The organism is Streptomyces sp. NPDC001851 (genome assembly GCF_040297165.1).
Taxonomy (GTDB): Bacteria; Actinomycetota; Actinomycetes; order Streptomycetales; family Streptomycetaceae; genus Streptomyces.
The window spans coordinates 1-113,172 of sequence record NZ_JBEOYR010000021.1; the positions used below are offsets into that span (position 1 = coordinate 1).

Genomic DNA, 113,172 nt, shown 5'->3' on the forward strand with positions numbered 1-113,172 from the left:
GTAGTCCGAGAGGCTGGTGTCGGCGTAGCCGTACTCGACGATCTGCTTCTTCTTCAGCGCGGTGGTGTAGGAGCTGGGCGGCCGTACGGTCGCGGCGCGCACCCCCGCCTTCTGCGCCTGGTCCAGCAACTGCTGGATGGTGGCGTGTTCCTGGTCCTTGTTGCGGGCTACGAACTGCCCGACCTCAAGGAACTCCACCACGTCGTCGGGTGTGCCCTGCAGGGCGAGCTTGCCGGCCGCCTTCACCGCCTGCCCGCCGTCATTGATGATCTTGGAGGCCTCGACCCGGTCGTCGGTCTCCTGCGCCTCGTACTGGCCCGAGTTCAAGAAGCGGGCGACGTCCTCCGGGGTGCCCTTCAAGGCCGCCATCCCGGCCTGCTTGACCTCCGGACCGCCGAAGTTGATGACCCGGGACGCCTCGACCCGCTGGTCCTCCTGCAACGGCGCCTTCCAGCCGTCCTTCAGGAAGGCCCACACGGCATCCGGGTCGGTGGACATCAGTGCGTTCTTGGCCGCTTCCTGCACGGCCGGGCCGCCCACGGCGACCATGCGGCTGGCGTCGACGCGGTCGTCGTCGTTGCCGATGGCGTCCTTGTCGGCAAGGAACTTCTTGACGTCCTCGTCCGAGCCGACCAGGGCCTTCTCCGCCGCCGCCTTCACACCCGGGCCACCCCAGGTCCACGCGTCGACGACGAGGCGGCGATCGGAGACCGGGTATCCGCCGTCGTCGGAGTCGTCGTCCGCGGCGGCCGGTCCGGCGCCGAGGAGTCCGGCGGCGAGCGTGACCGGCAGCAGAACGGCGCACGCGCCGCGAAGTGCCAGGCGGTGTCCCCGGGTCGGCGCTGTTGTGTTCTTCGATGGCGCCCCTGATGAGCGCGAAGGCCGTTTCACTGGCCCATTCCCCCTGAGAAGTGAGTGATATCGGTCATACGTCGGCACGCATGCGGGCGCGGCTGGTCGAGGGCCGCGTCCGTTGACATCAAGCGGTGGCAACTGCACCCGGGTGACCTGGTCATGGCGTCCGCGCTGGTCAGCCGACCACCCGTCATACGTTCTGCGTGGTACGCCTTCTGACTACGTGCCAGTAACATCCTACGCACAGGCCAGACACGGACAGTTCACAGGACCTTCACTGCTGTGCCGCACCGCAAACGGGGAAGGCAGGACACCTTGATGTCTAAAACCCGCAACGCCATCGTGGCGGACGTCTGCGGGGGGGCTGGCGCTCTGCCACCGGAGTCGCGACGCTGACCGCTGGGCATGCCTCTCCGGCTGACCCCTCCCCCCCTCGGCCGGCTGCTCGCCGACCGCCTCGTCGCCCTGGTTCGGGTCCATGGCCGTCCTGCCCTACGGCGCGGCCACGGCCGCCGTCGGTATGAACGGACACGTCTTCACCGACCGGGACAAGCTGGCAGCGGTCATCGCCACCTGGTTGCCGACGCGGCGCCCCACCGGGAACGTAAGCCTGACATGAGGCACCATCAACGTCCGCGGGCAGAGCGGCAGCCCCTGCCGGACAGTGCGCGATGTCACAGCCGTCCGGGCTGTGACGGGGGTGGTCCGCCATGACTGAACTCGGGCCGGTCGCCTGGCCGCCGCCCCGGTAAGGACCGAACGGCTCGTGCTCCGCGAGCCCGAGGCGGCTGCCTGATCCTGCCGGAGGCGTGGGGACGCGGATACGGTGCCGAGGCGTGTGCGGCGGTACTCGGCTGGTTCTCGGGAGTACTTCCCGGCAAGCCGGTGGTGCTGCGCACCCAGACCGCCAACGAGCGCTCGATGCGCCCGGCGGAAAAGCTGGGGTTCACCGCGAGGTGGAGCGGTTCGAGGACTACGGCGCCGAGCAGTGGTTCGGCATGTGGTTCCGAGTCACGCCGTCAGGTTGAACCGCCCATTTCTTCGGTGTGGTCTGCCTCAGCCCCGCCCACGGTGCTCGCGGTGGGCGGCACTGGTCCGCAGGGTCGGGAAGCACCGCCCGGCTACTCCACCGCCGGCCCCGCGCCAGGAGCACGCGGGCGGCGGCAGTCCTGCAGCCAGGAGCTGGTTCACTCGACGGCCCCGGCGGAAGGTGCCCGGTCAGCACACGGTGAGACCGTCAGTCGCCGGTCTGCGGCCGGCCGGCACGGTAGAGGTAATGGGTCCGGTCATCGACCGGGTTGTCCGGTTCCAGGCTTCCGACGCCGACACGGCGCAGCCCTGCCCGCACGAGCGCCCGCCAGGAAGCGCGGTTGGCTGCCACTACAGGGACGAGAACGCACAGGGCGGCCGGGTGCTCGGCTCAGGTGCCCCCGATGGCTGAGCGGATCATCGCCGTCCCGATGGCCTGGCCGGTCCGGCGGGGATCACCGATCAGGTAGTCGATGGTCATCGCACCGTCAGGGACAGCGACGATGGCCGCCAACTCGGCCAGGTAGGCGGGATAGTCACGCAGGAGTGAACGCTGTACGAGACCGACCGGCCGGCCGGCCTTCGAGGAATGCGAGGAAACCTCCGAAGGCTCCTCCCCTCGGGCGGCGGGGCCGAAGTCGCGCGCCACCGCTTCCACTGTGGTCTCGTGATTCCACCAGCGCTTCACATGGGGCGGCTTGAGCCACGTCCGCAGCAACGGGAAGTCCTGCTCCTCGATCCGACGCCACGTGGTCCTCATCAGAGCCAGCGTGCCGTGTACTCCTGCGGCCTCGCTGGCGAGTGCCCACTGCCCTACGGGCAGGCCGTGGCCGGTCGACCTGGTCGGCTGCCGGCACGCACCCTCGTGGAGCGGGTCGACGGTGTGAGCGGGCCCCACCAGCGGGCCAGCTCCGGCCTGCGCTTCGTGTTGCGTGCCATGACGGCTGAACCGGCCGGACGGTCTGGGCGCGCGGCTGTGCCGGACACCTCAGGTCCAGCAGGCCGGATGCGGCTCCTTGCGGGCATCGAAGCCCATCACCTTGCCGACATCCTGCCAGAACGCAGTTCGGAGACACCGGCTGCCTGACTTCACGGCCATGCCGGACTCCGTTGCGCATGGTACTGCGCGCCGTGACGGCCTGCCGGGCAGATCGGCGGGCCGTCACGGCTTCAGGCCGGGTAAGGGCGCTTACAGGGTCGCGAGGTGGTCCTGCTTGAGGTAGCTGAAGCCGTCGTTGTCGAAGTAGAAGAGGGTGACCTTCACCTTGTCACCCTTGGCGAACAGCGAGCTCGGCGCATTGCGCAGGTCCAGTTTGGCGGTGTGCTTGTTGTAGTCGCAGACGAGCTTGTCGGGCTTGATGGTGCCCGCCGCGACGGACTCCTCGTGACTCGTCGTGTTCAGCTTCGTCACGTTGACCACCAACTGCTCGTCATTGCCGACGTCGCAGGAGTACGTGATCTGTGTCTGAAGGCGGCCCGACTTCTGCAGAGACACATTGTCGAAGGCAATGTCGTAGGCCGCGGCGGAAGCAGGCGTCGCGACGGTCAGCGCACCCGCGCTCGCCAGGGCGACGGCGGCCACGGCACCGCCGAGGCGACGGCCTATGCGGAATGACTTCATCAGGGTTCCTTCCCCCTTGGCAGTCGCTGCCCGGCCCGGCCACGCACCGGGTGGCATCCGGACCGGCAGGCCACTGCACCACTTGGTCGGTCGTGTTCATGATCGCATAGCGGCCTCGTTCGACGAGCCCTCGGACGAGTACAGGGCCGGGCCTGCCGGTTCTCGTGCCTCGCGGCCAGTTGGCCTCCAACGGCAGGCGGTTTCCCGGCGGTTGCGGTCGCCTGATCGGCGGGCATTCTCCCGCAAGGCCGCTGGCACCCGTCCGGGCCGACGGGAGCGGCAAGATGTGGTGGGGTCAGCCCCGAGGTTCTGAGGTTGTCAGCGGCCTCAGGGCGTCACCGGGTGAGGCTTGCGTGGGCCTGCGCCGCGGCTTCGACGACGCCTGGCCACAGTTGGTGTCCGAGGTAGGCTGCGTCATCCGCCTCGGGGCCCAGGGCGTCGAGGATCTCGTTGAGGCGGTCGGCGAGGCGTTGCATGGCCTGCGCCTCCGAGGCGTCGCGGAGTGTGTGGCCGATCGCCTCGGGAGGGTTGTCCAGTACGGCGGTGTCGTCGTAGAGGATGTGGACGTTCATCGTGAGGTCGTCGAAGTAGCCCGGATGCGGGTACTGGCGCTCGGTCCAGACGCGTCGCTGGTGGTCGGGGTCGGACAGCGCGTGTACCGCTGCGATGACCTGCTCGCGCATCTGCGGCAGCCGCACCTGCGGTGTCTGGGTCATGGCTCGTCCCGTTCCTTCCAGCGCAGCCATTCCTCCAACGGGATGCGGGCCTCCTCGGCGTGATCCTTGACCGAACCAGTCATGGGTTTCCCATCGCGGCCGATGATCTCACCGCCGGAGTCGATGACGACGTGGCCGACCTGCTGGAACACCTGGGCATGGTGGGAGTTCCCCTGGTCGATCCGGACGCCGTTCCCTTGCCGTCGTTCCAGCGGTAACCCACGCCCTTCTTGGCGGCCTTGAGTTCACCGACGCCGGGGATGACGGCCATGGCGGCGAAGGCGCATTTGCCGAGGGTGGGATTCTCGATGCAGTCCTGGATGTCCTTGCCGCCGGAGAGCATCCACAGTCCGCCGCAGATCGTGGCAGCCTCTTGCGGACGAGTTCGGAGGCGGCGACACGTTCGTCGTCGTTGCGGGCGGAGTACTGGCCGGTGGCGATGAAAGCGGCCAGAACCCTGGGGTTGTTGGTGGCCAAGGCGGCCTTGGAGGCTTCCTTGATTCCGGGGCCCCCGGCGTTGTCCTGGCGGTTTCGGCGGCCAGGGCCTGTGCCGTGTCGTCCAGGCCGCGTGTCTCCAACGCGTGGGCAGCGGTCCGGGAGGTGAGGGTGTCGGCCCGGTCCTTACGGCTCCTGGCGCGTTCGGTGGCCGCGTTGGTGCGGCTGGTGAGGTCTTCGGCCTCCGTCTTGCGGGCGGTGTCGAAGGCCTTCTCGGTGGCCACCACCAGGCCGAGGGCCCGGTCCGGGAGTCGCGGTGCGACTTCTGACTACTTGCCAGTAGCATCCTATGCACAGACCAGGCACGGGAGGTTCACAGAAACTTCACTCCCGTGCCAGCACCGCAACGGGGAAGGAAAGACACCTTGATATCCAAGGTTCGCAATGTCGTCATGGCGGGCGTCTGCGGGGGGCTGGCGCTCTGCGCCGGAGTCGCGACGCTGACCACCGCGCATGCCGTTCCGGGGGATCCCTCCCCCACCGCCTCGGCCACACCGGCGCCGGGTGACGGCACGATGCCCTCAGCCGTCGAGGACTTCGCCTACCCGGGGGCGACGAAGATCTTCCAGGAGAAGCAGATCCTCCTCAAGCACGGCGACGGTCACATCATGCTGACCGACTGCAAGTCCACGTACGCGATCATGGTGGAATCGCGGGTCGCCCAGAAGCAGTTCTGCTTCTCGGTCAGCGGGAAGCAAGGCGACCTGACCCTGGAGCTGCCCGATGCCTACGGCATCTGGACCCAGGACCACCCGGTCGAGGCCAAGGTGAAGAGCGGCGACAAGGAAACCGTCGTCGAGGCTGCGAAGAACGATTACAAGCCCATCGGCGAGGCGGGCGCCAGCGGCAAGCCCTCCGTCCTCGTCGAGCTCCGGGTCACCGGCTGACCCCGAGTCGTTCGCCGACCGGACTCCTTGCCACTCTCCATCACCTGAAGGACACACCTATGTTCGCCGGACGTTCACGTACCGCGAGGATCAGCGCACTTCTCACCGCAGCCGCCGCCACGGCGGCCGGTCTGTTCACCTCGACGGCCGCCCACGCCGTGGTCGGTGGCCAGGCCCAGGACGGCGCGTACCCGTTCCTCGTGAAGCTCGACATCACCATGGGCGACGCCAAGCGCGCCTGCACCGGCACCCTTGTCGACCCCCGCTGGGTGCTCACCGCCGCCAGCTGCTTCGCCGACACCCCCGGTGCGGCCGTCCCGGCGGGGGCGCCGAAGGGGAAGGCCACAGCCACCGTCGGCCGCGCCGACCTGTCCAACACCTCGGCCGGAGCCGTACGGGACGTCGTCGAGCTGGTGCCCCGCACCGACCGTGACCTGGTCATGGTCAAGCTCGCGAGCGCCGTCAGCGGTGTCACCCCCGCCTCGGTGACCACCGCCGCGCCCACCGAAGGTGAGAGCCTGCAGTCCGCCGGGTTCGGGCGCACCCGCGACGAATGGGTGCCCGATCACGCTCACGCCGCCGCCTTCACCGCCGGCACCGTGACCGGCACCGGCGTGCAGCTGGCCGCGTCGGGGGACGCGGCGATCTGCAAGGGCGACACCGGCGGCCCGATCCTGCGCACCACCGGCGGCCATACGGCGATCGTCGGTGTCAGCAGCCTGTCCTGGCAGGGCGGTTGCCTGGGCACCGACCCGGCCGAGACCCGCACCGGCGCGGTGGCCGCCCGGGTCGACGACCTCGCCTCCTGGGTCCAGCAGGTCGCCTACGCCCCCGTCTTCGCGGCCGCCCCGTGGAAGCACGCCGTGCAGATCACGGCCGGCTACTACACCGGCGACTCGGCCGGCGGCACCCGTCACATGGACCTGATCGTCGTCTGGGACAGCGGCAAGGTCACCCTCTACCAGGGCGGCTACGGCAACGACCCCGCCCGCCCCTTCGCCGCGGAACACCAACTGCAGCCCGAGAAGAGCATCTGGACCCACGCCGTCAACGTGACCGGCGCCAACACCGGCGGCGCCACCGACGGAGTCGTGGTCCGCTGGAACGACGGCGAGATGACCCTCTACAACTCGGTCGACGCCAAGGGCTTCCACGGCGAGAAGCAGCTCGCCCCGCCCCACACCGCCGAATGGCAGAACGACGCCCAGCAGCTGACCGCCGGCCGCTTCACCCCGGGCGGCCGGCGCGACGACCTGCTGGTCACCTGGAAGGACGGCCACGTCTCCGTCTTCAGCGACCTGGCGGCCAACGGCCTGAAGAAGCAGACCCAGAACGTCGCGAAGAACAACACCTGGCCCTTCGCCGAGAAACTCGCCACCGGCTCCTTCACCGGCAAGACCACCGACGACGTGCTGGTGCGCTGGATCGACGGCGAGACCACCATCTACCCCGGCATGACCGGCAAGGCCCTGCCCGCCGAGATCAGGATCCGCCCCGAGAAGTCGTACTGGACCAACGCCGCCGCCATCACCGTCGGCGCCTTCAGCACCAACACCACCGCCAACGACATCCTCGTCCGCTGGAACGACGGCCACGTCAGCTACTTCACCGGCGTCGACGCCAAGGGCCTCCACGACGAAATCCAGCTGGCACCCGCCAACTGACCTGCCTGAACGCCGCCTTCGGACTCTCATCCCACGAGCTTGTCCCTGTCGCTGGGTCCACGGACCCGTTGAGTACGCCGCCCGGCAGTGCCCCGGGCGGCGCTACCACACCAGGGAACGCACCCCGCGGCGCGACGAGGGAGCTGACCGGCACAACCCGGCGGTCGGGTGACGCGGCTTCACGGACACCGCCGCGGCGGCGCTCACGCCCACCAGGATGGCTTCAGTAGCGCTGTCAGTGCCCGTTGATAACGTGCTTCGTCCAGTCGTGGACTTCATGAAGGGACGGGTACGTGCGGAATGTGACATGCCATCAGATCAGCGAGCAGCGGTTGGCCGAGGCGCTCGACGACATCGAAGGGCGGGCCTACACGCGGTGGCACTCGCTGCGGTATGACAGCATCTCGCCGACGCTGATCCGGGCCATGGCGGACGAACTGCTCGACCATGTCGCCGCGCGAACGGTGACGGAGCCGGGGCTCGACGCTGCGGCCGGCACGGTCGCCGTCACCGCCGCGGAGTGTGCGCACGGAGTGCTGAGCATCATGTGCTTCCCGAGCGGGGACCAGGAACTCCGGTTCCCCCTCGTCGGGGAGCGGATCAGCACGGACCCGGACGACGACGAGTTCGGGGACGGGCCCATCACCTTCCGGGACGTCGTCAAGGAGGCGCCCACCGCGCGGACCTGGCTCGACATGTTCGAGATGTGTGTCGTCAGCGGGCATGTGTGGGACTGGGAGCGGGTCACCGGGCTGCTGCTGCGCGGCGACTACGCGCCCGCCATCCGTGACGGCGTGCCCTACAACCGGTACACCTCCGTCTCCGACCCCGCCGACCTCGCCGCCATGGACGCCCTGTGCCCCTATCTCACCGAGGCGGCCGGGCATCTGCCCCGCGACTGGCCTACGGTCCCGCTGCGCAAGCCGGACGCCGGGGAGCGCGCGGAGGCCGCCCGGCGGCTCGACGAGGTCGGCGACGCGCTGAGCGCGGACCAGCGGCTGCTCCGCGTACTCCTCGACGACGACCAGCACGCCTTCGAGGACGCCCTCGTCGCCCGGCTGGTCGCGTACCGGGAGAGCGTCGAGGCCGATGCCGGTGATCCCGCGCCCCGGTCCCTCCTGCCCCTCGGCACCCTCGCCCTGGCCTGCCTCGCCGTCCAGGTCCACGGGTGGGAACTCGGTGTCCGGTCCGGGTATCTGCCGTACGGTCTGCTGGGATCGCCGGACGCGCCGCTCCGGGCGGCGCAGGGGAACCGGAACAACTTGGGCTGCTGGGCCGCCAAGTAGGCCACCCGGGGTGCGGAAGTGGGCCTGGCCCGACATCCAGGACATCGTCGTGGAGACGGACTCGTCCTCCCCAGAGGCAGGGTCGGCGGGCCCAGCCCGCCATGAGAACTCCTAACGAAATGATCTTCGGCGTGGTTGGATCACTTCCAGACCGATGATCTGGGGGCGGGGGGTGGCGCGGCCGAGGCCGTGGGAGGTCGATGACGAGCTGGTGCAGGTTGTAGACGGCTCCGGCTGTCACCGCGAGCGTGATCGGGTCCTCATCGTCGAGGAGCTCCGCCGCGGAGGACTCCTGGCACGGTGAGCACCGCTCGACGCACATGCCGATCAGCGCGGACGGGGCCCGTGCTCGCCGACGAGTTCGACCGGCGAACGGTACTCGAACTGCCCTCGGCTGCCGCGTCAGCCGTCGCCCTGCTCGATGTCCAGATGGAGCGGACCACGCAGAACGGGGCTGGGCCGGTACGGCGGTGGGTCGGTGACCAGTCTGGGGCGGTCGAGCCGGCGTACCAGCTCGGTCAGCGCGATCTGGGTTTCCCGCCGGGCCAGCGGGCCGCCGAAGCACAGGTGGATGCCGCTGCCGAACCCCAGGTGCTGGTTGTCACGCCGATCCGGGTCGAAGCGGTCCGGATCGTGGAAGCGCTTCGGATCGCGGCTGCCTGAGGCCAGCATGAGCATGATCTGCGCGCCCTGGGGGATGACGGTGTGGGCGACGGTGATGTCGCTGTACGCCGCCCGCCACGGAATGATGTGCACGGGGGGCTCGTAGCGCAGCAGTTCCTCGACCAGCCGCACGATGAGGTCCGGTTCGTCGCGCAGGCGCTGCAGGATCTGCGGGTGGCGCAGCAGCGTCAGCATGCCGTTGGTGATGAGGTTGACGACGGTCTCGTGGCCGGCAATGAGGAGCAGTCTGGCGGTGGCGACGATTTCGTCGTCGGCCATCCGGCCGTCGGGCCCGTCGTCGTTGGCCAGCCGTGACAGCAGGCCGTCTCCCGGCCGGCCGTGGCGCTGTTCCACCAGCTCGCCGAGGCACTGGCGCAAGTCCTTGCGGGCCTGTACGCCCTTGTCCAGTTTCTCCTTCGGGTCGGTCTCGGGGTTGTAGTCGATCGATTGCATGATGTCGTTCACCCAGAGGTGGAACCGTGGCTCGTCCTCGCGTGGCACGCCGAGCAAGTGACAGGTCACGGTTACGGGGAACGGGAAGGCGAAGTCGTCGACGACGTCGATCCGCTCCTTGCCCGCCAAATCGTCGATCAGGCTGCCGACGGTGGCGGCCAAGAAGCCTTCGAGTCCGGTCACCAGCCCAGGGGTGTGCGGGGGGCCGAAGTGACGCATCGCCATACGCCGCAGGCGATCGTGCTCGGGCGGGTCCATGTGGATGAACGACGACGTCACCCCTTCCTCGGCTGAGGGCATCGGCGGACGCGTCAGATTGCTCAGGTCGGAACTCAGATGGGGGTCGTTCAGTATGTTCGTGATCTCGCGATAGGTGCTGATGACGAAGCTGTCGTCCTCCTGCCGAGCCACCGGCGTCTTGCGCAACTCGGAGTACAGCGGGTACGGGTCGGCCCGGGCGGAGTAGTCGAAGATCCGTTGCAGCGTGCCGGGCATGTGGGTCGTGGTCGTCCGGCCTTCCTCCTGCCGGTGCTGGTGCACGGCCGTGACGCGGCACTCACCTGGGTCATGGCCGGTGACGACCGCCGTTGCTTCCTGCACGAGCAGGGCGGGGCCGGGGAAGTCGACGGGCACCGGTTTCATGTCGGCCGGCTGGTCCGGCGTGGGGCAGGAGGGCGGGAAAGGCGCGGCCGTCTCGATCAACCTTCGGTAGTGGTCCAGCCACTTGCCGTTGTTGAAGCTCACGGCAGCCGTGACGCGGCCCCGATAGCCATATGCGGTGACGAAACGGTGGTCGCCCAGCGATCCCTGGGTGACAAGCATCTCGTCGGCGAAGGTCGGCACGCCGACGGACTTGATGTTGACGCCGAACTGGATCGACCAGAACAGCGGGATGGACAGGTGGGGCCAGCGGTCCGCCTGGGCACTGACCATGTTGTGCGCAGCGACCTCGGCCTGCTCCACGGCGTTGGCCCAGTGCTCCAGTGAGATCAGCCGGTATCCGTAGATGGGGTTCGGGCAACGTGCCACGTCTCCCGCGGCGAAGACGTCGTCGGTGACGCGACCATTGGTGTCGAGGGCGCGGCAGCCCGTGTCACAGGTGACTCCCCACACGCCCGCTGCCAGTCCCGACCCCCGCAGCCACTCGGTGTTGCGAATGCTTCCGAGTGCCACCACCGCCACCTCGGCGTCGACCGTACTGCCGTCGTCGAAGTGAGCACGGCAAAACCGTCCCTGCGCGTCGCCCTCCAGCCGGGCGACCTTGACACCGCACCGCAGGTCGATGCCGTGAGCGCGCTGCATGTCGGCCGCAATCTCGCCGATCATGGCGCCGAGCGCCCCCATCAGCGGGGCCGCTGCGAGTTCGGCGACGGTCACCGGGATGTGCCGCTCGCGGCAGACGGAGGCTATCTCGGAGCCGGTGAATCCCGCACCGATGACCAGCACCCTGGAGGGCCTGGCGGCGAGGGCCCGCTGCAGGCTTGCGGCATGCTCGCGCGTACGCACGACGAACACTCCGTCCAGGGCCGCCTCGGACTCGACGAACCACGGCCGGGCCCGCACCCCGGTGCAGATCAGCACCCGGTCGAAGGGAACCTCGCGTCCGTCGGCGAGTCGTACGCAGTTGGTCGTCAGGTCCAGCCCGCTGGCGGGCACGCCCAACAGCCACTCCGCGTCGATGTCACGACGGCGGGGCAGAGTGGTGCCGTCGGCCGGCACCCATCCGGTCAGTACCTGCTTGGACAGGGGAGGCCGGTCGTAGGGCTCGCCCAGCTCGTCACCGATCATGGTCAACGATCCGGTGAACCCCTCGGCGCGCAGTGCCTCCGCGGCCCGCAGTCCCGCCAGTGACGCCCCGACGACCGCGATGCGGCCCTCGCGCTTGAACGCCCGCAGAGTGCCGGCGCTGGTCATGACGGCGACGCCTCCGCCCGGGCGTGCCGTCCCTCCAGCTGGTCGACCAGAATCGCCTGGACCGGACAGGCCGCCGCGGCGCGGAGCACCTGGTCGCGCCGGGCGTCGTCGGGGTTCGGGTCGTACATCAGCGCTTCCTCACCCTGCATCCGGAATGCCTCCGGAGCCAGGAACGCGCACTGTGCGTACCCCGCACATCGGGAGAGATCAACGACAACTTTCACCCCGACCTCCGCAGTGAGTGGGAGCGGCAGACCCTCACGTTCAGGCGGTCTGTCACCGAGGACAGGACGGCCCTCGGCCGCGCACGGTGGCACGCAGGTGCAGGCCGGGGGTTGCGAGACCTTCGAAGGTGGTGACCCGGTAGCCGGGTTCCGGGCCGTGTGGCTCGCTCAGGTGGTAGCGGCGGGCGGTGTGCGCGGTCAGGACCGTGAGCATGGCCATGGCCAGGGCAGCTCCCTCGCAGCTGTGGGGCCCAGTGCCGAAGGCGAGAAAGACCCCGGGCTTCGCCGGAGAGCACGACTCGTCGAGCCAGCGTTCAGGTCGGAACCGGTCAGGCTCGGGGTGTTCCCGTGCGTCGCGGTGGGCGGTGTAGGGGCACACGAGAACGGTGGACCCGGCGTCGATGGTGTAGTCGGCGAGCTGGGTCCGCCGCGGGGCGCGCCGGGTCAGCAGCCAGCTCGGGGGGTTGAGCCGGAGCACTTCGCGTACCAGTGCCCGGGTGTATTGCAGGCGCTCGAGGTGGGTGCTGGTCGTCGCGGCCGCGTCTGCGGGCAGGAGGGCGGCTTCGGCCGCGACGCGGTCCGCGGCCCGGGGGTGGCGGGCCAGGTGAAGCAGGATCCACCCGGCTGCCCGGGAAGGTGTCTCGAAGGTGGCGACGGTGATTCCGGGCAGAGTGGCCAGGATGGCCCCTTCCGACAGCGGGCCGTAGCGGCCGGAGGGGTGGAGCATCTGTCCCAGCACGTCGTCACCGAGCCGGCCCGATGCACGGCGCCGGCGGACGACGGACCGCAGGGCATTGGTGAAGGCGACCTGTTGCCGGGTGCGGAACCGCCGAGCCGGTGTGGGGACCCAGCCCGGCCATACCCAGCGCGTGGGGCGGACGAGCACCTCCCGGGCCACGAAGAGCTGCCGGGCGAAGGGCAGCAGGGTGGGCGCGTCTTCGGAGAAGAGGTAACGCACGCCGACCTCCGCCAGGACCGACCGGACCAGGGGCAGAATCTCCACGTCCCGGTCCGTGGGCCATTGGTCGGCAAATCGAACGGTCCCGGACGCGATCTCACCAATCCGGGCCGCAACCGCCTGCGGACGCAGCCCGTGCATACGGGCGGCGCGCGCGTGCACACGCTCCTCGGACGTCGGCGCGCCGCCGGCCCGCTTCAACGGCGGGAAAAGAGGCGAGGGCGACTTGGGGAAGTCCTGCGCACGGTGCAGGACTTCTTCACACGGCCCGGCCGTGGCGACTACGTAGACACCCGGCTCCAGCTGCCAGACGTCCCCGCACTCGTCCGCGCCACGGCGCGCCAGTCCCAGCCGGTCACGACTCCAGGCCGCAAAGCTGCCTCCGGACAACCGCGGCGGCTCATTCACTCGGCCCATGAGATCGCCCCGACGCTCCGACCTGCCCGGGGTCGACCTCGTCGGCAGCACGGATGGGAGCCGACGAGCACCCGGGGCAGCGCGGTCACACCTTGTCGGCGGATGTACCCCAGTCGTGGGCCCCGTACGCACCGTAGTTGCGAGTGAACGACAACTTGGCGAGCAGCTTGGCGATCATGATCCACTCCTCCCGCCTGTCTTATATGCGCCATTTTACACACGTCATGTTTCAGAGCGTCGGCGTGGATACAAGGCGCGTGCTTGCGTGCCGGGCCCGCAGCAGGCCAACGTCACCCGGGTGCCGACGACGGCACCGAGCCGGTGCCGTCCTCCTACAGGCCGGGCGCCAGCACCCGTCCAGATGCCAGAACGCCGCTGAGTACCAGGCCAGGGCGATCATCGTGACGAGCACGCCATGGGCCCCGCAGCAACCACAGCAGCCCCAAAGCCGCCGGGCTTCGATGCGCGAGGCGAGGCGTGGCATGTGATCAGCCGCCCCCCGCCGTCGGCCTTGCCGTCCCGGGGAGCGCCGGCCCGAGTGGACGCAGAGCGCGGCCGGCCGGTGATCAGAAATCCCGCGAGCGAGGTCACAGCGCCGACGGCTCCGGCGATCGCGCTGCCGGTCCTCACTTGCCGTGCTGTCCGCTGCCGCTGCGCGCTCCAGCACCACGCCAGCGCCGGCACTCGCCCCGCACGGGCCATCACCTGGTCGGGCGAGGATGTGCCCGGTGCCGCACAGGACCGGGCGCGGTCGAGGGACTGCTGCTGACCTTCGAGCGCCCGTTCCGGTAGCTCAGTCGGTCTCCGGCAGGGTGTCCGGCAGGCCGAGCGCGGCGGACACGTGGCGCCAGATGGATGCCAGCGCGGCCTCCAGGGTGACCGTCGGGTCCCGCAGCATGAGGCGGATGCCGTAGCCGTCGCTGAGGGAGAGGACGAGCGTGCACAGGTCGTCCACGTCGGCCGGCGTGAACTCGCCGGACGCGATGCCACGCCGTACTGCTCCGGCCACCCAGGCGTGCAGCTGCGCGTACAGGTCCACGGCATAGGTCCGGGTGGCCTCGTCGCGCAGCGCCCGGACCCACAGTTCCTGCCACAGCCGCCAGTCCTGGTGCAGTTCGGGGTCGGTCGGCAGCAGGTTGCGCACGATGCGGGCCAGGATGACCGCGGCCGGTGCCGTCTCCGCGTCGCGTTCCACGTCGACGGCGGTGTTGGCGAAGGAGTGGGTCATCGCCTCGGTGAACAACTTCTCGCGCGTGTCGAAGTGGTAGTGCAGCAGCGCCGTCGACACGCCGGCCCGCTCGGCGACCATGCGCATGCGGATCTTCTCGAAACCGATCTCGGCGATGGCCTCGCACGCCGCGGTCAGGATGCGCTCGCGCGTGTCTGCCGTGCGCACCTTCGTGGACACCCTGCGGCTCCCCTCGTTCGGTCGTCGTACGCCATGACCATCTTCCCTCACGTGCGGCTCACCGTTCGTCGTACGTGTGGAAGCCCCGCCCGGACTTCCGCCCCAGCAGTCCGGCCTCCACCATCCGGGACAGCAGCGGGGGCGGCGCGTACTGCGGCTCGCGGAACTCGGTGTACAGGGACTCGGCGATGGCGCGTGTGGTGTCCAGGCCGATGAGGTCCGTCAGGGCGAGCGGGCCGAGCGGATGGGCACAGCCGAGGACCATGCCGCGGTCGATGTCCTCGACGCTCGCGCTGCCGGACTCGACCATGCGGACGGCGGCCAGCAGGTAGGGGACGAGGAGCGCGTTGACGACGAACCCGGCCTTGTCCCGGGTCCGGACCACCTCCTTGCCGAGGGTGCCGGTCACGAAGGTCTCGGCCCGTGCCGTGGTGGTGGGCGAGGTGAGCAAGGACGGGACGAGTTCGACGAGCCTGAGGACCGGTACGGGGTTGAAGAAGTGCACGCCGACGACCCGTTCGGGGCGGCTGGTCGCGGTGGCGAGCCGGATGACCGGGATGGAGGAGGTGTTGGTCGCGAGGACGGTGTGCTCCCCCGTGACCACCGGGTCGAGGCGGGTGAAGACGTCGAGCTTGAGCCGCTCGTCCTCCGCCACGGCTTCCATGACCAGGTCCCGGTCGTGCAGGGCTTCGAGCTGGTCGGTCACGGTGATCAGGGCGGCGGCGGCCTCCCGCTGTCCGGCGTCGATCCTGCCGTGCGCGGCGGCCCGGTCGAGCGAGCGGGTGATGCGCAGGCGGCCCGAGCGAGCCGCCTGCGCGTCGCGTTCGACCACGGTCACCGGCAGGCCGGCCCGCGCACAGACCTCGGCGATGCCCGCCCCCATCAGGCCGCAGCCGACGACTCCGACGCGTTCGATGCCGGTCATCCGGGCTTCCCTTCGATCTGTGTGAATGCCGTGTGAGCGGTGGGGTCAGGCGGTGGGCAGATCCAGGACGCCCGAGCCGCGCTTGATCAGCTCGTTGGCGATGATCAGCCGCTGGATCTCGGAGGTGCCCTCCCAGATCCGGTCGACGCGCAGCTCCCGGTAGAGCCGCTCGACGGCGTACGAGCGGTCGTAGCCGCGCCCGCCGTGGATCTGCAGGCAGCGGTCGATCACCCGGCCCGAGGCCTCGCTCGCCGCCAGCTTGGCGATGGACGCCTTCGCGTGGAGCGTCTTGCGGTCCTCGGTGGAGGCCTGGTCGACCTCCCAGGCGACCTGGTGGGTGTAGGCCCGGTTGACCGCGATGTCCACGGCGCAGTCCGCGAGCATGCCCTGGATCAGCTGGTACGAGGCGATCGGCGCCCCGAACTGCTCGCGCTCCACCGCCCAGTCCCGGGCCAGTCCGAGGGCGCGCTCGGCCGCGCCCGTGGTGCGTGCCGCGATCATCAGGCGCTCCTCGGTGAACCACGAGCGGGTGATGTCGTAGCCCTCGCCGATGCCGCCGAGCACGGCGTCCTCACCGACCTGGACGTCGGTGAAGGTGAACTCGGGGTGCTCGTAGACGAAGGTGTGCATGAAGCGCGGCACGCGGGTCATCTCGATGCCGGGGGTGTCCTTGTCGACGAGGAACAGCGTCGGCGCGCGCTCCGGTCCGGCGGCGGCGAGCACGATCATGAAGTCGGCGTGGTCGCCGACCGTCACGAACCACTTCTCGCCGTTCAGCACCCAGCCCTGGTCGTTCTTCGTCGCCGTGGTGGCGAGGTTCTGCGGGTCCGAGCCGGCGCCGGGTTCGGTGACGGCGTAGCAGTCGCGCCGCTCACCCCTGATCACCGGGACGAGGAAGCGCTCGCGCTGCTCGGGGGTGCAGAAGCGGAGGGCGTTGGCGGGCCGCCACACCATGTCCCACAGGGCGCCGGTGAGCCGGCCCAGCTCCTCCTGGACGGTGACCTGCTCGGCGATGGTGAGTCCGGCGCCGCCCCACTCGGCCGGCATGTTGACGGCCTGGAGCCCCGCGTCGAGGACGGCGTCGCGGATCTTGGCGTGCGCGCTCGCGGGCAGGCCGTTCTCCTCCTCGCACTGCACCTCGTAGGCGGCGATGAAGTCGGTGAGGGCGCGTGCGTCGGCCTTGAGCTGCGCCTGGCGCGGGGTGAGGCGGAAGTCCATGGAAGTCCTCGCTTAGGGGTAGTGAGGGGGGCGGGTTCAGTGGGTGGGCAGGGCCAGGGCGCGGGTGCCGCGCTTGATCAGCTCGTTGGCGATGATGAGGCGCTGGATCTCGGAGGTGCCCTCCCAGATCCGGTCGACGCGCAGCTCCCGGTACATGCGCTCGACGGGGTAGTGGCGGTCGTAGCCGCGTCCGCCGAAGATCTGCAGACAGCGGTCGGCGACCCGGCCGGCGGCCTCGCTGGCGGCGAGCTTGGCGGTGGACGCCTTGGCGTGCAGCGTCTTGCGGTCGGTGCCGGGCTGGTCGGCCTCCCAGGCGACCTGGTGGGTGTAGGCCCGGTTGACCGCGATGTCCACGGCGCAGTCCGCGAGCATGCCCTGGATCAGCTGGTACGAGGCGATCGGCGCCCCGAACTGCTCGCGCTCCACCGCCCAGTCCCGGGCCAGTCCGAGGGCGCGCTCGGCGGCGCCGACGGTGCGTGCGGCGATCATCAGACGCTCGTCGGTGAACCACTCCTTGGTCAGTTCGTAGCCGTTGCCGACTCCGGCGAGCACGTCCTCGTCGGCCACGAAGACGTCGGTGAAGGTGAATTCGGGGTGCCCGTTGACCGCGGAGTGCATGAAGTGCGGCACGCGCGTCATCTCGACGCCGGGCGCGTTCTTGTCGACGAAGAACAGGGTGGGCAGCCGGTCGGGGCCGGCGTCCGCCTGGACCAGCAGGAAGTCGGCGATGTCACCACAGGTGACGAACCACTTCTCACCGTTGAGCAGCCAGCCGCCGTCGGTGCGGGTGGCCGTGGAGGTCCCGGCGGAGGGATCGGATCCCGCACCTGGCTCGGTGACGGCGAACGCGTCGAACTTCTCGCCGCGGATCACGGGCAGCAGGTACTTCTCGCGCTGCCGGTCGTCGCCGTACGCGAGGACGTTGGCGGGTCGCCAGGGGATGTCCCAGAGGCAGTTGGTGACCTTGCCGAACTCCTCCTCGACGATGACCTGGTCGAGCAGGCTGAGGCCGGCTCCGCCCCACTCGGCGGGCATGTTGATGGCGTAGACGCCGGCGTCCATCGCGGCCCGGGTCAGTTCGGTGACGAGCTGCTGCGGCAGTGGGCCGCCGGCCTGCTCGGACTGGTCCTCGTAACGCATCAGCAGGCGCGCGTAGTCGGCGGCGCGGCGCTTGAGGCCGGCCTGCTCGGGGGTGTAGCGCATGTCCATGGGGGCCTCTTCGGTCGGGTCGCGGGAGGTCGGTCAGGCCGGTACGGCGCGGGAGTCGAGGGCGAGGACGCCGTCCGGGTGGACGAGCAGCGGGTTGACCTCGATCTCGGCGATCTCGGGGTGGGCGGCGGCGAAGGCCGTGATGGTCTCGACGGCGGCCGCGGCGGCGGCGATGTCGACGGGCGGCCTGCCGCGCACCCCGTCGAGCAGGGCGGCGGTGCGCAGTCCGCGCAGCAGACGCAGGGCGCGGTCGGCGGGCACGGGGGCCAGGGCGAAGGCGACGTCCCGCAGGGTCTCGGCCAGCACTCCGCCGAGCCCCACCATGGCGACCGGGCCGAAGCGGGGGTCCCGGTTGACGCCGACGATCAGTTCGATGCCGTGGGTCAGGTCCGCCATGGCTTCCACGGAGTAGGCGGGCGCACCGAGCCGGGCGTGCATCTCGCGGAAGGCGGCGAGGAGTTCGCCGGGGCCGGCCAGGCCGAGGGCCACACCGCCCGCGTCGGACTTGTGCAGCAGATGGAGGGCCTTGAGGACGTACGGCCCGGCGAACTCCTCTGTCGCGGCGAGCAGTTCGGTCTCGTCGTGGATCTCGCGGGCTTCGGGGAAGGCGAGTCCGGCGGCTTGGAGGGCCCTGCGGGTGGCCAGGTAGCCGGTCTCGCGCAGCGGGGCGTCGGGCCGGGGCAGGGGCGTGACGCCGGTGTGCCCGGTGGCGGGGGCGGTGGCGGCGAGTGCGCGGGCGGCGTCCTCGGTGGCGGCGAAGACCGGGATGCCGGCCGCGGCGAGGGTGCGGCAGCTGGGCGACCCGGGGTACATGGACTGCACCACGAGGGGCTTGGCGCCGGCCCGGTGCCGGGCGGCGATGAGGCGCGCGGCCTCCTGCTCCCCGTCCGCGAGGGCCGTACCCCCTCCCCCGAGCCCGCCGTCGGCCGCCGCGTAGCCACCGAAGTAGCCCGTCATCAGGACGGCGTCGACCTCCTCGGCCGCCAGCAGCGCGGCGATGGCCTGCGCGTACGAGCCCGGGTTCTGCTCGCCCATCCCGGCGAGGTCCACCGGGTTGGCGACGGCCGACTGCTCCCACAGGGCGTGGCGCAGCTGGTTCTGGGTCGGCCGGTGCAGTTCGGGCACGGTCAGGCCGGCGGTCTCGGCGGCGTCGGCGGCGATGACGCCGTGGCCCCCGCCGTCCGTGAGCACGGCGACGCGGCGCCCGGCCGCACGGCGGGCGCCCTGCGACGCGGCGAGTACGACGGTGAGTTCGCGGGGGGTGGCGACGAGTTCCACGCCTGCGTCCCGGCACGCCGCGGTCACGACGTCGGCCGAGGTGGTCAGGGCACCGGTGTGCGACTGGGCGCTGCGCGCGGAGGCGTCGCCGCGTCCGGCGGTGAGCAGGACGACGGGCTTGCCCGCTGCGGCGGCCGCCTCGGCGAAGGCGCGTCCGTCGGCGAAGTCCTCCGCGTAGACCGCGATGGCGCGGGTGCCCTCGTGCCGGGCGCAGTCGGCGAGCAGGTCGACAAGGGTGACGTCGGCCTGATTGCCCAGGGAGACGAAGCGGGAGAAGCCGAGGCCGTGCGGCCGGAAGCGGAGCTGGAGTTCCAGGGCGAGGTTGCCGCTCTGGCTGAGCAGGGCGACACCGCCGGGGGTGAAGGTGTCGGAGGCAAGGAAGAGGTCGGTGGTGTTGTCGGCCAGGCCGAGGCAGTTGGGTCCGACCATCACGGCGCCGGCGGCGCGTACGCGTTCGGCGACGGCGTGCTGCCGGGCGCGCCCGGCGTCGCCGGTCTCCGCGAAGCCTGCGGTGATCGCGACGATCGCCCGGGCCCCACAGCGCAGGGCCTCGTCGACGGCGTCCTCGAAGCCGGCGGCGGGGACGGAGACCACGGCGAGGTCGACGGGTTCACCGATCGCGCTCAGGCTGGGTGCGGCGGTGTGCCCGAGTACCTTTCCGCCGCGCCGGTTGACCAGGTGGACGGGGCGGCGGCCGTTCGCGCGCAGGGCCTGGGCGGCGATGGCGTGGCCGTACTTGGCCGGGTCGTCGCTGGCTCCGACGACGGCGACGGAGACAGGGTCGAAGAGGGCCGACAGGTCGCGTCCCATGTCACCTCACCAGCCGCAGGGCGGAGTTGGGGCAGGCGGCGACGGCGGCCTCGGCGGCGGCTGCGCCGCCGGGCGGCACGTCGGCCGTGCGGACCTGGGCGTAGCCCCACTCGTCGAGGTCGACCAGTTCGGGGGCCGGTTCCTGGCAGAGGCCGTAGCCCTGGCAGCGGGTGGAGTCCAGCAGGAGTTTCATGGTGCGGTCCTTTCGGCGCTCGGGGTGTGGTGGGCGGGGTCAGGGCACCGGCACTGTGAAGCGGCGCCCGCCCTCGGGTGCCGGCTCCGCGCACACCGGGCAGGCGGCGCCGCGGTGGGCGTCGACCCGGTCGGGAAAGTGGGTGAGGAGGGTGGCGACGACGCGGGCGGCGGCGTCGAGCAGTCCGCAGGCGCCGCGCCCGGGCAGCTGCCGTGACCAGCGGCGCAGCTGGTCGGTCGGGTCGTGGGCCGCTGCCCCGCGGGCGGCGGCGGTGAGGGTCCGGGCCAGCGCCCCGGTGCCGGAGACGCACACCCCGCACTGCCGGGCGCTCTGCGCCGCCAGGTAGGCGACCGCCTCGGTGGCGACGGCGACCGGGCAGTCCCGTGGGTGGAGGAAGTGCAGGGCCCCGCAGCCGAGCGCGCCGCCGGCCGCGGTGAGGCGGTCGTGGTCCAGCGGCAGGTCCGGCCAGCCCGTGCCGTACAGTCCGCCGAACAGGCCGCCCAGCAGGACCGCCGGGGCCCTGCCGTGGCCGCCCAGGTCGGCGAGGATCTTCAGGTGGGTGCCGGCGGGCACCTCGATCAGCGCGGCCAGGGAACCGACCGGTCCGGAGACCGTCACCAGATGGGCACCGGCGACGGCGGCCGCGGTGTCCGGGCACGCGTGCAGCACCGCGATCCGGGCCAGTGTCTCCACGTTGGCGACCAGGGTGGGCGCGCCGCCGACCCCCGCCTCGAACGGGCGCGGCGGCTTGGCCGTGGGCAGGGCGGGACCGCCGTCGACACGTCGTACGACCGCGGTCTCCTCGCCCGCGACGTACGTGTGCTCGGTGCGGACGACCTCGACGGGGAGGTCGGCGGGACGCTCGGCGAGCGCTCGCCGGACGGCCTGCTCCGCGGGGAGGTCGGAGAGGTAGACGAAGCCGCGTGCGGCACCGGTCATGGCGGCGGCCAGCCGCAGGCCGTCCAGGATCAGGTGCGGCCGGTGCCGCAGCAGCCACCGGTCCTTGACGGAGCCGGGCTCGCCCTCCTCGCCGTTGGCGACGACGACGGGCCGGCCGGGTGCGTCGCGGACGGCCCGCAGCTTCACGGCGGCGGGGAAGCCGGCGCCCCCGCGGCCGCGCAGTCCGAGGGTGGCGATCCGGTCGAGCAGCCGGTCGCACGAGGTCAGCGGCGCATACCCGCCGGCGGCGAGGTAGCGGGCGAGGTCCTCGGCACCGGGATACGGCCCGGCGTCGAACACCGGTGACACGAGCAGGCCGTGCTGTCCTTCGGGGAGGAGGGAGAAGACGCCGGTCATACGGTGCTCCTGGACTCGCGGTGGCCGGTGGCGGCGGGACGCGTGCGGTCCCGCAGGTGTGCCAGCGCCCGCTCCAGGGCGCGGCGTTGCGGGGCGGTGCGGGCGTAGGCGGCGCCGGGCAGACCGATCAGCATGTGGTGGTGGTCGAGGACGACCTCGCCGGCCAGCAGTGCCGGCCCGGGGTCGGTGGTCGGGGAGGCCGCCGCGGCGTCGACGACCAGGGCGGTGACTTCGCGGAGGTAGCGCAGCCAGCCTCGCTGGGTGCCGCGGAGGACCAGCCGCTCGACGCGGCGGCGCTCGGCGGTGACCAGGGCCGCCGGTGGCCGGCCGGTCGCGGGGGCCCGCAGGGCGGCGACCGCGGCGGGCAGTTCCTTTTCGGGCTCCGGCGTGAGGCCGAGCCATACCAGACTTCGGCGAGCGCTCATGCGTGCCTCCGGGGTCGCGACCGTTCCCGGACGGCCGGGAGGGGTGGCGCGGCGATGGCGTGGGTGGGAGGTGCTCCGGCGCCCGGAGGGGAGGATGGGGCGGGGAGCGGGTGCGCGGTGCAGGCCTGCGGGCCGTGCACGGGGGACAAGCGGTGTCCGGACCAGGGCGAGGGCGCGACCGGGAGCGTATGCCCTGGCCGTCGGCCCGCCACGACACTAACTAACTAATTAGTCAGCCCACAAGTCTTGACTTGCCCGCCCGCCGGTCCCACTCTGACTAACCAATTAGTCAGCCGGAAGGCGACAGGTCCGGAGCGGTAGCGCGCTGCCGGCCCCGCCGTCCCTTCCGGCCACGGCCTCACCGCCCATCGCCGCCGCCGCGGCGCGGAGGAGGACTCCATGAACCCCTCGACCACCCGGGCAGCCGCCGTCGCCCCTGCCCCGCCGGGGCCGCCCCCCGGGCATCCCGGGGAAGCGCTGCCCGCCCACTACTACACGGACCCGGCCGTCGCCGAGGCCGAGACCGCCCGCATCTTCGCCACGTCGTGGCAGCTCGTCTGCCACGAATCCGACCTGCCCGGCCCCGGCGCCCGGCTGACCGCGACCGCGGCCGGCCGGGAGGTGCTGGTCGTCCGCACCGAGGACGGCGGCCTCGCCGCCCACCTCAACGTCTGCCGGCACCGCGGCACCCGCCTGGTCACCGAACCGGAGCCGTCGGGCAAGGCGATCCGCTGCCCGTACCACGGCTGGACCTACAAGCTGGACGGACGGCTGGTCGGCGCCCCGGAGGCACGCCGGATCCCCTGCCTGGACAAACCCCGGCTCGGGCTGCATCCGGTCAACGTGGAGTCCTTCCTCGGCTTCGTCTTCGTCAACCTCGACATGGAGGCCACCCCCCTCGCCGAATCCTGCAAGGGACTCGCCGAGGCCGTCGGCCGCTACGCCGGACCCGGCCTCGTCCCCGTCGGCAGGCACCGCATCCACGACCTGGCGGGCGGCGAGGAGCAGAACGCCAACTGGAAGGTGATCGTCGACAACTACCTGGAGGGCTACCACGTCCCCGTGGCCCATCCCGCGCTCATGCGGCTGCTGGACTACCAGGCGTACACGGTGGACGTGCAGGAGAACTACGTCCTCTTCGAGTCGCCGCTGCGCGACGAACCCTCCTCGAACTGGGCGGAGCGGCTCTACCAGCGGCTCGCGACCCCCATGCCGGGACTTACCGAGGCCGACCGGCGCGTGTGGCGGTACGCCGTGATCTATCCCAACACGCTCATCGACTTCTACCCTGACCACGTGCTCGCGTGGACCGCCGTGCCCACCGCCCAGGACCGGGCGGCGATCCCCGGCGCCTTCTACACCAAGCACGGCGAGAGCGTCCGCACCCGGCTGGCCCGCCGGCTGAACATCCACATCGGCTGGGTCACCAACGACGAGGACGCCGAGCTGGTGGAACGCGTACAGGCCGGCCTGAGCACGCCCGGTTTCGAGCCGGGACCGCTGTCGCAGCGCGAGGCCGCCGTCGGCTGGTTCGCCCGCCGGGTCCGGGACGACCTGGAGGGGGCGGCGCGGTGACGTCCGCCCGCACGCCGCACACCGCAGGCCTCCGGACGGGCTTACCCCTCCCCCGCTGACGCACGCTCGCACCTCCCCAGACCGGCCTTTCCTACGGAGTCAGGGCCTCCGTGAGCCGACCAGCCGGTCCAGCCCTGGAGTTGTGCCGTTCCTCGACGAAAGAGGACGTTCCGTGTCCCCCGAGGTACTCCCACCGAGCCGACGCGCCGTGCTGCGGGCAGGCGCCTGCGGCCTGTTCGGCGCCGCGGCCGGCGGCTGCGGGTTCATGCCCGGCAAAACCCCCGACGCGCACGCGCTCGCACCCGTGAAAGCCCGCGTCGACGGCGATCTCGTCTACTTCAACTGGGCCGACTACGTCGACCCGTCCGTGTTCAAGGGCTTCGAGAAGGAATACGGCGTCAACGTCATCCAGTCGAACTTCGACTCGATGGAGGGCATGATCGCCAAGCTCAACGCGGGCAACCGCTACGACATCGTCTTCCCGACCGCCAAGTGGGCCCAGCGCCTGGTCCGCGGCGGCCGGCTGCGCCGTATCGACCACTCCCAGCTCCCGCACGCCCACGCCGTCTTCGGCACCTACGGCTACTTCGCCGACCCCTGGTACGACCCCGGTTCCGCGCACACCGTCCCCTTCACCGCGTACAAGACCGGCATCGGCTGGCGCCGCGACCGGATCGGCGAACTGACCGGGTCCTGGAAGGACCTGTGGAGCGACAAGGTCAGGGGCAAGGTCTTCCTGCTGGACGACCGCGACGAGGTGCTCGGAATGGGCGCCCTCGCCCTCGGCCTGGACGTCAGCACCGGCGACCGCCACGACCTGGACCGCATCACCTCGCTGCTGGGCACCCTGCGGCCCCGGCTGCGCGGCTTCTCCAGCGACAGCTACAACAACCTGCTCAACGGCAACGCGCTCATGACCCAGGCCTGGAGCGGCGACATGGCCGCCATGCTCAACCAGGCCAAGGACCCTTCGGTGTTCGGCTTCGAGGCCCCCAGGGAGGGCACGCCGATCAACTCCGACTGCTACGCCATCCCCTGGAACGCACCCCACCCCGGCACCGCGATGCTCTTCATCGACTACATGCTGCGGCCGGAGAACGTGAAGAAGAACATCGAGTACATCGGCTATCCCATGCCAGTGGCCGGCACCGAGAAGACCTACGCCGAGCTGGTCAAGCCCTTCCCCGAGTGCCTCGTCACCGAGGACGACCTGAAGGCCGACCTCTTCTTCCGCAACGGCAGCCGCGCGGCGGAGGACGCCCGTGACACCGCCTGGACCCATGTGAAGGCGGGCTGACATGGCACTGCTACGCCCCTCCTCGCGCACCCGCCGCCGCGACGCCGACGGCAGCCGCATGTGGACCTGGTTCATGCTGCCCGGCACCCTGTGGATGACCGGGTTCCTGATCGCCTCCCTGGCACTGGTCGCCGTTCTCGCCGTCGGCACCACCGACGACCTGGGCAATCCGCGATTCGGCTTCGACCTGTCCGCCATGCGCGCCCTCGCCGATCCCGCCTACACCGAGGTGCTGGCCCGCTCGCTCGGCTACGCGCTGCTCACCTGTGTGATCTGCCTGCTGATCGCCTACCCGGTGGCGTACACCATCGCCCTGTACGGCGGCCGGTACAAGCACGCGCTGATCGCGGCGATCGTGGTGCCGTTCTTCGCCAACTACCTGGTCCGCATGTACGGCTGGTCGGTGGTGCTGTCCGACGGCGGTCCCGTGCTGCGCGCCCTGCGCGCGGTGGGGCTCGCCGACGCGCACACGAAGATCCTCAACAGCGGAGTCGGCGTGGTCGCGGGACTCGTCTACGGCTTCGTCGTCTTCATGATCATCCCCCTGTACGCGGCCCTGGAACGCCTGGACGTCTCCCTCATCGAGGCCGGCCGCGATCTGTACGGCGGCCCGGTCCGCACCTTCTTCTTCGTCACCCTGCCCGCCACCCGGCAGGGCGCGGCGGCCGGGCTCGTCCTGGTCTTCCTGCCCGCCATGGGCGACTTCGTCAGCGCACAGCTCATGGGAGGCCCGGACCAGATCATGATCGGCAACCTCATCCAGGACAAGTTCTTCCAGGGCCAGAACTGGCCGCTGGGCTCCGCCCTCACCATGCTGCTGATGCTGGTACTGCTGATCGGGATGTTCGGCTATCTGCGGCGCACCCGCAAGGACGAGGCGGAGGCACGCCGATGACCCTGCTGCGCCTGCCCTCCGCCGACGCCCCCGCCCGGACGGCGGGCCGTGCCCGCACCCGCGCGCGACGCGGACGTGCCGACCGGGGGCCCCGCCTCCTCGTCGCCGTCACCGCGGTCTTCTTCGCGCTGCTCTACCTGCCCATCGCGGTCGTGGCACTCTTCTCCTTCAACTCCAAGAAGTCCCTGACCGTCTTCGGCGGGTTCAGCCTGCGCTGGTACCGTGCCTTCGCCCACGACGACGTGCTGATCTCCTCGCTGGGCGCCAGCCTGCGGATCTCGCTGGTGGCGATGGGCGGTTCGGTCGTCCTCGGGGTGGCGCTCGCGCTCGGCCTGGTCCGCTGCCGCACCCGGCTCGGCTCGCTGGCCGGCCTGGTCATGCTGGTGCCGCTGATCACGCCGGAGATCGTCACCGGAGTCGCGTCGATGCTGCTGTTCAAGGGCCTCGGCGTCGCCCTGTCGACCGGCACGGTGATGCTCGCCGAGATCACCTTCTCGATCTCCTACGTCACCGTCATCCTGCGCTCCCGGGTCGCCGCGCTGCACCCGGAGGTGGAGGAGGCCGCCCTGGACCTCGGCGCCACCCGCTGGCAGGCGGTACGGCTGGTCACCCTGCCGGCCCTGCTGCCCGCCGTGCTCGCCTCCGCCGTACTGATCTTCGCGCTCGTCTTCGACGACTTCGTCCTCGCCTACTTCACCACCGGCGTCGACCCCCAGCCGCTGTCGGTGCGGATCTACTCGGCGATCCGCTTCGGCGTGCAGCCCACCATCAACGCCGTCGGCACGCTCATGCTCGCGGGCTCCATCGTGCTGATCGCCCTCGCCCTGTTCATCCCGCGCCTCTTCGGCCGCCGCGGCGGCCTCGACATCCTCTCCGGAGAGTGACTTCATGGACGCGACCGAAACGACCCCGGCCGTCCGGCTCGACGGTGTCTCCAAGCAGTTCGCCGACTCCTACGCCGTCCACCACCTCGACCTGGACATCGAGGCCGGCCACTTCTTCTCGATGCTGGGTCCCTCCGGCTGCGGCAAGACCACCACACTGCGCATGATCGGCGGGTTCAGCGACCCGACCGAGGGCTCGGTGCGGCTCGCCGGTGAGGACGTGACCGCGCTGCCGCCGAACCGGCGCAACGTCAACACGGTCTTCCAGAGCTACGCCCTCTTCGACCACCTCAGCGTCGCCGACAACGTGGCCTTCGGCCTCAGGCGCAAGGGCGTCGACAGGTCCGAGACACGCCAGCGGGTCGGCGAGATGCTGGACCTGGTCCAGCTGGCGGGCCTGGCCGACCGCAAGCCCCGTACCCTCTCGGGCGGCCAGCGGCAGCGCGTCGCGCTGGCCCGCGCGCTCGTCAACCGTCCGGCCGTGCTGCTCCTGGACGAGCCGCTGGCCGCCCTGGACCTGAAGCTGCGCCGGCAGATGCAGGTGGAACTCAAGCAGATCCAGCGCGAGGTGGGCATCACCTTCGTCTTCGTCACCCACGACCAGGACGAGGCGCTGACCATGTCCGACCGGATCGCCGTGATGAACGAGGGCCGCATCGAGCAGTGCGGCACGCCCGAGGACGTCTACGAGCACCCCGCCAGCCGGTTCGTGGCCTCCTTCATGGGCACGTCCAACCTGATGACCGGCACCTACCGGGACGGCGAGGTCGCCCTCGATGCGGGTCCCGCCCTGTCGGTCGGCCGCCGCGGCGGAATCGTGGACGGCACCGCCGTCAGCGTCTCCGTGCGCCCCGAGAAGATCTGGCTGTCCGACTTCGAACCCGGCATGTCGACGCTGTCGGGGGTGATCCGCGAGACCGTCTACAGCGGCCCGACGACCACCTACCTCATCGAACTCGCCCCCGGTGTCACGCTGTCCGTGCTGGAGCAGAACACGGCCCGGGCACGCATGGAGGACCGCTGGAGCGGCGGCGAGACGGTGGAGTTCGGCTGGCGGCCCGAACACTGCCTGGTCCTGGCCTGAACCGGCTCCCGACGAGATGACGAAAGCGAAACCGATGCATCACGACGTGATCGTGCTCGGCGCCGGGCTGGCCGGACTCGCCGCCGCCCGGGACCTGTCGGCCGCCGGCACCGACGTGCTCGTCCTGGAGGCCCGGGACCGCGTCGGCGGCCGGGTCGAGCAGACCCGCACCCCCGACGGACGTACCGTCCAGCTGGGCGGCGAGGTGGTCGGCCACGCCCACACCGCGTATCTCCAGCTCGCCGGGGAACTCGGCCTGGAGCTGGTGCCCAGCTATGTCGCCGAGCCCGGCCGGATCACCCGTGCCACCCACGAAGGGCTCTCGGCCGGAGATCCACCGCACTGGTTCGGCCCGGGTGACGCGGGTCAGCACGCGTGGCTCAGCCGGGAGTTCAGCGACCTGGCCGCCACCGTCGACCCCGACGACCCCTGGTCGCATCCGGAGGCGGACACCCTGGACCGGCTGTCCGTGGCCGACTGGCTGCGCTCCCGCCACGCCACCCCCGCGGTGGTACGGCTGTGGGAGATCGGCCAACTGGGCCTGGCGGGAGGCTCGTACGAACGGATCTCGCTGCTGGCCGCGCTGCGCAAGAGCGCGGCGGTGCCCGGTACCGGCGACTACGACTACGACAACTGGGAGGGGCTGCGGCTGGCGGCGGGGTCGGCCACGCTCGCCGAGGTCATGGGCCGCGAGCTGGGCCCGCGCATCCGCCTCGGCTCGCCCGTCGCCGCGGTCGACGTACGCCCCGGCCGGTGCGCCGTACGCCTGGTCACCGGCGAGGTCGTCACCGCGGCGGCCGTGGTGAGCGCCCTGCCGGTGGGACCGCTGCGGTCGGTCACCGTCACCGGGGTGAGCGAGGCCCGGCTGGCCTCGCTGCACCGGCAGCGGCAGGCGGTGGCAGCGAAGTTCGCCGCCGTGTACGACCGCCCGTTCTGGCGTGCCGACGATCTGAACGGCCTGTCCGAGGCCGAGGGAGTGCTGGGCAGCACCTGGCCGCAGAACGACGGCGTGCTGTCGGCACTGGTGCCGCCCGAGCGGTACGGCGTCCTGCTGGGCACCCCGCCGCAGCTGCGCACCCCGGAGCTGCTCGCCGAGATCGCCACGATGTTCGGCGCCGAGGCACTGCGGCCGGCCGCCTGCCACCTGCGGCTGTGGGGCACGGATCCATGGACCCAGGGCTACGTCACCCAGTGGCCGCCGGGCGAGGTCATGGCGGTGGGACCGCTGCACGGCACGCACGAACCGCCGTTCTACGTCTGCGGCTCCGACCAGTGGGTCGCCGGTTACATGGAAGGCGCCGTCCGCACCGGCCGCGCCGCCGCCGAGGAGGCGCTGCGCCTTGGCTGACCCCGCCCGTCCCACGACGGTCCTGAACCACATCGACGGCACGGACGTACCGGCCGCCTCCGGAGCCACCCTGCGGCTGACCGACCCTGCCACAGCGCTCCCCCACGGGACGGCCCCGCGCTCCGGCCCCGAGGACGTGGACGCGGCCTGCCGGGCGGCCCAGGAGGCCTTCGAGCACTGGGCAGCCACGACCCCGGCCGAGCGGCAGACCGCACTGCTGCGCATCGCCGACGCCCTGGAGCGGCAGGGTGCCGCGGTGGCGCGCGCGGAGGTCGCCGACACGGGCAAGCCGCGCACCCTCTTCCTCACGGACGAGCTGCCCGCGATCGTGGACGTGCTGCGGTACTTCGCCGGGGCCGCCCGGAACCTGCCCGGTGCGGCGGCCGCCGAGTACACCCCGGGCCGCACCTCCGTGCTGCGCCGCGAGCCGGTCGGCGTCTGCGCCCAGATCACGCCGTGGAACTACCCGCTGATGATGGCCGTGTGGAAGGTCGCCCCCGCGCTGGCCGCCGGAAACACCGTCGTGCTGAAGCCGTCCGACACGACGCCGTCCTCCGCCGCGCTCCTGGCCCGGCTGGCCGCCGAGCACCTGCCGGCCGGTGTGCTCAACGTCGTGTGCGGCGACCGCGACACCGGGCGCTCCCTCGTCGCCCATCCGCACGTCCGGCTGGTGGCCGTCACGGGCAGCGTCCGCGCCGGGCAGCAGATAGCCGCCGCCGCGGCCGCCGACCTCAAGCGGCTCCACCTCGAACTCGGCGGCAACGCCCCCGTGCTGGTCCACGAGGACGCCGATCTCGACGAGACGGTCGAGCAGTTGTCGTCACTGGCCTACTACAACGCCGGCCAGGACTGCACGGCCGCCACCCGGATCCTCGTCCACCACCGGATCCACGACCGCTTCCTTGCCGCCTTCGCCGAACGCGCATCGCGCCGCAGGCCCGGGCCCCCCGACGACGAGCACGCCGATTTCGGCCCGCTCGCCAACGAGACACAACTCGCCTCGGTCAGCGCTCTGCTGAGTCGCCTTCCGGGACACACCGAAGTGCTCACCGGCGGCACTGCCCTGGACCGCCCCGGATACTTCCACCCGGCCACGGTGGTCGCCGGGGTCCGCCAGGAGGACGAGATCGTGCAGAGCGAGGTGTTCGGCCCGGTCGTCACCGTCCAGCGCTTCACCGAGGAGTCCGAAGCCCTCCGGATGGCGAACGCCGTCCCCCAGGGGCTGGCCGCGAGCGTCTGGACCCGCGACCACGACCGCGCCATGCGCGCGTCCCGGGCGCTCCGCACCGGCATCGTCTGGCTCAACACCCACGGCACGACGGTGTCGGAGATGCCACACGGCGGAGTCCGCCACTCCGGCTACGGCAGCGACCTCTCCCTCACCGGCCTGCTCGACTACACACAGCCGAAGCACGTCATGCTGTGATCGGGAGCGGCACCGTTCAGGGGGCGGCATCGCGACGGCCACCCGGCGCCGAGGGGCTGCGGGACCGGCGGTCCGGGGACGTGTGGAGGCCACGGCGTGATCTACCAGCCGCTGGCCTCGGTGCCGGTCTCGATGATGGTGCCATTGCCGATCCCGCTGACAGGCGACGACTCCACAGCGTGCCAGGAGTCGTGGTACCTGAATGGCGGCAGGGCCGATGCATGGGCTACGGAGCTGATCCGCGTGGGCACCGTCGTGGTGAGCGTGAACGCGACGAGTAGTCCCGACCCGATCGGGCTACTCCGGCAGACGGGGAAGCGGGCGGCAGCCGAGCTCCGTCACGAAGAGGTACTCGCCGCAGATGCTTGACGCTGTGCGGTACGTCGTCGATAACAGGATCCAGTGGGCGAACCTGCCCGCCGATTTCCCGCCGTATCGGCGGGTGCACGCCTTCGCCCGCCGCTGGCACGTGACCGGTCTGCTCGCCGAACTCCACGACCGGCTCCGTGACTGCGCGTCGAGACGGGGCGCTAGTGGACGCGACGGCGGCGATCGTGGACGCTCAGCTTCCTCACTCGGGCCACCTCTTCACGGACCTTCTGCTCCCGGGCTCCAACACACCGAGCACCGACGGCATCAGCCACCTCCACGAACCTGACGCGAGCAGACGGACACTCGAAACTCTCCCGCCGACAGCCGAAGGTCATGCCCGACCAGCAGAAACCCACCGATCACATTCGGCATGCGGATGGCTTCTCATCCCATACACGCCCTACATCCCACCCGCTTCACTGCCGGATGCACCGCCTCAGAAACACCGGCAGGGGGCGCGAGCCCCTGGTCCAGCGCATCGGCCGTGCTCGCGCGGGCATGGTTGACGTCAGCACCGGTATGGGCGGCATCAGTCGGAGCGTACTCAGAGACACCCGCCCGGGTGATGTGGCGCGTGTGGCCGACCCGCACAACGACCTGGCCGCGCAGGCGGCCTGCCGACACCCTCGGCGCGGTGCGGGCCTGTCTGGAGGCCCGCGAGCAGCAGAGTGCCAAGCAAGTGGGGCCGCCCACGAGAAGACCGCGGAGCTGACCGCACTGCTGGGCGAACTCGACCAGGCCACCGACAACAAGATCACACACAAGACGCTCCTGAACTGCCCGAAGAGGCGTCCCCGACGAGGCTCAGATACAGCGGACCAGCTCGTCCCGCGGGGCCGACACGGCCGCAGCCCTGATGGAGCTGCCCGAACAGCTCGGTAGCCGGCCCTCGGTGTCAGCCGTCTTCGGCGAACGCGTCACCAGCGACGGAATCACAGGAGGCCGCCATATGCACGCGGATTATCACCGGCACTGGGGAATTCGCCAAAGGTATTCGTTTGTCCGGAGTCGGGCCGGAGATCTTCACGGTGTGCGGCGACTATCCGGCCGCCGGTACGAGACCATCATCCCATGGGAGTGAGCATGCGCATTCGTGCTGTTTTTGCAGCCTCCGCTCTGGCCGCCATCGCCGTCCTCGGCGCTGCCGATGCCGCCGTCGCCAACGCCGCCAATATCCCGGGTCCGGGCACTCTCTCGCCCTACGCCCCGGCCGTCCTCGTTCCCGCCCCGGTCATGGGCCCCGTGAGTTACTCGCCCTACGCCCCGGCCGTTCTCGTTCCCGCCCCAGTCATGGGCCCCGTGAGTTACTCGCCGTACACCCCGGTCATCCTCTGACCGGTTCCGGTCTGCGAAGCAATCCACAAGGAGTCCAAGGACCGGGCCGGCTGCGGCTAGGGCCTGTCCGACGAGTCGTGGCGCGGCGCTGGGGCCAGGCACCCGGCCGAGGACGGAGGGGGATGGGTACAGCAGTGGCTACCTCCACCCTCATGGGTGAATTACGCAGATAGAGACACCATGTGTTTGATGTCGCTGCTGTCCTGGGCGTACACCCCGCAACCAAGGGGACAGTATGCGATCCAGGAGGCGGCTCATGCGGCTTTCACGACGCACCCAACCAGCACCCCCCCACCCCGCCACGACTCCCACCGCGTCCGGGCACCGATCCCGGAGAATGGCGGCTGGCCTCGGCGCCATCTTGCTGGCACTGTCCGGGGCCACCCTCGCCACCCCCGCCGCCGGTCAGCAGCGAGCCGCCGCCGTTCCGGCGGGCGACTACTGCGGCCCGAACCAGTCCTTCTACGGCGGAGGGCAGTACACCTATGCCGAGGCGCAGGCATGCCTGCGCTTCGGATCCAGCGGAAACCAAGTGATCGTGAACAACCGCAACGCCCAGTACTACTGGGGCGGCTCCTGGTACGTCGCGACGTCGAGCTATCCCGCCAAGTGGTACGCGAGCGGTTCAGTGAGCATCGGCGGCCAGTCGGGAAACTACGCCACCCCCAACCCCGTCACACAAGGGTCCGCCAACGGTTCGGCCAGCGGCGGCTCACCCGCAGCCCTCAGCGCCTGCGGTACCTACAACGTCACCATGACGTTCCATCAGAACGGTCCTTACTGGACCGACAGCGGTCAGGACATCGACTCCGGCCAGCGGTCCTTCCAGATCAGCGTGCCCTGCTAGAACGCGTCCGACCGGACGGTGCATCGTCGATCCGGTCACCAGGCCGTGATGATGAACGGCCCATATGACAGGAGTGCAGCGATGCTCTTGCCCATTGTCGGCCAGCTCCTGGGCTTGGCTGTGGCCGGACTCCACGCCTTCGTCGGAGGCGTGATCGGTCACGTGGCCAGCCTGCTCTGAGATCAATGCACTTCCCGTGGCGTCGGGCCGGGGAACCCTCCGGGTTTCCTCAGCCCGACGCCACGGCGTGTCCGGCGACTCATGAACGGAGCCAGAGCCGGACGGCTGCGACCTTGACCGTTCCCTGGAAGATGTAGGCGCGCTTGTCGAACCGCGTCGCTACGGCGCGGAAACCCTTGAGGGCGTTCACGGTGCGCTCGACTTCATTCCTGCGTGCGTACCGGTCCCGGTCGAAGCCGACGGGTCTGCCGCCCGCGCTGCCACGGCGTCGGCGGTGGGCCTGCTGGTCTTTGCGTTCGGGGATCGTATGCCGGATCTGCCGCCGCCGCAGGTATCGCCGGTTCCGGCGGGAGCTGTACGCCTTGTCCCCACACACGTAATCCGGGCGCGTCCGCGAGCGGCCACCGGCAGGCCGTGGAACGCGGATGTGGTCCAGGACCGGTATCAGCTGGGGTGCATCGCCCCACTGCCCCGGTGTGATCAGGACAGCCAGCGGCCGGCATCCTCCATCACTCGCCAGGTGGATCTTTGTCGTCAGTCCGCCGCGCGAACGGCCGATCGCCTCATCGTCCCGATGCCAGGCAGGAGAACGGCGACGTGCCGGAATCCGTGCCGGCCGGTGCCGGGCCCCAGCGGCGTGCTGGTGAACACGGCATACCGTGGAGTCCACGCTCACCACACTCCAGTCGATCCGGCCCTCCGCGTCAGCGTCGGCCTGGAGGGCACTCAGCACCTTCTCCCACGTACCATCCGCCGACCACCTGCGATGCCTGTCGTGGCAGGTCTTCCACTTCCCGAACCGCGAGGGAAGATCACGCCACGGGATCCCCGTCCGCTGCCGGAAGAGAATCCCGTTGATGACCACGCGGTGGTCCTTCCAGCGCCCGCCCCGTCCCACGTTCTTCGGGAGGTGCGGCTCCAGCCGATCCCACTCGCCGTCCGAAATATCACCCCGCCCCACACCGAGCGGAACGAGACACCGGCGTGACGGTCATGCGACCCACCGGACAGGCTCTAGGGCTTGTCCGACGGGTTGGTCGGGCGGTCCGCCGTGACCAGGCACGATGTGCTGCACAGCCGGACCGTGCCGTCCGCCGACTCGTGGTCGTGCAGATGGTCCGTCAGAGTGCGGCGGGCGCGGGCCTGTGCAGTCACGTCGGCCTGCTCCATGAGATGGGGGCCGGGTCCCGTTCCCAGCAGGAACTCCGCCGCGTCCCCGGCCCCATTGCCCCATGCTCCGTACACCTGGGCCTGGTTGATGGTGATGTCGGTGAATCCGGCCGCGGTGAGGACGTCGCGGATGTGGTCCGGGGCGGCCGGCGAGAACATGCCGGGCAGCCCGGGCTGCCCGAAATCGCCGACCGGCAGGAAGTCGCGCAGTGACGCCATCGCCGCCACCCACTCGTTGAGTGTGGCGTCGGCTGGGCAGACGAACGCCAGACGCCCGCCGGGCCGCAGCGCCTGGGCGACGTTTCCGAAGGCCGCAACGGGGTCGGCGAAGAACATCACCCCGTAGCGGCTGATCGCCGCGTCGAACGAGCCCGTCTCAAAGACGTATGCCTGCGCGTCGCCTTGCGTGAAGGAGACGTTGGCGATGCCCTCTCGCTCCGCGCAGGCCCGGGCCTCGGCCAGCATCGGGCCGGACAGGTCGAGGCCCAGCGCGCGCCCTTGGGGCGCCCGGAGCGCGGCAAGGCGCGTGGTCTGCCCGGAGCCGCAGCCGAGGTCGAGGGTCCTGTGATGCCCGGTGATTCCGGCGGCGTCGAGGAGCGGTTCGTTGAAGCCCGCGTTCCCGGCGTTCCAGCGGTCCTGGTTGCGGGCCCAGTGGGTTCCTTCGGGGCCGTTCCACGCCTGTGCCTGCTCGCTGTTGACGAAGTCCGGCACGGGTGCCTCCTGTGGTGGACGACAGAGAATGGGCATACGCCCAAACAGTTTGGGCATATGCCCAAACTGGCAATCCCCGCTACCATCCAGCGGCTGTGCCCCATTGAGGGCGGCGGAAGCGGAACGGAAGAGGGGGCCCATGTCACCGCGCGGAGTGGCGACGCCGGACGTACGCGAGCGGCTGTTCGCGGCCGCCGAGCGCGTCGCGAGCAGGGACGGGCCCGGCGCGCTCACCAGCCGGTCCGTCACCACCGAGGCCGGCTGCGCCAAGGGGCTGCTGCATGCGCACTTCGCGGGGTTCGATGAATTCGTGGCCGAGCTCTGCCTTGACCGGTTCGCGCGGACGGCAGCGAAGGCGCAGGAGCTGTCGGGGCTCGCCGGACAGGGCACAGTGGCGCGGAACCTTGAGGCCGTCGCCCTGGCGCTGTTCGACTCCGGCGGCCCCGCCATCTCGGGCCTCGCCATGACCCGCCCCGCCGCCGCGCTGCGCATCCGCGAGGCCCTGGAAGGAGGGGCGCCGGGCTTCACGGCGGTCCAGGAGGCCATCACCGGCTATCTGAAGGAGGAGCGGGAGCTTGGCCGGGTGGCGGAGACCGTCGATCCGTGCTCGGTGGCCCTCGCCATCGTCGGCACCGCCCACCACCTCCTGATGACCAGCTGGCCGGGCACACCTGACCCACGGCCCCCTATGACGCGCCTGGTGGCCGCGCTGGTGGACGGCTAAAGGGTGTTGCACAAGGCCGTGATCAAGCAGCGTGAGGCAGGGATCGGGGCTTGGTGGGTCATGCGGCGAGGGCGAGGTTCTGCATGCGGGCGACGGCCTGGACCGCGTGATGGAGGCCGTCGCCGCGCTGGCGGCAGTCGCGGAGGATCTTGTAGTTCTTCATCAGGGAGAAGACGTGCTCGACACGTGCGCGGATTTTGCGGTGGTCGGCGTTGTCCTCTTCCTCGCCTTTCAGCAGCGCTCGTCCGGGGTGTTTGCGATGCGGGACGATGAGACCGGTGTTGATGTAGGCACCGTCGCCGAGCACGGTCACGCCGTGGCAGTGCTCGGCCAGACCGGAGTCCCGCCATGCCCTGGCATCCGCGGTGTTGCCGGGCACCGGACGGGCCGCCGCCACCACGAGGCGGGTTTCCGCGTCCCCGATGACTTGCACGTTTGCTGAGAACCGGTAGTTACGGGAGGAGGCGCCCACGCCGCGGTCACGGACCGGGATGAGGGTGCCGTCCACGATCCATATCCGGTCTGGAGCATCGGCCCGGCGGGCGACGGGCTCCAGCGCGAGCAGCGGTCCCAACCGCTGGATCACACCGCAGACCGTGGACGAGGAGACGCCGAACAGCGGGCCCAGCTGCCGCATGGTCAGGTTCGTTCGGCAATACACAGCGACCATCAGGACCCGCTCGGCAAGCGGCAACGACCACGGCCGGCCCCGCAGCGTGCCGTCGCCTCCCCGCTCGCGCACCACCTTCAACAGACCCGAAAACTGCGTCATCCGAAGCCCCGTGAACGTCTCCACCCACACCGCTCAGCACGTAACACCGCGGCCATAGCCAGGAGGTGCCCAGCTCAGGGCCTTGTGCAACCCCCTTTGGGGCGTGTTGCGAAAGTCAACGTCGCGACGGCGGTTTCCGCCATAGCGGTGGTTTGCCGTCCCGGCCGCCGTTCTGCCCGGTGCGCCGCCAGGACACTGGCCGGGGCGGCCGGGGCGCCGCAGTGGGGGGCGGGAGAGCGCATGGCCGACAGCAGGATCCTGGTCGCGGTACCGGAACACCCTCGGGGCGAGGGCGCCGGGCCCCAGCAGTTACGGAAGATCCGGGACGCGATCGAGGCGGGCGGCTTCGAAGTCCGGTGGGCGGTAACGGCGGAGGACGCGGACGCGGTACTGCGCACCGAGGCTGGTCTGGCGGCGGCGCTGGTGGCCTGGGACCTTCCCAGGGCCGCCGGTGACGGGCCCGGCGCCGCGCCCGCCGCGCCGGGAGGCACACTCGCCCGGCCGGGCAGCACTCTCGACGGGACCCCGGGCGGCGGCGCTGTGCTGCGCCGGATCGGCCGCCGATTCCGGGACCTGCCGGTCTTCTTGGTGATGGCCGACGAGGGCCTGGGGGACCTGCCGCTGTGGGTGTCCGAGTCGGTCGTGGGCTACGTCTGGCCGCTGGAGGACACCCCGGGCTTCATCGCGGGCCGCATCACCACCGCCGCCCACGCCTACCGGGAATCCGTGCTGCCGCCGTTCTTCCGGGCACTGCGCCGCTTCGACGACGCCCACGAATACTCCTGGCACACCCCGGCCCACTCCGGCGGTGTCGCCTTCCTCAAGTCGCCGGCGGGACGCGCCTTCCACGACTACTTCGGAGAGCGGCTGCTGCGCAGCGACCTGTCGATCTCGGTCGAGGAACTGGGCTCGCTGTTCGAGCACACCGGCCCGATCGGCGAGGCGGAGCGCAACGCGGCCCGTGTGTTCGGCTCCAAACTCACCTACTTCGTGCTGCACGGCGACTCGACGTGCAATCGCCTGGTAGGCCATTTCAGCGTCACCCGCGACGAGATCGCGCTGGTGGACCGCAACTGCCACAAGTCCGTGCTGCACGGCTTGGTTGTCTCGGGTGCCCGGCCGGTCTACCTGGTCCCCACCCGTAACGGCTACGGCCTGGCGGGACCGCTGCCCCCGGCCGAGATCGCCGCGGACGCGGTGGCGGCCCGGATCGCCGCGCATCCGCTCACCGAGGGCGCGGTGTCCCCGCACCCGCAGTACGCGGTGTTCACCAACTCCACTTACGACGGCCTGAGTTACGACGCCGTAGCCACCGCTCGCGCGTTCGCCGCCAGCACGCCCCGGGTGCACTTCGACGAGGCGTGGTTCGCGTACGCCCGTTTCCACCCGCTCTACGCCGGCCGTTACGGCATGTCGGTGGATGAGGATGCCTTCCCCGGCCCGGACCGCCCGACCGTGTTCGCCACCCAGTCCACGCACAAGCTGCTGGCGGCGCTGTCGCAGAGCGCGATGGTGCACATGCGACCCGCACCGCGGGCACCGGTGGAGCATGACCGGTTCAACGAGGCGCTGATGATGCACGGCACCACCTCGCCCCTCTACCCGATGATCGCCTCGCTCGACGTGGCGACGGCGATGATGGACGGGCCGCAGGGCGAGTGGCTGATCGACGAGGCGGTGACCGAGGCGATCCGCTTCCGTCAGGAGATGGTGCGCCTGCGACGGCGGATCGAGAGCGCCGGGGACCGGCCGCCGTGGTTCTTCGGGGTGTGGCAGCCGGACACGGTCACCGACCCGGCGACCGGCGAACGGCTGCCGTTCGAGGAAGCCCCGCCGGAGCTCCTGCGCACCGAGCAGTCCTGCTGGCTGCTGGAGCCCGGCGTCGACTGGCACGGTTTCCCCGGGCTGACCGAGGGCCACTGCATGTTGGACCCCGTCAAGGTCACGCTGACCTGTCCGGGGATCAGCGCCACCGGCGAGATGGCCGAGGAGGGCATCCCGGCCCGGGTGCTCACCGCCTATCTGGCCACCCGGAAAATTGTGGTGGAGAAGACCGACAGTTACACCACGCTGATCCTGTTCTCCATGGGCATCACCAAGGGCAAGTGGGGCACCCTGCTGGACGCCCTGACGGATTTCAAGGCCCTCTACGACGCCGACGCCCCACTGGAGCGGGTCCTGCCGGAGGCCGTCGCCGCGCATCCCCGCCGGTACGCGGGCCTGACCCTGCGCGGGCTGTGCCAGGAGATGCACGAGCAACTGCGCTCGGTGCGCCTGGTGGAGCTTCTGGACACGGCCTTCCAGCAGCTCCCGCAGCCCGTGGCGCCACCTCAGCACTGTTACCAGCGGCTAGTGCGGGGTGACACCGAGCGGGTCCGGATCTCGGAGGCGGCGGGCCGGGTGGCGGCCGCCATGGTGACGGTCACCCCGCCTGGCATCCCGGTCCTGATGCCGGGCGAGTCCATCGGCGCACCCGACGGCCCGCTGCTGCGCTATCTCACCGCCCTGGAGTCCTTCGACCGCCGCTTCCCCGGCTTCCGCAGCGAGACCCACGGCGTGACCAACGACGAGGACACGGGCGACTACCTGATCGAGTGCCTGACCCAGGGCGCGGGGCAGATACCGGGGCACTCGCCCAGGCGTGTCGGTTAGGGTCTCTTGGGAAAGTGCTGGTCACAGCCACTCGTTGAGGACTGCGACCAGCACTGTCGCCTCGTAGCGGACGGCGAGCTTGTCGTACCTCGTGGCGACGGCCCGGTGGCGCTTGAGACGATTGATTCCGTACTCGACGGCGTGGCGCTCGCGGTAGTCGGTCTTGTCGAACTTCGGCGGCCGACCGCCTCGGGAGCCTGGCTTCAGACGATTGCGGACGCGGTCCGCCGGGACCGGGATGGTCGCCTTGATTCCGCGTCCTCGCAGGTACGCTCGGTTGCGGCGGGAGTCGTACGCCTTGTCAGCCCGCACCCGGTCCGGTCGACTGCGAGGCCGGCCAGGACCGAGTCGAGGTACCCGAAGCCTCCAGGACCGGCCCGAACTGCGGCGAGTCACCCCGCTGCCCGGCCGTGATCAGTACAGACAGAGGCTTCTGCCCCTGTTCGACGGCAAGGTGGATCTTTGTGGTCAGCTCGCCCCGGGAACGTCCGAGGCCGTGGTCGGTCGGCTCGACGGCGATGCCGCCAAGCGGCTCCTTTCCGTCAGGAAGGCTTCAGCGGCATCGTGCATCCGGATGAGGCTGCTCTTCTCGAGCCTCTCGCGCCATCAGTCGATCGGGATACGCCGTCCCGGCCGCCAGCCTGCTGCGCGCAGTGTTTCCTGGACCACGCCTTCACCCCGAAGAGCGGTCGCCGCCGCATCGATCCCAGGGCGGTCCACTGGCACCGTCTCCGGGCAGCCCGCCTCCATTTCGCCTGCCGCTCGGCCGAAGTCGTCACGCAGCAATTGCAGGTCCACGGACTTGAGTCGCACCTGCGGTCGCTGATCCGCCCACGACACCTCGAACTCGCCTTCGGACCCTTTGCTCGACCCGGCGTTCTACGACCGTAGGTAGCAGCAGAACGTCGATGAAACCGATGACCGGACGACGGACGTCGACGAAGATCCCGATCGCGCCAGGGTTCGGGACGGCCGCAACCGTCCCCCGGAGCCATTGCCCGAACCGCAGGCCGCGATCCGAGCCGCGATGGAGCGGACCTTGAGCGGCAGTCTGCCGCCGGGCGGCAAGACCGCCCTCAAGACGCTCGCCGCGGTCGCCGGAGTGACCCGCACCGGCTTCTACCCAAAGAAGAACCGCGATGGCACCCCCAGGCCCGGGGCCTACCAGCATCTGGCCGAAGCGTTCGAGCGCCGGGTGCACGAACTCCAGCAGGCCGGGAAGGTCGTCGACCCGCGCGAGGCACGGATCGAGCGGCTGAAGGCCGAGCGAGAGGAACTGAAGAGGCGTGTCGCGGACCGCGACCAGCTCGTGGAGCAGCTCACCGGATTCAAGCAGCTGGCGATCTCTCGGCCGGCCGCCCAGCACGAGGAGATCGAACGCCTCCGCCGTCAGATCACCGGCGGCGCCAACGTCCGGGCGCTGCCCGCCGCCGCGGACCGCACCGCGCCGTACCGTTCGTGCAGTTGACCGATCTAGGCAACGCCGCTCGGAGCGGGCCCGCTCGCGCACGACGGGTCCGGGCTGAACGCGGCATCGGCACGTCACCGGCACCGGCACCGGCTCCCAGCGGTCGAGGCCGCCCGCGCCAGTCACCCATTTACATAAACTATGAATATAAAACTGCTATGCTTCGAGCATGAGTCGTCAAGACACCACTCCTGGTGCGTCCGCCGCCATCGGGGCAGCCCTCTACGGCCTGGCCACCAGGGCCGCGAGACGCCTGCCCCGGGACATGAGCCTGACGTCCGCCGCCACCCTGGCCACCCTGGACCGGAGCGGCCCGCGGCGCATCACCGATCTGGCCGCGGTCGAGGGCGTCACCCAGCCCGCGATGACCGCCCTGGTCCGGGTGCTGGAGGAGTCCGGCCTGGTCGAGCGGCGGGGCGACGCGTCCGACAAGCGGGTCACGCTGGTGTGCCTGACCGAGGCCGGCGCCTCCTATGTCCGGACGCGGCGCCAGGCGGGCGTCCACGCGTTCGAGCGATTGATCGGCGAGCTCACCGACGACGAGGTCGAGGCGCTGGTGGCGGCCCTTCCGGCGCTGAAGCATCTGGCAGAGCTCGACAGCCAGGAACGCGAAGGGCCGAAGCAGTGACCGGGCAGCCGGTCGGCGGGGGCGCGGTGAAGGCGTTCCCGGTGGCGCGTTCCGAGGCGCGGCCGCTGGTCCCCGCCCTGCTGTTCATCGCTCTGGTCGTGGCGGCGGTCTCCAGCCTCGGGACGCCGCTCATCACCAGCGTGGCGACCTCGTTCCACGTCTCGCTCGGAAGCGCGCAGTGGACGCTGACCGCCGCGCTGCTCAGCGGCGCCGTCGCCACGCCGGTCCTGGGCCGGCTCGGAGCCGGCCCGCACCGGCGGGCCACGATCCTCGCCACGCTGGCGGTCGTCGTCGCCGGCAGCGCGCTCACCGTGCTGCCGCTGCCGTTCGCGTGGCTGCTGGCCGGCAGGGCGGCCCAGGGCGTCGGGCTCGGGCTGACGGCGCTGATGATGGGCGTGGCGCGGGACCGCCTCCCCGAGGAGCGCAGCGCCGCCGTGATCGCCCTGATCTCGGTGGTCTCGATCATCGGGGCCGGCGTCGGCTACCCGCTGGCCGCACTGCTCGCCGAGTTCGGCGGGGTACGGGCCGCCTACGGCCTCGGCCTGGTCGTCACCGCCGCCGCCCTCCTGACCGCGTGGCGCTCCATCCCCGAAGCCCCCGAAGGCCGCTCGGCCCACGTGGACGTGGCAGGCGCGGTCGTCCTGGCTGCTGCACTGCTCCTGGTGCTGTTCCTCGCCGGCGAACGGAATCTGTGGAGCCGGCACCTCGCCGTGGCGGCGGGCCTCGCAGTCGTCGCGGTGGTGCTGCTCTGCCTCTGGGCCGTCATCGAGCTGCGCAGCACGACGCCCCTGATCGATGTGCGGGCGGTGCGGCACCCTGCGGTCGCCGGGGCGAACCTCGCCATGTTCGTCGGCGGGATCGGCATGTACCTCCTGCTCACGCTCATCACCCGGTACGCGCAGACGCCGCACGGCGCCGGCTACGGCTTCGGGCTGACGACCTTCGTCGCCGGGCTGGTCCTCATCCCGTTCTCGGTGCTGGGGTTCGTCGCCGGCAAGCTCACGCCGCGGGTCCGGACGCGGATCGCCGACCCCCTGCTCCTGGCCGGCAGCGCCGTCGTGGTCGGCGGCGGGTTCGCCCTGTTCGCGGCGGCCCGGTCGAACCTGGCCGAACTGTTCGCGGCGATGGGCGTGCTCGGCTTCGGCGTCGGCGGCTTCTCGGCCGCGATGCCCGGCGTCATCCTGGCCGTCACCCCCAAGAGCGAGACGTCGAGCGCCATGAGCTTCAACTACGTCGTCCGCAGCGTCGGGTACTCCCTGGGCAGCGCCATCGGCGGCCTGATCCTCGCCGCGGGCACCGGCCCCGGCCACCTCTTCCCCGACGACAGCGCCTACACCACCGCGGCGCTGGTCGGCACCGGCGCCATGGCGATCACGGCGCTGACAAGCCTCGCTCTCGCCCGCCGACGCTCGTCCGAGACCAGCCCGTAAGTCAGATGCACTCATCCCACCACTGGAGGTTCCATACCCAAGGGCTACTGGGTCAGCGTCTACCGCACCATTTCAGACCCTGAAAAGCTGGCTGCTTACAACAAGCTGGCCCGCCGGGCCGTCGAGGCCGGGGGCGGTCGGACCTTCGTCCTTGGCGGTCGGGTCGTGGCGCATGACGCCGGAATCGCCGAGCGCACCGTCCTGATCGAGTTCGACAGCTTCGAGCAGGCCGTCGCGGCGCGCGAGAGTGCGGCCTACCAGGAGGCGCTGGTCGCCCTCTCCGACGGCGTCGAGCGCGACTTCCGCATCGTCGAAGGGCATCGACTGACCGAGGTCCCGTCGGATCTTCACTGAAGGCTCACAGAGCTCCAAGAGGCTCGACTCGCCGAGGTGCTGTGCAACGGCAGCTACATCCTCACCCCGCTCGGCCACGACGCCCGCGAGGCCCTGCCTTCTGTCACCGAGTGGTCGCGGCGGTGGGCTGCCGAGCTTGCCGACGCCCCACCCACTTCCGCCGAGGGTGCCAGCGCAACCGGTTCTGGCAGCGGTCCGCGCGCGGGACACCCCAGATTTTCGGCCCGTAACCACAGGACTGGAGACCACGGACCATGACAGAGTTCCCCTCACAGGCGGCGCGAACCGCCGTCGCCGCCGCCCTGGCCGAGGATGAGTCGGGCCAGGACATCACCACCACGTGGAGCGTTCCCGAAGGCATGGCGGCCGTGGCCGAGATCCGCGCCCGGCAATGCGGCATCGCCGGCGGTCTCCCCGTGGTCGCCGAAGTCTTCGCCCAGGTCGACCCCGAGGTCACAGTGGAAGCGCTCGTCCCCGACGGCGCCCGGCTGACCGGCGACGATGTCCTGGTGCGCCTGTCCGGCTCGGCGCGCAGCCTGATCACCGGGGAGCGTACGGCGCTGAACTTCCTGCAGCGCATGTGCGGCATCGCGACGCTCACCGACCGCTACGTCCAGGCCGTGGCCGGGACCGAGGCGCGCATCCTGGACACCCGCAAGACGGCGCCGGGCCTGCGCGCCCTGGACAAGTACGCGGTGACCGTCGGCGGCGGCCACAACCACCGGCTCAGCCTCGCGGCCATGGTGCTGCTCAAGGAGAACCACATCGCCGCGGCAGGCGGCGTGACCACCGCGATCGACGCGGTCCGGCGCGGGATGGCGCGCACCGGGCAGAAGGGGGAGACCGATGTCGAAGTGCAGACCGTGGCGCAGGCCGTTGAGGCCCTCGACGCCGGGGCCCGCTGGATCATGCTCGACAACATGCCGGTGGCCGACATCGAAACGGTCGTGAGAATCCGGGCCGAGCGTGCCGACGCCTCCCGGATCCTGCTGGAAGCCTCGGGCACCGTCCGTCTGGACAGCGTCCGCGCCATCGCCGAGACGGGAGTCGACCTCATCTCGGTCGGCGCGTTGACGCACAGCGCGCCCGCGCTGGACCTGACGATGATGCTGACGACCGCCCCGGTGCCATGCCCGAGGTAGTGGTAATCGACGCGTGTCAGCGGCAGGGCCGGGGCGGCAGCCCGACCGCCGTTCTCGACGAAGCGTCGTTCACCGACGAGGAGCGATGCCGCATTCCCGGGGAACTGGGCACTTCGCACGCCGTCTTCATCCGTGCCACCGGAGTTGAGCGCGGCCGTCCCTCGTACTCGCTCCGGTTCTTCACCGCCGAAGGCGAACTGCCTGCCTGCGGCCACGGCACCGTCGCGGCCCTGGCGCTGCTCGCCATACGCGAAGGCGGCAGCGACCACCACGCCGTGCTGTGTACGACGAGCCGCAGCTTCGAAGGCTGGGCCATCCGAAACCGCGACAGCGTGACAGCGTCGTTCGACCCGGGCCCGGTGAACCTGCGCGTCGCCCAGGCATCCGAGCTAAGGGCGGTCACAGCCGGCCTCGGCCTGGCTGACGAAGCCGTCGTCGGCAACGCCTGCGTGGCCTCGAACGGGCGGCCGAGGCTTCTCCTGCCAGTCCGATCGCGCGCCGCATTGGCCGACCTCTCCCCAGACTTCGCCCTGCTACGTGCCGTCTGCGACCGCTACGGCCTGTTGGGCTGCTACGCCTACTCGATCCCGGACCGGCACGGCCGGGCAGCCGCTCGGATGTTCGCCCCGTCGATCGGCGTCCCCGAGGACATCGCCAACGCCAACAGCACAGCCTGCCTGGCCGCGCACATGGCCCGATTCGGCACGGACCGCCTCACCGTCGACATGGGCGATCTCCTCGGCAACCCATCCACCATCACGGCAACCATCGACAACACCGATCACCTGGAACACCCAGTCCGAGTCGGAGGCCAAGCAACCCTCGCACGAACAGTCGTGCGTCAAAGTTGAGGTTTGACGTCCGCCTAAGAGCTGTCCCGTAAATGATCTGTGACGTGCTGGATGGCCTGCTGGCCTTACCGTTGTCCGGTGAGGGCGAGGTTGTACAGGCGGGAGATGCCGGGCATGGCGTGGTGGACACCGTCACCTTTGAGGCGGCGGTCGCGCAGGATCTTCCAGCTCTTCATGCGGGCGAAGGCATGCTCGACGCGTGCGCGGACTCTGCGGTGGGAGGCGTTGTGTTCCTCTCTCCAGGCCGGCAGTTGGGTCTGGCCGCGTTCGCGTCGGTGCGGGATAACCAGTCCGGTGCCCCGGTAGCCGCCGTCCGCGATGACGGTTGTCTTACCGACGGCGTCCTTCGCGCCGGACAGCTGCCACGCCTTGCAATCGTTGCGGTTGCTGGGGAGGGGCCGCCCGCACGAGTGGGCGGTCGTCGTCGGAGAGGATGTCGGCGACCAGGACCAGATAGAGCGGTTCGGCCATTGTCAGGTTCGTCCGCCAGTACGCGGCGACCAGCAGGACGTCCTCCAGAGGCAGGCGCCATGGCCGTCCCTTGCGAACAAGGTCGGCGCCCTCGCGTCGTAACGCACCTGTCACGGCGAGATCGCCCCATTCGCCGCCCCGTCTCGCACCGCGCCCTGGGTCAGGCACTCGATCAGGTTCGTCGTTGGTCACGCCGTGGGTCTCGCTGCGGCCCGGAACCACGTCATGGAGGCGTACGCGCACTCTTCCCCTGCCGACATGCGCGAGCTGACCCGCGCCGAACAGGCGCAGGCCACCGCCGACTCCGAGTGCGACAGGCAGGTTGGCACGGCCCGCGCATTCCGTACGCTCGGCAAGGGTTACGGCGACCGGCTCGCCCGTGAGCGGGCACCACAGATCCGCCCGTATCTTCAGCTGGTCGCTTGAGCGTCGGCCGCCGTACCAGGGCAGGCAACCTGGACGAGTCACCGCGGGTCGACGCCCATGGCGGAGCAGTAATGATGCGCCACCCCGTTCCGACGGGCCGGTGCCTCCACAGCCTGCACGCCATGGGCTGCACCACCACCGGCACGGGCTATTGTTGGGTCGGGTTTGGTCGTGGTTGATGTCTCTGAAACGCCTCGGCTATCTGCGTGCCGACCTCCGGGGTCAGCCGCCCCGTCAGTTCGAAGCCGAGTTGTTTGGCGACGTCACGGCTGTACATGTCGACCGAGGACTCCACCAGGTCCGCGTACACACCAACCGAGTGACGGATCCGCCGCCGCGATAGCAACAACAGCCAAATTCCTGGCACGAGCGCAGGCCACCAGTACGCGCCGACGACCAGATAGGCCAGGCCCCACACCCGCGTGCGGGCGGCTGAGGCACACCGCTCCTGGATCGTTGTCACTTCCACCCGTGCCGCGTCCGGCAGCACCAGCCACAGCCTGGGCCACGTGGTGGTCAGGTCGAGGCCGGTGTTGTGGTGGACGCGGTCGGCAACGGCACGTAGCCGGTCGCCCGCCCACGTCGGGCAGTTCGGTGCGCTCTCGGAGATCGCGTCGCGGCGCAGCACGGCGCGGCGCGCATTGGCCTTGGCCTGGCGGTTGTTGGGGTCGGACAGCACAGCCCTGACTGCGGTGTCCACCTTCGCCGTGGCCTGGTGCCATCGCCGGTCGCGCAGTGCGGTGAACGGCCTGCCGAGGCCCGTGCCCGTCGCTCCCCAGGCGGCCATGACGATGCCGCCCATTGCGGTCACCGCGAGGCCCACGGCAGCGGTCGCGAGGAGGAACCCCGCTGCGGTCCACGCCAAAGCCGGCCCCGTGGACACAGCCGCCGCCCTCGTCCTCAGCAGCGTAATGTCGAGTGCGTGCTGGGCGGGGCCGAGCACGACAACCGCCACCGCGACGATCACGAACACCGCAGCGGGCAGCGCGAGTGCGGCGGCCCAGCGACCTGCCAGGAAATCCTTCGTGGGTTTGCCGCAGCAGTGGGTGCCGTGCCGGAGGGCCGGGAGGATGCCTGGGCGGCGAGGCGGAGCTCGCATGCGTGGGGCAGGACTTTCTCGGTGGCGCTGGCAGTGCTTCGGGTGGGCGATCGCGGCACCGCGGGATGGGGTCGTGCACCATTGGCCAGATAGTCTCTGCATAGATAATCTACGGATAGATCACCTAGTCGAGGAGACCACTCATGTGGGAGTACGAGCACAGCATCGAGACCAGTGCCACCCCCGAGGCGATCTGGCGACTATGGGCCGACGTTGAGAACTGGGGCACCTGGAACGCCGAGATCGAGAAGATCGAGACGAATGGCCCGTTCGCGGCGGGCACGCAGATCACGATGACGCCGCCCGGGGACGACCCGGTACTGCTGCACATCGCCGAGGCGGTCGAAGACGAACTATTCGTCGACGAGGCGCGCTTCAACGGCCTGCTTCTGCGCACCACCCACCGGATCGACCGGATCGACCAGAACCGGATCCGCGTGGTGTACCGGATGGAGATCACCGGCACCGGCGCCGACGAGGCCGGCCCGCAGATCGGCCCGGGCATCACCGCCGACTGGCCCGAGACAATGGCCTCGCTGGCCGAGCTGGCGCTTCACTGATGCCCCTCAGCCCCGGCGACAGCCCCGGATTCCTGCTGTGGCACGCCACCCTGCGCTGGCAGCGCGACATCGCCACAGCCCTGGCCCCGCTCGATCTCACCCACGTGCAGTTCGTGCTGCTCGCCTGCACCTGGTGGCTCAACACCCAGGGCGAGCATCCCAACCAACTGGCCCTCGCCCGCCAAGCCGGCACCGACGTCAAGATGACCTCCCAGGTACTACGCACCCTGGAACACAAAGGACTCATCGAGCGTGAAGTCGACCCGGCCGACACCCGCGCCAAACGACTGCGCGTCACCGACACCGGCGCCGACCTGGCCCCACGCGCGATCGCCGCCGTTGAGCGCGCCGACGCGCGGTTCTTCCAACCGGTACCCCTCGACGACGCGGTAGCCCTGCTCGGCCGCCTGGCCCATCCCGAAACCTGAAACGCCCTCACCGACAACCGCAGGCCACCGAACCCGAACCCACCGGTCGGGGGCATCTGCAACAGACCAGCCCCACCGCCCCAAAAGGAACGGCCGCCCTCCTCTCATGCCTGTCACCCCCGCCGTGGCCGTCGTGCTGACCGCCTCCGAGCGCCACCGGCTGAAGAAGATGGCCTATGGTCACAAAACACCGCATCAGGCCCGGCAGCGGGCAACCATCCTGCTTCTGGCGGCCCGAGGGTGCCCCAACGCCCGGATAGCCGCGCAGACGCGGATGCACGTGGACACGGTGCGCACCTGGCGGGGCCGGTTCGCCGCCGGCGGCCTGCCCGCCCTGTCCGACCGCAGGCGCTCGGGGCGACCGCCCTCGTTCACTCCCCTGTAGGTCGCCGAAGTCAAGACGCTGGCCCGCCAGTTACCCGTGGAGACCGGGACCCCGCTGTCACGCTGGTCGTGCCCGGAACTGGCCCGCGAGGTGGTCGCCCGGGCCATCGCCACGGCCATGTCGGCCTCCACCGTGCGCCGCTGGCTCAAGGCCGACGCGATCAAGCCCTGGCAGTACCGGTCCTGGATCTTCATCCGCGACCCGAACTTCCAGGCCAAGGCCGCCCGCGTGCTGGACCTGTACGCCCGTACCTTCGACGGCGAACCCCTGGGCGAGGACGAGTACGTCATCTCCAGCGACGAGAAGACCTCCATCCAAGCCCGCTGCCGCTGCCACCCGACCCTGGGCCCGGGCCAGGCCTGGGCGATGCGCGTCAACCACGAGTACGGCCGCGGCGGCGCGCTGGCCTACCTGGCCGCCTACGACGTCCACCGCGCGAAGGTCTTCGGCCGCTGCGAACCCAGGACCGGCATCGTCCCCTTCATGAACCTGGTCACCCAGGTCATGAGCACCGAGCCCTACGCCAGCGCCAAGCGCGTCTACTGGGTCGTCGACAACGGTTCATCGCACCGCGGCCGAAAGGCCATCGCCCGCCTGACCAGCGCGTTCCCGAACGCAGTCATGGTCCACACCCCCGTCCACGCCTCCTGTGCCGCCTCGTCCTTCAGCACGCCAGCCCCGAACGGACCCGGCTGGGTGACAGGCCGCTGGCCCGGGCGGGTTGGTGGAACTCCAAGCCGGCCGGACGTGCTTCGAACAGGACGAAGCGGACGGTGTCCGCGTGCCTCCGGGCGGCGTCTCCGCACCGCCGTGACGCGCGGGACACGACTACCCGCCCTTCAGCAGACGGGCGAGCTCCTCGTCCATGTCGACCTTCCTCGTGTCGACCGCGCTCTCGGTCCAGGCCGGCGTCGCCCGCACTTCGCGACGTTCTGGTGCACGGTCGTGGCCTCGTTCTCCGACATTGGCCGGTCCCGCGGGCCCGGGACGGCGGGAAGGCCGGCATGGACTGCGGCCGGCTGATCAGGCCGCGCCGGTGCGGATGTCGAGGCGGGGAACGACTGCGCCGCCGAAGCCCGCCTTGAAGTCGCTGATCGCCAGGTACTTGTCAGACGGCGCGGGGCGCATGCCGGCGTACAGGCGCTCGCCGATGTCGAAGTACACACAGCCGAGTTGGCGGGCGTGGAAGACACCGCGCCATACCGTGGCGTGGCCCCAGTGGCGCTCCGCGACCCCGGGGGCCAGGGCGCCGATGGCCGAATAGCAGGTGCGGCCGGTGCCCGCGAAGTAATCGCAGGCCGCGAGGGTGCCGTCGGCGAATCCGAACACGAAGAAGCCCTCGCCGGCACGCACGGCGTCGAGGATCGCGTGCCATGCTGCCGCCGAACGCACCTGCCGTCCGCGGAAGGCGGTGTGCATGCTGCGGAACGCCTCGATGTGCTCGTCCGTGGCCGCCTCGCCCTCGATGACCTCCATCTTCAGCATGTCGGCGGCCTTGCGGTAGTAGCGCCGGTTGGACTTGCTCGATCCCTCCAGCAGTTGCTCGACCGATCGACTCAGATCGAGTATCTGCGCGAACCGCTGCTCCGGACGGCCGCCGGCCTCCCGGAGCAGCCACTGTGCGAACGGCGAGAGCACGCCGCCTGCGAGGTGGTCGCGGTACACGTAGGAATGGGCGGCAGACTTCTCGTACACCTGCGCGAAGTGACGGTTCAGTAGCCTGCACGCGTTCGCTACTTCCGCAGCGTCGCGCTCAGCGGCGTGCAGGAAGTGGATCGGACGACCGTACGCGGACAGCACCGTGCCGCCGTCGGCGACGGTCTCGACGGTGAGCAGGATGCCCGCCACGGGTTCGCCGCCGAGCAGAACGAGCGCTGAGCGGTCCTCGAAGGAGGATCGCGCGGCGTACAGCCGGGCCGCCTCGAGTTCGCGGCGTGAGTAGCGCGGGTACTGCAGGGGATCACGTTCCCACAGTCGCGCGAGGTGCCGGTCGAACCGGGGGTCGCCCGAGATCAGCAGATCCATTCTCCGCACTCCTAGGTTCCGTCGGTCTCGCCGGCCGTCAGGTCGCCGGAGCGGCTCGGTGCTCCGCGTCACTCGGTCGCCGGACCGTTTTCCCGGCCCGGATCGACGCCGCTTCGGCCACCACTCCGGCCGCGGTGAAACAGGCACCGAGGGCGAGCCAGCCCGGTATGCCCGCGGGCAGCACGAGGCCGAGCAGGAGCATGGGGCCGAGCACGTCCTTCGCCGTCATACCGAGCCCGAAGAAGGCGAGCGAGGCGCCCTGGTCCTCGTCCCCGCAGATCCCGAACGTCACGGTCCAGCTCGCGGCGGTCTGCACCATCTCGGCCAGGCTGACGGTCACAACTCCGGCCAGCAGCACCGCGACGGTCTCCGCCGTATTCGTCCCCTTGCTTGCGACCGCCAGCAGGACGCAGCCCGCGAGCAGCAGCACTCCCGTCCAGCGCAGGCCCTTCGCCGCCGCGGCATACCGCGTCACCCGCGCCGCCACGCCGATCTGGCCGATCGCGGTGATGACCATATTCGCGCCGAGGCACACGGCTACCGTCCAGCGCGGCGCGTGCGTCTCGGCGACGATCCACAGCGGCAGCAGCAAGCTCGTGACCACCATGTTCAGCAGCAGCACGGTGTTGGACGCCATGATCGCGACGTATGACGGGGTGCGCCACGGGGTGCGCCGGAGCTCACGAGGCCGCGCGGCTACGCGGCCCGCGTCGCCGGAAGTCGGAGCAACCAGGCGGCGCAGCTGAGCCTGGAGCGGAACGGTGAGCAGGAACGACACCCCGTTTGCGGCCACCAGCGCGCGCAACGCGTCCGGAGTGCCGATGGCGACGGCCAGGCCGGCCAGGCCGACGCCCAGCGAGTAGCCGATGTTGCGGACGCTCTGGATGAGGGCCAGCGCCCTGGTCCGCTCGACCCCGGCGAAGACCTGCCCGGCCACCGCCTGGTTCACCGGCGGCGCCGCCCGGTCGACGACCGCCAGCAGGCTCGCGGCGATGAGGAAGGGGCCGAACCCGTGTACGAAGAGGTACGAGAGGTATCCGATTCCGCGCAGCGAGTTGAGCACCATGAACGTGGGGATGGGGCCGTAACGGTCGGACAGCCGCCCCACCGGCATCATCGTGCCCAGCCCGACGAGGGTCGAGAGCGAGAGCGCGAACCCGGCCTGCGCCGCGGTGAGCCCGACGACACGGGTGAAGAACAGGGCCGCACCGGTGAGGAAGGCTCCCGATCCGGTCGACCCGATCAGCGCGCTCACGGCGAGCGGGCGCACGCCGGGCCTGGAGGCCGACGTGGCACGCCTGAGCCGGGCGACGGGCCCGGGCCCGCGCACCCCGTCCCGCTCAGCCGAGGACATCGGCGAGGCGGGCTGCGACTATGGGCAATTCCTCCGCGAGCAGGCTCACCGGGTTCACGGTGAGGTGGTCGCGGCTGTCGTCGCCGGGAACGAAGACGCGCGGCTCGCCGGCCAGCAGCTCGGCGGAGACCGCCGAGGCGCTGCGCCCGCAGTGGGTCGCCACGTCCTCGATGACGAGCATGGGAACATGGAACAGATGCTCGTCGTGCCGGATCTCCACGCGGCCCGGGTAGCTGCCGCGCAGGCTCGCCGCCATCGGCTCGAGCATCCGACGCCAACGCTCCAGCTGCGCCGACTCGTCCCGGGCGACGAAGCGCCGCAGTGCGACGTACAGCCCGATCATGTCCTCCTTCGAAACCTTGAACGGCCGTCCGATGCCCTGCTGCGGGCTGTTGTTGGCGACGGCCGCGGCGATCAGATCGGCCCGGCCGTAGAGCAGCCCCGTGTTCTGCGGTCCGCCGATCACCTTGCCCCCGCTCACCGTCACCAGGTCGGCGCCTTCCTCCACGTAGCGGCGGAGGTTGGCGCGCGGCGGCAGCATGGCCGCGACGTCGGCGATGACGGGCACGCCGAGCCGCCGTGCCTCGCGGCACACCTCGCGCAGGCCCGGGCCGACCTGGCGGATCCCTGGGCCCTCCAGCCATGCGATCGCCGCCGTGCGCTCGGTGACGGCGGAGAAGATCTCCCAGCCGTGGCACTCGTTCATCGTGCCGACTTCGATGATCCTCGCACCCGCACGGCGGTACAGATGCGTGTAGCGGCCGACGTGGGTGCGCATGATGATGAGCTCGTCGGGCATGCCGGTGGTGTCGGGAAGCCGGGCGATGCGGGCCTTGTCGGTGCCCGTCATGCAGGCCGCCATGGACAGCACGCAGGCGCCCGCTGCGCCGCTGGTGACGGTGCCCGCCTCGGCTCCGGTGATCTGTGCGATGTAGGTTCCTGTGGCCTTGGCGAGCTCGGCCACCGGAACGAACACATCGCATGCGGACCACATGGCATCGCGCACCTCGACGTCGATCCTGGTGCCGCCCATCGTGGTCTTGGTACCGCCCGCGTGGATGATCGGCCGCAGGCCCAGTTCCTCGACGAGGCCGGTCGCGAGCTCGCCGGGCCGGGTGGTGGCCGGCTGCGCGGGGCCGTTGTTCCGGGATGTGACAGTCATCGCTGGATCCCTCTCAGACCTGGTTGAGCCGGTTGAGCGCGCCGACGATCAGAGATGCCTGCCGGCAGGTGAGCCGCGCGAACTCGTCACCGACGACGACGCGGGGATCTGCCGGCGCCTCAGACCCTCCGGAGAGGCTGCGCCTGCCGTTGAACTGTCCGCGGTAGAACGCGGACAGTTGCTCACCGCGTGTCTCGTACCACTGCTCCACGGTCCGCTCGATGAGTTCGGCCTGGCGGAAGATGTTGCTCTCGCCCCCGGCCGCCACGCGCACCGTGCGGCACAGGTCGTCGACGAGTTCGACGTCGACCAGGTTCGAACGGCGGGGCAGCAGCGCGAACAGCACCGCGGGGGCGACCAGGAACAGGGCCGGCAGTGCCTGGCCGACGTCGTGTGCGTGCTCGAAGAAGGGCCGGGTTCGCCGGGGGTATTCGCTGCCCTCGAAGTAGCCCTTCTTCCGCGGCGGGAAGCCGGCCATGCCGATCGCGCCCCAGTGCAGGTGCTCGTCGAAGCCCGCCGGAGTGGAGCCGGGGGCCGCGTGCACCCTGGCCTGGACCATGAGAATGGTCAGGAACATGTTGGACAGCATGGGGACCACCTGTTCGCGGAACCCCTCGCCCGTGACGTGCCGCTGCCGCGCCTGCGGGTCGTTGAGGGTGCTGAACGGCAGCAGGGTCAGCTCGACCAGGTCGGGCAGGCTGACCTCCCCCGCGCCCTCGCCTCCGTCGCCGATCGCGTAGCCGGACTCGGTGCACCGCACTCCCCCCTCACGGGGTGCGCCGTCGGTTCCCACGAGTCCCGCGAAGAGTGAGGAGGTAAGCGTGTTGCGGCGCTTGGTGTCCCGGCGGGCGGCCTCCAGGGCGGTCGTCATCAGCGTACGAAGACGGTCACCCTCTGCAAACAGCCGACGGGAGACGTAGTCCAGGGGCATCGTGAGCCCGGTGTTGCGGCGGCGGTGCAGATCGCTGAGCAACTCGACCCGCCCGTCCGTGTCGGTCAGCACGAACGGGCTGAACCAGCTGCGCGTGCGCGAAGCACTGTGCAGGCCGGCGGAGTCCCTTACCAGCAGTGGCAGCTGGCTCGCCTTGCCGTCCCGCACGGTGGAGCCCGGCAGGTAGATGGTGTCGCCCTGATCCATCGCCTCGGTCTCCGTGCTGGTGGTGTCGAACAGCAGTGGGGAGCCGACGCCGAACTCGGAACAGATCGTGGTGTTGTAGTCGAGCAGACCAGAACGGCCGAGGCTGATGTCGGTCCAATCGCCGAGGTGGCCGGTGCGCGGTGGAGTGTGATCCCCCGCGGAACGGATGAGGGAGACCAGGTCCGCGAGCACGATGTCGCACTTGCCGAGATGGGCCCAGTCGAGTGTCCGCCTGCCCGACTCCAGGCCGGCGATCGCCGACCGCAGTTCGGCGCCGCCCGCTCCGTCTCCGATCGCCTCGGCGATCGCGCGGCCCAGGCCGATGTCGTTGTGCGGGGTCATGCGGACAGCTCCGTTCCGACGGGGTGGTTCAGAAGGTTGAGCAGGTGAGGCAGCGAGCCGCCGGCGAGCAGGACCGTCCACTCGCCCTGGGAGTGCACGTCGGCCCGCGCGGTCAGGGTGGGGCCGCCACCGGCGTGCACCTCGGCGGCACCCGTCTCGCGCAGTCGGTCGAGTCCGTGCAGGGCGAACTCCTCATGGCCGGTCAGGCCGAGTTCGGCCCAGGAACGGCCGTCGGGAAGCAGCAGCGGCAGGATGCCCATGGCACACAGGTTGACCCGGTGTATGCGCTCGAAGCTCTGGGCGAGGACCGCGCGTACGCCGAGCAGCCATGGGCCCTTCGCCGCCCAGTCGCGGGAGGAGCCGGTTCCGTAGGTGCGTCCGGCGAGCACGAGGAGCGGGGTGCCGTTCTCGCGGTAGCGTCGTGCCGCCTCGTGGATCGGTACGCGTTCGCCGGAGGGGAGGTGGAGCGTCTCACCTCGGCCATCGCCCTCGGCCAGCAAGTGGTTGCGCAGCCGCGGATTGGCGAAGGCGCCGCGGGCCATGACTTCGTGGTTGCCGCGGCGGGACCCGTACGAATCGAGTTCTTCGACGCCCCGCTCGCGGAGCCACCGGCCTGCGGGCGATCCAGGCGGTATCGGGCTGACCGGCGAGATATGGTCGGTGCTGACGTCGTCGCCGAGGGCGACGAGCACGCGCGCGCCGTCGAGATCGGTGAGCGGACGTCCGTCCAGGTAGGGCGGCGGCCTGAGGTAGGTCGACCGCGCGTTCCACGGGTACCGCTCCCCCGCGGGCGTTTCGATCCTCTGCCAGTCCTCCGTGGCCTCGATCGGCGCCGTGAAGATCTCCGGGCTGATGTGGGCCGATGCGAAGGCCGCGATCTCCTCGTCGCTCGGCCAGATCTCGTGCAGCAGGACCGGCTGACCGTGGCTTCCCGTGCCGAGCGGATCAACCTCGAGATCGCCGCGCGCGTTACCGGCCAAGGCCAGCGCGACGACGAGCGCGGGCGAGGCGAGGTAGCCGGCCCGCACTTGCGGATGCACGCGGTTGGCGAAGTTGCGGTTGCCGCTGAGCACCGCGCACACCTCGAGTCCCGCTTCGTCGATGTCCGCGGCGATGTCCGGCGCGAGCTTGCCGCTGCCGCCGTTGCAGGTCATGCAGCCGTAGCCGGCCACATGGAAACCGAGCGCTTCGAGGTCGGTGAGCAGCCCGGCCGCCTCCAGATACGCCGTGACCGCCCGTGAGCCCGGCGACAGGCTGGTCTTGACGTGTCCTGGCACGCGCAAGCCTCGTTCGACCGCGTTGCGCGCGAGCAGTCCGGCCGCCAGCATCGAGCGCGGGTTCGACGTGTTCGTACACGAAGTGAGGGCGGCGATGACCACGTCGCCGTCCCGCAGCCCGTTCGCACCCCGGCGTATCGTCTGTCGCAGCCGGCTGAAGGACTTCGGCAGCTCGCCGAGGGCGATGCGCTCGTCCGGGCGGTTCGGCCCGGCGAGGCAGGGCCGAACCTCGGAGAGGTCGAATTCGATGACTCGGCGGAAGACAGGCTCCGTCGTACGCAGCAGCCGCTGGTGGGCGCAGTAGTCGGCCACCCGTTGGATCGCCTCGTCGCTGCGCCCGGTCGCGCGCAGGTATTCCAGTGTGCTCCCGTCGACCGGGAAGTACGCGGCGGTCGCACCGTACTCGGGGGCCATGTTCGCGATCGTGCACCGGTCCGGAGCGGTCAGGGTGTCGAGCGCCGGTCCGCTGAACTCGGCGATTGCGCCGCCCACGTCGCTCGCTCGAAGCCGCTGGGTCAGGGTGAGCGCGATGTCCGCCGCCGAGACCCCGGCGCGCACGCGGCCGCCCAGCCGGACCCCGACGATGCGCGGCACCCTCATCGTCTGCGGCAGCCCCATGATCACGGATTCGGCCTCGAGGCCGCCCACGCCCCATCCCAGGATGCCGAGGCCGTTGGCCATCGTGGTGTGGCTGTCGGTGCCCACCAGAGTGTCGGGGAACGCGACACCGTCCGGGCCGACACTGACCACGGTGGCCAGCTGCTCCAGGTTGACCTGGTGGACGATGCCCCTGCCGGGCGGCACGACCTCCAGCCCTTGGAATGCCTGAGACGCCCACTTCAGGAACCCGTAGCGCTCCGCCCCGCGCCGGACTGCCGCCGCCTCGTTGAGCAGCGCGGCGTCCGGCCGCCCGGTGACGTCGGCGCGGACGGAGTGGTCGACGACGACGTGCACCGGGACGGCGAAGTCGACCCGGCTGGGCGGCGTGACCCGGTCGCGCAGCGCTGCGACGTCGACCAGCAGCGGCACCGCCGTGTAGTCCTGCATCAGCACGCGCGCCGGCCGGAAGGCCATCTCGGCCTCGGCGTCCTCGCCGCGGGCCCAGGCCCGGCCGAGGGCGGCCGCCGTGCCGGGCTCCGCGTGCCGCAGCAGCGACTCCATCAGGATTTTGCCGCTGTAGGGCACGGCGTCGAGGTCGAAGCCCTCCGCCTCGGCGAATCCGGGCAGTGAGTAGAGCTCTGTCGGACGGCCGGCGAGAGGGATCCTGGTGATCACGAGACCGCCTTCGGGTACGGCAGCCCGTGCGGGCCGGTGTACTCGAGCAGGGGCCTGATGAGCACGTTGTTCTCATGCTGTTCCAGGGCTTGGGCGACCCAGCCGGCGGTGCGGCCGGCGACGAACATCGGCACCGCCAGATCCTTCGGCAGACCGATCAGCCGGTAGGCCAGCCCCGCGTACAGGTCGACGTTCGGCGCCACGCCGAGCCGTGTGTAGTGACTCATCTCCGCGGAGATCGCGTCGGCCACGCGCAGTCCGAGGAAGTCCTCGTGTTCCCGGCTGAGTTCCTCGACGCTTGCCCGCAGATGGCGCACCCGCGGGTCCTCGGTACGGTAGACGCGGTGGCCGAAGCCCATGACGGGCTGGTTGAGCGCACGCAGTCGGCGCACGTGTTCCGCGGCGTGCTCGGGCCTCCCGACCGCATCGATCTGGTCCAGGACGCGCTCCGCGGCACCACCGTGGACCGAGCCGGAGAACGCGGCGATCGCGGAGGTGATGGCGGCGGTCATGCCGGCCCGGCAACTGACGGCGATCCGCGCGGAGAAGGCGGAGGCGTTGGCGCTGTGATCGGCGTGCACGATCAGGCTGCGGTTGATGAACTCCACCGTCGCGGGGCTGGGGCTTTCGCCGAGCAGCATGGTGAGGAACGCCTCGGCGTGCGAGCCGCCCTCCGGTGGTTCGACCGCGTCCCGGCCGCTGCGCACTGCATGGTGCGCCGCGATCAGCGTCGGCACCTGGGCCAGGAGCCTGGTTCCGGTGTTCCGGGCGGCCTCGAAGGACTCGTCCTGGTCCGATGGCTCCGACTCGAAGGCGCCCAGTGCCGAGACGCAGGTGCGCAGCGCGTCGACGGGCTTGGCGTCACGCAGCGCGTAGACGAGTTCGAGGACACGGTCGGGCAGCCTGCGCTGCGATGCGAGTTCCTTCTCGAAGGCGCGCAGGTTCTCGTGGTCGGGCAGCCGCCCGTGGATCAGCAGATGTGCGACCTCTTCGAAGCGGGAGCGGGCCGCCAAATCGTGGATGGAGTATCCGCGGTATTCGAGCACTCCCTCGGCGCCGCCGATGTAGGTGACAGCGCTGCGGTCGAACACGATCCCCTCAAGGCCCCGGTGCACCGTGACCGGCACGGGTGCGGGTTCCGGCTGCGGCGGCCGTGGCTGCGGAGTCTGAGCGGATCCGGACACCGCTGCGGCGTGGCGACGCAGCGCGGCGACGCTGCGCAGTTCGAGCATCGTCTCGTCTGTCACGTCCCAGCCGAACTCGTTCTCCAGCGCCACCATGAGCGTGACGTGACCGAGCGAATCCCATTGCCGGACGGACTGGTATCCGAGTTCGTCGTCGACGTCCTCGACGGGGATGTTCAGGACGCGTGCGATGACTTCATCGAGCGTGGACAACACGGCATCCTTCGCTTGGGGAGATCAGGGACCGGCGCAGGGCGTTGCGGTCGATCTTGCCGCTGCTGTTGCGGGGCATGTCTTCGAGCGCATGGACGGACCGGGGAATCATGTACGCCGGCAGCCTTCCGCTGACCGACGCGAGCAGCTCCTGGGTGCGGCCGCCGGAGACGAAGGCGACGATCTCCTCCCGCTCCGGGTGCACGAGGCAGACGGCCTCCACGCTGCCCGCGCTGCGCAGCGCGGCCTCGACCTCACCGAGCTCGATCCGGTAGCCGCCCACTTTCACCTGCTGGTCGTTGCGGCCGAGGAAGACCAGGTCGGCATCGGGACCGTCGGTGGCGCGGACAGCCCGGACCATGTCACCGGTCCGGTAGTAGGTCAGGCCGTCCCGTTCGAGGCAGCGCTCGGCGGTCAGCTCCGGCGCCCGCCAGTATCCGGCGAAGCGCTGCGGGCCGGCCAGGCACAGCTCGCCGGACTCGCCGGCGGCGACCGACTCCAGCCGCTCGTCGACGATGAGCGGGATCATGCCGGGGTACGGTCGGCCGATCGGCACGAGGTCGTTGTGACACTCCTGCGGGCTGGTCGCGGGATCCCACCGGTACGCGCTGCAGGCGATGGTCAGCTCGGTCGGTCCGTAGAGGTTCTCCACGATCGAGCCCGGCGCCGCGGCCTGCCATGCCTCTGCGATGCGCTGTGGCAGCGCCTCCCCGCAGAACAGGCTCCAGCGCAGCGTCGGCATCCGGCCCGGCCGCAGCGACCCGCGCTTCAGGAGCACCGCCGCCGCCGACGGGACACTGAACCAGACCGTCACCCTGTTGCGCCCGAGGAAGTCGTAGGGCGAGAGCAGCTCGATCGGCTCGATCGCGCACACCCGCGCACCGTTGTCCCAGGCCATGAAGAGGTCGAAGACGGACAGGTCGAAGGTCTGGTCGAAGGTCTGGGTGAGCCGGTCCGAAGCGGTCAGGCGGTAGCGATCCTGGTTTACGTCCAAGAACGCGCGCACGTTGCCGTGCGAGATCGGCACGCCCTTGGGTACTCCGGTGCTGCCCGAGGTGAACAGCAGGTACGCCATGTCGCACGGATCAGTCCGAGGGAGCTCGTCAGTCGGCGCGAAACGCTCCAGATCGGGACGCAGCAGAACCGGCCGAGCGCTGTGCTCCGGCAGGCTCAGCGTCTCGGTGCCGGGTAACAGGACAGCGGGATGGCGTGTGAGACCGTCGAGCAGCCCGGGCAGCGCGGCCGCGTCCGCCGCGTCCACGATCAAGGCGTCGACCTGTGCCCGCTCCAGCATGGCCCGGTTGCGAGCGAGCGGGAAACGCGGATTGAGCGGCACGAACGCGGCGCCGGCCAAGAGCGCGGCGAGTACAGCCGTGTACGAGGTGGGGCTGCGGTAGCCGAGCACGGCCACGCGGGACGGCCGGCCGCCTTCCGCTTCCCGCAGCGCGCCAGCCCATCGGCGCGCGGTCTCGCCGACTTCGGCGTAGGTGTATTCCCGGCCACCGACGCTCAGGGCTATGAAGTCCGGATGGGTCGCCTCGTGGTTCAGAAAGCCGGAATGCAGAGAGCGCGGGTGGTGAACCGCAGGTGGCGTCGCCACATGTCGCCCCTTTCCGTGGGCATGAAGTAGCGCGGTGTCCATTCACGGGGCGATGGGCCTGCTGTCCAGGCCGGCCGGGTGAACCGGAGCGAAATAGTCCGGCACATCGCCTTGGCTGTCTCGGGAATGTCGAACGCCCCTGAATCAGGTCGAAGCCATACAACACTTCCACAGTCGCAGCCCACAAGAGGTAGATGCCCGGCATACCCCGGCCACGCGGGGTGGGCCCCTCCCCCGTCGGGGCCCACCCCGCTCCCGGCATCGCACCGGACGGGCCACGCCGCCACCATCGTCACCAGCTACGACGAGGTCGGCGGCCGTACCCTCGCACTGGTCGAAGGAACAGCTGGCCGTGGCTCCGCGGCCCAACAGGCAACGCAACGGCCGGAGGGGAGGTCCAGGCGAGGCGAAACGGCGCGAGTAGGCCGTACAGCGGCTCTCACAGGCCTCATGCACGGCTCGACGACCGACCACGCCCGAGGAACGACGCCTAAAGATCCCTGTGCCTGCGTCCGTCGCACAAGGTCCAGTCGCCGGACTGCGACTTGGGAATGTTGCAAGTGACATGGCGTGCGGCGCCGGTGACCGCGTTCACGCCGGTGATGAAGACATCGCCTTTGAACCAGTACCCGGCCACGCCGTACCAGCCGCTGCCGGGCGTGCTGAACCAGGGGGTGCAGGCGTATGTGTGGTTCTGGTTGTAGCCGCAGACCCGGGCCTTGTCCGAGTGCCAGGTGGAAACGGCGACCTGCTGGCCGTTGGTGCCGGCCTGGGCGGGAGTGGCCATGACGGCTCCGCCGAGGCCTACCGCTGTCGCAACGGCAGCGGCTGCAAGGTGCCTACGTACGTTCATGGTTGGGTCTCCTGCTCTTTACGGTGGTGGATGCGACCCCGACCTGCCATGGGATGGGGAGTGCCGGCGCCCCCATGACGCTGTGCGGCACCGACCACGCACCAGGTTTCCGGGCCGGGGTGTTGTTGCGCACCCTCGATCCATGGCGTGAAACAAAGAATCCGAGCCACTTGGGCACGGGGCGATTGACCGAAAGCAGCAGTTCACAGCGATTGTGATGGCCTGATGCGCGCGCTAGGTCGAGGCCCGCGCCGTTGCGCCGATGGGGAGACGAGGCGGGATGGGTCGTCGTGGACGCCAGCTGGACCCGGCGGCGGGTACGGTGCAGTCATTCGCTTTCGAGTTGCGCGAGTTACGCGAGTTACGCGAGGAAGCCGGCGGTCTGACCTACCGGGCCATGGCTGAGCGTGCGGGCTATTCGGTGGCGACGCTGTCACGGGCGGCGTCGGGAGAGCGGCTGCCGTCCCTGGCGGTGGTACTGGCCAATGCGCGAGCGTGCGGCGCGGATGCCTCGGAGTGGGAACGACGCTGGCTTGCTGCGGCCCGCGTGTGGCCGCCGAGCCGCAGAACGGGGACGATGCACAGACGTCCTACCGCGGGCTGGCTCGCTTCGAACCCGACGACGCGGAGGTGCGACGAGCGGGGAGTTCTGGAAGCAGCCATGCATGCCCTTCCGCCGAAGGCGGCGCGTGAACTGCGGCGTCTGGTGGAACCGCTCGACGACCTCTACATCGCCAAAACCTGGCCCGACCCCTTCGCCTCGCCCGACGACGGATGGCGGGGAAGACGCTGTTGGGGATAGACCTCCGACGGTCGCTGCCTCACACTGCTGCCTGCTCAGCGGAGACGTTGAACGGCAAGAGTAGAGTCTGTTTATCAACCTGCCTGCCATAGCCGGGAGTTGAGAGATCGGTGACCGCAGTAGTTTGATTCGCTCAGGGCGCGGGCGGGACGGCGCGGGTGAGAGGTCCCAAATCTGCGTAGAGGGCGGCGTGGACCGCGGCCGCGAGTTCCCGGGCCCGGTCTTCGCTCCGAACGCCGTACATCATGAAGTAGATCGGTCCGGCGCAGGCGCCCAGGTCGACGTTACGTTTTTGGACCAGAGAAGTGATCGCGTCCCGGATTGCCTCGTTCACGGCTTCGTCGACGATGTGGCCGGGGCCGGCGGTGAGCGTGTCAGCCCCGACGGTCCAGCGCTGACGCTTTTCGGATTCTAGGAGCGACGAATACCGCCTGCTGCGCCACCGGTCACGGTCCGGGGCGGCGGACGACGGGCGGTGGCCGCTACGCCGTGGTGTGGCGGCGCCCGCGGACGACGTACACACCGAGCGCGGTGAGGACCAGCAGGCCACCGGACGCGCCGAGCAAGCCGGTGCCGGAGCCCGTCGTGACGCCGCGGTTGGCGACCGGACGGCCACTGACGATCAGCTGGCCGGTCCTCTTCACCCGGCCGTGGTGCGCGACCACGGTGACCAGGTACGTGCCGGGCGTGAGACCGGTGCGAACGGTGGCCATGGCGTAGTAGCGCGGGTCGTCGCCGTCCGCGGCCTTGGTGTCGTCGCGCCTGAGGTTGACCGGTTGGACGAACGCCGGGGAGGTGGCGGAGAGCCGGTTCTCCTCGCCGGGGTCCGGGTACGTGTCCTTCCACAGCACGTAGACCTTTCCTCCGGCGCGGACCCGGTAGCCGTGCTCGCGGGCGGTGTCGGGGTCGAACGTCGGAGAGAAGACCGGACCACGGGCCTTGCCCAGGTAGTCGCTGTCACCCGGCCGGGCCGCCCGTACCTTGAGGGACTTCTCAGCGACGCGGCGGCCATCCGGTCCGTACAGGTCGAAGGCGTACGTACCGTCCTTCACGTCCGGGCGGAGGCACGGCCGGCCGGTGAACAGGCGGGGGGTGTAGTGGTCGTACTGGTTGTCGTGGACGAGCCGGACCGGATCGGCCAGTGCGGTGGAACGCACGGTGAAGCCGGTACCGGTCTCTCCCGGGTACAGGTCGTCGAACTCCGTGTCGATCTGCTCCCCCGGCCGGGCGGCTGTGCCGTTGACAGCCCGCACCTCGAACGACGGACGCTGAGACGGCAGGACCCGTATCTTGTTCTGGGCCACAGCACGGTCACCGATCTTCGCGACGAGCGGATACACGCCCGGCTTGTCGGACATGGCCAGCGTGGCCACCGCGCCGAAGCGGCCATCGCCGTCTGACCACTTCAAGGCGACCGGGCCGGAGAACGCCGACGAGACGGCGGTCACGGCCTTCGATCCTCGCGGCACCCCCTCCAGAGACAGGTCCACGAGTTGCCCGGGGCGGGCCCAGTCGCTGCCGAACGTCTGCACGTCGAGCTGCGGACCGGAGGCGGCGAACGCGGTCCCCGTCGAGACACAGCCACTCAGCAGAATCCCCGACACCAGCGAGGCCACCCGCTTGGACCATCCCATCGCGCTCCCCTACTCGTCGTGACGGCTCCGGCTTCTGGCCGGGGGCCGGCGCACATGTAGACGGCGAAACGGGACAGTTGGTTGTCCCCCGGACACAGCAAGCGCACAGTCCGTGGCCCGCCGCTCAGTGAGGCGGCGGGCCACGACCAATACGGCGAACCGAGCGGTCAGTCCACCAGGTTGACCACGCTTGCCGAGGTGGCGCCGATCTCCTCGGCGATCTCGGCCAGCACCGACTGTGGAATGGACTCGTCCACGGTCAGCGCGACCAACGCGTCTCAGCCCTCGGTGGTACGGGCCACCTGCATGCCGGCGATGTTGATGTCGGCGTCAACGAGGATCCGGCCGATGATGCCGGAAGCCTCCGCGCCGGCATCTCACCCCGCTGGCCGCTCGCTGCGCCGCCAGCGCGGACGGCGCAGACGGCGCGGGCATTGTGCGCACCTGTCTGGCCGCTCTGCCGCCCTGGACGGAGGATTCTTTCCCTGGTGTTCTGGGCAATGTCGTCTCCGGCCGGATCGCCAATCGACTGGATCCGAGAACGGCCAACCACACGATGGACGCGGCGTGCGCCAGTTCACTCGCGGCCGTACGCGCGGCGGTCGACGAACTTGTCAGGGGGCGCGCCGACCTGATGCTGTCAGTCGATGCCTTCGATGATGCGGAAGTCGCGCTCGAAGCCGTCAGGGAGGGCCACCAGCGCCTTCTGGTATGCCTCGCTCTCATATGCCGCGACGGCCTGTTCAAAGCTGTCGAACTCGATCAGAACGACGCGTTGCGTGATTCCGGCCTCGTGGGCGACGACTCGACCGTCACGGGACAGTGTCCGCCCGCCCGCAGCCCGGACAGCCGGACCCGCCAGCTTGTTGTAGGCAGTCAGCCTCTCAGGGTCGGAAATGGCGGGGTAGACACTGACCCAGTAGCCCTTAGCCATGGAAACCTCCTGTGTTCGGCCGGACACGTCCGACTTCTCATTGGCACTCAGATCGATCGATCCCGGCGACGGGTACTGCGGTCAGTTGGAATCGTCATATGCGCAGGTTAGAGCTTGATGTGCGGTCGAGGGAAAGACCGGTACGGGATAGACTCAGAACGGATCATTATCAATCGGCAGGGAGGGCACGTGGCGCCGGATACGGTGAGCCTGCGGTACTTCCTGGTGCTGGCGCAGGAGTTGAACTTCACCCGCGCGGCCGCACGGATCGGTATCGCACAGCCCGCACTCAGCGCCCGGATGCGCCGACTGGAGGCGGAACTCGGCACGGCCCTGCTGGTCCGCAACACCCGTAGCGTCGTATTGACCACGGCCGGTGCGGCTTTGGCGGAGTCCGCGCCGCCCGCGCTGGCGGCGCTGGACCGAGCATGGGACACCGCCCGGAGCGCGGCGGCCGGTGAACTGGGCACGCTGCGCATCGGATACAGCCTCAGCGCCGGTGCCGAGACGGCACCGGCCCTGGTGGACAGGCTGATTCGCGGCAACAGCGGACTCGAGGTCGGCGCGGTCCCGATGGCGACACCGGAGATCTCCCCCGCGGTCGCCGACGGCCGCATCGATGCCGGGATCACCCGCGGTGAACAGCCGGGCCGTGGCGTGCGCCGGTTCCTGCTGCGGCGTCAGCGCGTCGGGGTCCAGCTGGCGCAGCACCATCCGCTGGCCGAACACCCGGAGATCGAGATCGCCGACGCGGCCGCGTATCCGCTGCGACTCCCGGACCGTGCGGCCAACCCCGTGATCCACGATCAGCTGTCCGCACTGTTCCAAGACACCCGACCACACCCCCGATTCCACACGCCCGCAGTCTCTTTCGACATGTCTCAGCGCGACCTGCGCGACGGGATCACCCTCGCCCCGGCCGGAGAAGCCGCGGTCACGGCCCAACCGGCCGGTCTCACCTGGCGACCGCTGCGGGGCGCGCCCAGCCTGACGATCCACCTGGTCCTCCCACGCGAGCAGTCGCCGCTACACCGCCGCGTCCGTGCCGTCGCCAAAGCCCTGGCGCACGAGCTGCACTGGCTGCCGGACTGACGCGCAAGAGGTCAAGCGAGACGGACGCCTGCGGTGGCTGGGCCGAAGACCTTGCGCCCGGCGGACTTCGCGGTGATGACGATGGCGGTCTTGCTGAATGTCCGACACGACCTCGCTACGCCGGCGGATCAGCATCCGATGACGGTCCCGGGACGAGCCGGTCCGAGTCGTACACCGCGGCGACGTCCTCGCCCAGCCCGAGATCTCGGCGGATACCGTGCCTTCGCCGACGCGGAACCGACAAGCACGGGCAACCGGCGGGACGCCCGCCGTCAACGGCGTCCCTGACGTCGGTCTTCGACCGCTCCGGCCGGATGACGGAGATGCCCGGCCACGGCACCGGCACCGGCACCGGCTCCTCCACAGGGACCAGCCCTGACGGCAACGGCAGCACCCAGGGGAGCAACAACGACCGGTGAGTGAGTGACCCGCGTCGCTGATCAGCGAGCTGCACGACCGGGGCATCCCGGTCGTGCAGTTCGACTCGGGGGACTTCCCCGCCTCACTGTCGGTGGAGGCAGAGATCACCCAGGACGGCATCCGAGGGCGCCTCGACACTCTCTCGCGTACTGCCGTCATCGACCACGTCCGCGCGCTGTACTACCGGCGCCCGACCGGCTTCGCCTTCCCGCACCTCGACGAGCAGGACGAACGGTTCGCCATCACCCAGGCCCGAGACGGTCTCGGGGTCGTGATCGCATCGCTTCCGAACTGCCTGTACGTGAACCACCCGCACTTCATCGGCGACGCCGAATTCAAGCCGTCCGGCCTCGCCGCCGCGGTCAACGCCGGCCTCCGGGTGCCGCGCACGCTCATCACGTCGAACTCCGACGCCGCCCGAGCCTTCATCCGTAGCCCCCGATGCGACTTACCCGCACGTTCGACATTGGGCTCGCCGCAGGTGGCGCGCTCCTTGGAGGCAGGGACTCGTCTGACGGAGCCCCTGCCCCTGAAGGAGCTACAGGACCAAACGCTCAGTACCGCAGGGCGGTGGTCATCGCTGCCATTGCTGGCTGGTTCCGCCGTGGCACGGCCACAGGATGACAGGTTCGCCGACGTTGTAGGTCTTGATGTCGAGGCAGAAGCCGTTGCCAGCGTTCCGGATGGTGCCGTCGGAGAGTGACCGCCATTGCTGGCTGGTGCCGCCGTGGCACGGCCACAGGATCACGGGCTCGCCGACGTTGTAGGTCTTGATGTCGAGGCAGAAGCCGTTGCCGGCATTCCGGATGGTGCCGTCGGAGAGTGACCGCCATTGCTGGCTGGTGCCGCCGTGGCACGGCCACAGGATCACGGGCTCGCCGACGTTGTAGGTCTCGATGTCGAGGCAGAAGCCGTTGCCGGCATTCCGGATGGCGCTGTCGGCCCTGGTGGAGGGGCTAGCGGCACTGCCTTCCCCCGAGAGCCCGATGGACGTCATTCCGGTCAGTGCCGCGAGCACGGTAATCAGCCGGAGTTTCTTCACGGATCGCATGCGATGCCTCAATCCTTGGATTCGTGTTTCTGAGTGATTGCAGCGTTCCTGCTCCTCTGGATGTGCGTCCACGCCAGAGAGCACGCACAGGAACGATCACTGGCCGCAGTTGTTCAGAAGGCGTCCGTCAGCAGGCCATGGGCGTACCGGAGTTGGCGGCACGAGGGACGTGAACTTGTGATCACGGAGTGGTCTACGCTCTGTGCTCACCGGGAGAGTTCGTTTCCGTCGCGCCTGCATCCACCCGCACTGACATGCTGGGACACGACCGAGCCGAGACGACGTCCCGGCGCCCTAGCCTGCGGGGCCAGCCGCTTGACGGCCCGTCAGGCCGGGGGCGGCAGCTTCCAGACCTGCCAGGCCACAGCCGCGCAGTTGCGCAGGTTGATGCCCGCGTGCTCGCTCGGGTCCCCGTTGTTCTGGATGGCGAGGCACTGCCCGTTGACTTGGGTGATCAGGTGCTCGTCGGCGTAGTCCCACCGCTGGTTCGCCTGGCCATGGCAGTCGCCCACCGCCTGGGCCGGCGCGTTGGGCTCACCGTTGCGCACATCGAGACAGTGCAGCTCGGCGCGGTTGCGCAGGGTCCTGCCCTGCCAGAACCAGAGTTGATTGCCGGCGCCCCGGCAGTTCTGCACCTCTACGTTGTCCCCGTTGGTGGCCAGACACTTGCCGTGCAGGCCACTTCGGATCTCGAAGTCACCCGCCGCCCCGGCGGGCGACGCGGTCATCCCCGATACCGCACCCGCCAGCCCCAACGCCAGGGCCGCCACCGTGAGCCTACGTCGCATCACCGACTCCTTTCTGTCCGTCCGGTTTCCCGCGGTGCCGCCGTTCGGCGCCTGTCACCGCGGATCGGTTACGCACCGAGCATCTCCGATCCACATAGAGTGAGGAATCCCTGGATCCAGGGGGTTGACCGCGGGCATACTCAATGCATGACAGAGCAGTTGGAGACGGTCCGCCGGTCGGTTCCGGGGGCAGCAGGAGAGGCCTCCACAGTGAACGAGCTGGGCCACGAGGTCTCCCGCCAGATCGGGCGGCTCGTCCCGCACGACGGCTATATGCTCTCCGGCCACGATCCGTCCTCGTCCATGGGCTGCTTCCTGGCCCGCGAGCACGCCTACGACCGGCAGTGGCTGCCCCGGCTGTTGGACGACGAGTTCCACGGCCGCGATCTGCATCCCTTCTCTCAGCTGGCCAGCGGCCCGTCCCAGGTCGGTGTACTGGGCGACGGCACACCGCAGGAGCAGCGCAGTGCCCGGCTGCACGACATCATGACGACACAGGGCTTCGGCAGCGAACTACGCGTAGCGGTGGTGCTGGACGGCACCATGTGGGGGACGATGATCCTGCTGCGCGAACGCGGCCGTGCTCCGTTCTCGCCTGCCGATGCCGTGCACGCCCAGCTCCTGGTGGCTCCGCTGGTCGACGCCGTCAAGCGTTTCGTACGGCGGCTGCCGATGCATCCGCTGCGCGGGGCACCGGCGCCGGGCCTGGTCATCTTCGGCGCCAACAACGACATCAAGGCCGCGACGGCGACGGGCCGCGACTGGCTGCGCGCCTGTACCCCCAACCTCCACATCACCGAGGCCGAACTGTCCGTGGTGGTGTGGGGCACCACCTACTCCGCCCGCCTCGGCATGGACCCCGCTCAGACACTCATCCCGACGCCCGCCGGCTGGATCGCGGTACACGGGCAACTGCTGGCCGGCGGGGCGTCCGGAGAGGTCGCCATCACCGTGCAGCCCGCCCCCGCCGATCTGCTGCTGCCCGCCGTGGCCACCTGGTACGGCATCACCCGCAGGGAGCGCGGCGTACTGGAACTTGCGCTCGAAGGGCTGCCCGCCAAACAGATCGCGCGCCGCCTGCACCTGTCGCCCCACACGGTCAACGACCACTTCAAGGCCATCTACCGCAAGACCGGAGTAACGGGCCGCGAAGAGCTGATCTCGATGCTGTGCCGCTGATGCGCGTACGGGCCGATCACCCGGCCACCTCGGGCAGCGCGGGCTGCACTCCCCGAACCGGCCACGCCCGTACGGCGCAGCCACTGGCACGCCTCCGCATTGCGCAACTCGTTCGATCACACCTGCGCCCAGCTCCTACTCCGGGACAACCAGGCCGAACTCGCGCAGTCGAGGCAAGCAGGCAGCCAGGCAGGCCGCCACGGACACGGCGTCCGTGCGCACCAGGACGTCTTCGTGGAACGGAGCCCCGCTCGCCACGAACGTCCACGGCTTGACGCCCTCGCGCATGCGCTCGGCATCAGCCTTGAACAGCACCGTGACACCCTGCTCGGCCAGCGCCTCCATGACCTGCACCACGTCCACCGAAGCCCCCTCGCACCCGTAATCGAACAGCCAGCAAAGCTACCCGCAGATGCCGGTCAGCTGCGACGGTGCTCTGGGCGAGAACGCCGGCTGACAGCGTCGCCGTGACGGCTTCCGCCTCTCGAAGGGCCGGACGCCGGCTTCTCAGGGCCCGGGATGCGAGGTCGCGGCCCTCAGCTTCCAGCCGCTGCCGCTGCGAGCCTCATGCAGGGGCGGGAACCGGTGCCCCTTCACGTCGGTGCTGTACTCGTGGCTCTGGCCGCAGGCACCTTCGTAGATCCCGGACTGCAGAACGATCTCGCCGGGATGGGAACCTTCTCGCCACTCTCCTCATGAGGCCAGTGTCTGCAGCCGGTCTCTGCGCGAGTCCTTCCCGCGCGTCGAACCGCGACCGAAGGCAGCGAACGGCGGCGAGCCGCGGTGGAAGGCATCGAAGGTGAACCGGAGCCTGCCCGAGCCGATGCAGGCCGTTGCCGTGGCCAGGCCTGCTCTGCCCACCGGGTGGGCAGCGGAGCCGAAGCGGGACGGTTCTCCGGACACCCGGAGCTGTCTCATCGAGTGGCTGTCGAGTCGGGCATTGCGCCTCACGGAAATGAGGGTGAAGGAAAAGCCTTCGACCAGCGTCGTTCCGGTCCGGCAGGCTCCGGGCCATGACCACACCGTCCTTCATCCCCGGGCTGGAACTCTCCCGCCGCTTCTACCTGGAGGCCGTCCGGCCCCTCCTGGACGAGGCCACCCCCGGCATCCTTCACTCGGCGGCCCGTCTCGGTGGCGGCTCGGAGGTCTTGGGCTTCGACACCGCCCGCTCCGCCGACCACGAGTGGGGACCCCGGCTCCAGCTTCTTCTGCGCCCGGAAGACGTCACTTGCCACGGGACGGCGATCAAAGACCTGCTCTCCGCACGTCTGGCGAAGACCTTCTACGGCTACCCCACGCACTTCGCCCCCACAGCCGAGGCGGGAATCCGCGTCATGCAGGCGACCGACGGGCCGGTGCACCACCGCGTCGACATCACCGACCCGGCCACCTGGTTCACCGCGCAGCTGGGCTTCGACCCCGGCCAGGACGTCACCCTGGCGGACTGGCTGGCCACCCCCACGCAGCGGCTCGCCGAAGTCACCGCCGGCGCCGTCTTCCATGACGGCCTCGGCCGGCTCACTCCGGCTCGCGCGCATCTCGCCTGGTATCCCCACGATCTCTGGCTCCACGTGCTTGCTTGCCAGTGGCAGCGCATCTCCCAGGAGGAGGCCTTCGTCGGCCGGTGCGGCGAAGTCGGCGACGAGCTCGGCTCCGCCGTCGTCACCGCGCGCCTGGTTCGCGATCTGATGCGGCTCTGCCTGCTCATGGACCGCCGCTACCCGCCGTACAGCAAATGGCTCGGAAGCGCCTTCGCCCGCACCCCGCAGGCAGCCGTCCTCACGCCCGTCCTGTCCGCGGCCCTCGCCGCCACCGACTGGCACACCCGCGAGCAGCACCTGTCCCGCGCTTACGAGACCGTCGCTGCTGCCCACAACCGCCTCGGCCTCACCGACCTGGTCGATCCCACCACGCGCAGCTACCACAGCAGACCATTCCAGGTCCTGCACGCCGAACGTTTCACTGCGGCGTTGAGGGCTCGCATCACCGACCCGGCCGTCCGCGCACTGCCGCTGGCCGGCAACGTCGACCAGTTCATCGACAGCACCGACGTCCTGAGCCATCCAGGACGAGCCCGAGCGGTGACCCGGGCCACCGCCCACGTCCCAGAGTCGTGACGTCGTGCCCAAGCTGCGATCCGCTCACCCCCACGCACGCACGCATGGCTCATGAGACACCTCGCAGCCTGGAGAAGGACGGCTACCGCGCCCAGCTCGCCGTGTATGAGCACGGCGAGTGCTGCCGCGCTCCCGGCAGGCCACGGACATGACCGGTCCCCCGGCCACGCACTCACCCCACCCAGAAAGCCCCGGCCCGGAGCACTGCCCGGGAGAGCCGAACAGTGGCAACGCGATCGGCACAGCCACTCATCCCACCGCATCACCGTCGAGCACGCCCTGGTTGACCACAAACGCTGGGAGCAACTGATGCGCTGGCCCCACCGACGTGATCGCCTGCCCGAGACCTATCGAGCCATCACCAGCCTCGTCTCCGACCGCACCGTCATGGCCTGAAAACGACCGCGAGTAGGGCGAACACGCCTCACCCGCTATCACGCACCACCTCGTAAGCACGTGCGCCAGCTACGCCACACCTGGGCGGGACAACATCGCCGAGGGCCTGCGTCATCACGGGCGGGACATGACCCGGCCGCCGGCCGCCCTCGGACTCACGTGATCATTCCTCACCGACCGCGAGAACGGCGGAGCCCTGGGGGGAGAGCACCAATGAGGAGAAGGCCGCGCGAGCTCGGAAGCACTCGACCGAGGTTGCGTTCTATGAGGATGACCTGTCCCGGGCGACCGCGCTGGCACGGCACGAGCAGGGAGCTACGGAAACTGCACGCCCCACACTCAGACTGGTGAGCCGGTCTTCTCCAGTAACAACTACCCCGCCATGCGGTCCGATACGATCACGAAGGGTGGCGAGCGGGAATTCATTGGGTCGCCCGATGACCGTCCCGACCGAAAGTGCGGAATTCTATGAGCCCTTTGATCGACCGGACTCGCATGGAATCGGTCTTCAGCGCCGATGATCTGGTCGCTCTGGACGACGGTGTGCTGGCTGCCATCGCGCATGAGCCGACCCGAGTCTTCCTGCGCGAGGCCGGTCTCCCGGACCAGGTGGGCTGGTTCGAGGTGGACCAGTTCCTTCTCGATGGTGACCTGCGGATCGGCGGTGAGGCGTGGCAGGCCGTCGCGGAGAAGTACCCGAACTGCTCATTCGACATGTCGGCCTGGCTGACGCTCGGAGGGATCGCCCTCGACGACGTCATCGTCGATACCGCCACAGGCATTGTGTACTGCATCCCGGAGGAGGGTGCTCCGCACCTGCTCAACAGCAGCATCGACGCCCTGGCGTATTTCCTGCACGCGCTGGAGGAGGAAAGGCCGGAGTACGACGCCGAGGCCAGCACCGACGAGGGTGTCGACCCCGAGGGCGCCGCGGACAGGCTTTTGCATCGGATGCGCCAAGCCGACCCCGTCGCCATGGAAAATCCCGAATCATCCTGGTTCGCGGTTCTGCGGCAGGTGAGCAACCTTCTACGGGACTAGCGCCGCGCGGACCTGCCCACTACCCGTTGAGGAAGAATGACATGACGAGCTCCGGCGAGCGTTTCGCCGTCCGGTTCGGCGAGACCGGGGTCCGGCGATTCCGGGGCCCGCACACCGTGCAGACCCTGCCCGAAGCCGCCGTGTTGGCGCGGATCGACGGTCTGGTTCTGCCACTTCGGGTGAATCCGTACTTCCACACCCTGCAGGAGGAGCCCGCCCGACGCTGGCAGCACAGCCAAGCCCTCCAGTGACGGCCACCTGGTGACCGCCGGGCGAGACGGCGTCCACAGCACACGGCTTGAACTCGCCGCACTATGGGCTTCACCTCAGCAGGCCGCCCAACCGGGCCGGAGAGCCGGGCTGGCTGATGGGCGTTTCAGGATGCTGCGTCCGGCCACAGGCAAGCGCGTGGCTGGTGTGAACCTCAAGGCCCTGGCCGCAGTTCCGTGGACGATGTTTATGCGGAGGCCGCCCGGCGCCACGAATCTGCTAGAGGCCGAGTAACTCCAGAGCTCCACCACGGCCCCGTGTCCGGACCGGCAGTATCGGATTCTCCCTGCAGCCACCACAGGTCGCCCAGGACGCGCTGGTGGCGTCCTTCCCATCCCAGGGTCTGTGTGGCGGCGTGGGCGGTGGGGAAGTCGCCGGCGAGCGGGGCGGCCGGGGCCAGGCGGCCGTTGCCGTCGGCGACCTGCTGGTAGCCGCGGCGTGATTCCTGGCTGTGTCCGGTGTCGCGGTAGGCCTTGGCCCGGTAGTCCAGGGCCATCTCGTCGAGTTCGGGGTGCAGGAGGCGGGTGTCGAGCACGGCGGTCAGCCGGTCCACGGTACGGGCGCGGTGTTCGTCCTGGCGGCGGGTGAGGGCGCTGAGGAGTTCGACCAGGGCGTCGGCGGCCGTGTCCAGGCGGTGTGGTCGCCGGTGTCGGGCGGGGCGAGGGGGTTCCCAGACGGAGTCGCTGATGTAGGCCCAGGCCGCGTCGGTGAGCCAGGCGAGGTCAAGGCGGTGGTCGCGGGCCAGGCGCAGGCCTTGGCGCAGGCAGGTGACTAGGCTGCATGCGGATCGGCATCAGGGGCTGGGCGAGCGCGGCGATGTCGTCCAGTTCGGCGCGGTGGCGGGGCAGCGCCCGGCGCAGTGCGTGGTGGAGCTGGAGGAAGGCCATGGCCTCCTGCTCGGTGTACGGGCGGAGCCGTTCCGCGGCGAGCGCCCACGATGCCCGGCCGGACCCGCCGGTCGGCCTCGTGGCGCAGCAGGGCCTGCCCGTCGCGGCGGATCACGGTGATGGCCGCGCTCTGCGGGTGCCGCTCGGCGACGGCGACGATATCGGCGAGCGCGCGGAAGCAGGTGTCGTGCCCGGAGCGTGTGGTGAACCGGCCGGTGCCGCCCATCTGCAGCGCCCGGGCGTAAGCAGTGCGGTAGCCAGACGGCTGTCGGCTGCGCGTACGGCCGGGACGACGAGCTCCACCGGATAGCCGTCGGCCGCGAAGGGCAGCGCGCTGTCGAGGAAATCCTCCACGCTGCCGGGGGGCATCGATCAGGACGTCGCCGTGCCAGCGGCGTACGTACTCCTCGGCCCGGGAGAACTGGGCGCGGTAGTCCAGCCGGCCAGCACGGGTACCTACAGGCGCGCCCACCACCCTGCGCAAAGGCCGCTGCCTCGCTCAGCTCACTGCGCAGCACCAAACAGCCGTCTCAACCGGCACACCACCAGCCACCCACACCCCGACGCCACCCAATCCCCCCCGACAGAACAGAACTACCGCCCAGTACAACTGAGCAACCGCAGGCCACAATCAAGATCGATAAGCACGTGCGCCAGCTACGCCACAGCTCAAGGCGCCGTGATGTCCGTGGACGGCCAGTCCAGCGCGGTCAGCTCAGGCCGCTCCTCCTGCCACCGCGAGCGCCGCCTTGGCCTCATGCAGGAATGCCAGTCAGCTGAGATAGTCCGCGCGCCCCTCGTCGTCGAGCTCGAAGGGGCCCTCAGGAATGATGCAGAATTCATTGCCCTCAGGGTCCGCCATCACCAGGAACCCGCCGTCGGCGTACTGCTCCAGCCTGCGTCCGCCAAGCGTCTCAACCCGCTGCTGCTCGGCGGCAGGGTCGGCTGAGCTGACGTCGAAGTGCATGCGGTTCTTGCCCAGCTTGGGTCCGGCGGTCTGCTGGAAGCCCAGACCAAGGTCGTTCTCTCGCCGCAGCCATACGTATGGGCCCATACGGCCCACGATCGGCCTACCGAGCAGTTCGGACCAGAACGTGGCAAGCCGCTCCGGGTCGCTGGCATCGACGATGAGGGCATTGATCCGCATAGATGAGTCCGCCATACCCTGATCCTCTCAGAGTGCGCAAGGCTGCTCGGCAGCGGACTGCAACCAGGGGAAAACGCCCCGGAGACCACGAAGGCGCACTGGAGTACTGGCAGCCCAGAGAAGGCCAGCAGTCGGACCAGCATCAAGATCTATCTTGGCACCAACCACGGCTCTATTGATCCCCGACGCCGGAGCTCGCCGCACACTCCGACACGCCGATGAGGCGTTCTCAGAACTCGACAACATTCTGGACTTGCTTGATCGACACCTGTTGCCCGAACTCGGCGGCACCAAGTTGGGGCGGCGTCGCTGGGTCTTTGAGCTTCATCTGCCTCTATGGGGCTGGTGCCGCACAAGCCGCGAGGGACGCCTCGTTGGCGAGGCGCTCGGGGTTGTCGCCGGCCGCGACCAGCAGAGTCGCAGGCTGTCCGACCCCCACACCACAGCACGGCGCGGGCCGCGGCTTCGGCATCGATGGCATCGGCTTGCCGCGGCGTCGGCGTACCGCCTTGTCCGGCTGGTTGACCTCGCTCACCTCGATGCCCTCGGCCCGCAGGTGGCGGGCCGGCGCCGTAGGAGCCGGTGCACTCCACGGCAGCTTGCCGCAGTGTGTCGAACGACGGGGCTCCAGAGGACGAGTTGGCGACAACCATTCGTCGTCGCCGGGAAGGTCCGTCCGTCCAGGGCGACGCCGAGAATGGTGACGACAGCTGCCACATGCACGTCCTTGTGCGTGTCGACGCCCAGCAGGACCTCCTCCACAGAATCGGCCGGGACGTGGCCTACGGGGCAGCGGGCTGCGTGATGCCGGCCAAGGCCGCCTGTCTCCTCATCGCCATGCGAACGGTGGCCGCCCGCCGGGCCGGGAAGGTAAGGACTGTGACGGTGCCTGCCGCGAAGGCCTCTATCGGGACACGTCTCCTTCCCGGCGGCAGCTGATACCGCTCCGGGCGGTGACCGGCAGATCAACACTCAGGGCAGGAAGCCAGTCGTAGCGGAGTTCAGGCCACCTCTCGAAGCGGCACCTGATCATCCTCACAATCGCAGCGGACCTTGCTCCGTGGGACACCGCCCAGCGTCCACGGCGCGTGGACATGACCTTCGAGAAGGCTTCCCGGCCGCAGGAGGCGAACACCCGGTGGACGGCAGCACGATGCGACGCCACGGCCGGGGCCGCCGTAGCGCCGGTCCTGCCGCGGCAGAAAGTGACGCCGTTGCCATCGCCCGGCGCAGCCTGCCCCGCTGAAGGGGACACTGACGACAGCGGACGGGCAAGACCTACGTGATGGGCAACGGCCCTCCTACGGGCGCCAGTCCGCCTCCAGGTCATGGGAGTCGGTCTTGGTGAGCTGGGTCAGTCCGGTGCCGTCGGCCCGTACCAGGTAGAGGTGCTCGGGATCCCCGTCGTCGGCACCGCCTCTGGTGAAGACCAGGCGGCTGCCGTCCGGGGACCAGGAGGGGTTCTTGTCGTTGAGGCGCGCTGCGGTGATGCGGTGCAGTCCGCTGCCGTCGGGGCGGATGACGTACAGGTGCGCGAAGCCCGAGGAGTCCACGCGGCTGAAAGCGATCCGGTCACTGTGCGACCAGTCGGGCGTCCAGTCGTGGGAGCCGGGCGCCGTGACCGCCGTCTGCGCCAGGGTGGACAACCGGATCCGCATCACCCTGCTGTGCCCGCCCGCGTCCGCACGGTTGAACGCCAGGTACTTGCCGTCCGGGGACCACGTCGGATGGAGGTCGTCCGCCGTGGTGTGGGTGAGCCGGGTGGAAGATGTGCCGTCGATGCCGGACACATAGATCTCGCGCTGGGTGCCGACCGGCTTGGCGTAGGCGATCCGCTTGCCGTCCGGCGACCACGCCGGGTCGGAGGCGCCCTTGGTACCGGGGACGGCCTTCAGCTCGCCGCCCATCGTCTTCATCGTCCAGATGCCGTCGATGGCGCCACCGGACCCGTAGCGGGCGAAGGCCACCCGCTTGCCGTCCGGCGACCAGCTGGGCATCACATCGCTGACGGTGGAGGTGTGGGTGAGTTTGACCGGCGCACCGCCGCCGGCGGAGACCGCGTAGAGGTCTTCGACCGGCGCCGCCGCGGTGTAGCGGGCGAAGACAATCGGATGGTCCCCCGCCGCACCGGCGTCTCCTGCGGCGCCCAGAGTCAGCGGCGCGGCCATGGCCAGCGCCGCGCTGGCCACCACCGCGAGACGGCGTCGCGTGGTGCCGTTTCCGCCGGCCCCGCCGATTCTTCGGAACTTCCCGGTGGTTCTTCCGTCACTGGTGTGCTGTTGCTGGCGTGTCAAGGCGTCCACCCCGATCCCTCCCCGCGGCCCGTTGTGGGTCGCTCCGGCCGGTAAACATCCCACCTGACCGGGCACTGAGGGAAGCGGGAGCCGACGACGGTACAGGGCTTGTGACATGGTGCGTACGTCGCCGTCACATGCGGCGCGGTGCGACGAGCCGTGGCGGGCGCGACAGCCGCGGCCCCTGGCCGCCGACATCGCCGCGGGACGCGTGCCACGCCACCACGACGGCGGCGAGTGCGTTCATGACAAAGACGGAGGCGATCAGCTCTCCGCTCGTACGGCCTAGGTGTGATGTACCGGGACGTTGGTGACATGCGTGCTGGGTGGAACAGGTGAGGACCTTCCGGGTTCGGTGTGGATTGCGACATCTACGCCCGACCGCAGGAGGCCCTCGTGTCCCACCGTAATGCCCCGTTAACGCCGACCGGCAGGCTGCGTCTGGCCCGGTGTGTCGTGGACGAGGGCTGGCCTTTGCGCCGGGCCGCGGAACGCTTCCAGGTCAGTCACACCACCGCCGCCCGATGGGCCGGCCGTTACCGGCAGTGGGGCGCCGAGGGCATGCACGACCGCTCCAGCCGCACCACCAGCCACGCCGCACCCCGCCCGCGATCGAGACCCAGGTAGTGCGCCTGCGCCGCGAACACCGGATCGGACCGGTCCGTCTGGCCGCTCGATGTGGCATCGCCGCCTCCACCGCGCATCGCATCCTGGGCCCGGCACCAGCTGCCCGTTCTGGCCGCGTGCGACTGGGCCACCGGCGAACCCGTGCGCCGCTACTGCCAGCCGAAGCAGCACAGCGACTCAACATTGCACCCCATCAGCTTCCACTGCATGAGATGGTCGTCGCCACGACCGGGAAGGAGCGGTGATCTCACTCGCCGCCTGTCAGTGGCGATCGTCATCATGGGAGACATGATCAACCCGAACCTGACCACCGGCAGTATCTGGCGGCTCCACCACGGCGACCAGGAGATTGCCCGGCTGACCGTGACCGGCACCGATATGCCCTGGACACACGCAAAAGTCGAGATGCTTCCTGGCTTTGAAGAGTTCCGTCCCCTCTTCGCTGAGCAAGAGCGGGCTGACGACGAGGAGGGCTGGGAGCGGGTCGACGCCTGCTACACCCAGATCCGCAGTGCGCTCACCCTGACGCTTCCCGGCGGCGGCCCGGTCGCCGAGTTCATGCTGCACGTCCACGACGACGGCACCGCCAGCTGGCGCTGGCACGACGAGCCTTTCGACTCGGTGCGCCCGTGACGACCTGGGTTCGCTGCTTCTGGGACGAGGAAGACTTGTGGTTCTACTTCGAGCTGGACGCTGATGGCTATGTGATCCGGCAAGTCGAGTTGCAGGAGCCCGGAAACAAGGCTCTGACCGCTGCCTCGCTGGCCGAGTGGCAAGAAGCCCAAAGGGACGGCCGGTCAGCTGAATACGAGGGCCTCTACGGTCTGACCGCGGAACCACCTATCTCCGAGTGGGAAGGGCACGACCCGCAGGCGTTGTCAGCCGATGAGTTCGAGATCGTTTGGTCGACCGCCCGCGAGGAGCTTCGGGGCCGTCAGCGGTGCCCCTCTTCCTGAGCGCGTCCATTACTGCCGCTTCCGACCAGGAAGCTGCCATCTTCAACGCGAAACCGGCCGTGAAGCGTCTCGCCAACCCGACAAGGTCCTGCTCACGCGGCATCGCCCTCGCCGTGATCCATGAGACGCGCCAACCGCACCGCCCACACGTCTTCACGACGCCTCGTCGCTGCCCCCAGTAAATCGCGGTTGAACCTGTCTCGGCGGCGAGCGCCTGGAGGCGGTTGTCGAGCAGGTGTTCCTCCTTGGCGAGGCGGGCCTGGGACATGGTGCCGTTGTCGAGCTCGAAGCGGCGCACCTCGCTGGTCTTGGTCGGCAACGTGAGGACGGCGTCGGTGTTGAAGCTCAGGCCGGTCTCCTTGATGGCGTGGTTGACCTCCATCTGCCAGTCGGTCAGGTGCTTCCGGCCGCCGTAGGCGAGCATCATGTCAGTCACCGCGACGGGCAGCTCATTGCCGTCGGCCAGAGCCTTCTGTCCCGCCGGGGTCAGGTTTCAGATCGGGTGCCTGCCCGCCTTGCCGTTCGTCTCCGCCAGCCCGAGCTCCGCCAGCTTCTTCATCGCCCTGCGCACGTACGACCGGCCGTCCCAATCCTCCGCCGTGATCACCTGAGCCATCTGCCGCACGGTGGCTATCCGCACGCACCCCGGCATCCGCAGCGCATCGGTCCGCACCTTCCCAGCCGTGGGAGTGGACTTCTTCCCCTTCGCTGACGTCTCGGCTTGGGACGAGCGCACGCGAAACGGCTGGTATTACTGGGGCATGCAGGAAGAGATTGCACGCTCCGCGATTGACACGTTCATCTCCGCGTTCAACGCCTCGGACGACACCTATGTGACTGCCCTGCTCTCCCAGGCTCTGACCTCAGACGTGGTCTTCTGGGGGCCGTTGGGTCGCAGTGAAGGAATCGAGGCGGTCGAGCGGTTCGTGCTGGACATCCGGCGCCACCCGGCGGGGACCGGCACGATGGTGCGCTGCTCGGCGGTGGACATGCCTGACGAGTGGGCCCGGTACCAGTGGGTCTTTACCACGCCGGATGGAGGTCCCCGCCTGGCGGGAACGGACGTCGTCCATCTGCGGCGGAGCCTCATCGACCAGGTCATCGTCTTTGCGGGGGAGATCGAACCGTCCGCCTCCTGAGTCATCCTTCTGTCGCTGTCCTTCTCCTGAACTTGCCCCCTTCGGCGCTCGGGGCGGCGGTTCGCGGTTGGTCATGCTGCGGTGTTGAGGGGGCGTCCACCCCAGCGGATGCCTTCTCGCTGCGGACTCGGGCTCGTTCCTTGCGTTGGGCGGTGAGTACGTCGGGGTGGCGGGCGTTGGTATCGCGCCGGCGCAGGTAGCGGTGCAGTGCCTGGGTTTGCGCGGGGTGGCTTCGGTGGTGGGAGTTGGCCAGGGTGAACTGCCGCAGCGGGCCGAAGTGGGCCTCGATCGGATTGGCCCAGGAAGCGTAGGTCGGGGTGAAGCACAGCTCGGCCTTGTTCTTCTTCGCCCAGCGGCGGATGTCCGCGCCGGGGTGGGCGGAGAGGTTGTCCAGGATGATGTAGATCGGGGCGCCGTCGAGTCGGGCGGCACGGATCGACTTGAGCGCGGCCAGGGTGTTGGCGGTGCCCTTGCGACGTCGGTTGACGCCCCACAGGCGGTCGTCGCCCACGGCGTAGCAGCCGTGGAAGTGGGTGACGCCGTGAGTGCGGCGGTAGGTCGCCGACAGCCGGTTTGGCTTGCCCTGTTTCGCCCGGCAGGAGTCCGCGGTGGGCCGGATCCCCACGGGCCCGAACTCGTCGAAGGCGAAGACCCGGTCCGGGAAGCGGTCCAGCACCTGCTCAATCCGGTCGAGCTTGGCTTCGCGATCAGGGTCGGGCGCCTCCTTCCAGGCGTTCCCGGCCACCGCGCCTCCAGCGGTCGTCTGATGGAGCGTCCCCTGGGCTCCTCCCGCTGGACGCCGTCGACTACGGGCCCGAGGTGGTGAGGGAGCCAGGGGAAGACCTGCCGCCTGCCCTCAGTGCTGCGACCGCGGACACGGGGTCGTCCGCGTAGAAGCGGAAAGCGCGGGCCTCGGCATGCTTGCCAAGGACACGTACGTACCGCACCGGCTCGCTGAGCTCGACGGTGACCGTTGTCAGGCCGGCCACAGCCACGTCGGCCACGCCGCTCTCATCCACAGCGGCCAGCTTGCCATTCGGAAATGCCCGGTCCAGACGGACGGTGGCTATGCGGTTGGCTGGGATGCGGATGTCCAGCAGGGCGCCGTAGCGCAGGCGCAGCGAGCCGTCGGCCCCGATCACATGCGGGCGGACCACGCAGGAGGCGTGCAGGGCGAGAAGGAAGTAGCAGCCCCAGATGTCGAGGACGAGGGTGGTGACGTGCACCACCGGCCACGGGATCAGGTATGCGAGGGCGAGGGTCTCGACCACGCAGACGAAAAGCAAGCCGTACATGGTCGCCGTCTGGGCCAGCGCGTACGGAACGGCGTGGTCGCCGCCGCGTACGCCGTGCGGGCCGCGGCGGGATACCCAGCGCAAGAAGCTGGTCGCGAGGGCTATCTCGTGGCTGATCAGCTTGCGCACGGACGCCGGGACGTTGTCAGCGATCGCGGCCAGGAATGCGGAGTGACGGTGGAGCCCCTCGCGGCGGTGCCGCCGGTAGTCGAGAAGAAGTAGTGCGGTCGCCCCGGCCACGAGCGCAAGCACCGCCAGTTCCCCCGCCAGCCATGCGGCCGGGGCCACTCGCACCCCACCAACCGCACGTATGAGAATCGCGAGTTCACACGGTGCGACCCCGGCGAAGCCCCAGCGCACAGCCTTTCTCAACGCCTTCACCCGGCACGCTCCCTGAGCAGCTCGATGGCGCGGCGCACGGCTGCCGCCTGGGCAGGACTGAATTCCGCGAAGAGGGCGTCCGCGAAACCGCCCTTCTCACTTGATCCGCCCTTGCTTTCCGCCGCGATCATCGCCTGCGCCGCCTCGTCCGGGATGCTCTCAACGATGGCCCGGGCGGTCTCCTCCACACGTGGGTCATCCTCGGCTGCCTCGGCCAGTGCGTCCATCTGGGCGTATACCGCGTAGGCGCGCCGCATGGCCTCGGCGTCGGCAATCAGACGTTGCCCCATGGCGTAGAGCCAGCCGCGGTCGCCACCCGGCGAGCCGGTCTCCAGCAGGGCCAGCAGCTCCCGTTCCTTGACCGCCATCGCAGGCTCCGGTCCGGGCAACCGCGCAGAGGTGCGGGCCATGTCATCGAAGAGCACGGCGAGTTCGGGAGAGACCGGGGCCTCGGCGGACAATTGACCGGTCCGCTCGGCCTGCTCAAGGAGCCGACCCAGGCGGACGCGGCGCTGCCGGATTTCCTCCTCCTGGCGGGCCAGGTCCGCGTCCAGCTCGGCGAGGATCTCGACGAGATCCTTGCCCATGTCATCCGCCAGAACGTCCTTCACTTCGTCCAGGCTCAGCCCGAGCTCGCTCAGACGGCGGATGCGTGCCAGTTCGACGGCGTCGCGCAGCGTGTACTCGCGGTATCCGTTGGACTGGCGAGGAGGCTCGCGCAGCAGCCCGATGCGGTGGTAGTGCCGCACTGCGCGGGTGGTGATGCCGACGGCGCCAGCGAGCTCTCCGATTCGCATGGCACCAGTAGAAACGTTGTCGCTGCGACAAGGTCAAGCCGTTCCGTTCACTGACGACGACCTCGGCAGTACAGGGCAAGGGTTCCTACATCTCATCACCGTCCACGACAGCTGTCGCGCACCATTCCTGCCGACTGCGGGGTGCTGAGCAGGCGAAAGGACGGCTAGGACTTGTCCGGCCGATCATGTAACTAACTACTCTTCAGATCGTTGATGTGAGCATGGGGCGGGGCGATTTGACGGATGCGGAGTGGGATCGGCTGCGGCCCTTCCTGCCGGTCAGTAATGGGCGTTGTGGCCGGTGGCGGGATCACCGGCAGGTTGTCGACGGAAACCTTCACCGAGTACGGACGGGGGTGCAATGGCGCGATCTCCCCTAGCGGTTCGGGCCGTGGAAGACAGCCTATTGAACGCCACCGGCTGTGGTCGGCCGACGGCACCCGGGAGCGTCTGCTGCAGCAGGTCCAGGCCGCGGCGATGCTGCGGGAGAGATCGGCTGGGACATCGCGGTGGACTCCACCGGCGTGTGCGCCCATCAGCACGCGGCCGGTGCCCGCACCGAACCACCGCCGGCGCCCGCTTCAAAGGGGGCCGGAGTAGTGGAACATCGGTGCGAAACATCGTGGCGGAGCCTGCTCGCCCGGCTGGTGGAGGTGGTGCAGGAGGTGAGGGCCTGGGCCGCTCGCGCGGCGGGTTCACCAGCAGACTCCACCTGAGCGCGGATGGCCGGTGCCGCCCGCTGTCCCTGGTCGTCACCGGCGGACAACGAGCGGACTGCACCCAGTTCAAAGCCGTGCTCGAAAAGATCAGCGTTCCGCGCATCGGGCCGAGCCGGGCCGGCCACGCACGAAACCCGACAGTCTCGCGACCGACAAGGGATACAGCGACAGTCCGTGCCGCACCTACCTGCGGCGCCGGGGCATCCGGCACATCATCCCGGAGAAGGCTGACAGCCAGGCCGCCCGGCTTCGACGAAGAGCGGTACAAGAAGCGGAACACCGTGGAGCGGGCGATCAACAGGCTCAAGCAGTCCCGGGCCGTGGCTACCCGCTATGACAAGCGCGGCTACGTCTTCCTCGGCACTGCCACTGCGGCGGCCCTGGTCATGTGGCTCCGTACATGATCGGCCGGACCTAGTCACGGGGTTCTGCGAGAAGGTCGTCCACCACATGACATCGAATGGTGGGGAGGTGCTCAGCGATCGCCTCACTCATCATGGCTTCCCCTTCCGGGTCCACGTCCGGGCATCCCTCGCGAGTGGCGGCATCCGGCCACCGTGCGTACGCCACCCAGGTGCCGTCATCGGCCTGATGCAGACGTGATCCGTAGCTGCCGCAGTGCTTGTGCATCGCCTGTGTCACGCGATGCCAACCAGCTGCGAACTGCTGCTCCTTGCCTTCGTGCAAACGCCACCGGTAGATCACCGCAAACATGACACGACCTCCCCCTTTGACCTCCGCGCCTCCGGAATCCGGTGGGCCTGCCCTGCATACCCACCACACTCCAGATCGGAACTGTACATGCCAGCCGATTGGGTGGGGCGGTCTCTGACGATCGCAACAAGGCCACCGCCGCAACCGGCGGATCCGGCTCTGGACATGATCGGCCGGACAAGTCCTAGCGGCGCTTTCGGGATCGGCCCGGTCAGGGGCGTCCGGGCCGGTTCAGCCCACGGTGAGGGGGCCGGCCGTGTACAGGGCCTCGTCGAAGGCCTGACCGGTGGTGGGGGCCCTGCCGACCGGGAACGCGGAGACGGCCCGGCCACCGACGATCGAGGTGGAGATGTAGTCGCCGACCATGCGGCCCTGGTTGGTGTTCGCGATCTGTGAGAGCGGGAACGGCCCGGTCAGCGCGGTGGCGGTGGTCCAGGTGGCACCCCGGTTGGCGGAGGAGATGTAGCCGACCTGGAGGCGGCAGGTGGTCGAGGTGCAGTTGGCGGACGGGTAGAAGTAGTAGTGCAGGCCGATCCGGGTGGCTGTACCGGATGTGGTGCGGTCGACGCCGAGGCCGGGGAGGAAGTGGTCGACGCCGCTGGTGGTGGAGTCGATCGGGACCCGGGTCACTCCGGACCAGGTGACGCCGTCGGTCGAGGTGGAGTAGACGATGTCGTTGGCCGTGCAGTTCGCGCGGAAGCGGCAGTCGTGCCACGCGACGAAGATCCGGTTATCGCCGCTGACCTCCGCTGAGGCGATTCCCCTGGGCGTCCGCAGGCCGCCGGCGACGGTGTGGGCCTGGACGGAGTGGACGAACGAGGTGCTGCTCCAGGAGGCCCCTCCGTTGGTGGAGTTGAAGGCGCGGATGGCGCTTCCGTTGGCCGAGTAGGGAACGACGACCTTGCCGTTGGACTGGACGAGCGGCTGTCCGGCGAGGCCGCTGGGTGAGCCGGACGGAGCGACCGGCGCCGACCAGGTCAGTCCGCCGTCGGTGGAGGTGCTCATCAGGATGCGGTTGCCGGAGGAGACGTTGTCGACCTCGATGTAGCAGCGCCCGTAGAACGGGCTGGTGGGGGTGTTGTCGCAGGTGATCCACGGCTTGTCGTAGTCCGGCCCGTTGAACCCGACCGCTCTGACGGGGCTCTGCCAGCTCACGCCGCCCGTGGTGGAGCGGCTGACGGTGACTCCGGCGCCGGTGACGCCGCTGGAGGTCGAGTTGAGGGGCAGTCCGGCGACGAGCCAGGTGGCGTGCCGGGCGTCGTAGACGACCGACGGGTCGGAGACCCGGGAGAAGGCGCCGCCCTGGTAGACGGTGATGCCGGGGATGGTGCCGTGGGTCCAGGTGACTCCGCCGTCGGCCGACCGGGCCCAGCCGAGGCCGGAGGCGCCGCCGTTGAAGAAGCGGCCGTTCTGGGCGACCGCGATGACGGTGTTGCCGGAGGCGAAGGTGTCGGGCTCCACCACGGTGGCGTGCTGGCTGGTGCTGTTGGTGAAGGGGTCCGTGTCGATCTGTGTCAGGGCGGGCGCGGCGGTGAGCTGGACGTCGTCGAAGCGAGCGAAGGTGGGGGCGCCCCGGTGGTCGTCGTCATGGCTGACCAGGCGGAGGGTGGAGTCGCCCTTGGCGTGGGTGCCGGTCTCGAAGCCGCCGTTGGACGCGGCGGCGGAGGCCGACGGAGCCAAGAGGACGGGCGGGACGGCGAGGGCGGCCGTGGCGGCGAGGCTGAGGAGGCCGCGGGTACGCAGGGTCTGTAGCGAGTACACGAGCGGATCATCAGGGTGGCGCGCTGCGGCACGGTGAGCGACACACGCACACGTCCCCCGTCCGGACGGGGCGTCCGGGGCCCTTTCAGGGGACTGTCCAGGTCGAATGGGCCGTATGCGCGTCGGGTGCCGGTCCGTCTTGTCGGGCTGTGATCAGGCGCTGGTGAGGACGGCCGGCGGGCTGAACGGCGGGCGGGTCTGGAGGTGGTGCAGGTAGGTGTGGGCGCTGGGCAGGGTCTCCAGCAGGATCCGCTGCTGGCGCCGGATTCTGGTGAAGTGGGCGTCGGCGGCCCGACGGGCGGCCGTACGGTGCCACAGGGCCGTCGGCAGCGGGCCGCCCTGCAGGTCGAGGGCGGCCAGCAGGGTGCGCAGCGGCGGTTCGCCCGCTCGGGGGACAGCCCGGCGCGATGCCCCTCCAGGCAGGCCGACAGGGCCTCGGACGACGGCAGTTCGCGGTGCGCCTGCCAGAACGGCGTGTCCGCGCGCGGAGCGGCCGGAACAGGAGCTGGGCCAGGTCGTCGGCCGCCGCGGCGCGCAGGTGCTGCCGGGCGGGGAAGTCGCTCACCAGTCGGTCGAGGTGGCGCAGTACGCCGGGTCGCCCCACCCCCTGATGCAGAAAGCCATGCCCCTCCCGGGGTGACCGACCGTACCTGGCCTCACCGCCGTCGGCGAGCATCACCGCCAGGTCGGTGGCGATCCGGCCCGGATCGTGACCGGTCCCGCGCGGCCGAAGGGGTCTGAGCGCGGCGGAGCACGCGGCGGTCAGACCGGTGGCATCGGCGAGATCCGCCAGCAGCCGTGCCCCGGCATGACCGACCACCCTCCAACCATCGGCACTGACCTGGATCTTGGGACGCAACCCGATACCCTGCACGTAGAAAGCCTGCTGCCCCGGCTCAACGGTGGGAAGGGCGATCCCCGCGACTGCATCACGGGCCTTCCCGGACTGCGCTACCACCGTGAAGGCCGACCGTCTTGCCTCTACCGGCCGTCGATGCCGGCCCAGATCATCCTCACCTGTGCCTCTGACCAGCTTCTGCGATGGCCATCATCGGGAGTGACCGGTCAACTCGACGTGGTCGGTGAAGGCTGTGGAGCTGGGTCATGCGGCGCTGGGTTGGGGAGCCGAGGGACCGTGAGAGGGGTGGCCGATGTTACTGGGGCGAGTACCACTGCACCCAGTTCCCGGGCCAGCAGGTGGTGTGTGTGCCTTCCCACGTCCTTGTTCGGCTTCTGTCACGGCGTTCTTCCCAGCGTTCCTGGACACGCATGGCGCAGAAGATGACAAGGGCGCAGAGGAGGATGGTCGCGATCAGTACGTAGATCGGCATGTAGTGATCATCGAACATGGAGCGGTTCTGGTTCACCTGGCGAGCGTTGATGCCGAAGAAGCCGAAGAGCAGGCCCAGGGTTCCGCTGACGGTGGTGACGAAGGTGACGGCGACAACGGTGCGGACGCGGCGGCGGTCTGCTGCGCGTTGTTCCATGCTTTCGATTGAGGTGAGTTCCGCGTCGATGGCGTTGCCGAGCCGGCTCAGCATCTGACCGATAGTCGCTGCTCGGCTGGTGAGTCCTACGGCTGAGAACAGGGTTTGGTGGAAGCTCTCTACGCGTAAAGCGGGTACGAGCATTCCGATGTCGCCGGCGACCTCGACGCTGTAGCTGAGTTCGAGTTCGAGTTGGCTAAGTCCGTCTGCGATGTCTTCGAGCGCTGTCCTCCGGTCGTGGGCTCCACCCTGATCTGCGGCACGATGCCGAAATCTGTGAACGAATCCGTAGGCGACCTCGCGGATCTCGCGGAGCCGCGCCGCTGAGCCTACGGTTTGGACGGCGGAGAGCAGGGCGCTGTTCTCGATGTAGTCCTGGTGGCCGCACAGCAGACTTACATAGGGGCCGACCGCGCCGAGCGTGGTGGGGCGACGGTTGAGTTCTTGCGGGTAGTGGATTGAGCTGTGCTCCGGGCGGTAGGGCAGATCCGTCCGGTAGATGACGCGTTGGACGGTATCGTCTTCCGGGACCTGATCGGGCGTATCAATGCTACGGAAGACCAGTTGATGCCGCTCGGGCAGGAACCCTTGCACCGATCCGTCACTATCCGGCTGGCAACCGATTCGGGCGGCTGCAAGCTGTTCGAGCGGTGTTCCGTCGCACGCGATGCTTCCGTAGTAGAGGTCCTCGAGCAGCGGGATGGCTTCGACCAGAGTCAGAGGCACATCCAGAGTGAGCGCCACGACCACCTGACCGGCAGGGAGGACAAAATGCCACAGCTGTGCAGAGGCCGGCTCTCCCGGACGCCACCGTTGGCAGACGACGCTTGAGCAGTCGAGCGCTTCACGCCTGATCACCCGCGGCAACTGCTGCTCGGACCTGCTGTAATACCCGGCCAACCGCCCGAAGTTGAAGACGTCGCCGGGAGCTGTTGCGGCTTGAGCCATCTGGTCCGGGTCGTAGGTCCACGCAGTGGAATAGACAGTGGTCAGCCGCAGGTACGGTCTCGCGGCATAGGGGGCGAAAGGAAGGTCGCTGTGACTGTCAGAGGGCATGCCAGCGCCGGTCACGCTCTTCCTTTCGGAGCGACTCCATACGGACGGCGAACTCCGCCGCTGCTTTTCCTGACTGGGCCAATTGCATGAGCCAGGTGGTCATGCCCAGCTCGCGTACGGTGCGCAAGGGGCCGTAGCCAGGCCAGTCGGTCACGTCCTGGCCGTAGGTCCGGCAGAAGACAGCGTATTCGCCGGGTGACAGCCCGAACCGGTCGACAGCCGTGGCGGTCGGAATGAGGTCCCAGGCCTGGGGGCCGATAGCCACGGCTTCGTAGTCGATGAGGAGTATCTGGCTGCCACGCGCCAGCAGGTTGCCCCGGTGAGCGTCTCCGTGGATCACTCCCTTGGGAGCATCGGACATGATGCTGTGGAAGGCGGCCTGGCTCTTGGCGCAAGCCTCGGCGAGGTAGTCGACGTCTGCCTGCGGGACCCCGTGCGCGAGTGCCAGGCGCCGTTCCATGATCGGGAATGGATCGAGGAGTGGCAGGCCTAACTCCGATGCCGGCAGCGAGTGAAGGTCTCGAAGCAAGCCACCGAGGTCCGTGAGGGTCGGCTCTACGGGACTGGGGGGCACATACTCCCAGAACGTCACCAACCGTCCTTCGCTCTGGACCGGCTGGACTATGTCCTCACGAGGCGCGACGGCTGGGAAGTTCTGCGACATCAGCCAACGAGCGACCAACAGCTCTTTTTGAACTTTGTGGAGAGTTTCCTCGGTGTCGGAGCGGGCCACACGGACAACCGTCTGTTCCGTTGCCAGCGCATAGATGGCGTTCTCTCCCAGCCGCAATAGCTCCGCCTGGCCGAAGCGCAAGCCTACCTGGCTGCAAGCTGCCGCCATGGCTCGACCTGCACTGGCTTCTGTCAACCCGTCATACTCAGCGGCAGCGTCCATCGACCTCAGCGTTGCGGTCCCCGTGACCACTGTCAAGACGGCATTCTTCTGCTGAAGCTGCTCACCGAGGCCGCACCAATCTAAGGGATGCCCCCAGCACTTCGACGCGCCGGCCCGTCACCGGGCCGGTGATCTTTCGGGGTCTTGGCCCCGTGCCTCGCAGGTCGGCTTCTACCGTCATTTCAGCAGCGTGAGCGGCACGATGGCGTGGAGGGCGTATGCGTGGCGGTAAGGCGTTGCTCGAGGCGCTGCGGGTCCTGCGCGAACATGAGGAGGTGGCCCGGCATGGCTGGGTGCTGTTCGGTGCGCTGCGCCCCGAGCATCACCAGGCAGTGGAAGCCGCGGCCGGGCAGGGCCTGGTCGAGCTGGCTGATGCGGTGATGCGTGCGGAGTCGTCCGCCCACAGCATGTGCCGCCGGGCGAGGGCCTGGCGGAGCGAGTGCGCACAGCGCGCCAGCTCGGAAATCGGTGGGTTACCTGGACGAGGAACAGACCGGTGGCCTACGCCCTCTACCTGCGCTCACCGGGAGACTCGGTCGCGGAGGCCAACCACTTCGCCCGCCAGTACGGTGTCACCTTCCGCCCGAACCGGTCGACCGGCGGCATGCAGCCGACCCGACTGTCTCAAAGCCCGTGGCCGGCCCGCCTTTAAAGCCCCGGTGCAGGAGGCAAAGACTGCGGCGAGGGGAGCCCCGGCGGAGGCGGCAGCGGATGCGGAGCCGGCGGGATGCCGGCGGGTTGGGGAACGCTGGTGGAGGCGGCAGCGGGTGCGGTAGTCCTGGTGGACGTGGCAGCAGTTGGGTGCCTGGCGGTAGCCCTGGTGGAGGTGGCAGCCGGTGGGTACCGTCGGCTGGCTGGTGGTGATGCCGGTTGTGGTTTGCCGGCTGGGGCACGCTCGGCCAGCTCCAATACCAGCCGGTGCGGCTCGATTTGGTCGCCGAATTCCTCGCGGACACCGCCGTCGACGACGGCCGGTACCGCCACCCCGTCCGATACCCGCGCCTTCGCGAGGAGATGGACCCCCGGGACGTCCCGAAGCTCGCTGAACCGGAGGAGCACCCAGGCGAGGGAGCGGCTCCACTGCGCGCCTGAGCGGGCTGACCTGTCCAGCAGCACGTTGTTGCACTTGATGCAACACCGAGTCGGGGAGGCTCTCAGGCCGGCTCCCCCTCGCGGGTCCGGAGGGCCACCGGCAGGGTGGCGAGGGCGGCGAGGAGGGCCGCGGCGCCGCCCACCGTATAGGTCCACGCGCTGGTGCCCTCGGCGAAGGGAGTCGCGACGACGATCCCGCACAGGACGGCGGTGTTGGCACCGGCGATGAAGGTGCCGAAGGCGCGGGCGGCCTCCGCCGGGCCCGCCATGCGGTAGAGGGCGGCGCGCAGGGTGGTGTTGAAGACGGCGTTGGCGGCACCGCCGACGAGGAAGGTGCTCAGCAGGACGGTGACGCCGGGGGCCAGGCCACAGACCAGGTAGACGGCCCCGATCACCGAACCCGAGAGGGCGAGGCGGACAACGGGGTGAACCGGGGACAGGCTGCCGGCCAGGGCGCTCCCCGCCATGATGCCGACGGCCCACGCGGCGGTGGCGAACCCGAACACGGCGACCGCCGACCCGGGTACGTGCTCGCGGACCAGGAAGACGAACGCCACGTCTGTGCCCGCGGTGGCGGCGATGACCACGAACACCAGCCCCACCGCCAGGACCGACCCGCCGGTCAGTCCGCCGCGTGCGGGCACGTCGTCGGTCTCGCCGTGGCCGGGGACCAGGTCCACCGTACGCACGGCCACGCCGTACGCCGCCACCGCCAGGAAGGTCGCGGCGTCGGCGAGCAGGGCGCCGCGCACCCCCAGGACCGCGAACAGGGCCGAGCCCGCGAGGGGGCCGAGGACCATCGCCAGGGAGGAAGCCGACTGCGCGAAGCCGTAGGCCTTCTCGGCGACGTCGGTGTCCGCCAGGACCGGCAGTGCAGCGCTCACCACGGTCGCACTGACGGTGTTCACCGCCGCCAGCAGGGCCACGCACCCGACGACGGCCTCCGGCGGCAGGCCGAACGACAGCACGACGGCGGCGGCCGCCTGTGCCGCGGACGCCGTCGCCAGCACCGGCCCCGGCCGGTGCCCGACCAGCCTTCCGCCCACGTACCGGCCCAGCAGCACCCCGGGCAGCAACCCGGCGATCTGCAGGGCCGCGACGAAGTAGGCGCCGGAGGAAGCCAGATGGAAGGTGAGGGCGAAGACGGCGACCTCGTCGCCGCCGGCGGACACCAGCAGGACGGCGAACAGCAGGGCCGTTCGCAGTCGGTGGCGGGAGAGGCTAGCGGGCATCCCTGTCCAGGACGTCGATGGCGCGCCACGAGCGCAGCCGGTAGAGGACGGCGTCGACGATATCAGCGAAGTCCGCGCCCGCCTGCTCCTCCGCCAGCTGCGCCGGGGTCGCGACGTCCCCCCGGTTCAGCCGGTCGAGGACGGCGGACAGGGCGGGCTCGTCGGGCAGGCGGGCGAGGCGGCCGTTGGCCGAGACCAGCAGCCTGCCGTTCGAGCGCTGGTGGAGCACCGGGAAGCGGTGCAGCCGCACGGGCAGGTCGTGATCGACGGGCGCCACGTCGAGCGGGTCGGGGACATGGCCGAAACCGCGGGCGCTCAGCTTGCGGAGCCAGGCGGCCAGCAGCCGGTCGGCGATGTCGGCCCTGTCGATGCGGGCCAGGGCGCGGTCGAGCAGATCGGCCGTCGTCTGGGGCAGCCGCGTGCCGTCCGGGCGCACGATCCGGTCGTACGGCGGGCGCCCGGTGGCGGCAAGCCGGCCCGTCACGGCGTCGATGACGGTGTCGACCGGGTCGCCGTCGAAGAACAGAGCTATGTTGAAAGTGGCGGACGCGGCCTCCGGAGAGGATCCGACGTGCCAGTAGCGGGAGGGGAAGTAGCCCATGTCGATGGTGCTGGCGCGCAGCGTCTGCCCGGTGTGGCGCACGGAGGACCAGTCGCGGCGGTGCAGGGGGAGCCAGTCGCCGTCGGAGGGCGGCCAGACGATGAGGTCCTTGGGCCCGGCGACGCCGAACATGAGGTTGGCGGCGTTGTCGCAGTGGATGCCGCCGTGCGTGCCCGCGTACCGGCCGAGGAAGATGTCGGTGTCGGCGTAGCCGGAGGGGAAACCGCCGAGGGCGGTCCACAGTTCGTCGGTGAACACGGCGGCCCGCTCCCACATCTCGAAGCTGGTGCGGTGCAGCCTGCTCAGTCCGATGCTCCACTCCTCGCCGCCGGTCTCGCCCTCCATGCGGGCGAGGAACCCGGCGATGGAGCCGTCCTCGGCGCGGGGCAGGTAGCGGGCCCGGCCGGTGTGCAGGCGCCTGCCGCCGATCGACACCTGCAGCAGCGGCCCGTCGCCCCGGTCGCCTGCGGCGGCTGCCGCGACGACGGCCCGGAAGAACCAGTCTCCGCCGAGGTCGAGGTCGACCGGTGGCGGGCCGACGATGCCCGCCTCACGCTCCCAGTAGCGCTCCAGGAAACCGCGCCAGTACCCGAGTGCGGTGCCGTCGGTGGTGTGAACCGTGGTCATGCGCCCCCTCGTCCCGCTTCCACGCCGGATACGCCGGATGTCTCTTCGGTCGTCCCCCGGGCGGTCCCGCGACAGGCCTGCAGGAGCTCGACCCGGATCATGTCGGTCACCGCGTCCCAGTCGGCCGCGGCGGGCTGCCCGCCCCCTGCCTGATCGAGCCAGAGCAGGAAGGCGTGCACGTTGAGCACCACCTCGCGTCCGGTCACCAGGCTGGTCATCCGCGCCCGGCCGGTGTCGGGGTCGACGGTCTCGCGCCAGCCGGGCGCGGCCCGCACCCGCAGTCCCGGGACGGGCCCGGTGGGGAGGGGGGCGGCGTGGCGCCGGGGGTCCGCGAGGAACCCGAACGTCCACAGCGTGCACAGCACATCCAGGGCGTCGCCGTCCCCGTCGTCACACGGGACGCCGTCGTCCAGGCCGGACAGCAGACCGGCCCACCGGCGGGGCAGCCGCAGGATGCTGTCGGCCGTGGCGGCGTAAAGCCCGACCGTGCTGCCGTCGGCCGACACGCGCCAGGTCACGCCGTCCGCCAGCCGCAGCGGGGCGCCCGGCGCGGGAGCGAACACGGCGGGCTCGGCGGGCGGGCGCCCGGCCGGCACCCCGGTGTCGAGGACGCAGCGCAGGAAGGCGTACTCCTCGGACTCCCCGATCAGGCCCCGGTGCTGCAGCGGCGCCGCGCGGCCGGTGTCGGGCAGGGCGTCGGCCTCCGCGGCCAGCCGGGCGGCCTTGGACCCGGTCAGGCCGGAGGAGGCGATGTAGTCGACGCTCAGCGCCAGGTCCTCGTCCGGGCCGGGGTGCAGCACCGTGACCCCGAACCGCTCGGGGTGCCTGCCGACCGGCGAGAGCACGTCGAGGATGAACGGCCCGTTGACACTGGTCGAGTAGGGCAGCCCGAACTCGTCCCTGGAGCGGCGCAGCGTCCGCTCCGCGAACGCGGCGGTACGCCGCGCCTCCTCGGCCGTCTCCCCGGGGAACCCGGTGATGCAGAACAGGTGCACGGGCACACCCGCGCCCAGCAGCGCGTCGACGGTGGGTTCGATGTGCTCGATCCTGGTGCCCTTGCTCATGAGGTCGAGCACCCGCTGGTTGTAGGACTCCAGCCCCAGGTCGAGCCTGCGGCAGCCGGACGCGTGCAACTGGGTGGCCAGGGCGTCGTCCAGCCCGGCGGAGAAGCGGGTCTCGCCGTACCAGTGCAGACCGGCGTCACGGCGGACCAGTTCGGCGCTGACCTCGCGCAGCGTCCGCTGGGTCATGATCTCGTCGACGAACATGAACGACGTCGAGCCGTGCCGTCGGGCCAGGTACTGCATCTCGTCGACGACGGCGGCGGCCTCCCGGTGGCGGTAGCGGTTGCTGGCGAAGGGGATCGAGCAGAACGCGCAGTCCCAGGCGCAGCTGCGCGACGCCAGCACCGGCAGCACGGGACCGGGTGCCAGGTAGGAGTCGAGGTCGTAGTCGCCGAAGTCCGGGGCGGGCAGTGTGGCCAGGTCGACGTCGCGGGCCGGGGCGAAGCTCAGCCGTCCGTCGGGGGCGAGCGAGCTGCGGCCGGGGACCGGGCGGGTGCCGCCCTCGAAGAGGTTCTCGCACAGGGTGACGATCGCGTCCTCGCCCTCGTACAGCACGAAGTCGTCGACCAGGTCGAAGAACGGGTGCCGCTCGCGCCAGCGTCCGGCGATGCGGGTGATGTAGTTGCCGCCCATCACGATGCGCAGGTCCGGGCGGTGCTCCCGGACGAGGGCGGCCACCGTCATGGCGGGGATGAGCTGGGTGTCGGCCGACACGGAGATCCCCACCATGCCCAGGTCGGGTTCGGCGAGCCGGGGCGGCAACAGTGTCTCGAACGCCCACCGGTAGGGGTTGCGGTCGGGGTCGCGGGTCGCGGCCAGCACCGATGCGCTCGAACGCTCGCTGTAGTGCTGGCGGTTGGACCGCAGGTCGCAGTGGAACCCGGCGAACGCGGCCGAGTGGCACACCAGGGCGTTGCCGATGGTGCGGGCCGCCCGGGTGAAGGCGGTGTGGTCGCGCAGGCCGGCGGTGTCGTGCACGGTGGCCCACGCGGCCTCGACGCCGTCGCACACCGAGGGCAGCAGCAGCCGTGCCTCGTCGACGGCCGCCGGGTCCAGGCCCAGTTCGTCCGTCCGGTCGTACCGTTCGCAGAGACCGGCCACCGTCTGCGCCGTCAGCATCCACCGCAGGTGCGCGGCACTGAGGTCGAAGGCGGTGACCGGCCACCCGTGGTCGCGCAGCACGGCGGTGAGCAGTGGCACCGCCAGATGCGGCGCGTAGACGTTCCACAACGGCGGGTTCACCAGCAGAGTTCGCGGACGACTTGCCATGGGAACCTCCGCGTGCCTGGAGCGAAAGGGACTATCCCGCCCGGCCGGGTCGTCGACCTCGCCGGGCACCCGTCAGCTCAGGACTCGTCCTCCAGCGCGGACATGTCCTTGGGCTCGGGGAACAGCGCGTACTTGGAGGTCCGGACCTGCGGGTCCATGGTGGAAACCTCGGGACGCTCGTTGTCCTCGGCGGCGATCGCCTTGAGCTTTTCGATGTCGATGCGGTTGGTCATCGGTTCTTCACCTCCTTCCCTGCCGGAGGCTCTCCGGCTTCGGTACTCGCGTGGACAAGGCTTTTCCGCTCCAGGTCTTCGATGCAGCTCTTGGTGGAGGCGAGGACGTCGTCGCGGTCGGGCATGATCTCGGCGATCGTCTCGGCGATCTCCGTGAGCGTGCGGCCGTCGCACAACTCGAGAACGAGCCACGAATGGGAATTCAGCCAGTGGAGGGCGGGCTTGTCCGCCGTATACGCCATCACCGCGTGCCAGGGTTCGAACGGCCGCAGTCGCAGCCGGGCATTCTGTGTGTACACGGTCTGCGCGGGGGATTCGACGGACACGGGTCACATCCCTGTCATGGCGGGGGGTGCACCGAACGGGAGATCGACGATGCGGGCCGGCAGACGAGTCAGGTCGGTGCCGTTGTTCATGTGCGTGCAGTACGGGTCCGGCGCGTCCCACGCTCCGCCGAAGGCATAGGCCGTCGACCGGCAGCCGCCGGAGCGGTTGCGGTCGTTCGCGGCGCATTCCGGACACGCGTCCGCCGCACTCGCGGCCCGCACCTTTTTGTAGACGGGATTGCGCCAAGTCTCCATGAACGAGGTCTCCCGGATATTGCCGTAGTTGGCGAAGTCGCGCAGGTACGGGCAACCGATGCTGTTGCCGTAGGCGTCGACGGCGGCCATCTGCCAGCAGCAGTTGGGGTCGTTGGGGTGCCAGGACTGCATGAGCTGCACCCCCTCGGGCACCTCGATCGAGGCCAGAGCGGCCATCTGCCGGGGCAACGGCACGGACAGTGCGGCCCAGTTCCGGCGCGCCCGTCCCAGGGGGTAGAGCCTCAGCACCCCGAGCTTCTCGGCGCCCGTGTCGGCCGTCAGGTCGGCCAGCGCCTGCAACTGGTCGATGTTGCGGCTGGTCAGGATGGTGGTGATGAACGTGGTGACGCCGGCGTCGACCAGCTGCCGGACCCCCTCGACCGCCCGGTCGAACGCGCCGGCCAGGCCGACGAGCGAGTCGTGGGTGGCCGCGTCGCCGCCCTCGATGTCCACGCACACGACCCCCACACTGGCCGCCTTGAGCCTGCGGGCGGTCTCGGAGGTCAGCAGCGTTCCGTTGGTCCGCACCATGGTGAAGGCGTTGGGCGTGGCGTATTCGACCATGTCGAGGAAGTCCCCGCGCAGGAACGGCTCGCCACCCTCGAAGAATACGCTGATGACGTCCTGGTCGAACATCTCCTGCATCGACCGGGTGATCTCGTCGAAGGTCAGTTCGGTCTCGGCCGGATCGTGCACGTCATAAGCCATTATGCTGTCGAGGTTGGTGCGCTTGGTGGGCTGCACCCAAAAGCTGAATGGCGCCGGCATTTGAATGACCATCGGATTGCCCCCGCGATTTCGGTCGGTTGTCAGCCGGTTCGAGTGCGGATTGCACGCAACGACATGGAAGCCTACGTGCGGTGTTGGCAACAGGCAACGCCCCGCGTTAAGTTGGCCGTTAAATGCTGCTTCGCACGGCGCCGACCGAGGGGGAACGGTGACACTGCGTATAACAGTGCCCAAGGGTCACGAAGTACTCGCCCTGACTCCCGATGACGGGCCCGCACTGCAGGACCTGCTGCAGAGATGCGACGATTACTCCCGGCTGACTTTCGGTATTCCGACCGGGGCGGCGGACGCGCAGAGCCAGTTCCTGGAAGGCCTGCAGCATGTACCCGAGGAACGCAAACACCTCGTGGGCTGCCGGGTCGAGGGCCGTCTGGTCGCCGCCGCCGACCTGCTGGAGGGCTACCCCGACGCACGGACCGCGGCGCTGGGCATGCTGGTGATCGACCCGGAGTGGCGCGGCCGCGGTCTCGGCACCGGGATCCTGCTGGGCCTGGGCACGGAACTGGCCGGGCGCGGCGTGAAGCGCCTGCGGGTCGACTGCCACGTCGCCGAGAACACCCGGGCCGTGGGGCTGCTGAAGCGGCTCGGGTTCACCGAGTCCTCCCGCGAGGAGATCACCGTGGCCGCCGGACAAACGCGGACCCGGGTGCTCTGGACGGCCGACCTGCCGTTGCGCCCGCGCGAGGAGGCGTCCCTGGCCGCTCGATCCGACTACAGCCGTGCCGGGTCGCCGGTGCCGCGGCCCGTGCCGCCGCTCGACCGGCTCCTCGAACTGCCCGGCGTCAACGCCGTCGTGGAGCCGTACTACTTCGACTCGCCCCTCTTCGACGACTACGAGCGCGACGTGGAGCGCCGTACCGGCGAGACCGACTGGGACCTCGCCGGCCTGGCCTCCGCCGTGGGCGACGGCGCACGGGTGCTGGAGGCGGGCTGCGGCACGGGGCGCGCTCTGGTGCACTTGGCCGCCACCACGAAGGCGTCCCGGCTGGTGGGTGTCGACACCTCCCGGCCGGCGCTGGCTCGCGCCCGGGCGCGAGCCGCGGCCGCCGGGACCGACCAGGTGGAGTTCGTGGAGGGCGACTTCCTGGCCTACCGCCCGGCCACCGCCTTCGACGCGGTGCTGCTGGCCGACTGCACCCTCAACGGCTTCACCGACGAGTCGGCCGCCGTCGGCCTGCTCACGCACGCCCGGTCCCTGCTGGCGCCCGGCGGACGGATCGCGGTGAGCGTCTTCGACGACGGCGCGCCGGCCACGATGTCCCACCTCGACGGTCGGACGGTCGTGGACTCGTTCGCCGATCGCGACGGGTGCCACCACATCGTCATCTGGTCCATGCGCTTCGACGCGGACACCGCCCTGCTGCACCGGACGGCGGCCGTGCCCCGCTCCGCGTCGGCGCCGGGCGAGCCGGTGACGTGCGTCATCTCGGACATGTACGACCGCATCTGGACGCCGTCCACGCTCTCCGGGCTGTTCACCGCGGCGGGCCTGTCGGTCACGGGCCGGGAGCCGGCCACGCTGGACTCGGGCGCCGCCGGCGGCGCGCCCACGGTGACGCTCGTCCTCACCCCGGTCTGACGGACGGGTGTCCGCCCACTCGTCCGTCCCCGTCCAGCATGCGCGTTCGCCGGCGAGAGGCACACGCGGGGACTACGCGGCGCCGCCTTTGCCCCAGGGACGCCACCGCCTGCGGCCGGCCACCTCGCTCCTGCTCCCGCCGGCAGGGAGTCCGCCCTGTTCTTGTGCTGGGCGGGTCGAGCCGATGCCGATGGTTCACGATCAAGGCAGCGCCGGTGACCGGCTGACCGGGCCGCAGCTGCGGCCACGTCTCCACATGGCGGCGAAGTTGAGAGGCCGGTTTCTCTCCGCCGCGTCAGAGGCGGACTTCACTTCGACCGGACAGGTGGACCCGTTCAGCTCAGTGAGCAGGTCCGCCGACATGGTGCCGCCCAATTCCTCGTCCAGATAGGTGACGGCGAATCCGGCGGCACGCAGCACCACGGCCACGGCGTCTTCCAGCTCGGCGCCGCTGCCATACGGCAGACCGGATCGCACGGGTTCGGCCTCGTCCCGCGCCCGCTCCGGATCACCCTCATGTACAGGATCAAACGAAGGCCGCCTTCACGTCCGCTGAACTGAGCCGTTTCCCACCTCACGCTGGCGCGTAGGCGACGGACGGGGAAGGCCTGTCCAGACCGTACGGACCCGTCTATCCCTACGCCGGGGTGTCCGGGAGCGGCCTGCTGTACAGCGCCGTGCCCATGGAAGAGCCTTCGCCGGTGACGTGGGCGCGGATCGACGCAATGTAGTCGTCGCGGTTGATGCGTCCGTCGCCATCGGCGTCCAGGGCCTCGAACGCTGCTTCGGCGTTGGTGGCCGGGTTGTTCAGTGCTGTGCGCAGAGCTGTGAACTCGGTCCCGTCGAGGGCGCCGTCCTGATCGGTGTCGGCGAGGTCGAAGAGGGCGCCGAGGACGGGCGCACAGACGGTGTCGAACGCCTCGGCGCCCGCCCAGGCCGCGTATTCGTCGAAGGTCATCCCTCCGTCGCCATCGGCGTCCATCGATGCCCACGCCCGCTCGCCGAGTGTGCGTGCGGCGACGACGAGCGGGTCGTCCTCCTTGCGCCCGGTCGCCAGCGCCACGTTCCTGGTGCGTGCCATGTATTCGTCCCTGGAGACGACTCCGTCTCCGTCCGCGTCCAGCACGGCGAAGACGCGTCTCTGCGCGGCTGCCTGGTCCATCGGGATCCCTTCTGACGGGGACGTTCGGTGTGAGTGCTGTGTTCCGGTTCGGCTTACCCCTCGCGCTGAGTTCCCTGGCCCTGGTGGGCTCGTCGGTGGTGTGGGCTCCGGCGAGCCAGGCCCATGTGCCCGAGCACAGAGAGAGTGTCCTGTGCATGGGTTCCAGCGCCAGCATGTATGACCCGCCATTGACTCTGCTGCCCCGCCCGACCCGCGTTCGCACACGCGCCGGTTACGGATGCGCGGTCGCTCCCGGCCGGACGGTGTCGGCCACCGGCTACCTGGAAGGTGAGTCGCCCTCAGCGTCCTGCATCACGGTGGACAGCCCCCGCCTCAGGGAAGTCGTCCATTATGCGGACGGCAAACGGTCGTTGATCTCCTACGACAGCGGCACCAGCATCCGCGTCGCCGGCGTCCTCGTCGTCAGGCTGTCGGGCCGGGTCGTCGAGGGCCGCGGCGAAGGGCTGGCGGCGCATCGGACCGTGCCCGCGCTCCCCGGCCGGCTGCCCACGGAGTGCCCCTTGTCCGGGCTGACGGGAAGCACCGGTGAGGCGCTGTTGGAGATCGGAGCGTGACCCCGGCCATGGTAGGGATTCCCACCGAACCCATCGGCAGCATTCCCCGGCCCGCCGAGCTCCTCGTAGCCGTGGCAGACCATGCCGCGGGCCGGATCAGCAACGAGGAACTCGCAGCTGCCCAGGACCGCGCGGTCGCCGACACCATTCGATGCCTGGAGGAAATCGGCTCCCCGGTCGTCACCGACGGCGAACAGGCCAAACCCAGCTTCGCCACCTATCCCCTGTCCGGCCTGGACCGGCTGTCACCCGACGGCGTCGTCATTCCCTTCGCCGATGGACACCGGCGACAGCTGCCCCGCCTGACGTCCGGGCCGCTGCGCTACGGCGTCCACGCCGACGGCTATCTCCGCACGGCCCTCCGGTACGCGACCGTACCGGTGAAGCAGGCCGTCATCGCGCCCTCGGCTCTCAGCCTGCTCTACCCGCCCGACGGCATCGACGGATATCCCCACGATGCCTTCCTCGACGACCTCACCAGTGAGGCCGAGGCCGACATCCGACGGTGCCTGGATGCCGGCGCGCACTGCGTCCAGCTGGACTTCACCGAGGCCCGCCTTGCACTGAAGCTCGACCCGAGCGGCGGAGTGCTGGACCAGTTCATCGCGCTCAACAACCGGGTCCTGGAACGCTTCTCCGCCGCCGAGCAGGCCAGGATCGGCGTACAGTCTTGACGTGGACTACACGGCACTGTTGCCCGGCTTGCTCCGGCTCAAGGCCGGCGCCTTCTACGTGCAGCTCGCCAGCGAGCCCGAACCGGACAAGGTCCTCGCCGTCCTCGCCGATCACCTTCCCGACCAGGCCCGCGCCTTCATCGGCGTCACCGACCCGATCGATCCCCGCGTCGAGTCCCCCGAACTGGTCCGCGACCGCGTCCTGGCCGCTGCCCGTCACTTGCCCGTCGACCGCCTGGGCACCTGCGACGACTGTGGCTTCTCCCCCTTCGCCGACGACACGTCCACCTCCCGGGACACCGCCTTCGCCAAGATCCGTGCCCGCATCGAAGGCACCGCCCTGGCAGCCCACGAACTGGGCGGCTGAATCTCAGGCGGAGGATGTGACAGCACCGCGCGGGTGAACGGCCGTGCCTGCCCACTCCGCAGGCGAATACCGCAACTCTCGGATACCGGCACTTCACCAGTGGCACGCCGAGACCGTCGACGCCAGGTGGCCGGCTACACCGGCCCGGCCACCCGGCCCCGACACCTGGCCGTTCGCCTGCCCGACGGACGGGTGGCGCTGTGCCACAGGCTGACCACGGCCCTGACCTCGGTCGTGGCCCCACGCTTGGTCCCCGCCTGGGCGGGCGTTCACGAAAGCCGGCGACTCCTACACGCCCGTCGGGGGTCGACGCCGTGGTGGAGGTCATGGCGGGCACGACCCGGCATGCGGTCGTCACCGTGATGCGGCTGCGCTGACCTCCGGCACGGCGTCGGTCGGCGCCGGGGCCAAGTCGGTGGGCTGACGCAGGCCCAGATAGCAGCGCAGCCGTACGCCGGGCTCGCCAGCGTCTCGGCGAGCAGCTACTGGAAGGCCCGGGCGACCAGGCCCGGCTCACTCACGTGCACCTCGTTGATCGAGTCCATGTACGACACTACGCCGGGCGTCCCGGGAGGGTTCCGCTGCGGCGGTGTCATCACCCGACCGAGTGCGGGTCTGTCCAGCCACCGTACAGACCCGCCCTTGGGTCCGCGGCGGTGGAGGGCTCGCGCATGCGGGCGAAGCTGGATACGGCCCCTCGGCTGCAGTCGCGGTCGTGTGAGGTCTGGTTGAGCAATACGTGGTGGCACAAGGGGGGTCACGGGGCGGCAGGGGTGGCCGTGCGGTGGGTGAGCGCGCCCAGGAAGAGCAGGCTGATCGTGCCGATCACGGCATAGCCGGTGAGCCTGCCGATGCTGTCCCAGGCCGCGTGCAGCACCACGGCAAGGGCGAGGACCAGGCCGAAGCGCAGCCAGCGTCCGGTGTGAACGGCGACATCCCGAGCCCAAGGACCGGTGACCACGTCGTGTGCAGCGGTCAGTCGCGGAGGTGCCCGAGGAGCCACAGCCGGCCACCGCGTGACGCTGGGGGCGCGCCGTCATTGGACAGCGCGACTCCATACAGGGGCTCTGGGGATGTCATGGCTCCCTCCGGGGCCCGAGGTGTATCCGGCTCCGCTCGCGAGGGGCGAGAGCGGCACCGTCGCCAGCGTGAAACAGGCAGGCGCGTCAGCCGAGCCCGAGCGTCTTCAGCGCGGTAGTCCAATCGGTTGCGATCGCCGCCGCCCGGTCGGGTGTGTCCGCCCGTACAGCCAGCGGAGCACTGCGGCTATCTCGCGCGTGTTTCCACTGGGGTCCGCAGAGCGAGGAGGGCGACGTCGTCGTCGTTGTCGGCGGGGCGGACCCGGTGCAGAAGCTGGTCGGTGAAGGAGGCGAGGGGGCGGTGGGCGAGGGCGGCCGCGTGCTGGCGCAGCCGGCCCAGACCCTCGTCCAGGGAGTGCCCGGCTGCTTCGATGAGGCCGTCGGTGTACAGCAGGAGGGTCGATCCGGGCGGCAGTGCGGTGGTGGCGTCGGGGCGGGGTGTGCGGGTCTCGGTGCCCAGGAGGATGCCGTGGCTGTCGGTGAGGTAGCGGGTGAGGCCGTCCTGGCTGACGAGCAGGGGTGGCGGGTGGCCGGCGTTGGTCCAGGACAGTTCCCAGTGGCCGTGGTCCGCCTGTTCGAGGCGGGCGAAGATCATGGTGGCCATGGGGACGTTGGTGATGTGCGTGAGCGCCTCGTCGAGTCGCTGGACGATCCGGCTGGGGGGTTCTTGCTGGGCCCAGGCGTAGGCGCGGAGCATGTTGCGCACCTGGGCCATGCCGGCGGCTGCCTCCAGGTCGTGGCCGACGACGTCGCCGACGGCCAGGGCGGTGGCGCCGTCGGACAGGCGGAAGGCGTCGTACCAGTCGCCGCCGACCTGTGAGGCGTGGGGTGCGGGCAGATAGCGGGCGATCATCTCCAGCCCGGGCACGCGTGGTAGCTGGGGCAGCAGGTGGTTCTGCATGGTCTCGGCGACCTTGCGCTGACGCTGGTAGAGGCGGGCGTTGTCCAGAGCGACCGCGGCCCTGCGTGCGATGTCCTCGATCAGCGGCAGGTCGGCGGTGGTGAAGTCCCCCGCCTTCTCGGCGCGGCCCAGGGTCAGGGCCCCCAGGACCTCCCGGGTGCTGCGGATGGGGACGATGGCCGCGGAGCGGATGCCGGTGGCCTCGAACAGGTGGCGCTGTTCGACCGCGATGCCGGAATCGGGTGGCTGCTGGTAGGTCTTGGGACCGGCAACAGTGGAAGCAACCCCGCGCAGCGCTCTGGACAGTGGCATCGGGGATTCTTCCGGCACCGGGGGCATCGGTCCTTGCAGCTCTTCGTGGTGCACCAGCGTGCCGTCTTCGGCATGGACCACAGCGGTGCGCCACACCTCGTCGCGCTCCGTGATCAGGTCGATGACCACCCAGTCCGCCAGCCGGGGCACGAGCAGGGCCACGAGCCGGCGCAGCGCCTCGTTGGTATCGAGGGTGGAGGTCAGCTGTGTCGTGGTCTGCGCCAGCAGCGCCAGCCGCTCGAGCTCGGTCAGAGCCTCAGGCACCACCTCCGGCCGCGGGCCCGCTTCCTGCGGTGGCTGGTCGCAGTGGAAGACAACGAGCGTGGCGGCCTCCTGGCCACCGGTGTCGTAGGGGGTGATCACCCAGTTGATGGGCAGCAGAGTGCCGTCACCGCGGGCGAACCACTCTCCTTCGGCCTGGGCGGTGCGTCCGGCGTGGAATGCCTGCCGCATGCTGCATCGGCTCGTCGGCATCGGCTGGCCGCTGGCATCGCGGTGCAGCAGATCGTGCGCGTCACGGCCGACGAGGTCCTCGGCGGGCCGGGCCAGCAGCTGCTCGGCTCGGGCGTTGACCGCGATGATGCATCCCTTCTCGTCCACCACGTACGCCCCCGCGCCGATGGCTGCCAGCGCCCCGCCCACAGTGGTGTCAGCCACCCGACGGGACCGCTGATCCATGCTCTCGGTCCGCTCTGGCTCCGCCACGTGTGAGCCTCCTTCATGATCGCCGGTCGTGCCGCCCGCTGGACACCCGGACGCTGTGTGCTGTCCTGCATTCTTTGCCCGGCTACCCCGTTGTGCAGGCATGCCGGTCCTTGCGCCCGGCGCGCGCCGGCTGCGGACGCGCCGGTCTCCTGGGTACTGGGCCAGTGACATCAGAAGGTCTGGTGCCGCGGGATGCACGCGCGTCGGAGGTGACCATGAGGTACGACGAGTTGCGCGTCCCCGAGCCGGGCCGCGGATCGTGATGGCCGTCTGCCGGAGCTTGGAGATGCACCGCGAACCAGTGGGCAAGCGGATCACCGCCACGATCGGCCTTGCCGAAGACCCAGTGGGAGACGTGGCCGATCGCCGGCCCCGACCAGGTGGCGCATCACGTGTTTGCCGCCTCCGGCCCGTGGTACTTCAGGCTCGTGGACCGCGGTTCGGGCCAAGGGCCGTGGCCCGCATCCTTCAATCGTGGGGCCCGCCAGGTGGCGGGCCCCACGATCAGGCCCCGTGGCTGCCAGTGCCGTTCCGACAGCCCGCACGCCCCGCATGCAAGCGGTAGCAGGCGCCCGTGGCAGACCGGGTTTCCCGTCACGGGTGGACCGGATCGCTTGGCGATGCTGGTCTTCCGGTCTGCTGTGGGGTTCAGTCAGGCCTTGCGCTCGTAAGCGCGGGTTTCGGTCGTGATGGCCGCGAAGCCAGTGCTGTCGGGGTCGCCGTGGAGCTGCAGGACGTCGTGGCCTTGGGGCGGTGACCTCGTGCCAGTAGTTCTCCTTGGTGGGGTCGTCGGCGAGTGTCTTGAGGGCACCGAGGTTGTAGGTCGTGCGGGTGGCACTGTCGCCGTTGGCCTGGTCCCGAACTTGGCGTCCTTGTCGAAGTCTCCGCAGTTGTTGTGGCCGGCCCGCATCTTGACGGTCACAAGGTGCCCGGGGGTGGTCACGAGTTCCTGCTGGATCCCGCCCGCCTGATCGCCGGTGAAGTTGACGGCCTGCGACAGATTGCCCAATGGGCGAACGCGGAACTGAAGATGTCGATGTTGCCGCTGGCGACGGCCCAGCCGTCCAAGTCGGGAAGGTTGCGGTTGACCCTGAGCCAGTCGCCGGAGCAGTCAGGGCTCAGGAAACGGGGGTTGACCACGTGGCCCCCTGTGAAGGTGGCCTTGTCGAGGGGGATGCACCAACGGTCGGACGAGTTCCAGCGAGTTGAGCCGATCTTGAGCCTCGAACGCTGGTCGCTGCCACAATCGAAGCCCCGTTGTCGAAAGCGGTGCCCCGGCGCACGGAACCGCCACTCGGGCCATGCGCGTCCTCGGCTGTGCAGGCGCGCGCTGACCTCGCGCGCCGATTCGCATTCGAGGGGAACCCAGACTTTCATGAAGAGCAATCCGACCGCCTTGGTCCTTGCAGCGATCGTCGTCGCCGGCACTGCCGCTGCCGCCGTGCCGGCCTCGGCCGCGCCCGCCGAGACGGCGCCGACCCGCTGCCACACCGCCGACCTGAAGGCCGGCTTCGCCACGGGGGATGACGCGAGGCCGGAGATGGGCCAGGCCAAGAAGCAGACCCAGGCCTACATCTGGTTCACCAACCGTAGCGGGCGCACCTGCACCCTGTCCGGCTTCGCCGGTGTCGACGTGGTCGGCGCTCAGAAGACCGACGGCACCTGGTCGCTGGCGCGCTCCTCCACGAAGCCCGAAAAGATCACCCTGGGGCAGGGGGACACGGTCGACTTCAGCATCACCTTGCTCCCGGTGGCCAAGTCCACGCCGCGGAAGCAGAAGTTCGTCCCGGCGACGTTCCTGGTCACCCCGCCGAACGAGACGACGCACTTCACCCTGAAGTGGCCGTTCGGCGGTCAGATCCTCAAGCAGGACGGCGCAACCCACCCGGCCACCTACGTCAACCCGGTCGGCCGGTAACCAGGTGGTGTACAGCCCCAGGTCGCCGACCTGGGGCTTTTGTTATGCCGAGTAGGACGAAACGCTCTTCTACGGGAACGACGTCACCTTGGACGGGACAGTGCTCGTGCCCGAGGTGGGGGCACCGGTGCCGTTGACGACATGAGCGTACTGGCCCTTGCCGCCGAGGGAGATCACCAGCAGATCGTGCATCTTGATCCCACTGGTCACCGGCACCTGGAAGCCGTGGGCCTGGACGATGGACGGATCGGTGGTGTAGTTGCAGTAACTGCCGAGTCCCCAGGCCTCGTGAGTGGTGACGGAGTCGGCGACCTTGTAGGCCGCGTAGCCGACGACGCCGTCGTGGGTGATGGCGGCTGCGTTCGGGGCGTCGTATGCCTTCTCGTTCTGGAAGAAGATCGTCCGGCCGCGTGTGCCGCTCCAGTAGACGTCGTACTTGTTGAAGTGTTCCACGAACAGGCCGGTGGCGAGCACATCGTTCCCGTTCACCCTCAGGCCGTAGTCGGCGCGGTTGGTGTCCCAGCCGACGCCGCTGCCGTGGTCGGCGCGCCAGATCCAGGTGTGGTCGACGACCGTGTTGTTGCTGTTGACCACGAGCGAGTTGGTGGCGAGGCCCGGTCCGGCGCCGCCGATGCGGAAGAACACGTCCTGCACGGTGGTGGGGTCGGCGGAGTGGTCGGCGGCAGAGCCGGGCGTGCCGATGCGTACCAGCGTGTCGGAGTTGACCGGTCCGGCGTCGATCAGGAGCCCGGCGAGCCGCACGCCGTCGACGTCGGCGACGTGCATGGCGTCGATGCCGTTGTCCGGTACCAGGGTGGCGAGCCCGAGGCCGAGGACGACGGTGTCGGGCCGGGTGACCTCGATCGTCTTGTCGAGGTGGTAGATGCCCGGCGTGAACAGGAGGTTGAGGCCCTGGGCGAGGGCGGCGTCGATGGCGGCGGCGGTCGCTCCGGGCTTGACGACGTAGAACCGGTCGAGCGGCAGGGAGGTGCCCGGGGTGTTGGGCCAGGACACGCCGCGGGCGTTGGTGCGCTTGGCGGGGACGAACACTTTGTAGGTGTTGCCGTCCAGGTAGAGGAACGGCTTCTCGCGGGAGACCGGTGTGGTGTCCAGGGTGGTGTACGGGCCGCTGTCGAAGTTCGTCGCGGGTGCACCCTGGACACCGGAGAACGTCATGTTCCAGACGCCGTTGGTCCAGCCGCCGACCGAGCTGTCGCGGGTGTACCACTGCTGCTGGGAGTACGGGCCGACCGTGCCGTCGATTTTCGAGTCCGCGATGTAGCCGCCGGAAGCCCATCCGTAGCCGCTCGGGGCGAGGTTGAGGCCGCCCTCGACGTGGATCCGGCGGAAGGGCGCGGCCTGTGCCACGGCCCAGCGGTCGGTGCCGTTGGAGGGCTTGACGGCGAGGTTCTCCGCCGAACGCCAGAAGTTCTGCGTGGCGTTGCCGTTGAACCAGCCGGCGTCGACGGTGACGTCTCCGTTGATCTGCGTGTCGTCGGGGTTCAGGCCGAGGCCGGAGATGGCGGTGTAGAAGCCGATCTGGGCGTTGACGCCGTTGTAGGTGCCCGGCTTGAGCAGGAACTGGTAGCGGCCGGTGCCGAACTGGGCCGACTCCTGCTGCTTGAAGACGTCGTCGAACTTCTGTTGCAGGTGCGGGGTGGAGGGATCCACGACGATGACGTTCGGGCCGAGGTCGCCGCCGCCCTGGATGGGCCCGGTGCCGGTGGCCGTGGTGTGCACCGCGACCTCCCACAGGGAGTACCCGTATCCCGTGCCGCGTGCGGTGCCGTAGATCCGGACGTACCGGCCGGAGCCGCTGACGTCGTAGGACGCCGTGCCGCCGGTCGCTCCGGTGACGGTCTTGAGGGTGGTCCAGTTCCGCCCGTCGGTGGAGGACTGCAGTTGGAAGTCCTTGCCGTAGGCGGTCTCCCAGTTCACGTCGATCGAGCACAGCTCCTCGACCGTACCGAGGTCGACCTGGAGCCACTGGGGGTCGGAGAACTGGCTGGACCATCGGGTGGTCGGGTTGCCGTCGAACGCGGCGGAGGCGGGGGTGCCGGCGTTCTCGGCGGAGGACGCGGTGGCGGGCCTGCCCTCGGCGGCGTTCGCCGTGTCGCAGGTCTGGGTCGCGACGGCGGCCGGGGTGTGGGCGAGGGGAAGGGTGATCAGCGCGGCCACGGCGGCCACGGCGATGACCGGGCTTCTTGGTCGGATACGGCGTCTCACCTGGCGGCTCCTAGGGCGATGCGAGGTCAACAACGCAATGTCGAGGCTTAGTTCAGGGTTTGATTTAAGTGCGGAGGTAAGCGGTCGGCAAGCCTTCGGAAGCCAAAACCTCAACTACCGTGAAGCTCGGCGCTCTGGATCAGCGGGCTCCCCCGTCACCGCCCGACACGAGGGCAGGCCGGCGTGTCCCCTGCCGCGGCCGATCATCCAACGGTTCACCGGAGAGGTCAGCACGAACGCCGACGGAGGTCAGTGCAGGATGCTGACGGCTCGCGCGATCACGAGCAGCGAGGTCACGAGGGCGGAGACACTCTGCAGGCTCATCATGACTTTGGCGCGGGTGGAAAGCGGCATGGTGTCGGTCGGGCTGAAGGCCGTGGAGTTGGTGACGGACACGTACAGGTAGTCCGTCAACGTGGGAACCCAGTCCGAGGTGGCGCTGGCGCCGTCGGCGACTTCCTGGACGGCGTCGTCATTCTCGTCCTGCGAGAACCGGAAGTCCGCCAGGGGCAGAGCGGAGCGGGCCACCTGGGTACGGCTCACCGGGCCGCCGCGGTCCAGCTCCCAGTACGCCAGACCGAATACGATGATGTTGGTGAGCCAGACCTGTAGCGCCGCCACCAGCAGTGAACGGCCGTCCTTCACCCCGGCGTACACCAGCTCGTGGATCAAGATGATCAGCGCCAGGATATTGCTGATCGCGATGACGCCCACGAGCGTCAACGAGAGCACCCGGAACGCCTTCGTCTGCCGCGTCAGACGCTTCGGATTGATCGCGACGAGCGGAACGAGCAGCAGACACTCCAGGACAGGCAGCAAGTAGCGCGGAGCGATCAGCAACCGTTGAGGCAGGAACAGGTAGAGAGCGATCGCGGCAAGTGTTGCGATCACTGCCGGCAGCCGTGCCTCGCCCCTGCGTTCATGTCGGGGATGCCTGGTGCTCGCATCCGCACGCGTGCGCGCCATACCGCCTGGCCCTTCCTGTCGCTCCTACGGGCAACGCCACAGCACCCACACATCCATCAGCGATGCGGACCGCCGGGCATCCACACCATTTACCCGCTTACAGCGTCGAACCAGCTCGACAACACCCGAGTACACAGCAGCGGCTCGGGGAGCTCGGCCTCCGCGGACGGAAAGCGAATCACCCCTCCCCCGCAACCGGCGGTGCACCCCGTTGTCACACGCGGCCACCAGGGTGGCATGTCCATGCACTCCTTCACCTGGAGGATTCCTTGCTGACCCTGCGACGTCCCCCGCTGTCCTGGGCCAAGCGGTTCGCGGTGCTGATCGCCGCCACCACGTCCGTGCTCAGCCTGTCCGCCGTCAACAGCCCTGCCGCGAACGCGACGGTCTACAGCTCCTGCGGCACCGCCGGATGCTCCGACGCAGCTGCGGCGGACTCGACGTGGTCCGACCTCGGCTACCCGACCTCTCGGGGCTGGTACCACTGGCCGGACGGCGAGTGCAGCTACGCGGGCGGCGAGTTCTACAACAACGACGGGCAGCTGCCGTCTGGTGACACCTTCTACGAGTACGACGTCTACCCGCGCACCTGCGGCGCCCATCGGGACGCCTATCGAATCGTCGTCGACTCCGACACCGGCGTGGTCTGGTACTCACCCAACCACTACACCGACTTCTATCAGCTCTGACACGCTGGCAGGAGTCGAGCCGACGGTCCCCAGACCCCGGGCTACTGCAGCGTGCCGAGATATCCTTCTTGAGCTCGCCGTGCAGGCGGTCCACGTCACCAACCAGACGCGCGGACGGGCCCGGCTCATTGACCTCCCGTCGCTCGCTGAACCTCCCCAGTTGCCGCCGTACGCGTGAACGCGGCCGGAGAGAACCGGTGGGAGCGTGCGCTCCTGCGCGTTCCGCCGGGCAGTGGGGCACTGCTGGAGACGGCGCTCAAGGCGGCGGTGGCGGCACGCATGACACGCCGCGCGTACGAGCCGGGTGCGGGTGCGGTTCGACCCGCCCGGGACCTCGACTGACGGCCGGTCGCGTGATCGCAGGCCGTTGCGGAGCGGACGAGTGCCGTGATTTTCTGGTGCGGCGCCCCCGCGCAGATCAGGTACAACTCCTGCTGGAACGGGTGCGTTCGCGCCAGGGAGGCCGCATGAAAGTGTCCAGAGCCCGTGTACTGCTCGGCCTGATACCGGTGGCCGCCTTGCTGGGTACGCTGTCAGCGGGCACGCCTGCCTATGCCAGCTCGGTGGCCAACCCGGGGCCTTTGGTCGACCGGACATCTTACTCGACCGAGATGGCGAAGCTGAAACTCACGGAACACCAGGTGTCCGCCGACACGATCAGCACCCTCGACGGGCAGATGCCGAACGTCGGCGTGGACACGGTCCTCAAGAGCGCCAACCACTCCATGCGCAACCGGGCTGACTGCCAGGGCTCCGAACTGGCGGCCCTGCCCGTCAAGCCGACCGCCGACGCGGCCTACTGCTGGGACACCGGCGACTCGGTCACCCAGGACTGGGTGCCGCAGGGACTGACGTCGTCGGGTGACGCCGATGACGACGGCATGTGGGGCACGAACAAGCTGATCCTCTCGGGCTGGACCGAGAACAGCACCTCGGCACGGGTGGCGTTCATCGACGCCAACGACCCGGCCCACCTCAAGTACCGCTGGGTGCTTCTGGTCATCCCCACCGACAGCGGCAACAACTTCGCCAGATTCGGCTCGCATGTGGGCGGCATGGTCTGGTTCGGCGACAAACTCATCGTCACGGGACGTGCGGGCGACGGCAGCAACAACGCGCTGTACGTCTTCTCGATGAAGCACATCCTGCAGACGCAGGTGAACAGCACCGTGGTCGGCAAGGTGAGCGGAGGCTTCTCCGCCGACGGCTACCAGTACGTTATGCCGGCCGTCGGCTCCTACAGCCAGCCGGGCGCCTGCACGATGGCGAACGACACCGACATCCCCTGTTTCGCGTCCGTCTCCCTCGACCGCACCACCACGCCGTTCAGCATCGTGGCGAACGAGTGGTTCTCTTCCGGCGGCGGGCCGGCCGCCCGGATCTTCCGCTACAACCTCGCCGCGCCCGGCGGGAACATGCCGCTCGAAGACGGCGGTACGGGGACGGTGGACGCAAGCCAGCTGCTGAAGTCCAACGCCGTGGGACTCCAGTCGGTTCTCGCGCACGGCGGCACCTACTACGGTGCGGACGCCCGCGGCGGCGTCGCGCAGTCCGGCGTCATGTGGCGGATGAGGACCAGCAGCACCACCTCGGACACGTGCAGCAGCTGGGACATGGACAACGCCTGCTGGGCGCAGCACAGCGAGGGCATCTCGCTGTGGTCGAGCACGCAGGAGGTCTGGTCGCAGACCGAGTGGGCGGCCGACGGCAACGGGGACCCACATGGCACGCCGGTGGTCCCGCAACGCGTGCTGTTCTCGGTCCCGTTGAGCAGCATGTGAGGCAGGGCGGCGAAGGAGGCTGGGCAGCACCTGACGCTGGGCGGCAGGCGAGGCTGGGCAGCAGGCGAGGCTGAGCAGCAGCGACACCGAGCCGAAAGCGCCGCCGAGCCCGCGTCCGCGGTGGCAGCCGGGTGTCCTAGGGCGCCGGGCTGCCGCCCTCGTCGCTCAGCGGGGCGCCGGCAGGGCCTCCGACGCCAGACGCTCCGCGCTCTCTTCGCACAGGGCAAGGTCCTGCCGGGGCGGCACGCCCCGGCAGGAAGGTCGCCGCGCGGGCGCTGGCGACGGCGATGCGGATGGGCAGGAGGCGGAGCTGACACGTACGTCAGCAGCCGAACCCCGGGACCAGCGGTGTCCTCCCTCCGGGCTCAGTTGCCCGGAGGTCGCTTGGTGCTTCCCAGCACCGGGTCCTGTAACCGCCGCCATCACGCCATCAGCACGGTCTGAAAGTCACGAGGCGTCATCAAGGGTTCACTTGCGTTCGCCCCCCAGACCTTCCCCTCACCTGTTGCACCCTGATGGCCGGGACGCTCTTGGGCTTGGACACTCCGCTCCACATCCCGCCGTTACCAGCGACGCACGGGAGCGCGGTGACGGGCCTTGGACACTGGCCCGAAGTTCAGCCGCTCGATACCTCCCGTGTCGCACATTGAGCGCTTCAGTTGACCACAGAGAACGTCGTTGTTGGCCGCTCGAATCGTCCCAGCGACCGGGGTTTTGCTGAATCGGCAAACGAACTCGTCTTCTCGTAAGAACTTCCGGATGATCGACCTTCAGCCAACGGATCGGCGGCACAGGGCCGTCAGGGCGTACGGCGCACCAAAGGTCCGGGAGGATCGCATGTCGCGGCACGTCGCGGAGGTCACACACCGGTTGGTGTCCTCGCCAGCAGGCCGGATCCACCTCGCTGAGCAGGGATGCGGGCCGCTGGTGCTGCTCGTGCACGGCTTTCCCGAATCCTGGTACTCCTGGCGCCACCAACTGCCGGTACTCGCGGCGGCGGGATACCGCGCGGTCGCCATCGATGTCCGCGGCTACGGCCGCTCCTCAAAGCCTGCCGCGACGCATGGGTATCGGATGCTCGACCTGGTGGAGGACAACGTCTCGGTGGTGCACGCCCTGGGCGAGGAGACCGCGGTGGTCATCGGCCACGACTGGGGGGCGACCATCGCCGCGAACTCCGCCCTGCTCAAGCCGGAGGTCTTCCGCGCAGTGGGACTGCTGAGCGTCCCCTACACCCCGCGCGGCGGGCCCCGCCCCAGCGACGTCTTTGCCCAGATGGGCGGGAGCGAGGAGTTCTACGTCTCGTACTTCCAGGAGCCGGGCCGTGCCGAGGCCGAGATCGAACCCGATGTACGCGGCTGGCTCGCGGGCTTCTACGCGGCCCTGTCCGCCGACACCATGCCCGCACCGGGCGCTCGCGATCCGCATTTCGTCAGCAAGGACGGGACGCTGCGTGAGCGGTTCCCCATCGGCCGACTGCCGGCCTGGCTCAGCGAGAGGGACCTCGACGTCTACGCCGGGGAGTTCGAACGGACCAGCCTGACCGGAGCGCTCAACCGCTACCGGAACATGGACCGCGACTGGGAGGAACTCGCCGCCTTCGACGGTGCTCCCATCACCCAGCCGTCCCTGTTCATCGGCGGCGACCTGGACGCCTCCACAACATGGCTGGCCGAGGCGATCAAGGCCTACCCGGTCACGCTACCGGGCCTGACCTCCTCCCACGTACTCGACGGCTGCGGTCACTGGATCCAGCAAGAACGCCCCGACGAGGTCAACCGGCTCCTCACCGACTGGCTCGCCGCCTTGCCCGCGTGACGCACTCGCGCCGCCCACCTCTGGTCTGGTGCTGCAGAGATGGAAGGCCGAGGACGCCAGGCGGTGATGACCGCGTTCACGGATCCGCTCATGCGGGGTCAGTCCATCGAGCCGGTTGGTTCTGCCGAGGCCGCCGAACGGTGGCTGGCGGCTCGTGGTGAGCAGTGGGCCG

The 113,172-nt window shown here is 69.8% G+C and carries 106 protein-coding genes and 13 pseudogenes; 51 read left to right on the forward strand and 68 right to left on the reverse strand.

Annotated elements, in window-relative coordinates:
- Nucleotides 1–891: ALF repeat-containing protein (locus tag ABT171_RS27920; protein ID WP_351248483.1), on the reverse strand; the 891-nt coding region annotated here is incomplete at its 3' end.
- Nucleotides 892–1,333: 442 nt separating this feature from the next.
- On the opposite strand from ABT171_RS27920, the gene ABT171_RS27925 reads away from it, so the two are divergent.
- Together ABT171_RS27925 and ABT171_RS27930 are read left to right on the forward strand one after the other, a co-directional pair.
- Nucleotides 1,334–1,474, forward strand: coding sequence for a hypothetical protein (locus ABT171_RS27925; protein WP_351248485.1), 141 nt, complete (start codon nt 1,334–1,336; stop codon nt 1,472–1,474).
- A gap of 110 nt (nt 1,475–1,584) precedes the next feature.
- Nucleotides 1,585–1,883: pseudogene (locus tag ABT171_RS27930) on the forward strand (GNAT family N-acetyltransferase); the annotation flags it as partial.
- 392 nt (nt 1,884–2,275) lie between these two features.
- Here ABT171_RS27930 and ABT171_RS27935 read toward each other — a convergent pair.
- The 5 genes and pseudogenes from ABT171_RS27935 to ABT171_RS27955 form a co-directional block, all read right to left on the reverse strand.
- Nucleotides 2,276–2,644 carry a GNAT family N-acetyltransferase gene (locus ABT171_RS27935; protein WP_351248487.1) on the reverse strand — a complete coding sequence of 123 codons (369 nt, stop codon included), beginning with the start codon at nt 2,642–2,644 and terminating at the stop codon, nt 2,276–2,278.
- Nucleotides 2,645–3,073: 429 nt separating this feature from the next.
- Complete coding sequence (locus tag ABT171_RS27940) at nt 3,074–3,505, reverse strand: hypothetical protein (protein WP_351248488.1); 432 nt, start codon at nt 3,503–3,505, stop codon at nt 3,074–3,076.
- A gap of 335 nt (nt 3,506–3,840) precedes the next feature.
- Entirely contained in the window at nt 3,841–4,221 is a 381-nt protein-coding gene (locus tag ABT171_RS27945) for an SCO4402 family protein (protein ID WP_351248490.1), read from the reverse strand.
- On the reverse strand, nt 4,218–4,373 hold the full coding sequence (locus tag ABT171_RS27950) for a hypothetical protein (RefSeq protein WP_351248492.1): 156 nt from the start codon (nt 4,371–4,373) through the stop codon (nt 4,218–4,220). Before ABT171_RS27950 ends, ABT171_RS27945 begins: the two co-directional genes overlap by 4 nt.
- Nucleotides 4,330–4,728 (reverse strand): annotated as a pseudogene (locus ABT171_RS27955) (hypothetical protein); the annotation flags it as partial. The gene ABT171_RS27950 and the pseudogene ABT171_RS27955, both read right to left, overlap by 44 nt.
- Nucleotides 4,729–5,081: 353 nt before the next feature.
- Here ABT171_RS27955 and ABT171_RS27960 point away from each other — a divergent pair.
- The 3 genes from ABT171_RS27960 to ABT171_RS27970 all read left to right on the forward strand — a co-directional run bounded on the left by ABT171_RS27960 (nt 5,082) and on the right by ABT171_RS27970 (nt 8,553).
- A complete protein-coding gene (locus tag ABT171_RS27960) occupies nt 5,082–5,603 on the forward strand; it encodes a hypothetical protein (protein WP_351248494.1) in 522 nt (173 codons plus the stop codon).
- A gap of 59 nt (nt 5,604–5,662) precedes the next feature.
- Entirely contained in the window at nt 5,663–7,267 is a 1,605-nt protein-coding gene (locus tag ABT171_RS27965) for a S1 family peptidase (protein WP_351248496.1), read from the forward strand.
- Nucleotides 7,268–7,560: 293 nt separating this feature from the next.
- Nucleotides 7,561–8,553 (forward strand): immunity 49 family protein, encoded by a 993-nt coding sequence (locus ABT171_RS27970; protein WP_351248498.1) that lies wholly within the window; start codon nt 7,561–7,563, stop codon nt 8,551–8,553.
- 402 nt (nt 8,554–8,955) lie between these two features.
- Here ABT171_RS27970 and ABT171_RS27975 read toward each other — a convergent pair whose 3' ends face one another.
- From ABT171_RS27975 to ABT171_RS28030, 12 genes and pseudogenes are all read right to left on the reverse strand, one after another.
- Nucleotides 8,956–10,164 (reverse strand): cytochrome P450, encoded by a 1,209-nt coding sequence (locus ABT171_RS27975; protein ID WP_351248744.1) that lies wholly within the window; start codon nt 10,162–10,164, stop codon nt 8,956–8,958.
- Between the two features lie 48 nt (nt 10,165–10,212).
- A pseudogene (locus ABT171_RS27980) lies at nt 10,213–11,583 on the reverse strand (NAD(P)/FAD-dependent oxidoreductase); the annotation flags it as partial.
- Nucleotides 11,580–11,807, reverse strand: coding sequence for a ferredoxin (locus tag ABT171_RS27985; protein ID WP_351248500.1), 228 nt, complete (start codon nt 11,805–11,807; stop codon nt 11,580–11,582). The gene ABT171_RS27985 and the pseudogene ABT171_RS27980, both read right to left, overlap by 4 nt.
- Nucleotides 11,808–11,859: 52 nt before the next feature.
- Nucleotides 11,860–12,810 carry a cytochrome P450 gene (locus tag ABT171_RS27990; RefSeq protein ID WP_351248502.1) on the reverse strand — a complete coding sequence of 317 codons (951 nt, stop codon included), beginning with the start codon at nt 12,808–12,810 and terminating at the stop codon, nt 11,860–11,862.
- Nucleotides 12,811–13,975: 1,165 nt separating this feature from the next.
- Nucleotides 13,976–14,590 (reverse strand): TetR/AcrR family transcriptional regulator, encoded by a 615-nt coding sequence (locus ABT171_RS27995; RefSeq protein ID WP_351248504.1) that lies wholly within the window; start codon nt 14,588–14,590, stop codon nt 13,976–13,978.
- A gap of 58 nt (nt 14,591–14,648) precedes the next feature.
- Nucleotides 14,649–15,515 carry a 3-hydroxybutyryl-CoA dehydrogenase gene (locus tag ABT171_RS28000; RefSeq protein ID WP_351248506.1) on the reverse strand — a complete coding sequence of 289 codons (867 nt, stop codon included), beginning with the start codon at nt 15,513–15,515 and terminating at the stop codon, nt 14,649–14,651.
- A 45-nt stretch (nt 15,516–15,560) separates the two neighbouring features.
- A complete protein-coding gene (locus ABT171_RS28005; protein ID WP_351248508.1) occupies nt 15,561–16,733 on the reverse strand; it encodes an acyl-CoA dehydrogenase family protein in 1,173 nt (390 codons plus the stop codon).
- Nucleotides 16,734–16,769: 36 nt separating this feature from the next.
- The gene (locus ABT171_RS28010) at nt 16,770–17,942 is read right to left on the reverse strand and encodes an acyl-CoA dehydrogenase family protein (protein ID WP_351248510.1); all 1,173 of its coding nucleotides are present in this window, start codon (nt 17,940–17,942) and stop codon (nt 16,770–16,772) included.
- A gap of 33 nt (nt 17,943–17,975) precedes the next feature.
- Entirely contained in the window at nt 17,976–20,030 is a 2,055-nt protein-coding gene (locus ABT171_RS28015; protein WP_351248512.1) for an acetate--CoA ligase family protein, read from the reverse strand.
- A gap of 1 nt (nt 20,031) precedes the next feature.
- On the reverse strand, nt 20,032–20,223 hold the full coding sequence (locus ABT171_RS28020; protein WP_351248514.1) for a ferredoxin: 192 nt from the start codon (nt 20,221–20,223) through the stop codon (nt 20,032–20,034).
- Between the two features lie 39 nt (nt 20,224–20,262).
- Nucleotides 20,263–21,519: an NADH-ubiquinone oxidoreductase-F iron-sulfur binding region domain-containing protein gene (locus tag ABT171_RS28025; RefSeq protein ID WP_351248516.1), complete on the reverse strand. Its 1,257-nt coding sequence runs from the start codon at nt 21,517–21,519 to the stop codon at nt 20,263–20,265.
- Complete coding sequence (locus ABT171_RS28030) at nt 21,516–21,944, reverse strand: hypothetical protein (RefSeq protein ID WP_351248518.1); 429 nt, start codon at nt 21,942–21,944, stop codon at nt 21,516–21,518. The genes ABT171_RS28025 and ABT171_RS28030 overlap by 4 nt, the downstream gene beginning before the upstream one ends.
- Before the next feature lie 399 nt (nt 21,945–22,343).
- Here ABT171_RS28030 and ABT171_RS28035 point away from each other — a divergent pair, with 399 nt between their 5' ends.
- The 11 genes from ABT171_RS28035 to ABT171_RS28085 all read left to right on the forward strand — a co-directional run bounded on the left by ABT171_RS28035 (nt 22,344) and on the right by ABT171_RS28085 (nt 33,007).
- Nucleotides 22,344–23,519 carry an aromatic ring-hydroxylating oxygenase subunit alpha gene (locus ABT171_RS28035; RefSeq protein ID WP_351248520.1) on the forward strand — a complete coding sequence of 392 codons (1,176 nt, stop codon included), beginning with the start codon at nt 22,344–22,346 and terminating at the stop codon, nt 23,517–23,519.
- Between the two features lie 172 nt (nt 23,520–23,691).
- Nucleotides 23,692–24,816, forward strand: coding sequence for a polyamine ABC transporter substrate-binding protein (locus ABT171_RS28040; RefSeq protein WP_351248522.1), 1,125 nt, complete (start codon nt 23,692–23,694; stop codon nt 24,814–24,816).
- A gap of 1 nt (nt 24,817) precedes the next feature.
- Nucleotides 24,818–25,711 carry an ABC transporter permease gene (locus ABT171_RS28045; RefSeq protein ID WP_351248524.1) on the forward strand — a complete coding sequence of 298 codons (894 nt, stop codon included), beginning with the start codon at nt 24,818–24,820 and terminating at the stop codon, nt 25,709–25,711.
- Nucleotides 25,708–26,595, forward strand: coding sequence for an ABC transporter permease (locus tag ABT171_RS28050; RefSeq protein ID WP_351248525.1), 888 nt, complete (start codon nt 25,708–25,710; stop codon nt 26,593–26,595). The genes ABT171_RS28045 and ABT171_RS28050 overlap by 4 nt, the downstream gene beginning before the upstream one ends.
- A 4-nt stretch (nt 26,596–26,599) precedes the next feature.
- Nucleotides 26,600–27,679, forward strand: a complete 1,080-nt coding sequence (locus ABT171_RS28055) for an ABC transporter ATP-binding protein (protein WP_351248527.1) — start codon at nt 26,600–26,602, stop codon at nt 27,677–27,679.
- Nucleotides 27,680–27,713: 34 nt separating this feature from the next.
- Complete coding sequence (locus ABT171_RS28060; protein WP_351248529.1) at nt 27,714–29,027, forward strand: flavin monoamine oxidase family protein; 1,314 nt, start codon at nt 27,714–27,716, stop codon at nt 29,025–29,027.
- A complete protein-coding gene (locus ABT171_RS28065; RefSeq protein ID WP_351248531.1) occupies nt 29,020–30,453 on the forward strand; it encodes an aminobutyraldehyde dehydrogenase in 1,434 nt (477 codons plus the stop codon). The genes ABT171_RS28060 and ABT171_RS28065 overlap by 8 nt, the downstream gene beginning before the upstream one ends.
- 96 nt (nt 30,454–30,549) lie before the next feature.
- Nucleotides 30,550–30,822, forward strand: a complete 273-nt coding sequence (locus ABT171_RS28070; RefSeq protein ID WP_351248533.1) for a hypothetical protein — start codon at nt 30,550–30,552, stop codon at nt 30,820–30,822.
- Complete coding sequence (locus tag ABT171_RS28075; protein ID WP_351248535.1) at nt 30,815–31,111, forward strand: transposase; 297 nt, start codon at nt 30,815–30,817, stop codon at nt 31,109–31,111. The genes ABT171_RS28070 and ABT171_RS28075 overlap by 8 nt, the downstream gene beginning before the upstream one ends.
- A 797-nt stretch (nt 31,112–31,908) precedes the next feature.
- Nucleotides 31,909–32,160, forward strand: coding sequence for a hypothetical protein (locus ABT171_RS28080; RefSeq protein ID WP_351248537.1), 252 nt, complete (start codon nt 31,909–31,911; stop codon nt 32,158–32,160).
- Nucleotides 32,161–32,497: 337 nt separating this feature from the next.
- Nucleotides 32,498–33,007 (forward strand): hypothetical protein, encoded by a 510-nt coding sequence (locus ABT171_RS28085; protein WP_351248539.1) that lies wholly within the window; start codon nt 32,498–32,500, stop codon nt 33,005–33,007.
- Between the two features lie 259 nt (nt 33,008–33,266).
- Here the strand turns inward: ABT171_RS28085 and ABT171_RS28090 are convergent, their stop codons facing one another.
- Nucleotides 33,267–34,148 (reverse strand): IS5 family transposase, encoded by an 882-nt coding sequence (locus ABT171_RS28090; RefSeq protein WP_351248541.1) that lies wholly within the window; start codon nt 34,146–34,148, stop codon nt 33,267–33,269.
- Nucleotides 34,149–34,201: 53 nt separating this feature from the next.
- Nucleotides 34,202–35,068: a class I SAM-dependent methyltransferase gene (locus ABT171_RS28095; RefSeq protein ID WP_351248543.1), complete on the reverse strand. Its 867-nt coding sequence runs from the start codon at nt 35,066–35,068 to the stop codon at nt 34,202–34,204.
- A gap of 139 nt (nt 35,069–35,207) precedes the next feature.
- On the opposite strand from ABT171_RS28095, the gene ABT171_RS28100 reads away from it, so the two are divergent.
- Nucleotides 35,208–35,792 carry a TetR/AcrR family transcriptional regulator gene (locus ABT171_RS28100; protein WP_351248545.1) on the forward strand — a complete coding sequence of 195 codons (585 nt, stop codon included), beginning with the start codon at nt 35,208–35,210 and terminating at the stop codon, nt 35,790–35,792.
- 58 nt (nt 35,793–35,850) lie between these two features.
- On the opposite strand, the gene ABT171_RS28105 is transcribed toward ABT171_RS28100, so the two are convergent.
- On the reverse strand, nt 35,851–36,564 hold the full coding sequence (locus tag ABT171_RS28105) for a transposase (protein ID WP_503076909.1): 714 nt from the start codon (nt 36,562–36,564) through the stop codon (nt 35,851–35,853).
- Nucleotides 36,565–36,804: 240 nt separating this feature from the next.
- On the opposite strand from ABT171_RS28105, the gene ABT171_RS28110 reads away from it, so the two are divergent.
- Entirely contained in the window at nt 36,805–39,216 is a 2,412-nt protein-coding gene (locus tag ABT171_RS28110) for an Orn/Lys/Arg family decarboxylase (RefSeq protein ID WP_351248547.1), read from the forward strand.
- Nucleotides 39,217–39,237: 21 nt separating this feature from the next.
- Here the strand turns inward: ABT171_RS28110 and ABT171_RS28115 are convergent.
- Both ABT171_RS28115 and ABT171_RS28120 read right to left on the reverse strand, forming a co-directional pair.
- Nucleotides 39,238–39,718, reverse strand: a pseudogene (locus ABT171_RS28115) (IS5 family transposase); the annotation flags it as partial.
- 104 nt (nt 39,719–39,822) lie between these two features.
- The gene (locus ABT171_RS28120) at nt 39,823–40,014 is read right to left on the reverse strand and encodes a hypothetical protein (protein ID WP_351248549.1); all 192 of its coding nucleotides are present in this window, start codon (nt 40,012–40,014) and stop codon (nt 39,823–39,825) included.
- A 241-nt stretch (nt 40,015–40,255) separates the two neighbouring features.
- On the opposite strand from ABT171_RS28120, the gene ABT171_RS28125 reads away from it, so the two are divergent.
- From ABT171_RS28125 to ABT171_RS28150, 6 genes are all read left to right on the forward strand, one after another.
- Nucleotides 40,256–40,684 (forward strand): hypothetical protein, encoded by a 429-nt coding sequence (locus ABT171_RS28125; protein ID WP_351248551.1) that lies wholly within the window; start codon nt 40,256–40,258, stop codon nt 40,682–40,684.
- Between the two features lie 169 nt (nt 40,685–40,853).
- Complete coding sequence (locus tag ABT171_RS28130) at nt 40,854–41,312, forward strand: MarR family winged helix-turn-helix transcriptional regulator (RefSeq protein ID WP_503076917.1); 459 nt, start codon at nt 40,854–40,856, stop codon at nt 41,310–41,312.
- Nucleotides 41,309–42,742, forward strand: a complete 1,434-nt coding sequence (locus ABT171_RS28135; RefSeq protein ID WP_351248553.1) for an MFS transporter — start codon at nt 41,309–41,311, stop codon at nt 42,740–42,742. The genes ABT171_RS28130 and ABT171_RS28135 overlap by 4 nt, the downstream gene beginning before the upstream one ends.
- 33 nt (nt 42,743–42,775) lie before the next feature.
- Complete coding sequence (locus ABT171_RS28140) at nt 42,776–43,096, forward strand: DUF1330 domain-containing protein (RefSeq protein ID WP_351248748.1); 321 nt, start codon at nt 42,776–42,778, stop codon at nt 43,094–43,096.
- Between the two features lie 254 nt (nt 43,097–43,350).
- Nucleotides 43,351–44,238 (forward strand): carboxylating nicotinate-nucleotide diphosphorylase, encoded by an 888-nt coding sequence (gene nadC, locus ABT171_RS28145; protein ID WP_351248555.1) that lies wholly within the window; start codon nt 43,351–43,353, stop codon nt 44,236–44,238.
- Nucleotides 44,226–45,089 carry a PhzF family phenazine biosynthesis protein gene (locus tag ABT171_RS28150; RefSeq protein WP_351248557.1) on the forward strand — a complete coding sequence of 288 codons (864 nt, stop codon included), beginning with the start codon at nt 44,226–44,228 and terminating at the stop codon, nt 45,087–45,089. The genes nadC and ABT171_RS28150 overlap by 13 nt, the downstream gene beginning before the upstream one ends.
- A 65-nt stretch (nt 45,090–45,154) precedes the next feature.
- Here ABT171_RS28150 and ABT171_RS28155 read toward each other — a convergent pair.
- A pseudogene (locus tag ABT171_RS28155) lies at nt 45,155–45,752 on the reverse strand (transposase).
- A 66-nt stretch (nt 45,753–45,818) separates the two neighbouring features.
- Here ABT171_RS28155 and ABT171_RS28160 point away from each other — a divergent pair.
- Nucleotides 45,819–45,986: a hypothetical protein gene (locus tag ABT171_RS28160; RefSeq protein WP_351248559.1), complete on the forward strand. Its 168-nt coding sequence runs from the start codon at nt 45,819–45,821 to the stop codon at nt 45,984–45,986.
- A gap of 148 nt (nt 45,987–46,134) precedes the next feature.
- On the opposite strand, the gene ABT171_RS28165 is transcribed toward ABT171_RS28160, so the two are convergent.
- The gene (locus ABT171_RS28165) at nt 46,135–46,959 is read right to left on the reverse strand and encodes a hypothetical protein (protein WP_351248561.1); all 825 of its coding nucleotides are present in this window, start codon (nt 46,957–46,959) and stop codon (nt 46,135–46,137) included.
- 269 nt (nt 46,960–47,228) lie between these two features.
- On the opposite strand from ABT171_RS28165, the gene ABT171_RS28170 reads away from it, so the two are divergent.
- The 3 genes from ABT171_RS28170 to ABT171_RS28180 all read left to right on the forward strand — a co-directional run bounded on the left by ABT171_RS28170 (nt 47,229) and on the right by ABT171_RS28180 (nt 48,458).
- Nucleotides 47,229–47,645: an SRPBCC family protein gene (locus ABT171_RS28170; RefSeq protein WP_351248563.1), complete on the forward strand. Its 417-nt coding sequence runs from the start codon at nt 47,229–47,231 to the stop codon at nt 47,643–47,645.
- Entirely contained in the window at nt 47,645–48,073 is a 429-nt protein-coding gene (locus ABT171_RS28175) for a MarR family winged helix-turn-helix transcriptional regulator (protein WP_351248565.1), read from the forward strand. The genes ABT171_RS28170 and ABT171_RS28175 overlap by 1 nt, the downstream gene beginning before the upstream one ends.
- Before the next feature lie 106 nt (nt 48,074–48,179).
- Nucleotides 48,180–48,458 carry a helix-turn-helix domain-containing protein gene (locus ABT171_RS28180; protein WP_351248567.1) on the forward strand — a complete coding sequence of 93 codons (279 nt, stop codon included), beginning with the start codon at nt 48,180–48,182 and terminating at the stop codon, nt 48,456–48,458.
- Between the two features lie 638 nt (nt 48,459–49,096).
- Here ABT171_RS28180 and ABT171_RS28185 read toward each other — a convergent pair.
- From ABT171_RS28185 to ABT171_RS28230, 10 genes and pseudogenes are all read right to left on the reverse strand, one after another.
- Nucleotides 49,097–49,284: pseudogene (locus ABT171_RS28185) on the reverse strand (RacP protein); the annotation flags it as partial.
- Between the two features lie 2 nt (nt 49,285–49,286).
- A complete protein-coding gene (locus ABT171_RS28190; protein WP_351248569.1) occupies nt 49,287–49,379 on the reverse strand; it encodes a DUF6192 family protein in 93 nt (30 codons plus the stop codon).
- A 102-nt stretch (nt 49,380–49,481) separates the two neighbouring features.
- Entirely contained in the window at nt 49,482–50,483 is a 1,002-nt protein-coding gene (locus tag ABT171_RS28195; RefSeq protein ID WP_351248571.1) for a GNAT family N-acetyltransferase, read from the reverse strand.
- Between the two features lie 37 nt (nt 50,484–50,520).
- On the reverse strand, nt 50,521–51,837 hold the full coding sequence (locus ABT171_RS28200; RefSeq protein WP_351248573.1) for an MFS transporter: 1,317 nt from the start codon (nt 51,835–51,837) through the stop codon (nt 50,521–50,523).
- A complete protein-coding gene (locus tag ABT171_RS28205; RefSeq protein WP_351248575.1) occupies nt 51,824–52,999 on the reverse strand; it encodes a hypothetical protein in 1,176 nt (391 codons plus the stop codon). Before ABT171_RS28205 ends, ABT171_RS28200 begins: the two co-directional genes overlap by 14 nt.
- A 13-nt stretch (nt 53,000–53,012) precedes the next feature.
- The gene (locus ABT171_RS28210) at nt 53,013–54,479 is read right to left on the reverse strand and encodes a DUF6025 family protein (protein ID WP_351248577.1); all 1,467 of its coding nucleotides are present in this window, start codon (nt 54,477–54,479) and stop codon (nt 53,013–53,015) included.
- Nucleotides 54,476–57,031, reverse strand: a complete 2,556-nt coding sequence (gene acnA / locus ABT171_RS28215) for an aconitate hydratase AcnA (protein WP_351248578.1) — start codon at nt 57,029–57,031, stop codon at nt 54,476–54,478. The genes ABT171_RS28210 and acnA overlap by 4 nt, the downstream gene beginning before the upstream one ends.
- Entirely contained in the window at nt 57,028–58,428 is a 1,401-nt protein-coding gene (locus tag ABT171_RS28220) for a citrate/2-methylcitrate synthase (RefSeq protein ID WP_351248580.1), read from the reverse strand. Before ABT171_RS28220 ends, acnA begins: the two co-directional genes overlap by 4 nt.
- Entirely contained in the window at nt 58,412–60,028 is a 1,617-nt protein-coding gene (locus tag ABT171_RS28225; protein WP_351248582.1) for an amino acid adenylation domain-containing protein, read from the reverse strand. The genes ABT171_RS28220 and ABT171_RS28225 overlap by 17 nt, the downstream gene beginning before the upstream one ends.
- Nucleotides 60,029–60,518: 490 nt before the next feature.
- Entirely contained in the window at nt 60,519–60,815 is a 297-nt protein-coding gene (locus ABT171_RS28230) for a hypothetical protein (RefSeq protein WP_351248584.1), read from the reverse strand.
- 463 nt (nt 60,816–61,278) lie between these two features.
- On the opposite strand from ABT171_RS28230, the gene ABT171_RS41950 reads away from it, so the two are divergent.
- The gene (locus tag ABT171_RS41950; protein WP_503077084.1) at nt 61,279–61,683 is read left to right on the forward strand and encodes a helix-turn-helix domain-containing protein; all 405 of its coding nucleotides are present in this window, start codon (nt 61,279–61,281) and stop codon (nt 61,681–61,683) included.
- 133 nt (nt 61,684–61,816) lie between these two features.
- Here ABT171_RS41950 and ABT171_RS28240 read toward each other — a convergent pair whose 3' ends face one another.
- From ABT171_RS28240 to ABT171_RS28250, 3 genes and pseudogenes are all read right to left on the reverse strand, one after another.
- Nucleotides 61,817–62,017, reverse strand: coding sequence for a hypothetical protein (locus tag ABT171_RS28240; protein ID WP_351248586.1), 201 nt, complete (start codon nt 62,015–62,017; stop codon nt 61,817–61,819).
- A 148-nt stretch (nt 62,018–62,165) separates the two neighbouring features.
- A complete protein-coding gene (locus tag ABT171_RS28245) occupies nt 62,166–63,317 on the reverse strand; it encodes a hypothetical protein (RefSeq protein ID WP_351248588.1) in 1,152 nt (383 codons plus the stop codon).
- Nucleotides 63,318–63,484: 167 nt separating this feature from the next.
- Nucleotides 63,485–63,673 (reverse strand): annotated as a pseudogene (locus ABT171_RS28250) (ACT domain-containing protein); the annotation flags it as partial.
- Between the two features lie 80 nt (nt 63,674–63,753).
- Between ABT171_RS28250 and ABT171_RS28255 the strand changes: the two are divergent.
- A pseudogene (locus ABT171_RS28255) lies at nt 63,754–63,948 on the forward strand (beta-ketoacyl synthase N-terminal-like domain-containing protein); the annotation flags it as partial.
- 9 nt (nt 63,949–63,957) lie between these two features.
- On the opposite strand, the gene ABT171_RS28260 reads toward ABT171_RS28255, so the two are convergent.
- Nucleotides 63,958–64,251 carry a DUF1330 domain-containing protein gene (locus ABT171_RS28260; protein WP_351248590.1) on the reverse strand — a complete coding sequence of 98 codons (294 nt, stop codon included), beginning with the start codon at nt 64,249–64,251 and terminating at the stop codon, nt 63,958–63,960.
- Between the two features lie 189 nt (nt 64,252–64,440).
- Here ABT171_RS28260 and ABT171_RS28265 point away from each other — a divergent pair, with 189 nt between their 5' ends.
- Together ABT171_RS28265 and ABT171_RS28270 are read left to right on the forward strand one after the other, a co-directional pair.
- A complete protein-coding gene (locus ABT171_RS28265; RefSeq protein WP_351248592.1) occupies nt 64,441–65,343 on the forward strand; it encodes a LysR family transcriptional regulator in 903 nt (300 codons plus the stop codon).
- Nucleotides 65,344–65,779: 436 nt separating this feature from the next.
- Nucleotides 65,780–66,196, forward strand: a pseudogene (locus ABT171_RS28270) (MvdC/MvdD family ATP grasp protein); the annotation flags it as partial.
- A gap of 141 nt (nt 66,197–66,337) precedes the next feature.
- On the opposite strand, the gene ABT171_RS28275 reads toward ABT171_RS28270, so the two are convergent.
- Both ABT171_RS28275 and ABT171_RS28280 read right to left on the reverse strand, forming a co-directional pair.
- Nucleotides 66,338–66,814, reverse strand: coding sequence for an RICIN domain-containing protein (locus ABT171_RS28275; protein ID WP_351248594.1), 477 nt, complete (start codon nt 66,812–66,814; stop codon nt 66,338–66,340).
- A 326-nt stretch (nt 66,815–67,140) separates the two neighbouring features.
- Entirely contained in the window at nt 67,141–67,602 is a 462-nt protein-coding gene (locus ABT171_RS28280) for an RICIN domain-containing protein (RefSeq protein ID WP_351248596.1), read from the reverse strand.
- Between the two features lie 147 nt (nt 67,603–67,749).
- On the opposite strand from ABT171_RS28280, the gene ABT171_RS28285 reads away from it, so the two are divergent.
- Nucleotides 67,750–68,781 (forward strand): helix-turn-helix transcriptional regulator, encoded by a 1,032-nt coding sequence (locus ABT171_RS28285; protein ID WP_351248598.1) that lies wholly within the window; start codon nt 67,750–67,752, stop codon nt 68,779–68,781.
- Between the two features lie 135 nt (nt 68,782–68,916).
- Here the strand turns inward: ABT171_RS28285 and ABT171_RS28290 are convergent, their stop codons facing one another.
- The gene (locus ABT171_RS28290) at nt 68,917–69,144 is read right to left on the reverse strand and encodes a hypothetical protein (protein ID WP_351248600.1); all 228 of its coding nucleotides are present in this window, start codon (nt 69,142–69,144) and stop codon (nt 68,917–68,919) included.
- Between the two features lie 650 nt (nt 69,145–69,794).
- Here ABT171_RS28290 and ABT171_RS28295 point away from each other — a divergent pair.
- From ABT171_RS28295 to ABT171_RS28305, 3 genes are all read left to right on the forward strand, one after another.
- Nucleotides 69,795–70,898 carry a DUF4037 domain-containing protein gene (locus tag ABT171_RS28295; protein ID WP_351248602.1) on the forward strand — a complete coding sequence of 368 codons (1,104 nt, stop codon included), beginning with the start codon at nt 69,795–69,797 and terminating at the stop codon, nt 70,896–70,898.
- Between the two features lie 864 nt (nt 70,899–71,762).
- The gene (locus tag ABT171_RS28300) at nt 71,763–72,335 is read left to right on the forward strand and encodes an SUKH-4 family immunity protein (RefSeq protein ID WP_351248604.1); all 573 of its coding nucleotides are present in this window, start codon (nt 71,763–71,765) and stop codon (nt 72,333–72,335) included.
- A gap of 41 nt (nt 72,336–72,376) precedes the next feature.
- Entirely contained in the window at nt 72,377–72,586 is a 210-nt protein-coding gene (locus ABT171_RS28305) for a hypothetical protein (protein ID WP_351248606.1), read from the forward strand.
- Nucleotides 72,587–72,792: 206 nt separating this feature from the next.
- Here the strand turns inward: ABT171_RS28305 and ABT171_RS28310 are convergent, their stop codons facing one another.
- The 3 genes from ABT171_RS28310 to ABT171_RS28320 form a co-directional block, all read right to left on the reverse strand.
- On the reverse strand, nt 72,793–73,158 hold the full coding sequence (locus ABT171_RS28310; protein WP_351248608.1) for a hypothetical protein: 366 nt from the start codon (nt 73,156–73,158) through the stop codon (nt 72,793–72,795).
- A gap of 1,106 nt (nt 73,159–74,264) precedes the next feature.
- Complete coding sequence (locus ABT171_RS28315; protein ID WP_351248610.1) at nt 74,265–74,654, reverse strand: VOC family protein; 390 nt, start codon at nt 74,652–74,654, stop codon at nt 74,265–74,267.
- 1,286 nt (nt 74,655–75,940) lie between these two features.
- Nucleotides 75,941–76,831 (reverse strand): beta-propeller domain-containing protein, encoded by an 891-nt coding sequence (locus ABT171_RS28320; RefSeq protein WP_351248612.1) that lies wholly within the window; start codon nt 76,829–76,831, stop codon nt 75,941–75,943.
- Nucleotides 76,832–77,329: 498 nt separating this feature from the next.
- Between ABT171_RS28320 and ABT171_RS41955 the strand changes: the two genes are divergently transcribed.
- A complete protein-coding gene (locus ABT171_RS41955) occupies nt 77,330–77,560 on the forward strand; it encodes a leucine zipper domain-containing protein (RefSeq protein WP_503076972.1) in 231 nt (76 codons plus the stop codon).
- 288 nt (nt 77,561–77,848) lie between these two features.
- On the forward strand, nt 77,849–78,193 hold the full coding sequence (locus ABT171_RS28330; protein WP_351248750.1) for a hypothetical protein: 345 nt from the start codon (nt 77,849–77,851) through the stop codon (nt 78,191–78,193).
- A gap of 207 nt (nt 78,194–78,400) precedes the next feature.
- Here the strand turns inward: ABT171_RS28330 and ABT171_RS28335 are convergent, their stop codons facing one another.
- Complete coding sequence (locus ABT171_RS28335; protein ID WP_503076978.1) at nt 78,401–78,952, reverse strand: replication-relaxation family protein; 552 nt, start codon at nt 78,950–78,952, stop codon at nt 78,401–78,403.
- Nucleotides 78,953–79,009: 57 nt separating this feature from the next.
- Nucleotides 79,010–79,132: a hypothetical protein gene (locus ABT171_RS28340; RefSeq protein WP_351248614.1), complete on the reverse strand. Its 123-nt coding sequence runs from the start codon at nt 79,130–79,132 to the stop codon at nt 79,010–79,012.
- Nucleotides 79,133–79,277: 145 nt separating this feature from the next.
- Between ABT171_RS28340 and ABT171_RS28345 the strand changes: the two genes are divergently transcribed.
- Entirely contained in the window at nt 79,278–79,655 is a 378-nt protein-coding gene (locus ABT171_RS28345) for a nuclear transport factor 2 family protein (protein WP_351248754.1), read from the forward strand.
- Between the two features lie 71 nt (nt 79,656–79,726).
- On the opposite strand, the pseudogene ABT171_RS28350 reads toward ABT171_RS28345, so the two are convergent.
- The 3 genes and pseudogenes from ABT171_RS28350 to ABT171_RS28360 form a co-directional block, all read right to left on the reverse strand.
- Nucleotides 79,727–80,385, reverse strand: a pseudogene (locus tag ABT171_RS28350) (transposase); the annotation flags it as partial.
- 76 nt (nt 80,386–80,461) lie between these two features.
- Complete coding sequence (locus ABT171_RS28355) at nt 80,462–81,244, reverse strand: hypothetical protein (RefSeq protein WP_351248616.1); 783 nt, start codon at nt 81,242–81,244, stop codon at nt 80,462–80,464.
- Nucleotides 81,245–81,327: 83 nt separating this feature from the next.
- Entirely contained in the window at nt 81,328–82,128 is an 801-nt protein-coding gene (locus ABT171_RS28360; protein ID WP_351248618.1) for a MerR family transcriptional regulator, read from the reverse strand.
- Nucleotides 82,129–82,349: 221 nt separating this feature from the next.
- Here ABT171_RS28360 and ABT171_RS28365 point away from each other — a divergent pair.
- A pseudogene (locus ABT171_RS28365) lies at nt 82,350–83,251 on the forward strand (IS5 family transposase).
- Nucleotides 83,252–83,261: 10 nt separating this feature from the next.
- On the opposite strand, the gene ABT171_RS28370 reads toward ABT171_RS28365, so the two are convergent.
- The 5 genes and pseudogenes from ABT171_RS28370 to ABT171_RS28390 all read right to left on the reverse strand — a co-directional run bounded on the left by ABT171_RS28370 (nt 83,262) and on the right by ABT171_RS28390 (nt 88,760).
- Nucleotides 83,262–83,561 carry an antibiotic biosynthesis monooxygenase gene (locus ABT171_RS28370; RefSeq protein WP_055705093.1) on the reverse strand — a complete coding sequence of 100 codons (300 nt, stop codon included), beginning with the start codon at nt 83,559–83,561 and terminating at the stop codon, nt 83,262–83,264.
- A 231-nt stretch (nt 83,562–83,792) separates the two neighbouring features.
- The gene (locus ABT171_RS28375) at nt 83,793–85,322 is read right to left on the reverse strand and encodes a sialidase family protein (RefSeq protein ID WP_351248620.1); all 1,530 of its coding nucleotides are present in this window, start codon (nt 85,320–85,322) and stop codon (nt 83,793–83,795) included.
- A gap of 652 nt (nt 85,323–85,974) precedes the next feature.
- A pseudogene (locus tag ABT171_RS28380) lies at nt 85,975–86,196 on the reverse strand (IS1380 family transposase); the annotation flags it as partial.
- A gap of 280 nt (nt 86,197–86,476) precedes the next feature.
- Entirely contained in the window at nt 86,477–87,865 is a 1,389-nt protein-coding gene (locus ABT171_RS28385) for a hypothetical protein (protein ID WP_351248622.1), read from the reverse strand.
- A complete protein-coding gene (locus ABT171_RS28390) occupies nt 87,855–88,760 on the reverse strand; it encodes a phosphotransferase enzyme family protein (protein ID WP_351248624.1) in 906 nt (301 codons plus the stop codon). The genes ABT171_RS28385 and ABT171_RS28390 overlap by 11 nt, the downstream gene beginning before the upstream one ends.
- A 409-nt stretch (nt 88,761–89,169) precedes the next feature.
- On the opposite strand from ABT171_RS28390, the gene ABT171_RS41960 reads away from it, so the two are divergent.
- A complete protein-coding gene (locus tag ABT171_RS41960) occupies nt 89,170–89,412 on the forward strand; it encodes a DUF6417 family protein (RefSeq protein ID WP_503076997.1) in 243 nt (80 codons plus the stop codon).
- A gap of 266 nt (nt 89,413–89,678) precedes the next feature.
- Entirely contained in the window at nt 89,679–89,852 is a 174-nt protein-coding gene (locus ABT171_RS28395; protein ID WP_351248625.1) for an ATP-dependent DNA ligase, read from the forward strand.
- Between the two features lie 62 nt (nt 89,853–89,914).
- Here ABT171_RS28395 and ABT171_RS28400 read toward each other — a convergent pair whose 3' ends face one another.
- The 6 genes from ABT171_RS28400 to ABT171_RS28425 form a co-directional block, all read right to left on the reverse strand.
- Nucleotides 89,915–91,084 carry an MFS transporter gene (locus ABT171_RS28400; protein ID WP_351248627.1) on the reverse strand — a complete coding sequence of 390 codons (1,170 nt, stop codon included), beginning with the start codon at nt 91,082–91,084 and terminating at the stop codon, nt 89,915–89,917.
- Nucleotides 91,074–92,312, reverse strand: a complete 1,239-nt coding sequence (locus ABT171_RS28405) for a hypothetical protein (protein WP_351248629.1) — start codon at nt 92,310–92,312, stop codon at nt 91,074–91,076. The genes ABT171_RS28400 and ABT171_RS28405 overlap by 11 nt, the downstream gene beginning before the upstream one ends.
- Nucleotides 92,309–94,645 carry a B12-binding domain-containing radical SAM protein gene (locus ABT171_RS28410; protein ID WP_351248631.1) on the reverse strand — a complete coding sequence of 779 codons (2,337 nt, stop codon included), beginning with the start codon at nt 94,643–94,645 and terminating at the stop codon, nt 92,309–92,311. Before ABT171_RS28410 ends, ABT171_RS28405 begins: the two co-directional genes overlap by 4 nt.
- 77 nt (nt 94,646–94,722) lie before the next feature.
- Complete coding sequence (locus ABT171_RS28415) at nt 94,723–94,878, reverse strand: hypothetical protein (RefSeq protein WP_351248633.1); 156 nt, start codon at nt 94,876–94,878, stop codon at nt 94,723–94,725.
- The gene (locus tag ABT171_RS28420; RefSeq protein WP_351248635.1) at nt 94,875–95,204 is read right to left on the reverse strand and encodes a PqqD family peptide modification chaperone; all 330 of its coding nucleotides are present in this window, start codon (nt 95,202–95,204) and stop codon (nt 94,875–94,877) included. The genes ABT171_RS28415 and ABT171_RS28420 overlap by 4 nt, the downstream gene beginning before the upstream one ends.
- Nucleotides 95,205–95,207: 3 nt before the next feature.
- Nucleotides 95,208–96,239 carry a radical SAM protein gene (locus ABT171_RS28425; RefSeq protein WP_351248637.1) on the reverse strand — a complete coding sequence of 344 codons (1,032 nt, stop codon included), beginning with the start codon at nt 96,237–96,239 and terminating at the stop codon, nt 95,208–95,210.
- A gap of 157 nt (nt 96,240–96,396) precedes the next feature.
- Between ABT171_RS28425 and ABT171_RS28430 the strand changes: the two genes are divergently transcribed.
- A complete protein-coding gene (locus ABT171_RS28430) occupies nt 96,397–97,827 on the forward strand; it encodes a GNAT family N-acetyltransferase (RefSeq protein WP_351248639.1) in 1,431 nt (476 codons plus the stop codon).
- A 201-nt stretch (nt 97,828–98,028) separates the two neighbouring features.
- On the opposite strand, the gene ABT171_RS28435 is transcribed toward ABT171_RS28430, so the two are convergent.
- Both ABT171_RS28435 and ABT171_RS28440 read right to left on the reverse strand, forming a co-directional pair.
- Nucleotides 98,029–98,304 (reverse strand): hypothetical protein, encoded by a 276-nt coding sequence (locus ABT171_RS28435; RefSeq protein WP_351248641.1) that lies wholly within the window; start codon nt 98,302–98,304, stop codon nt 98,029–98,031.
- Between the two features lie 160 nt (nt 98,305–98,464).
- Nucleotides 98,465–98,989: an EF-hand domain-containing protein gene (locus ABT171_RS28440; protein ID WP_351248643.1), complete on the reverse strand. Its 525-nt coding sequence runs from the start codon at nt 98,987–98,989 to the stop codon at nt 98,465–98,467.
- A gap of 317 nt (nt 98,990–99,306) precedes the next feature.
- Here ABT171_RS28440 and ABT171_RS28445 point away from each other — a divergent pair, with 317 nt between their 5' ends.
- From ABT171_RS28445 to ABT171_RS41970, 3 genes are all read left to right on the forward strand, one after another.
- Nucleotides 99,307–99,564 (forward strand): hypothetical protein, encoded by a 258-nt coding sequence (locus ABT171_RS28445; RefSeq protein ID WP_351248645.1) that lies wholly within the window; start codon nt 99,307–99,309, stop codon nt 99,562–99,564.
- A 71-nt stretch (nt 99,565–99,635) separates the two neighbouring features.
- On the forward strand, nt 99,636–100,238 hold the full coding sequence (locus tag ABT171_RS41965) for a uroporphyrinogen decarboxylase/cobalamine-independent methonine synthase family protein (protein ID WP_503077020.1): 603 nt from the start codon (nt 99,636–99,638) through the stop codon (nt 100,236–100,238).
- A gap of 1 nt (nt 100,239) precedes the next feature.
- Nucleotides 100,240–100,605, forward strand: a complete 366-nt coding sequence (locus tag ABT171_RS41970) for a hypothetical protein (protein WP_503077022.1) — start codon at nt 100,240–100,242, stop codon at nt 100,603–100,605.
- A gap of 354 nt (nt 100,606–100,959) precedes the next feature.
- Here ABT171_RS41970 and ABT171_RS28455 read toward each other — a convergent pair.
- The 3 genes and pseudogenes from ABT171_RS28455 to ABT171_RS28465 all read right to left on the reverse strand — a co-directional run.
- Nucleotides 100,960–101,058, reverse strand: a pseudogene (locus ABT171_RS28455) (hypothetical protein); the annotation flags it as partial.
- 304 nt (nt 101,059–101,362) lie between these two features.
- Nucleotides 101,363–101,566 (reverse strand): hypothetical protein, encoded by a 204-nt coding sequence (locus ABT171_RS28460; protein ID WP_351248647.1) that lies wholly within the window; start codon nt 101,564–101,566, stop codon nt 101,363–101,365.
- Between the two features lie 305 nt (nt 101,567–101,871).
- The gene (locus tag ABT171_RS28465; protein ID WP_351248756.1) at nt 101,872–103,575 is read right to left on the reverse strand and encodes a SpoIIE family protein phosphatase; all 1,704 of its coding nucleotides are present in this window, start codon (nt 103,573–103,575) and stop codon (nt 101,872–101,874) included.
- A gap of 1,402 nt (nt 103,576–104,977) precedes the next feature.
- Between ABT171_RS28465 and ABT171_RS28475 the strand changes: the two genes are divergently transcribed.
- Complete coding sequence (locus ABT171_RS28475) at nt 104,978–105,520, forward strand: DUF4232 domain-containing protein (protein ID WP_351248649.1); 543 nt, start codon at nt 104,978–104,980, stop codon at nt 105,518–105,520.
- A 69-nt stretch (nt 105,521–105,589) separates the two neighbouring features.
- On the opposite strand, the gene ABT171_RS28480 is transcribed toward ABT171_RS28475, so the two are convergent.
- Nucleotides 105,590–107,746, reverse strand: a complete 2,157-nt coding sequence (locus ABT171_RS28480) for a pectate lyase-like domain-containing protein (RefSeq protein ID WP_503077027.1) — start codon at nt 107,744–107,746, stop codon at nt 105,590–105,592.
- 249 nt (nt 107,747–107,995) lie between these two features.
- Nucleotides 107,996–108,712 (reverse strand): hypothetical protein, encoded by a 717-nt coding sequence (locus ABT171_RS28485; RefSeq protein WP_351248651.1) that lies wholly within the window; start codon nt 108,710–108,712, stop codon nt 107,996–107,998.
- Nucleotides 108,713–108,981: 269 nt separating this feature from the next.
- On the opposite strand from ABT171_RS28485, the gene ABT171_RS28490 reads away from it, so the two are divergent.
- From ABT171_RS28490 to ABT171_RS28505, 4 genes are all read left to right on the forward strand, one after another.
- Nucleotides 108,982–109,401 carry a ribonuclease domain-containing protein gene (locus ABT171_RS28490; protein ID WP_351248653.1) on the forward strand — a complete coding sequence of 140 codons (420 nt, stop codon included), beginning with the start codon at nt 108,982–108,984 and terminating at the stop codon, nt 109,399–109,401.
- A 174-nt stretch (nt 109,402–109,575) separates the two neighbouring features.
- Complete coding sequence (locus ABT171_RS28495; RefSeq protein WP_503077035.1) at nt 109,576–109,743, forward strand: hypothetical protein; 168 nt, start codon at nt 109,576–109,578, stop codon at nt 109,741–109,743.
- Between the two features lie 269 nt (nt 109,744–110,012).
- On the forward strand, nt 110,013–111,182 hold the full coding sequence (locus ABT171_RS28500) for a hypothetical protein (RefSeq protein WP_351248655.1): 1,170 nt from the start codon (nt 110,013–110,015) through the stop codon (nt 111,180–111,182).
- Nucleotides 111,183–112,019: 837 nt separating this feature from the next.
- Nucleotides 112,020–113,000, forward strand: coding sequence for an alpha/beta fold hydrolase (locus ABT171_RS28505; RefSeq protein WP_351248657.1), 981 nt, complete (start codon nt 112,020–112,022; stop codon nt 112,998–113,000).
- The last annotated feature ends 172 nt before the right edge of the window (nt 113,001–113,172 follow it).

Excerpts from the sequence above, each read along its gene's own strand:
- ABT171_RS28050 (WP_351248525.1), top strand. The coding sequence starts at position 25,708 with ATGACCCTGCTGCGCCTGCCCTCCGCCGACGCCCCCGCCCGGACGGCG.
- ABT171_RS28315 (WP_351248610.1), bottom strand. The coding sequence starts at position 74,654 with ATGGCGGACTCATCTATGCGGATCAATGCCCTCATCGTCGATGCCAGC.
- ABT171_RS27965 (WP_351248496.1), top strand. The coding sequence starts at position 5,663 with ATGTTCGCCGGACGTTCACGTACCGCGAGGATCAGCGCACTTCTCACC.
- ABT171_RS28500 (WP_351248655.1), top strand. The coding sequence starts at position 110,013 with ATGGCGAAGCTGAAACTCACGGAACACCAGGTGTCCGCCGACACGATC.
- ABT171_RS28295 (WP_351248602.1), top strand. The coding sequence starts at position 69,795 with ATGACCACACCGTCCTTCATCCCCGGGCTGGAACTCTCCCGCCGCTTC.
- ABT171_RS41950 (WP_503077084.1), top strand. The coding sequence starts at position 61,279 with ATGGCTGAGCGTGCGGGCTATTCGGTGGCGACGCTGTCACGGGCGGCG.
- ABT171_RS28405 (WP_351248629.1), bottom strand. The coding sequence starts at position 92,312 with ATGACCACGGTTCACACCACCGACGGCACCGCACTCGGGTACTGGCGC.
- ABT171_RS27935 (WP_351248487.1), bottom strand. The coding sequence starts at position 2,644 with ATGAGGACCACGTGGCGTCGGATCGAGGAGCAGGACTTCCCGTTGCTG.
- ABT171_RS28000 (WP_351248506.1), bottom strand. The coding sequence starts at position 15,515 with ATGACCGGCATCGAACGCGTCGGAGTCGTCGGCTGCGGCCTGATGGGG.
- ABT171_RS28175 (WP_351248565.1), top strand. The coding sequence starts at position 47,645 with ATGCCCCTCAGCCCCGGCGACAGCCCCGGATTCCTGCTGTGGCACGCC.
- ABT171_RS27940 (WP_351248488.1), bottom strand. The coding sequence starts at position 3,505 with ATGAAGTCATTCCGCATAGGCCGTCGCCTCGGCGGTGCCGTGGCCGCC.
- ABT171_RS28340 (WP_351248614.1), bottom strand. The coding sequence starts at position 79,132 with ATGGCTCAGGTGATCACGGCGGAGGATTGGGACGGCCGGTCGTACGTG.
- ABT171_RS28360 (WP_351248618.1), bottom strand. The coding sequence starts at position 82,128 with ATGCGAATCGGAGAGCTCGCTGGCGCCGTCGGCATCACCACCCGCGCA.
- ABT171_RS28170 (WP_351248563.1), top strand. The coding sequence starts at position 47,229 with ATGTGGGAGTACGAGCACAGCATCGAGACCAGTGCCACCCCCGAGGCG.
- ABT171_RS28390 (WP_351248624.1), bottom strand. The coding sequence starts at position 88,760 with ATGGACGCTGCCGCTGAGTATGACGGGTTGACAGAAGCCAGTGCAGGT.
- ABT171_RS28020 (WP_351248514.1), bottom strand. The coding sequence starts at position 20,223 with ATGAAACTCCTGCTGGACTCCACCCGCTGCCAGGGCTACGGCCTCTGC.
- ABT171_RS28400 (WP_351248627.1), bottom strand. The coding sequence starts at position 91,084 with ATGCCCGCTAGCCTCTCCCGCCACCGACTGCGAACGGCCCTGCTGTTC.
- ABT171_RS28285 (WP_351248598.1), top strand. The coding sequence starts at position 67,750 with ATGACAGAGCAGTTGGAGACGGTCCGCCGGTCGGTTCCGGGGGCAGCA.
- ABT171_RS27945 (WP_351248490.1), bottom strand. The coding sequence starts at position 4,221 with ATGACCCAGACACCGCAGGTGCGGCTGCCGCAGATGCGCGAGCAGGTC.
- ABT171_RS28275 (WP_351248594.1), bottom strand. The coding sequence starts at position 66,814 with ATGCGATCCGTGAAGAAACTCCGGCTGATTACCGTGCTCGCGGCACTG.
- ABT171_RS28110 (WP_351248547.1), top strand. The coding sequence starts at position 36,805 with ATGGCCGACAGCAGGATCCTGGTCGCGGTACCGGAACACCCTCGGGGC.
- ABT171_RS28005 (WP_351248508.1), bottom strand. The coding sequence starts at position 16,733 with ATGGACTTCCGCCTCACCCCGCGCCAGGCGCAGCTCAAGGCCGACGCA.
- ABT171_RS28305 (WP_351248606.1), top strand. The coding sequence starts at position 72,377 with ATGACGAGCTCCGGCGAGCGTTTCGCCGTCCGGTTCGGCGAGACCGGG.
- ABT171_RS28410 (WP_351248631.1), bottom strand. The coding sequence starts at position 94,645 with ATGGCAAGTCGTCCGCGAACTCTGCTGGTGAACCCGCCGTTGTGGAAC.
- ABT171_RS28025 (WP_351248516.1), bottom strand. The coding sequence starts at position 21,519 with ATGACCGGCGTCTTCTCCCTCCTCCCCGAAGGACAGCACGGCCTGCTC.
- ABT171_RS28425 (WP_351248637.1), bottom strand. The coding sequence starts at position 96,239 with ATGGTCATTCAAATGCCGGCGCCATTCAGCTTTTGGGTGCAGCCCACC.
- ABT171_RS28345 (WP_351248754.1), top strand. The coding sequence starts at position 79,278 with ATGCAGGAAGAGATTGCACGCTCCGCGATTGACACGTTCATCTCCGCG.
- ABT171_RS28130 (WP_503076917.1), top strand. The coding sequence starts at position 40,854 with ATGAGTCGTCAAGACACCACTCCTGGTGCGTCCGCCGCCATCGGGGCA.
- ABT171_RS28030 (WP_351248518.1), bottom strand. The coding sequence starts at position 21,944 with ATGAGCGCTCGCCGAAGTCTGGTATGGCTCGGCCTCACGCCGGAGCCC.
- ABT171_RS28300 (WP_351248604.1), top strand. The coding sequence starts at position 71,763 with ATGAGCCCTTTGATCGACCGGACTCGCATGGAATCGGTCTTCAGCGCC.
- ABT171_RS28200 (WP_351248573.1), bottom strand. The coding sequence starts at position 51,837 with ATGTCCTCGGCTGAGCGGGACGGGGTGCGCGGGCCCGGGCCCGTCGCC.
- ABT171_RS28080 (WP_351248537.1), top strand. The coding sequence starts at position 31,909 with ATGCGCATTCGTGCTGTTTTTGCAGCCTCCGCTCTGGCCGCCATCGCC.
- ABT171_RS28195 (WP_351248571.1), bottom strand. The coding sequence starts at position 50,483 with ATGGATCTGCTGATCTCGGGCGACCCCCGGTTCGACCGGCACCTCGCG.
- ABT171_RS27975 (WP_351248744.1), bottom strand. The coding sequence starts at position 10,164 with ATGCCCGGCACGCTGCAACGGATCTTCGACTACTCCGCCCGGGCCGAC.
- ABT171_RS28260 (WP_351248590.1), bottom strand. The coding sequence starts at position 64,251 with ATGGCTAAGGGCTACTGGGTCAGTGTCTACCCCGCCATTTCCGACCCT.
- ABT171_RS28280 (WP_351248596.1), bottom strand. The coding sequence starts at position 67,602 with ATGCGACGTAGGCTCACGGTGGCGGCCCTGGCGTTGGGGCTGGCGGGT.
- ABT171_RS28505 (WP_351248657.1), top strand. The coding sequence starts at position 112,020 with ATGTCGCGGCACGTCGCGGAGGTCACACACCGGTTGGTGTCCTCGCCA.
- ABT171_RS28055 (WP_351248527.1), top strand. The coding sequence starts at position 26,600 with ATGGACGCGACCGAAACGACCCCGGCCGTCCGGCTCGACGGTGTCTCC.
- ABT171_RS28440 (WP_351248643.1), bottom strand. The coding sequence starts at position 98,989 with ATGGACCAGGCAGCCGCGCAGAGACGCGTCTTCGCCGTGCTGGACGCG.
- ABT171_RS28205 (WP_351248575.1), bottom strand. The coding sequence starts at position 52,999 with ATGACTGTCACATCCCGGAACAACGGCCCCGCGCAGCCGGCCACCACC.
- ABT171_RS28415 (WP_351248633.1), bottom strand. The coding sequence starts at position 94,878 with ATGACCAACCGCATCGACATCGAAAAGCTCAAGGCGATCGCCGCCGAG.
- ABT171_RS28105 (WP_503076909.1), bottom strand. The coding sequence starts at position 36,564 with ATGACGCAGTTTTCGGGTCTGTTGAAGGTGGTGCGCGAGCGGGGAGGC.
- ABT171_RS28330 (WP_351248750.1), top strand. The coding sequence starts at position 77,849 with ATGATCAACCCGAACCTGACCACCGGCAGTATCTGGCGGCTCCACCAC.
- ABT171_RS28160 (WP_351248559.1), top strand. The coding sequence starts at position 45,819 with ATGCGCGAGCTGACCCGCGCCGAACAGGCGCAGGCCACCGCCGACTCC.
- ABT171_RS28370 (WP_055705093.1), bottom strand. The coding sequence starts at position 83,561 with ATGTTTGCGGTGATCTACCGGTGGCGTTTGCACGAAGGCAAGGAGCAG.
- ABT171_RS28010 (WP_351248510.1), bottom strand. The coding sequence starts at position 17,942 with ATGGACATGCGCTACACCCCCGAGCAGGCCGGCCTCAAGCGCCGCGCC.
- ABT171_RS27925 (WP_351248485.1), top strand. The coding sequence starts at position 1,334 with ATGGCCGTCCTGCCCTACGGCGCGGCCACGGCCGCCGTCGGTATGAAC.
- ABT171_RS28385 (WP_351248622.1), bottom strand. The coding sequence starts at position 87,865 with ATGCCCTCTGACAGTCACAGCGACCTTCCTTTCGCCCCCTATGCCGCG.
- ABT171_RS28230 (WP_351248584.1), bottom strand. The coding sequence starts at position 60,815 with ATGGCCACTCCCGCCCAGGCCGGCACCAACGGCCAGCAGGTCGCCGTT.
- nadC (WP_351248555.1), top strand. The coding sequence starts at position 43,351 with ATGACAGAGTTCCCCTCACAGGCGGCGCGAACCGCCGTCGCCGCCGCC.
- ABT171_RS28045 (WP_351248524.1), top strand. The coding sequence starts at position 24,818 with ATGGCACTGCTACGCCCCTCCTCGCGCACCCGCCGCCGCGACGCCGAC.
- ABT171_RS28245 (WP_351248588.1), bottom strand. The coding sequence starts at position 63,317 with ATGGGATGGTCCAAGCGGGTGGCCTCGCTGGTGTCGGGGATTCTGCTG.
- ABT171_RS28100 (WP_351248545.1), top strand. The coding sequence starts at position 35,208 with ATGTCACCGCGCGGAGTGGCGACGCCGGACGTACGCGAGCGGCTGTTC.
- ABT171_RS28465 (WP_351248756.1), bottom strand. The coding sequence starts at position 103,575 with ATGGATCAGCGGTCCCGTCGGGTGGCTGACACCACTGTGGGCGGGGCG.
- ABT171_RS28060 (WP_351248529.1), top strand. The coding sequence starts at position 27,714 with ATGCATCACGACGTGATCGTGCTCGGCGCCGGGCTGGCCGGACTCGCC.
- ABT171_RS28210 (WP_351248577.1), bottom strand. The coding sequence starts at position 54,479 with ATGACCCCGCACAACGACATCGGCCTGGGCCGCGCGATCGCCGAGGCG.
- ABT171_RS28015 (WP_351248512.1), bottom strand. The coding sequence starts at position 20,030 with ATGGGACGCGACCTGTCGGCCCTCTTCGACCCTGTCTCCGTCGCCGTC.
- ABT171_RS28075 (WP_351248535.1), top strand. The coding sequence starts at position 30,815 with ATGCTTGACGCTGTGCGGTACGTCGTCGATAACAGGATCCAGTGGGCG.
- ABT171_RS28475 (WP_351248649.1), top strand. The coding sequence starts at position 104,978 with ATGAAGAGCAATCCGACCGCCTTGGTCCTTGCAGCGATCGTCGTCGCC.
- ABT171_RS28085 (WP_351248539.1), top strand. The coding sequence starts at position 32,498 with ATGGCGGCTGGCCTCGGCGCCATCTTGCTGGCACTGTCCGGGGCCACC.
- ABT171_RS28485 (WP_351248651.1), bottom strand. The coding sequence starts at position 108,712 with ATGGCGCGCACGCGTGCGGATGCGAGCACCAGGCATCCCCGACATGAA.
- ABT171_RS28180 (WP_351248567.1), top strand. The coding sequence starts at position 48,180 with ATGCCTGTCACCCCCGCCGTGGCCGTCGTGCTGACCGCCTCCGAGCGC.
- ABT171_RS28035 (WP_351248520.1), top strand. The coding sequence starts at position 22,344 with ATGAACCCCTCGACCACCCGGGCAGCCGCCGTCGCCCCTGCCCCGCCG.
- ABT171_RS28150 (WP_351248557.1), top strand. The coding sequence starts at position 44,226 with ATGCCCGAGGTAGTGGTAATCGACGCGTGTCAGCGGCAGGGCCGGGGC.